Genomic DNA, 112,405 nt, shown 5'->3' on the forward strand with positions numbered 1-112,405 from the left:
CAGCCGGATCGCTGGGCGGCGTTCGACAGCCTGCCGCAGCTGGCGCGGCAGGCGCTGGCGCAGGCCGCTTATCCGCTTGACCCACTTAAGCTGGTTGGCGTGGGGGATGCTGAAGAAGCGTTGCGCCGCATCGACCAGCTGGATGCCGCAGCCAGGCGGCGTGCGGATCGCGCGGCATAGCCAGATGCCATCGATGTGCGGGATGATGGTGGGCGGTGACGGGCTCGAACCGCCGACCCTCTCCGTGTAAAGGAGACGCTCTACCAACTGAGCTAACCGCCCCACGCGGTCGCGTTTAAGGCCTCGGCAGCCGCATCGCAAGCGTTGTCGGGCAGGCCGCCCGCAAACATCGGCCAGAGGCCGAATTCCGCCATCTTCATCGTCACCCTGCAGCGACCATGAAGACACGCTGCCTGATCCGCCCTCGTCCTGTTCTGAGCCATGCAGGCGTCGCTGCTTGTGTCGGGCTCGCCTTGGCCGCGGGGCAGGGTGCGGCACAGACGCTCGTGCCCGATTCCTTCTTCGCCGATCGCCCCGCCTTCTCGCATCCCGAGCAGCCCGCCAAGCCGGCGAGCTGCGAATCCATCGCGGCGCAGCTTCCCGATTCGATTCCTGCCGATTCGCGCGTCGACATGGCGATTGCGGGAACGGTGAGTCTCGTCCGGACCGATGGCGCGCTCTGGTATGTCGCGGTTTGCGCCGAGCCGGGCGTCCGGGTCCTCTGTGTGACCTACGGCGCCGGCGACCTGAAACCGGGCGACAAGGCGGTTCTGCGCGGCGGATACAACCGCCAGGACAAGCGTCATGTCCTGCTCGATCCCTGCCTCGCATCCCCGGAGAACGGGGCAGGCGCAGGCGAGCAATAGGAGAGGTCGAGGATATTTTTCCCCAGATGTGATTTTGCCGGCGACACTCGCTTGACACATCCGGCCGGGGGCAATACTCACCACGTCGCTGACGGCGAATGCCCCAGCCGCCCTGCGCGGGCGTAGCTCAGTTGGTTAGAGTGCCGGCCTGTCACGCCGGAGGTCGCGGGTTCGAGCCCCGTCGCCCGCGCCATGTATCTCCCTGAAGATACTGATCTTTTCTTTCTCTCAAAAATCTTGGAACGCCTCGGTCCGGAGTAACCTGACCGGCTGTTGCGGAACGATGAGCCGCTTTCGGCTGCGGCCTGTGCGCGTCGATCTTTCCTTCGCGCCCGGGAGCGGCCGACGCCGATCTTGCCCCAAATCGACGTGATCGCCGCCTGGCAGGACGCAGGCTCGGCCGCGTGATCCAGCGTCATCCGCACTCCGCACGGGCCCGGACCTCTGGCGAAAACTTGTCCATCATGGTCCCGGCCTCTCAGGGGTCGGGGCCTGCGACAATCTCAGGACGGTTCCCCTGTGCCGTGGACATGATCCATGGTTGTCTGGTTCCTGGGGAACCGACACCGGATTCCGATGACGACAATCTCGCATGATCTCTTGCTGCAACTGCACCGCGTGAAACTCGGCCAATGAAGATCCGGCAGATCGAGATTTTCCGCTCCGTGATGGCGGGTGGATCGACCATCGCCGCCGCCACCGCGCTGGGTCTCTCACAATCGGCGGTGAGCCGGCAGCTCACGCAGTTGGAGGAGGAGCTCGGCTTCGAGCTCTTCGAGCGCAGCAAGGGCCGCCTGCTGCCACGGCCGGAGGCTTTCGCCCTGATGGACGAGGTCGGCGAGCTGGCCTCGCTGGTCGCGCGGCTGAAGCGCTATACCGAGGATCTGCGGGCCGGGACCGTAGGCCAACGCTTCCTCAAGGTGGCCGTGCCGCATTCCTTCATCGCGACGGTGATGCCGGAGGTGATCGAGACCTATCTCGCCCAGCGCCATGACGCCTCGGTCGAGCTGATCGGAGGGCATTACGATGCGATCGAGCAGATGGTGCTGGCCCGGGCGGCCGATATCGGCTTCGTCAGCCTGCCGCCACGCGACAAGGGCTTCGATGCCCGTGAGATCGTGCACTCCGAGTCGGTCTGCATCATGCCGGCCGGCCATCCGCTGGCGGAGAGGCCGAACCTCGTGCCGCGCGACCTCTCGGGGCATCACCTGATCATGCTCGGCCGCCAGCGGCCGGCGCGCCTCGCCTTCGAGCGGCAATTGCGGCGGGCGGGCGTCTTCCCGATCGTGCGCATCGAGGTCCATTCCGTCGAGGCCACCTGCGGGCTTGTCGCCCGTGGACTGGGCGTCGCCGTGGTGCCCGAGCTGATCGCGGGCCTCTATCGGCACCTGCCGATCGAGCAGCGCCCGTTCAGCCCCTGCATCCACGGCGCCTACGGCATCGTCACGCTGAAGGGCGCACCGATGTCGCGCTCGGCGGAAGCCTTCACCGACATCCTGAAGAGTCGGCTGGAGGCGCAAGGTCGGACATAGCCCGATGCGCTTTGCGCATAAGGTTGCGCGGGTTTCCGGCGCCGCTCATGGTCGGCGCGACAGGTGAACGGCGATCACGCCGCTCTGTCATACGCCGGGAGCCATCGATGACCGTCTTCGTCATTCGACGATTGATGCAGAGCCTGCTGGTGCTGGCGGCGACCGCCGTCATCGTCTTCGTCGGCGTCTATGCCATCGGCGATCCCGCCGAGATGCTGATCGCGCCCGATGCCACCCCGGCCGAGCGGGCCCAGGTCGAAGCCTCGCTCGGTCTCGATAAGCCGCTGCCGGTGCAGTTCCTCGCCTTCCTCGGCAACGCGCTCAAGGGTGATCTCGGCCGTTCCTTCGTCTTCAACCAGCCCTCGATCTCGCTGATCTTCGAGCGTTTGCCGGCGACGCTGGAGCTGGCGCTGGTCGCGATCCTGATTTCGCTTGTCATCGGCATCCCGCTCGGTCTGATCGCCGGCCTGAAGCCGCGCTCCGTCGTTGACGAGACGATCATGACCGGCTCGATCCTCGGCTTCAGCCTACCGAATTTCTGGCAGGGCATGATGCTGGTGATGATCTTCTCGGTCTGGCTCGGCTGGCTGCCCTCGAGCGGGCGCGGGCCGACCGGGCAGATCTTCGGCATCGAGACCAGCTTCGCCTCCTGGGAGGGCATCCGCCACCTGATCCTGCCGGCGACCAACCTCGCCTTGTTCAAGCTCTCGCTGGTGATCCGACTGACGCGGACCGGCGTGCGCGAAACCATGCCGCTCGATTTCGTCAGGTTCGCCCGCGCCAAGGGGCTCACCGAGCGCCGGGTCGTGCTCGTGCATGTGCTGAAGACGATCATGATCCCGCTCGTCACCGTGATCGGCATGGAGATCGGCTCGCTGATCGCCTTCGGCGTCGTCACCGAGACGATCTTCGCCTGGCCGGGCATCGGCAAGCTGCTGATCGATTCGATCATGCGGCTCGACCGGCCGGTGGTGGTCGCCTATCTGCTCGTCGTCGTCAGCCTCTTCATCGTGCTCAATTTTGCGGTCGACGTGCTCTACTCGATCCTCGATCCGCGCATCCGGCTGGGGCGCAACTGATGGCCCTTGCGAAACCCGCCCTGTTCGCGGCGCTGCGCCCCGATGCCGACAGCCTGCTGGCGCGCTCGCTCGCCGGCGTCCTGAAGAGCCCGAAGGCGACGATCGCCGCCGTCATCTGCATCCTGCTGATCCTGACCGCGGTGTTTGGCCCGGCGCTGGCCCCGCAGGACCCCTACGACCTCTCGACGCTCGACATCATGGATTCGAAATTGCCCCCCGGCTCGGAGAGCATGAGCGGCACGGTCTACTGGTTCGGCACCGACGTGCAGGGCCGCGACATGCTCTCGGCCATGATCTACGGCCTCAGGACCTCGCTCTTCGTCGGCGTCCTCGCCGGTCTCGTCGCGCTGGTCGTCGGCACCGTGCTCGGTCTCTCGGCCGCCTATTTCGGCGGGCGCATCGATACCGCGATCATGCGGCTGGTCGACCTGATGCTGGGCTTCCCGACCCTGCTCGTCGCGCTGATGTTGCTCGCCATCCTCGGGCAGGGCGTCGGCAAGGTGATCTTCGCGCTTGTGCTGGTGCAATGGGCGATGTTCGCCCGTGCCGTTCGCGCCGCGGCCCTGGTCGAGAAGGGCAAGGACTATATCGAGGCGGCCAGGATGCTCGGCCTGTCGCGGCCGCGCATGCTCTTCGGCCATCTCCTGCCGAACTGCCTCTCGCCGCTCATCGTCATCGGCACGCTCCAGGTCGCGAATGCGATCTCGGCTGAGGCAACGCTGTCCTTCCTCGGCATCGGCCTGCCGATCACCCAGCCCTCGCTCGGCCTCCTGATCGCCAACGGCTATCAGGTCCTGCTCGCCGGCCAGTACTGGATCAGCGTCTATCCCGGGCTCTTGTTGCTCACCCTCGTCTTCAGCATCAACATCGTCGGCGACCGGCTGCGCGAGGTGCTGAATCCCCGTCTCGCGGAGCGCTGAGCCATGCCCCCGGTGCTTGTCGTCGAGAATCTCGAAACCCAGTTCGCCAGTTCGGCGGGCGTGGTCCGCGCCGTGGACGGCGTCTCCTTCAGCGTCGATCGTGGCGAGATCCTCGGGCTCGTCGGCGAGTCCGGCTCAGGCAAGTCGATCACCGGCTTCTCGATCCTGGGCCTGATCGAGCCGCCCGGACGGGTCGCGGGCGGGCGCATCCTGTTCCAGGGCGAGGACCTCGTCGGGCTCCCGACCGAGCGGTTGCGGCGCCTGCGCGGCAAGAAGATCGCGATGATCTTCCAGGACCCGATGATGACGCTCAACCCGGTGCTCTCGATCGAGACGCAGATGGTCGAGGCCGTGCTCGCCCATGATGCGGTCTCGCGGGAAGAGGCGCGGGTGCGTTCTCGCGATGCGCTCGGTCTCGTCGGCATTCCCTCGCCCGAGGAGCGATTGAAGGCCTATCCGCATCAGTTCTCGGGCGGCATGCGCCAGCGCGTCGCCATCGCGATCGCGCTGCTGCATCGGCCCGATCTGATCATCGCCGACGAGCCGACGACCGCGCTCGACGTCACCATCCAGGGCCAGATCCTGTTCGAGGTGCGCCGGCTGGCGAGCGAGTTCGGCATGGCGCTGATCTGGATCAGCCACGATCTCGGCGTGGTCGCGAGCCTCGCCGACCGGATCGCGGTGATGTATGCCGGCCGCATCGTCGAGACCGGCGCCACCGACGATGTGCTGGACCGGCCCGCACACCCGTATACGCGCGGCCTGATGGAAGCGCTGCCGGCCAACGCGGCGCGCGGCGAGCGGCTGCATCCGATCCCCGGCCTCTCGCCGTCTCCGCTGGCACGGCCCGCCGGATGCGCCTTCCGGACCCGCTGCTTCGCCGCAAGCGACATCTGCCAGCAGGAGCCGAGCCAGCAAGGCAGCGGCCATAGCTTCCGCTGCCACCACCCGCTCGTGTCCGGAGCAGCAGCATGACCGCAGCCCTGATCGAAGGACGCGGCCTCGTCCGGCGCTTTTCCCGCGGGCTCGACGCGGCGGAGAAGCTCGCCCGTGTCCTTGGCGCGAACATCTCCGAAGAAACCGTCCATGCCGTCGAAGGCGTCGACATCGCCATCCGGCAGGGCGAGGTTCTCGGCCTCGTCGGCGAATCCGGCTGCGGCAAGTCCACGCTCGGCCGCCTGCTGGCCGGGTTGCTGCCGCTGACCGAGGGCACCTTGCTCTGGCAGGGCAAGGACGTCGCCTCGCTCTCGCGCAGCGAGGCGCTGGAGATGCGCCTGGCCGTGCAGGTGATCTTCCAGGACCCGATGTCCTCGCTCAACCCGCGCAAGCGCGTCGTCGACCTCGTCGGCGAGGCGCCACGGGTGCACGGCCTCGTGCGGGCAGGGGAGGTGGACGACTATGTGGCGGAGCTGCTCGAGAAGGTCGGGCTCGACCCCTCCTACCGCAAGCGCTACCCGCACCAGTTCTCCGGCGGCCAGCGCCAGCGCATCGGCATCGCCCGGGCGCTCGCGGTCAAGCCGCGATTGATCGTCTGCGACGAGTCGGTCTCGGCGCTCGACGTCTCGATCCAGGCGCAGGTCATCAACCTGTTCATGGATCTGCGCGAGGAGCTCGGCCTGACCTATCTCTTCATCAGCCACGATCTCAGCGTGGTGAAGCATATCAGCGACCGCGTCGCGATCATGTATCTCGGCCGCGTGGTCGAGACCGCGCCGGCCGATGCCTTCTTCGCCGCGCCGAACCACCCCTATACCGCCGCCCTGCTGCGCGAATTGCCCTCGGTGAAGGAGCGCCGCCGCGCCTTCACGCCGATCCGCGGCGAAATTCCCTCGCCGCTACATCCGCCCTCCGGCTGCGCCTTCCATCCGCGCTGCCCGCGCATCTTCACGCCCTGCGCCCAGGCGCGGCCAGCACTCGAACCGATCGCTGAGGGACATCTCAGCGCCTGCCATCTCAACCAGGCCGCCGCCGTATCGCTCACGGCCGGCGGCAGCGCCTGAAGAGGAGATATCGCATGACCTCCAAGCTTCGCCCGACCGCCAAGCCTCGCCTCACCGCGCTCCTGCCCTTGCTCGCCAGCGCCGCCTGGCTCGGCAGCGCGGGTATCGCCCAGGCCGCCGACCTCGTCATCGGCACGGCGAGCGAACCCTCGGCGATGGACCCGCTGTTCTCGCGTACTGGCCCCAACCAGAACATCGCCATGCAGATCTTCGACCGGCTGGTCGAGACCGATGCGCATCTGCGCATGCAGCCGAGCCTCGCCGAGAGCTGGTCGGCGGTCGAGCCGACGACCTGGCGGATCAACCTGCGCAAGGATGCCCGCTTCCAGAGCGGCAAGCCGGTCACGGCCGACGATGTCGCCTTCTCGCTGGAGCGCGCCCGCAACGTGCCCAACAGCCCGGCGCCGTTCTCCAACAACGTCTCGGGCGTGGTCTCGGCCAAGGCGATCGACGCGACGACGCTGGAGGTGAAGACCGAGGTGCCGACGCCGGACCTGATGGAGCGGGTCGGCTTCGTCTACATCCTCGAGCGCGCCTCCGCCGCGGGCAAGAGCCTGCAGGACTACAACAAGGGCGACGGGCTCGTCGGCTCCGGCCCCTACAAGTTCAAGGAATGGGTGCCGGGCGACCGCGTCATCCTGACCCGCAACGAGGGTTATTGGGGGCCGAAGCCCGCCTTCGAGACGGTGACGATCCGCTTCATCGCCAATGATGCGGCCCGCGTGGCGGCGCTGCGCTCGGGTGCGGTCGACCTGATCGACGGCGTGCCGCCGGCCGATCTGCCGGTGCTGGAGAAGACGGCGGGGCTCAAGGTCCACGCGATCCCCTCGGCCCGCCTGATCTACCTCGCCCTCGACACCGCGCGCGAGGAGAGCCCCTTCGTCACCGACAAGGACGGCAAGCCGCTGAAGCCCAACCCCCTGCAGGACCTGCGGGTGCGTCAGGCGCTGGCCAAGCTGATCAACGTGCCGGCGATCGTCGAGCGATTGCTGAATGGAGCCGGCGTGCCGGCCGGCCAACTTGTGCCTGAAGGCGTCGCCGGCTTCGACCCCGCGCTCAAGCCGGTCGCCAACGACCTTGCCGGCGCCAAGACCCTGCTGCAGCAGGCCGGGCTGAAGGACGGCTTCGGCATCACCATCCATTCCTCGAACGACCGGTTCGCTGGCGACAAGGATATCGCGCAGGCGATCGGCCAGATGTTCTCGCGCGGCGGCATCAAGGTGAACGGCGTGATGACGCAGCCCTATAACGTCTATGCCAGCGCCGCGAGCCGGCAGAGCTTCTCCGCCTTCATCTTCTCGCTGGGCACGACGACGCCGACCGCGGGGCCGGGCATGCGCAACCTGTTCATGACCGCTGACTCGAAGGCCGGCACCGGCGGCTTCAACCGGGCGCGCTATTCCAACCCGGCCTTCGACAAGGCGTTGGCCGAGGCGCTGACGCAGTTCGACGAGGGCAAGCGCATCGCCGGCATCCAGGCTGCGACCAAGACAGTCTTCGCCGACCTGCCGGTGATCCCGCTCTACTGGCAGAAGATCGCCTGGGCCTCGAAGGCCAACATCACCTACGAGGCCAACATGGCCGAGGACACCACGGCGGCGCGGGCGGGGCTGGCGAAGTGAGCCCGCAATCGATGAAGGCCGCCAGTCCCGTCGTCGCTCCGGAGAGCGGCGATGACGTCGTCACGCTGAAGGACGTCATGGTGACGATGCGGGACGGCGTCCGGCTCGCCACCGATGTCTACCTGCCGGCGCAAAATGGGCAGGCGCTTCCGGGGCCTTTCCCGGTCGTGATGGAGCGCACGCCCTATGGCAAGGCCGAGCGCTCGCGTTCCGAGATCGGTCGCGACGACGCTAAGCCGATGGCCCGCGCCGATGTCGCAGCCCATTTCGTCCGGGCCGGCTATGCGGTGGTCTATCAGGATTGCCGCGGCCGCTACGGCTCGGAGGGCGAGTTCGTCAAATACGTTTCCGATGCCGAGGATGGCTACGACACCTGTGCCTGGATCGTGGGCCAGCCCTGGTGCAACGGCCGGATCGGCACGATGGGCCTGTCCTATGCCGCCCATACCCAAGCGGCTCTGGCTTCGCTGACGCCGCCCGGCCTTGCCTGCATGATCCTCGATTCCGGCGGCTTCTCCAACGCCTTCTCGTGCGGCATCCGCCAGGGCGGCGCCTTCGAGCTCAAGCAGGCGACCTGGGCCTATAACCGGGCGCAGGAAAGCCCGGACGCGCTCGCCGACCCCGTCGTGGCGGCCGGCCTCGCGGCGGAGAACCTGCACGCCTGGTTCCGCGTGATGCCGTGGAGCGAGGGGCGCTCGCCGGTGCGCTGGGTGCCGGAATACGAGACCTACCTGCTCGACCAGTGGCGAGCCGGCACCTTCGGCCCGGAATGGAAACGGCCGGGCCTGTGGCTGGAGGGCTTCTACGACGCGGTGCCCGACATCCCGATCCTGCTGATGTCGAGCTGGTACGACGTCTATGTGAAGACCACCTTCGACAATTTCGCGGGCCTCAGTGCTTCGGGCCGCCGGCATCTCAACGTCATCATGGGGGCCGGGCTGCACGGCAACCGCCAGTCGACCTTCGCGGGCGATGTCTCCTTCGGCGAGGCCGCGCCCTTCGACGGGAATGTCGGCGCGAACTGGCTCGATTTCCGCAAGCGCTGGTTCGATCGCTGGCTCAGGGACGAGCCGAATGGGCTGGAAGCCGACCCGACCTTACGCCTGTTCCTGATGGGCGGCGGTTCGGGCGAGAAGGATGCCGATGGGCGCCTCGTCCAAGGCGGGCGCTGGATCGAGACCTCGCACTGGCCGCTGCCCGGCACGGACCAGCAAGCCTGGTACATTCACGCCAACGGCCGGCTCTCGCGCGACGCGCCGGCTCCTGACGCTGCGCCGCTGACCTATGATTTCGACCCGGCCGACCCCGTGCCGACCATCGGCGGCGCGCTGACCAGCGGCCAGCCGATCTTCGAGGGCGGCGGCTTCGACCAGCGCGAGGGACCGCGCTTCTTCGGCTCGCGCGATGCCGGCATGCCCTTGATAGCGCGGCGCGACGTGCTCGCCTTCGAAAGCTTGCCGCTTGAGGAGGACATGGCGGTGATCGGGCCGATCACGGTCGAGCTCTGGGTCGCCTCCGACGCGCTCGACACGGATTTCACCGCCAAGCTGGTCGACATGCATCCGCCCTCAGTGGATTATCCGACCGGCTTCGCGCTCAACCTGACGGACGGCATCTTCCGTTGCCGCTATCGCCAGTCCTGGGAGAAGCCGGAGCCGATCGAGCCGGAGGTGCCGTTCCGGATCACCATCGAGCCCTTCGCGACGGCGGCGCTGTTCAAGGCCGGGCATCGGATCAGACTCGACATCTCCTCCTCGAACTTCCCGAAATTCGATGTGAACCCCAATACCTTCGACCCGGAAGGGCAGGGGCGCCGGCGGCGGATCGCCCGCAACACGGTGTTCTGCGACGGCGCGCGCCCGTCCCGCATCATGGTTCCCGTCGTGCCCCTGTCCTCGCTGTCCGGCCTGTCGAGCGTCACGGAATGACGCGCGACCCTTTGGCGGTAGGCTGAACACGGCCGCTGAAACGTCCAAGGTCAGAGTTCAGCTGCAATCGAGACCTTTGGAGATTTGCAAGACAACGCCGCCGATCGTCGGGAGGACCATAACCAATCAGAATACACTCCGCCCGATTTCGACTTGGACAGCTTGGGATCGCTCCGCCCACACTGGCTCAAAGACGAGAAATCGAGGGGGTAGCATGATGAAGAATTCCGTCATCGGTCTGGCTGGTCTGATGCTCGCCGCATGCTTGCCGGCCCCGGGGCAGGCCCAGGAAGCCGTGCTGCGCGTTGCCGCCGACGGCGACGTCTCGACGCTCGATGCGCATCGCGCCAGCGCCACCAGCGACAAGAGCGTGGTCGGCTGGATCTACAACGCGCTCGTCCGCTTCAAGCCGGGCAGCGCCGACCCCAAGGATATCGAGCCGGACCTGGCCGAGCGCTGGGAGCAGTCGCCGGACGGCAGGGTCTGGACCTTCCACCTGCGCAAGGACGTCAGGTTCCAGGGCGATTGGGGCACGCTTTCGGCCGATGACGTCGTCTATTCGCTCCAGCGCTCGGCCGATCCCAAGCGCTCGACCTTTTCCTCGGATTTCGCGGCGATCGAGAAAGTCGAGAAGCTCGATGACCTGACCGTGCGGGTCTCCCTGAAATATCCGGACGTCAATTTCCTTGGGCGGGTGACGAATTATCACGGCGGCAACATCGTCAGCCGCAAGGCCGCAGAGCAGCTCGGCGACAAGTTCGGCGGCCGCCCCGTTGGCACTGGTCCCTTCGCCTTCGTCGAACAGGTGACCCAGCAATACGTGAAGCTCGCCGCCAACCCGACCTATTTCCGCGGCAAGCCGAAGATCGACACGATCATGGTGCGCAACATTCCCTCGGACAGCGCCCGCGAGCTCGCCTTCACCTCGGGCGAGGTCGATCTGATGTATGCCAAGCGCGAGCAGCGCTGGGTCGATTCCGCCCGCAAGCGCCCCGGATTCAACATCGAGATTTTCCGGCCGGGCGAATACCGGCTGCTCCACATCAACCAGAGCGTGCCGCCGCTCGACGATATCCGCGTGCGCCGCGCCATCGCCGCCGCCGTGAATGTCGACGACCTCGTGCGCTATGTCGGCAAGGATGTCGGGCCGAAGGGCTGCTCGGTCGTGCCGCCCGGCTATCTCGGCGAGGATTGCTCCGTCCGCTACGCGTTCGACCTCGCCAAGGCCAAGGCCCTGCTGGCCGAGGCCGGCCACAAGGAGGGCATCACGGTCAAGGCCATCGTCTCCAACATCTCGGCGCAGCAGCCGATCATGGAGATCATCCAGGCGCAGCTCGCCAAGGCGGGGATCAAGCTCGACATGCAGGTCGTCGACCACGCGACCTATCAGAGCCAGACGCGCAAGGACCTGAGCGGCGTGGTGTTCTACGGCGCGGCGCGCTTTCCGATCGCGGACACCTATCTCAGCGAGTTCTTCCACTCGCGCGCCACGGTGAACACGCCGACCGCTGCGACCAATTTCTCGCATTGCAAGGTTGGCGACCAGGAGATCGAGCAGGCGCGGACCGCCTCGGATGCAGAGGCGCAGAAGGCCCTGTGGAAGGAAGCCCAGCGCAAGATCATGGAGGATGTCTGCGCCATCCCGCTATTCGAGCTGCGGCAGGTCTGGGCGCGCAGCGACCGGCTCGATTTCGGCTATGAGCTGAAGGGGTCGATGAACCTGGCTCCGCCGATCACGGAAGCCGCCACCCTGAAGGCGCGCTGAAGCGGACGCGAGATGCGAAACGACGGAGATCGCGTGTCGGATTTGGCCATGTCGCGGCCTTCCGCCTGTCCCCCCTGACGGCGCAACTGCGCGCGGGCGACCGCGCGCAGTTGCTGCGCGCGCTCGCGACCGTCCGGCTCAGTCCGGCATAAGGATCGTCCGCGAGATCTCCTCGGCTGCGGACCGGGCGCCTTCGAGGAAGGCGTCGACCAGTCGGGCGTTGCGGCTGTCGCGGATGCGGCACAGCTGGAAGTCGAGCTTGACTGCGGGTTCGAAGCTTCGGATCGCGACCCTGCCGCGCAGGCCCCCGACGGCCGAGGGGTGAACCAGTGATATGCCGACGCCGGCGGCGACGAACTCGCACAGCGTCGGCGAAATGCTCACCACCATGACGACATTGGGTGCGACGCCATGGGCGTCGAAGACCTGACCGATCCGTCGGTTCGTGAAGCTCTCCGGATCGAATGAGACGAAGTCGACCCCGTCGATATCGGCGGGCTTGATCACGCTCTTCTCCGCCAGCGGATGCCCGAGCGGCATGATGCAGACGAGCGGATGGGCCATCAGCGGCTCGGAGACGATATAGGGATTGTCGATCGGCGCGACGGTGAAGCCGACATCGAGCTTGCGCGTGACGAGCCCGTCCGCGATCCATTGCGAGCTGCGCGACTGCACCGAGCAGAAGACCTTCGGTTGGCTCGCGAGAAAGCGGCAGGTCGCCTGCTGGATGAAGGCGCCAGAGAGGGCCGGCATCACGCCGATCAGCAGCCGGCTCTGCTCGTCGCGGCGGATGGCGTCGACGGCGTTCTCGACCTGCCGGACGCCTGCGAAAATCCGGTCGATCTCCTCGTAGAGCCGCATGCCGCGCCGCGTCGCCACGAGCCGGCCCTTGACCCGGTCGAACAGGCGCAAGCCCGTATCCTCTTCGAGATGGGCGATCAGCTTGCTCATCGCTGGCTGGGAGATGTTCATCATCTCGGCCGCGCGGCTCACCGTGCCGTACTCGATCACCGCCTTGAAGGCCTCGACCTGTCGCAGGTTGAGCCGCCTGACCATGCCATAACCCTGAAGAATAGAAGGGAGAGAAATACGACTTTGACGAAATACAACATGGCTTCCTAACGTCACGGCCGGCAAGGGAAATTCGCATGCGGCCGGACATCATAGTCATCGGAGGGGGAACGGTCGGGGCGGCTATCGCCTACGGCCTCGCGCGGCGGGCGGAGAAGGTCCTGCTGCTCGATGGCGAGGATGGCGACTTCCGGGCCGCACGCGCCAATTTCGGGTTGGTCTGGCTACAGGGCAAGGGGCTCGGCATGCCCGCCTATCAGGCCCTGACACGCCACAGCATCGGCTTGTGGCGCGACTTTTCCGACGGGCTCGAAGCCGAGACCGGAACCGATCTCTGCTACGAGCAGAACGGGGGGCTTGCCTTTTGCCTGGGGGAGGAGGGCTTCGAGAAGCGGCGCCTCGAACTCATGCGCCTCCATAACCAGCGCGGCGCCGGCGAGCCGGATTGGGAGATGCTCGACCGGCCGGCGCTGGAGCGCCTTCTGCCCAAGGCGGGGCTGGGGCCCGACGTGTCGGGCGCGAGCTTCGGCCGCCATGACGGCCACACCAATCCGCTCCGGCTTCTGGCCGCGCTGCATGGCGGGCTGCTGCGCCTCGGCGGCGGCATCCGCCACCGTGCGCCGGTCGAGCGGATCGAGAAGGCCGGAGCGGATTTCCAGCTCGTGCTGGCCGGTGAGACCGTGAGCGCGCCGCGTATCGTCATCGCCGCCGGCCTCGGCTCGACGCAGCTCGGCCGTCAGGTTGGGCTCGACGTGCCGGTGCACCCGGAACGCGGCCAGGTTCTCGTCACTGAGCGGCTCGCCCCCTTCCTGCCGCTGCCGGTGAGCGGCCTGCGCCAGACGACCGAGGGCACCGTGATGATCGGCGCGACCAAGGACAGGGTCGGCCTCGACGCCTCGACGACGACGGAGGCGGCGGCCGGGCTGAGCCGCAAGACGGTCAGGATGATCCCGGCGCTCGCGCGTGTCGGACTCATCCGGCAGTGGGCCGGCCTGCGGATCATGACGCCCGACAGCTACCCGATCTATGCCCAGTCCGAGAGTCATCCCGGCGCCTTCGTCGCACTCTGCCATTCCGGCGTGACGCTCGCGGCCTTCCATGCCGAGATGCTGGCCGGGGCGATCGCCGCCGGCTCGCTGCCCGAGAGCTTTTCCCCCTTCCACCAGAGACGCTTCGATGTTCCGCAAGCTGCATGATCCGGGGCCGGCAACCGTGACGGTCCATATCGACGGGCGCCCGGTCAGGGCCGAAGCCGGCGAGAGCATCGCCGCGCTGCTCATGCGCCAGCCCGAAGGCTGGAGCCGGACGACGCCGGTCTCCGAAAGCCGCCGCGCGCCCTATTGCATGATGGGCGTCTGCTTCGAATGCCTCGTTGAGGTCGATGGTCAGGGTTCCGTGCAGGGATGCCTGACGCCGGTGCGGGACGGCATGTCGGTCACCCGACAGCAGGGCCGCCGGAGCCTCTCGGTATGAGCAACGCGCATCCCGACCTCAGCCATACCGATCTCCTGATCGTCGGCGCCGGGCCGGCCGGCATGGCCGCCGCCGTGACGGCGCGCCAGCACGGCCTTTCCGTGCGGGTGGTCGACGACCAGCCGGCGCCCGGCGGCCAGATCTGGCGCGCCATCGAGACCGTCGCCGCGACGCCGCGCCTCGCTCGCCTCGGCGAAGCCTATCGTGCGGGCGTCGACCGGGCTGCCGCCTTCCGCGCCTGCGGCGCGCTCTACGAGCCGCAGGCTCAGCTCTGGCAGATCGAGCCCGGCTTTCGCGCCTTCCTGAGCCGCGACGGCAAGGCCCGCAGCGTCACGGCGGAGGCGATCATCCTCGCCACCGGCGCGCAGGAGCGCCCCGTGCCGTTCCCGGGATGGACGCTGCCTGGCGTGCTGACGGTCGGTGCCGCGCAGATCCTGCTGAAGACCGCCGATTCCGTGCCGGACAAGCCGGTCTGGATTGCCGGCTGCGGGCCGTTGCCGCTGCTCTACATGACGCAGCTCGTCGCGGCGGGCGGGCGGATCGCCGGCTTCCTCGACACCACGCCTCGCGGTCGCCTCGCACCGGCCTTGCGCCATCTGCCGCAGGCGATCGGGCGGTTCGGCGATCTCCTGAAGGGTTTGTCCTGGTCGCTCGCGCTGAAGCGGGCCGGCTTCCCGATCATCCGTCACATCGCGGAGCTGCGCGCCGAGGGCGACGGGCGCCTCGAAAGCCTGCGCTACCGCACTGAGGACGGACGGGAGGCACAGGTCGCGGCCGAGGTGCTGCTCGTCCATGAAGGTGTCGTGCCGAACATCCACGCCGCGCTCGCGCTCGGCTGTGCGATGACATGGAACGCCGGCCAGCACTGTCAGGTGCCGGTGCTCGACGCCTGGGGCGAGACCACGCAGGCGAAGATATTCGTCGCCGGCGATGGCGCTGGCATCGGCGGGGCCGAGGCGGCGGAGCCGCGTGGGCGGCTCGCGGCACTGCGGGTCGCGAGCAGGCTTGGAAAGCTGGGTGAGGGCTCCGCTGAAACGGCGGCACGAACCGAGCGGGCCACGCTGGCGCTCGCGCTCGCGCTGCGCCCCTTCCTCGATGCGCTCTATGCGCCGCGCCCTCAGGTCTTCGCACCGGCCGACGAAACGCTGGTCTGCCGTTGCGAGGAGGTCACGGCCGGTGAATTGCGCATGCGTGCCGCTCAGGGCCGGCCCGGCCCGAACCAGCTCAAGGCCTTCACTCGCGCCGGCATGGGGCCGTGCCAGGGCCGGCAATGCGGCTACACCATGGCCCATATCGTCGCCGCGGTTCAGGACAGGCCGGTCGAGCAGGTCGGCTTCTACCGCATCCGGCCACCGCTGAAGCCGGTGACGCTCGGCGAGCTTGCCAGCCTCGACGAGCGGGAGCCGGCCGCATGAACGCGGAAAGCTTCGACGTCGCCGTCATCGGCGGCGGCCTGCATGGCCTTTCCGCGGCCCTGCATCTGGCCCGCGCCGGCCGGCGCGTCGTGGTAATCGAGCGGCGCTGGACCGGCCGTCACGCCTCGGGTGCGACCGCTGCGGGGGTGCGCACGCTCAACCGCGATCTCGCCGAGGTGCCGATCTCGCTGGAGGCCATGGCGATGTGGCACCGGATCGAGGAGATCGTCGGCGACGATTGCGGCTTCCAGGCGCAGGGCCAGCTCAATGTCGCGGAGCGGGACGAGCACATGCCGGCCCTGATCCAGCGCGAGGCGAGGATGCGTGGTCTCGGCTATGCGCATGAGGAGCTGATCGACGCGCAGGAGCTGCGTCGCCTGGCGCCGGCGCTGAGCCCGCATTGCGTCGGTGCGCTGGTGGCGCGGCGCGACGGCGCCGCCGATCCGCACCGGACCATCCTGGCCTTTCGCCGCGCCTGCGAGGCAGAGGGTGTCGTCATCGCCGAGGCCTGCGGCGTCGAGACGGTCGACCGGCAGGGGGAGGACTGGCTGCTGGTCTGCGGCGCCAGCCGCTTTCGCGCGCCCGTCGTCGTCAATGCGGCCGGCGCCTGGGCGGGGCGGCTCGCGGCGCTGTTCGGCGACGACATCGCGCTCGGTGTGCGCGCCTCCATGATGATCGTGACGGAGCGTCTCGCGCCGCTGCTTGCCCCTGTCGTCAGCGTCGTCGGCCGGGCACTCTCCTTCAAGCAGGCGAGCCAGGGCACGCTCGTGATCGGTGGCGGCCTGCAGGGCACGGCTGATCTCGACCGGGAGCGCAGCACGGTGAATTTCCGCGAGCTCGCCAAGGGCGCGCGCGCCGCCAGCGATCTCTTCCCGGCCGTGCGCGGCGTGCGCATCGCCCGCTGCTGGACGGGGATCGAGGCGCAGACGCGCGATCACCTGCCGGTGATCGGCGCCTCGCCCCGTGTTGCCGGGCTGGTCCATGCCTTCGGCTTCTCGGGGCACGGCTTCCAGCTCGTGCCGGTCGTCGGATCGATCCTCGCCGAACTCGTCGTCGAGGGCCGCACCCGCCGCGAGATCGCAGCCTTCGCACCGCAACGCCTGATGCAGGAAAGGGTCGCCGCATGACAGGCTTCTTCGTCAGACGTCTTTTGCTCGCCATACCGACGCTGTTCGTGATGCTGACGGCGATCTTCGTGCTGGTCCGGCTCGTGCCGGGCGACGCCGCCTCCGTCATCCTCGGCGATCAGGCGAGCGCCGCTTCGCTCGCGGCTTTGCGCGAGAAGCTCGGCCTCGACCAGCCGGTCCATGTCCAGTACCTCGCTTTCATCGGCAAGGTTCTGACCGGCGATCTCGGCCAGTCGCTCAGCAGCGGCCGCAATGTCATCCAGGAGGTGCTGCTCGTCCTGCCCTCGACCATCGAGCTGACGGTCGCGGCCATCGTGATCGGCCTCGCTTTCGGCCTGCCGCTGGGCGTCGCGGCCGCGCTCGCCCGCAACGGCTGGGTCGACTATGTCGCGCGCGTCGTCTCGCTGGTCGGCCTGTCCTTCCCAGCCTTCGTCTCTGGCATCCTGATGCTGATCGTCTTCGCGATCCAGCTCGGCTGGTTCCCCGTGCTCGGCAATACCAGCGGCTCCGGCGACCTGACGGAGAGGCTGCGGGCGCTGGCGCTGCCGGCGCTCAATCTCGGCATCATCATGACGGCCTATGTGATGCGCGTGACCCGCGCGGCGATGCTCGGCGTGTTGACCGAGGACTATATTCGCACCGCCCGCGCCAAGGGCGTCAGCCCCGGCCAGCTCGTCGTGACGCATGCGCTGCGCAACAGCCTGATCCCGATCATCACGGTGGTCGGGCTCTATTTCGGCACGCTGATCGGCAATTCCGTGCTGACCGAGATCATCTTCAACCGCCCGGGCCTCGGCAAGCTGATCATCGGTGCATTGAACGCCCGCGACTACACGCTGCTGCAGGGGCTGATGATCATCTTCGCCATCTGCGTGATCGTCGTGAACACGTTGACGGACCTGGCCTATGGCCTCGTCGACCCGAGGGTGAAATACACATGAGCGCCGTCGCCACCACCACCGTCGACATCCGGCCGGGCGGCCTCTGGCTCGCCTTCAGCCAGAACAAGCTCGCCTGGATCGGTCTGGTCCTGCTTGCGTTCATCATCTGCGTCGCGGCGCTTGCGCCCTGGATCGCGCCGCATGATCCCCTCGAGCAGAACATCGTCGCCCGGCTCGAGCCGCCTTCGGCCGAGTTCTGGCTCGGCACCGACTCCTATGGGCGCGACGTGCTCTCGCGCCTGATCTACGGCGCCCGCATCTCGCTCTTCGTCGGCTTCTTCGCGATCCTGATCGCGATGCTGGTCGGCACGGCGATCGGCGTCGTCGCCGGCTATATCGGCGGCCTCTTCGATCAGATCGTCATGGGCGTGCTCGACGTGATGCTGGCCTTCCCGACGCTGCTGCTCGGCCTGATGATCGCGGCCATGCTCGGGGCCAGCCTGGAGAACCTGATCATCGCGATCGCGGTGACCGAGATCGCGCCCTTCGCCCGCGTCGCCCGCGCCCCGACGATCACGCTGCGCCAGCGCGACTTCGTCGAGGCGAGCCGCTCCTATGGCTGCGGCCCGTTCCGGATCATGACGCGGCACATCCTGCCCAACATGCTCTCCGATGTCGTGGTGATGAGTTCGCTCTGGCTCGCCTCCGCCATCCGCACTGAAGCCTCGCTCAGCTTCATCGGGCTCGGCGTGCCGCCGCCGGCCGCGACCTGGGGCGGCATGATCCGCGAGGGCTTCGAGAACATCCTCGACGCCTGGTGGCTGGCAGTCTTCCCAAGCCTTGCGATCCTGGCGACGGTGTTCGCACTCAACCTGCTCGGCGATGCCTTGCGCGATGCCGCCGATCCGAAGTCGCGCGCACGTTGACGGCGCGTGGTCACGGGTCCGGCTGTTTGCCGCAGAAGGAGAGAAGGCCGGTTTCCGTGTCCGCCCCAGCGTTTCGGTGAACGCTGATTGCCGCCCCAGGGCAGTGGCCCGGGGCGGCTCGCATCGCGCGTGGAATGACCCCACCTAGGCGCCCGCGGCTTTCGGGCGCCGCAACAGGGCGGCCGTGGCCGGCATGACGATGCTGGCGATCGCGACGGCCAGCAGCAGTGCCGAGATCGGCCGCGTGACGAAGATCGAGAAATCCCCGCGCGACATCGAGAGGGCTTGTCGCATGGCGGTCTCGAAGATCGGCCCCAGCACCAGCCCGAGGACGAGGGGCGCCGCCGGCCAGGAAAAGCGCTTCATCAGCCAGCCCAGCACGCCGAAGCCGATCAGCAGCCAGCAATCCTGGAGACTGTTCGAATTGGCGAAGGCGCCGAGCAGGCAAATCGCGAGAATCTGCGGATAAAGCCAGCTGTAGCGGATGTTGAGCAGCCGGGCGAATACGCCGGCAAGCGGCATGTTGAGGATCAGGAGCAGGACATTGGCGATGTACAGGCTCGCGATGACGCCCCAGATCAGCGTCGCGTTGGTGGTGAACATGTCGGGGCCGGGCCGCATGCCGAACATGATCAGCGCGCCCAGCATCAGAGCGGTCGTGCCGGAGCCCGGGATGCCGAGCGCGAACATCGGCACCATGTTGCCGGATACGGCGGAGTTATTGGCGGCCTCCGGTCCGGCCACGCCCTCGATCGCCCCGTGCCCGAAACGCTCGGGCGTCTTGGAGACCTTCTTTTCAACGACATAGGCCATGAAGGATGCAATCGTCGCTCCCGCAGCCGGGAGGATGCCGACGATGAAGCCGACCAGGGTTCCGCGCAGGATCGACCAGCGCGAGGCCCGCCAGTGCTCGCGGGTCGGGAAGGCCGGTCCGACCTCGATCGCCTTCTGCGAGGCGGTGTCGCGGCAGGTCGCCAGAACCTCACCGACACCAAAGATGGCGACGGCGATGATGACGAAATCGATGCCGTCGATCAGCCAGAGCTGGTCGAAGGTGTAGCGACCGACGCCGCTCTGCTTGTCGATGCCGATCGTGCCGATGACGAGGCCGAGCATGCCGCCGGCCAGCCCCTTCGCCACCGAGCCCCCGACCGCGGCAAGCGCGGTCAGCCCGAGCAGGACGAGCGAGAAATACTCGGGCGGCCCGAAGGCGAGCGCGAGCTTGGACAGGGGCGGCGCGAGCAGCATCAGGCCGACGGTGCCCAAAGTTCCGGCGATGAAGGAGGCGAGCGCCGCCATGCCGAGCGCCGGCCCGGCCTGGCCCTGCTGCGCGAGCTTGTGGCCGTCGATCGCGGTCATCACGCTGCTGGCCTCGCCGGGGACGTTGAGGAGGACCGCGGTCAGCGTGCCGCCATATTGGGAGCCGGCATAGAGGCCGGAGAACATGATCAGCGTGCCCGTCGGGTCCGCGCCGATGGTCAGGGGCAGCAGCAAGGCGATCGCCGCGGAGGGGCCGATGCCCGGCAGCGCGCCGATGATCTGGCCCATCATCACGCCGGCAAAGCACATCATCAGGTAATAGGGCGTGAAGGCGGTGGCGAAGCCGCCCGCCAGGTTCGCGAGTTGGTCCATCGGTCAGAATCCCCAGGGGCCTTGCGGCAGGGTCACGGACAGCCAGCGGTCGAAGACGACGTAGTAGACGGCGGTCACCGCCGCAGATGTCGCGATCGACCGGACGAGGGGCAGGCGTTCGATCGCGACATAGGTCACGGCCGTCATCAGGAAGAGGGAGGCTACACCACCGATCAACGGAAAGCCGAGCACGGTCAGGGTCATGAGGCCGATCAGCAGCGCGGGCTTTCCGATCGGCTCTTGGTCGCCGGCCGGCCCTTCATGCCCGATGAAGATGAGCACGGCTCCGGAAAAGACGATCATCAGCGCCCCGTAGATGAAGGGCATCAGCCCGGAATCGGGGCGGGCCCCGTTCCACAGGCCGAGGCGGAGCGCCTCGGCCATCCAGTAGGCGCCCAGCACGATGAGAGCGAGCGGCAGCACGCCTTCGCCGGAGCGCAGGGAGCGCAGGACATTCCTGAACGCGGTCATTTCGCCATCAGCTCCTTGAACACCACTTCCTGCTTGCCGATGTAGTCGAGATAGCCTTGCGCGCTGTGGATCTCGAAGGCCGCGTTGTTCTCGGCGATGTATTTCTTCATCTTGTCGGACGCGATGACCTTGTCGAAGACGCCCTGCCAGTATCTGGCCGCGTCGTCGGACATTCCCTTCGGACCGGCGAAGCCGCGCCAGTTCTGGACGAGAGCATTGCGATGCCCGAGCTCGGCCAGGGTCGGGATGGCGGAAAGCTCACCCTCGTAGCGGGCCTGGCGTGTCGTCGCGAGCGCCCGGATCGCGCCGCTTCCGAGCTGGCCGAGATATTCGCCGGGATTGCTGATCGTGGCGTCGACATTGCCGCCGAGCAAGGCGGTCGTCGTCTCGCCGCCGCCGCTGAAGGTGACGAGGTTGAACTCGGCGCCGATCGCCTTGGCGACGACGCGGGCGGCAATCGTGTCGCCGATTCCGCCGACGGCGAAGGAGACGGCCTGGGGCGAGGCTTTCGCCGCCGCCGCCAGTTCGGCGAAATTCTTGAACTTGGAGTCGCCGCGGACGAGGACGACATAGTCCTCGGCCATGATGTTGGTGAGCGGGCGCAGATCCTTCCAGCCGGTCGCTCCGGGCACCTGGAGCGGCGTCAGGATGGAGGCGGTGTTGATCGGCGTCAGCGTCTCGTTCGAGCTGTTGCGGTTGGCCTTGACCCAACCCCAGCCGACGGCGCCCGAACCGCCGGAGCGGTTCTCCGGCTTGATCACCACAGGCGCGAGCTTCTCCTCGCGGATGATGTCGATCACCTTGCGCGCGAACAGGTCGAGCCCTCCGCCGGGCGCGTAGGAGATGACCATCTGGACATCGCTCTTGGGCGCGTAGCCGCTTTGTCCCACGGCAATGGCGGGCAGGGCGATCAGCGCTCCGGCTCCCAGTGCGGCAGCGAGCCCCTTTGTCACGGTGCGTCGCGAAGATGGCATGATGAAACCCTCCCTTGGTCTCGTGGATTCAGGACCATTGCCGCTCATGGGCGGCTTGGATTGAAACCTAGCGAAGTTTGCGCCGCTCAATAAATTCATTAATGTGGATGATTAGTTTGATTTTCAGAACAGAAGCGCCATGTCCGACAGCACGCTGGGTTCGAACCGGGTCAACCTCAAACTGCTGCAGACCTTCCTGCTGGTTGCGGAAAACAACAGCTTCCGTGAGGCGGCCGACCTGGTTTCGCGCTCCCAGTCGGCGGTCAGCACCCAGATCAAGCAGCTGGAAGACCAGGTCGGTGTCGCCCTGTTCCACCGCACGACGCGCAGAGTGAAGTTGACTGCTGAGGGGGAGCAGCTGCTGGAAAACGCGCGCCGGGCCGTGAACGAGATCGAGCTTGGCCTGCGCAATATCCGCGAGGTCGCCGATATGCGCCGCGGCCGGGTCGCGGTCGCCTGCGCTCCGATGCTGGCGGCCACGCGGCTGCCGCCCATCCTCGCCGCCTTCGAGAAGGAATATCGCGGTGTCCGCATCGTCCTGCAGGAGCTCAAATCGGTCGAGCTGTTCCAGAGCCTGCGCAATGGCGATGTCGATTTCGCCATCGGCCCGGTGGTGGGAGATGGCGATTTCGAGTTCGAGCCGATCATCGTCGAGCCGATCCTGGCGCTCGTACCGCGCAGCCTGATCAAGGAGGATCGCGAGCAGATCAGCTTCGCCGAGCTCGCCGAGCTGCCGATCATCCAGTTCCATGCGACGACGGTCATGGCCCAGCTCGTCGCCCAGGCGGCCAAGGAAAAGGGACTGACGCTCAAGACGCGCTACCAGTGCATCCAGGGGCAGACCCTTGCCGCCCTGGCCGAGGCCGGGCTCGGCGCGTCGATCCTCACCGGTTCGGCGGCCCGGACGGTGACGTCGAACCGCGTCCAGAAGATGCTGATCGTCGAGCCGACGATCACGCAGCATTTCGGCATCGTGCGGGTGCGCGGGCATATGCTCTCGCCGGCCGCCATGCGCCTCGTCGAGCTCATCAAGGCGATGACGGCCGGTGATGCCAGGATGAAGCTCTCCGGCCCGCGCCGGCCGAAACCGATGCGGAAATCAGAATAATCGGTTCGATAATTCGATTATGCTATCGAAATGCGTCTGCTTATAGCTCGGCCCAGTCACACGCTGTGCAGGGCTTTGCAGATGCTCAACCAGACATTCATGTTCGAGACGCAGGTCGCGTCGAGCCGTCAGACGATCGCCAAGATCGAGATCCACCAGCTCAAGAACATCCCGATCCAGCCGCCTCCGTTCCGCGACCTGCCCAAGAAGGAAGGCGCGATGCTGCTGCGGATCGAGACCAATGACGGCGTCGTCGGCTGGGCGACGAGCGGCTACACCCACCCGGTCGTGACCGACCTGATCGACAAATACATCACCCCGCGCATCCTCGGCGAGGACCCCTTCCGGACGGAGCGGATTCCGACGCTGTTCGACCGGCATATCTTCGAGCGGCCGCTTGGGCGCGCCTTCGTCTCGGCCCTGGCGATGATCGACATCGCCCTCTGGGACATCAAGGGCAAGACGCTCGGCAAGCCTGTCCATGTCCTGCTGGGCGGCGCGCGCGACAGGGTCCCGGTCTATGTCACCCATGGCGCGGCCTATGACGGCGCGCCGGTCTACAGCGCCGAGGAACTCGCCGCCGAGGCCGCCCATCTCGTCAAGCTCGGCAACAACCATGTCAAGAACACGGTCGGCCGCCAGGCCATCCCCGATCCCAAGGACGATTATCGCCGCATGAAGGCGATGCGCGAGGCGATCGGGCCCGGCATCCAGCTGTCGATGGATGGCAACCTGCGCATGTCGATCGCGGAGGCGGTGAAGCTGTGCAAGCTCTGCGAGGAACTCGACATCGCCTTCATCGAGGAGCCGATCTACTACAACGACCCGGCTGTCCTCGCGCATCTGCGCAAGCAGACGACGATCGCGGTCGCGGCGGCCGAGAACGAGAGGTTTACTGCGCTGCAATTGCTGCAGGCGGGGGCGGTCGACTTCATCCAGCCCAACATCAACAACGATGGCGGGCTTTCCGCCGCGATCCGCATCGCAGCCCTCGCCAAGGCCTTCAACACCCCGCTCAGCCACGGCAACGGCAACGGCCCGCACAACATCGCGCTGCATGCCGGCCTGTCGAATGGCGGCCTAGTCGAATACCATTTCCACAAGTGGATGACCTACAACGCCCTCTTCGAGGAGGTGCCGCAGCCGCAGGATGGCTGGCTGACCGTCAGCCAGGCGCCCGGCTTCGGCCTCGAGCCGAAGGACGGCATCATCGACACCTACCGCGTTCGCGGCTGAGGGGGCGGATCATGGATCTCGGCCTCGAAGGCAAGGTGGCGCTCGTCCTGGGTGGCGGGGGCGGGTTGGGCAGTGCGATCGCCCGCACGCTGGCGGGAGAGGGCGCGCGCGTGGCGGTCGCGGATATCGACGCCATGGCAGCTGCCGCGACGGCGGATGCAATCAAGGCGCGCGGACAGGATGCCAGCGCGCTGGCCTGGGATCTGGCCGATCTCTCGGTCATCCCGGAGCGTCTCGCAGCGATCGAGGCGGCTCTCGGGCCGGTCGACATCCTCGTCAACATGACCGGCGGGCCGCCGCCGTCGCCGGCCGCAGGACAGGGTGGCGCGCTCTGGCGCAAGTTCTTCGACGGCATGGTGCTCTCGGTGATCGCGATCACCGATGCGGTGCTGCCGGGCATGCGGGAGCGGGGATGGGGACGGATCATCACCTCGACCTCGTCAGGCGTCGTCGCGCCGATCCCGAATCTCGGCCTCTCCAATGCCTTGCGCATGTCGCTGCTCGGCTGGTCGAAGACGCTGGCCGGCGAGGTCGGCGGCGACGGGGTGACCGTCAACATCGTGCTGCCCGGCCGCGTCGCGACCCAGCGCATCACTTTCCTCGACGAGCAGAAGGCCAAGCGCGAAGGGCGCAGTGTCGAGGCGGTCGCGGCTGCCAGCACGGCCTCGATTCCGCTCGGGCGCTATGGCGATCCGCAGGAATATGCCGATGTCGTGGCCTTCCTCGCCAGCGCCCGCGCCTCCTATGTCACCGGCTCGGTCATCCGCGTCGATGGCGGCCTCATCCCGAGCATCTGAGGACATCATGCTGATCGATTGGGACAAGCTGCCCGGGGCGCAGGGAATGCGCCCGGGCTCGGAGCGCCGCGCGATATCGGGCGAGAAGATCTCCGCGGTGCTGATCACGACCGCGCCGGACGCGGTCTTCGACGGCAGGCCGCACTGGCACGAGAACGAGCAGATTCTCGTCATGGTCTCGGGGCTGTGCCGGCTGACGATCGACGCCACCATCGTCGAGGCGCGGGCCGGCGACATGGTGTTCTTCCCGGCAGGCTCACGCCATTGCGCGGTCGGGACCGGCCCGGAAGGCTGCACCTATTACGAGATCTTCGCGCCGGCGAGGGCCGACCAGATGCCCGGCTGGGTCGGCCCTTCGGCACTGCGCTTCGACTGAATTTAGGACAAGGACCGCATCATGCGCTTGACCCCCGACGCTTCCGGCGTCTTCCCGATCGCGCCGACCCCGTTCAATCCGGATGGCAGCATCGACTGGGCCTCGGCCGACCGGCTGTTCCAGTTCTATCACGACATCGGCTCGGACGGCGTCACCGTGCTCGGTATCATGGGCGAGGCGCCCAAGCTGGAGCCCGAGGAAGCGGTCGAGCTGGTCAAGCGCTGCGTCGCCCGGATGGGCGGGAAGCCGATCATCGTCGGCGTCTCGGCGCCCGGCTTCGCGGCGATGTGCTCGCTCGCCCGGCAGGTCATGGACCTCGGTGCCGGCGGCGTGATGATCGCCCCGCCGCCCTCGTTGCGCACCGACGACCAGATCACCGGCTATTACGCGCAGGCCGTCGAGGCGATCGGCAGCGACATCCCCTTCGTCATCCAGGATTATCCGCTGACGCTCTCGGTCGTGATGACGCCGGCGGTGATCCGCAAGATCGTCATGGACAACCCGTCCTGCGTGATGCTGAAGCACGAGGACTGGCCGGGCCTTGAGAAGATCTCGACGCTGCGCAAGTTCCAGAAGGAAGGCTCGCTGCGGCCGATCTCGATCGTGACCGGCAATGGCGGACTCTTCCTCGATTTCGAGATGGAGCGCGGCGCCGACGGCGCCAATACCGGCTATGCCTTCCCGGAGCTGCTGATCGACGTGGTCCGCCTGCAGAAGGCCGGAAAGCGCGACAAGGCGCATGACATCTTCGACGCCCACCTGCCGCTGATGCGCTACGAGCAGCAGCAGGGCGTGGGCCTTGCCGTGCGCAAGTATACGATGATGAAGCGCGGCATCTTGAGTCACGACGCCCAGCGCAAGCCGGGCTCGGTCCTCAGTGCCGCGGCCAAGGCCGAGGTCGACTACCTGCTGGCGCGCATCGCAAAGCACGATCCGCGCGCGAAGATCTGAGCGATCAGCGCACGTTCGTTGCAGCAGAACCGTCTGTCGCGGTAATCACGAGCTTCGCGGCGCGTGCACCCGGAGCGACGAACGCATGAATCGCTACCCGATGTTCAATCCGCAGGTGCTGATCAGCTTCGTCGCGGTCTGCGAGACGCTGAGCTTCACGCGCGGAGCCGATCGGGTCTCGCTGTCGCAATCCACCGTCAGCCTGCAGGTCAAGCGCCTGGAGGATCTGCTGGGCTGCCCGTTGCTGGAGCGATCGTCGCACCAGGTCCAGCTCACCGAGGAGGGGGAGCGCCTCCTGAGCTATGCGCGGCGCATCATCGCCCTCAATGAGGAAGCTCACGATGCGCTGACCGGCGTCTGGCGCGACGGCGTGCTGCGCTTGGGAATGCCCGAGGATTTCGCCGTGCCGACCATCGATCTGCTCGCCGATTTCAGCCGGACGCATCCGCATCTCAGGCTCGATGTCAGCAGCGGGTTGAGCGCCGATCTGCGCGCGGCCTATGAGCGCGAGGAGCTCGACCTCGTGCTGGTGAAGCAGCGGCGCGGCCAGCCGCCGCGTGCGGCAAGGCGCGAGCCCTTGCTCTGGCTCGACAGCCGGGAGCATCCGGCTATCGAGCGCGCGCCGGTCTCGCTGGCGATGTTCCCGCTCGGCGGGCTCTATCGCGACGAATTGTGTGGGGCGCTTGATCGGCTCGGGATGCGCTGGCGCATCGGCTATTGCAGCGGCAGCCTCGCCGCGCTCGCCGCCGCTTCAGCGGCCGGGCTCGGCATGACCCTGCTGCCCGCCAGCTGCCGCTTGCCCGGCCACAGGGTTCTAGGCGCGGCTGAAGGCTTCGCCGAGATGACCGATTTCGAGCTCGCGCTGTACTACCGTGACGATGCGCCGGCCTCGACCGCGATCCTGGCCGAGCGGCTGGCTGCCTATTGCCATCTAGAGCCGTAGAGGACGCTAGCATTGAGCATCGCAATCGCCAGCATTGCCAAATATCGCTGCCAAAATGCCGGCTTCAGCCTTATGGCGTCGGCAACAATCACAAGGAGGCGGCGACCCATGGAACTGGCACATCATCAGAGCAGGCGTTCGTTCATCGGCCGGACGGGTGGCCTCGCCACCGCCTGCGCCGTGATGGCGGGACTGCCGAGCGGGGCCGCGCAGGCGCAGCCGGCCAATGCAAAGCCTACCTCCGCCAAGCCTGCGTCCGAGGCGAGCAAGAGCATGCCGACCGAGCAGCACTATCTCCTGACCGGCGTCCGGCTCGAGGAAGGCTTCGTCTACGACGGCGACATCGTGACCGGCACCCGCTCGGGCCTCTACGCCCTGGAGGTCAAGGCCGGCAAGATCGCCGCGATCCATGCGGCCGGCGCCACGCTACCGGCGGGCGTGCCGAGCTACGAGGCCCATGGCCAGCTCGCCCTGCCTGCGATGCGCGACATGCACATCCATCTCGACAAGACCTTCTATGGCCGCGCCTGGCAGGCGCCGCTGCCGCGGCAGGGCAAGACGATCCTCGACATGATCGTCCGCGAGGAGAAGCTGATCCCGCAACTGCTGCCGGACTCGCAGAAGCACGCGGAGCAGCTCATCGCCTTGCTCCATTCCAAGGGCACCACGGTCGCGCGCAGCCATTGCAATATCGACCCGGTCAGCGGGTTGAAGAGCCTCGAAAACCTGAAGCGCGCGCTGGAGAAGCACCGCGCCGATTTCGACTGCGAGATCGTGGCCTTCCCGCAGCACGGCCTGCTGCTCTCGAAGGTCGACAAGCTGATGCGCGAGGCGATGAGCATGGGCGTCGCCTATGTCGGCGGCCTCGACCCGACCAATGTCGACGGCGCCATGGAGAAGTCGCTCGACGCGATGTTCCAGATCGCGCTCGACACCAATACCGGCGTCGACATCCATCTGCACGAGTCGAGCCCGGCCGGCGTCGCGGCGATCCTGCGCATGATCGCGACCGTCGAGAAGAACCCCGCGCTGCGCAACAAGGTCACCATCAGCCACGGCTTCGCGCTGGCCACGATGTCGCCGGGCGCTCTTGACGAGGCCGCCACGCGCATGGCCGCCCAGGGCATGAGCATCGCCTCGACGGTGCCGCTCGGCGCCTCGACAATGCCGCTGCCGCAGCTCACCGCCAAGGGCGTGTTCGTGATGACCGGCACCGACAGCGTCATCGACCACTGGTCGCCCTTCGGCCGCGCCGACATGCTCGAGAAGGCCAATCTCTACGCACAGCTCTATCGCGGCAGCGACGAATTCCGCCTGTCCCGCGCGCTGGCGATCGCGACCGGCGGCGTGCTGCCGCTCACCGACAAGGGCGAGCGGGCCTGGCCCAAGGCCGGCGACTCCGCCGATTTCACGCTGGTTCCGGCGAGCTGCTCGGCAGAGGCGGTGGCGCGTCTGCCGGAGCGGAGCGCGACCTTCCACCGCGGCCGCATGGTCTTCGGCGGGGTCGGCGCCGCCTGAGGCCGTCAGATCCTTGCGAGGCGGCGGGCGGCAGCGCCCGCCGGGTCCGCGTCACGAACGCGGTTTCGGACCTCGATGCAGCGCTTCGATGGTTTCCGCATTTGGGCAACGCCGCGCCATCAGGCCGCCGGCGGCGTGCCATGCGTATGGAAGCTCTCGATCGTCTTGAGCCCCCAGGCCTGACCTTTCTTCCGCTCGGTCTCGGTCCAGGTCACGGTCTGCCAGTCCGGATCGAGGATGAGCCGCGCGCCGGCATTGGCGATCTCGACGCGGTTGCCGGCGGGCTCGTAGACATAGAGGAAGAAGGTCTGCTGCACTGCGTGCTTGTGCGGCCCGGTTTCTATGAAGACGCCGTTCTCCAGGAAGAGATCGGCCGCCTCCAGGATGTGCTCGCGCTGGTCGACCGCGTAGGTGACGTGGTGGAAGCGTCCCTCCGCTTTGGTGTGGTCGCGGGTATAGGCGATATCGTAGCTCTTGTTGTTGACGGTGAACCAGCAGCCGCCGACCTCGCCTGAATCCAGCACGATCTGCTCGGTGACGCGGCTGCCCAGCGCCTTCGGCAGGAAATCGCGGATCACCGCCACATCCTGCGCCAGCAGGTTGAGATGGTCGAGCCGGCGCACAGCGCAGCCGCGGCCATGGTTGCGCTGCGCCTGGTTCTTCAGCGCCGGCCGCTCGCTTTCAGGCGCGACGTATTTATGCGTGTCGAAATAGATCTCGAAGACATGATTGTCCGGGTCGCGGAAGCGATAGGCCCGGCCATGGCCGAGATCGCCCTCGCTCCAGCCGATGCCCGCGCCCATCGCCTCAATCGCGGCGACACGGCGCAGGAGGCCCGCCTCGCTCGACGCGCGGTAGCCGACATGGCCGACGCCGGTCGTATTCGAGGCCGTCAGCTTCAGCGTGTGGAATTCATAATCGTCCCAGGCGCGCAGGTAGACGGAATCGCCCTCGCGCCCGCTCTCCGTCAGCCCGAAGATGTTGACGAAGAAGTCGAGGCTGGCCTCGGGCTTGTTGGTGAAGAGCTCGACATGGCCGAGATGGGCGATATCGAAACAGGGTTCCATGCTCATCCCCAGACTTCCTTCGCGACGTCGAGGATGCGCGAGAGCTTGGCCCATTGCTCGTCCTCGGCCAGGACATTGCCTTCCTCGGTCGAGGCGAAGCCGCATTGCGGCGACAGGCAGAGCTGCTCCAGCGGCGCGAATTTCGCGGCTTCCTCGATCCGGCGCTTGAGATTGTCCTTGCTCTCGATCGCGCCGAACTTGGAGGTGACGAGGCCGAGCACGACCTGCTTGTCGCCCTTCGGCAGGAAGCGCAGCGGCTCGAAACCGCCGGAGCGGTCGTCGTCCCACTCCATGAAATAGCCGTCGACATCGATCTGGTTGAAGACCATGTTGGCGACAGGCTCGTAGCCGCCCGACGCGATGAAGGTCGATTTGAAATTGCCGCGGCAGGTGTGGGTGGTGATCTGCATGTCGGCGGGCTTGGCCTTCAGCGCCGCGTTGAGCACGTCGCGATAGATGAAGATCAGCTTGTCCGGGTCGTCGCCGCGCTCGGCCAACATCTTTCGCTGCTCGGGGTCGCAGAAATAGGACAGGCTGGTGTCGTCGAGCTGCAGATAGCGGCAACCGGCGTCGTAGAAGGCCCTGATCGCCTTGGCATAGGCCTTGCCGAGATCGTCGTAATAATCCTCCATCCGGAGGTAGGCGCTCGGATCGATCGCCTTCCGCCCGCCGCGGTAATGCAGCATGGACGGACTCGGGATGGTCATCTTCGGCACGCGGCTCGTGACCGAAGCCAGGAACCTGAAATGGGCCAGGTGCGGGTGGTCGGCCGGAAAGTCGAGCTTGCCGGTGACACGGATGCCGTGGCCCTTGGTCGCGACGCCCTTGAACTGGATGCCGGCATCGGTCTCGTAGGTGGTGACGCCGGTCAGGCCGTCGAGGAAGTCGAAATGCCAGAAGGCGCGGCGGAACTCGCCGTCAGTCACGGCGTGCAGGCCGATCTCCTCCTGCTTCCTGACGAGCTTCCGGATCTCCTCGTCCTCGATCAGGGTCAGCTCGGCCTGTGTCATCTCGCCGGCCGCAACCTTGGCGCGGGCTTCCTTGACCGGCGCGCTGCGCAGCAGGCTTCCCACCATGTCGCCCCGGAACGGCGGCTTTGTCCTCTTTGTCATGACGTCTCCTCCCGTTTCTCGATGATCAGGCGGCGGCGAGGCCGAGATGGTGTTCGAGCCGTTCGGGCTCGGCGATAAGCGTCACGCTACTCTCGGTGAGGACGACGCGGCCGCGTTCGAGCACGATGGCGTCATCCGTCAGTTCGAGGATCTTGCGCGCATGCTGCTCGATCACGATCGCAGCAAGCCCTTCCTCGCGGAACAACGCCTTCAACGCCCTGAGCAGTTCCTCGACGATGATCGGGGCGAGACCCTCGGTCGGCTCATCGAGCAGCAGCAGCTTGGGGTTCAGCATCAGCGCCCGGCCGATCGCCAGCATCTGCTGCTCGCCGCCGGAAAGCTGGTTGCCGAGATTGGCCTTGCGCTCGGCGAGCCGCGGAAACATCCGGAAGACGCGGGCGACGTCCCATGGCCCCGGCTTGGCGACTGCGGTCAGGTTCTCCAGAACCGTCAGCGACTTGAAGATGTTGCGCTCCTGCGGCACCCAGCCGATGCCGGCATGCGCCCGCTGCTCGGGCGATGCGGCGGTGAGATCGCGCCCTGCCAGCACGATCCGCCCGCCGCGCCGACGCGTGACGCCGATGATGCTGTTGACCAGCGTCGTCTTGCCGACGCCGTTGCGGCCGAGCAGCGCCAGCGAATGACCCTCGGCGAGCGCGAGGTCGATATCGAACAGCACCTGCGCCTCGCCATAGCCGGCACTCAGCCTCTCGATCCTCAAAAGCTCAGACATGGGTGTCCTCGCCGAGATAGGCCGCACGCACGGCCGGGTCGCGCGCCATCTCCTCGGGCGTGCCCTCCGCCAGCACGCGGCCATTGACCAGAACGGTGATGCGCGTCGCGAAGCGGAAGACGAGATCCATGTCGTGCTCGATCAAAAGCACGGAGACATCGTCGGGCAGATCGGCGACCGTTTGCATCAACTCGCGCCGCTCCGCCTCCGGCACGCCGGCCGCCGGCTCGTCGAGCAGCAGCACGGACGGGCGCGCTGCGAAGGCGGCGGCGATCTCGATCTGGCGCTGCTTGCCATAGGGCAGGGTGGCAATAGTTCGGTCCATGATGTCGTCGAGCCGGAAGCGGTTCAGGATCTCCGCGGTCTGGCTGACCAACTCTGGATCACGGTCGAGTGCACGGAAGGGATGGCTGCCGCGCCCGAGTAGCTCGGAGGTGACCAGTGCGATCATCTCCAAGGGCGTCATCGTCGCGAAGAGTTGGTTGATCTGGAAGGTGCGGGCGAGCCCGCGCTTCACCCGCGCCTCTCGCGGCAGCGTCGTGATGTCCTCGCCCATCAATTCGATGCGGCCGGAGCTTGGCTTCAATACGCCGGTCAGCTGGTTGACGAAGGTGGTCTTGCCGGCCCCGTTCGGGCCGATCAGCGCATGGCGCGCGCCTTTCGCCAGCGTGAAGTCGACATGATCGGTCGCGGTGATGCCGCCGAAGCTCTTCACGAGGTCGAAGGTCTGAAGGGCTACGCTCATCGGGCGCCTCCCTTCCCGAAGGTGGCGAGGCGCGCAGTGACGGTCTTGACCGCGCCATGGATGATCTCGCGCCCGCCGAGCACGAAGAGCACGAGGAAGAGCCCGATCCAGAACATCCAGTATTGCGGCGTGAAACTCGCGATCGCGTCCTGCAACAGCTTGAAGGCGATGGCGCCGACGAGGCCGCCATAGAGATAGCCGGCGCCACCGATGATGAGCACCAGCATCAGATCGGCCGAGCGGTGGAAGTCGAGCACGTCGAGCGAGACGAACTGCGTGGTCTGCGCCAGCAGAGCGCCCGCCGCACCGGCACAGGCGGCAGCGAGCGTATAGGCAGCCGCGAGGCGGCGCCCGTTCGGCACGCCCGAGGCCGAAGCCCGCAGCGTGTTGTCTCGGATGGCGCGCAGCGAGAGGCCGAAGGGCGAATGCACCACCCGCCTTGCGATCAGGAACAGAACGAAGAGCACGCTGAGCGAATAGAGATAGGCCGTGCGGCCGAAGATGTCGAAGTCGAACAGTCCGAGCACCGGCCTCATCACGATCCCCTGCAAGCCATCGGCGCCGCCGGTCAGGCCGCCGAAGGAGTTCGCCAGCTCGAAGAGGATGAGTGCGACGCCGAGCGTGATCATCAATCGCGTCAGGTCGGTGCCGCGCAGCACCAGCGGGCTGGTGACGAGCCCGAGCAGCCCCGCCGCGCCCATGCCGACGGCAAGCCCGGCCAGCGGATCGCCGCCGACATGCTTGGCGAAGAGCCCGGCCGCATAGGCGCCCATACCGAGGAACGCGGCGTGTCCCAGCGAGACGATGCCGGCATAGCCGAGGATCAGGTCGAGCGAGAGCGCGAACAGCGCGAGGATTGCGATCTCGTTGAGCAGCAGCAGGTTGCGTGGGAACAGCAGGAAGGCTGCGAAGGCGATCAACCAGAAGGCGATCTCGGCCGGGTGCCAGCGCCGGGCGGCATAGAGGGCCTGCCGGACCTTGGTGTCGAGGCTCTCCGCTCTCATGCCCGTGCCCTCGCGAACAGGCCATGCGGACGCGTGATCAGCAGCACGACCATCAGCGCATAGATGATGAAGGCGCCGATCTCGGGCACGAGATACTTGCCGACGACGTCGGCGACGCCGAGCAGCATCGCGGCGAAGAACGGCCCGGTGATGCTGGACGTACCGCCGACGGTGACGACGATCAGGAAGTAGATCATGAATTTCAGCGGGAAAGAGGGATCGAGGCCCATCAGTTCGATGCCGAGCGCGCCGCCGAAGCCAGCCAAGCCGCAGCCCAGCGCGAAGGTCAAGGCGAAGAGCCGGTTGACCGGGATGCCGAGCCCGCGCGCCACGCGCGCATCGTCGACGGCAGCGCGCAGGCGGCTGCCGAAGCGGGTATGGGCAAAACCCCATTGCAGCGAGAAGGCGAGCAAACCGCAGACCACGATGACGAAGAGCCGGTAGCGGCCGATGCCGATGCCGGCGATCTCGAAGCGCCCCTGCAGCCAGGCCGGCAGGCGGATGAATTGCTGGGTCGAGCCCATCAGCCAGTCCGTGCCGGCGACCGCCATGAAGACCAGCCCGATCGAGAACATCACCTGGTCGAGATGGCTCTTGGCGTACATCGGCCGGTAGATCAGCCGCTCCAGCACGATCCCGACCAGCGCCGCCGCCAGGAAGGCGAGCGGCAGGCAGGCGAGGAAAGGCAGGCCGAGCCGTTGCATCGCCTGCACGGCGACATAGCCGCCGAGCATCGCGAAGGCGCCATGGGCGAGGTTGACGAAATTCATCAACCCCATCGTCACGGAAAGCCCGCAGCCGAGGACGAAGAGCACCATGCCATAGGCGATGCCGTCGAACAGGATGGTCAGCATGCGCGTCGCCCTGCCGCGTTCCAGCGCGCGGCCGTCACTTGCGCGCCTTCACCGGATCCTTGACGTCCTTGATCGTCGCGAACTCGACATTGTGGAGTTCGGCACCGACCTTCTGCGTCTTGCGAACATAGATGTTCTGGATGATGTCGCGGGTGTCGGGATCGATCTTCACCGGCCCGCGCACGCTTTCCCAGGCGGCGCCCTTCATCGCCGCGATCAGCTTGTCGCCGCTGGCGTCGCCCTTGGTCGCTTCCAGCGCCTTGGCGATCAGCTTCATGCCGTCATAGCCGCCGACCGCCATGAAGTTCGGCCGCATGCCGGGATTGGCCTTCTGGAAGGCTTCGACGAAGGCCTTGTTGGCCGGGCTGTCATGCGCCGCCGAATAATGATGCGTGGTGATGGCGCCGAGCGCGACGTCGCCGATCCCTTCGAGGATGTCGTCATCGACCACGTCGCCGGGGCCGATCAGCTTGACGCCGGCCTTGTCGAGCCCGCGCTCGACGAATTGCTTCATGAACTGCGCGCCGACGCCGGAGGGCACGAAGACGAAGAGCGCGTCCGGCTTCGCCTCGGAGACGCGTTGGAGGAACGGCGCGAAATCGGGATTGCGCAGCGGCACGCGCACGCTCTCGACCGTGCCGCCCGCCGCCTTGAACTTGTTGGCGAAGGAGGTCTCGGCGTCGATCCCCGGTCCGTAATCGGTGACGACCGTGAAGACCTTCTTGATGCCGTTGGCCGCAGCCCAGTCCGCCATCGGCTCGGAAGCCTGCGGCAGCGTGAAGGACGTCCGCACGATATAAGGCGAGGCCTCGGTGATCGTCGCGGTCGCCGCCGCCATCACGACCTCCGGCACCTTCGCCTGCGTCGCGATCTGGGCGGTGGCCATGGCGAGCGGCGTCAGGCCGAAGCCGGCGAGAACCGAGACCTTGTCGTTGACGACCAGCTCCTGCGCGAGGCGGCGCGTCGCATCGGCATTGCCGGCATCGTCCTTGAGGATCACCTCGAGCTTGCGCCCGCCATGGGTGGCGCCTTCCTTGGCGAGGAAGAGCTTCACCGCGGCGTCGATCTGCTTGCCGGTCGAGGCGAAGGGCCCGGTCATCGGCAGGATCAGGCCGATCTTCACCGCCTCCTGCGCCAGCGCGAACCCGCTCGTCGAGGCGATCAGCGCCAGCCCGAGCATGCCACCGAGTACCGTCCTGCGATGCGTCATCGTCGTTTCCTTCCCCTGCTGCGGCTTTCTGCGAAGCCGGTTGTTTTGGTCTCAGTCGTCGTCGCGGTAGACGAGGCCGGCCTTGGCGAGGCCTTCGCGCATCCCGTACATGTCGAGCCCGAGTTCACCGGAGGCGAGGCGCCGGCGCTTCTCCTCCTCGGCCGCCTCGCGCTTGCGGCCGGCGGCAGCCACTGCCTCCGCCTCCAGGCGCGGCACCACCACGACGCCATCGTCATCGGCGACGATCACATCGCCCGGATGGACCAGCGCTCCGGCGCAGATCACGGGCACATTGACCGAACCCAGCGTCGCCTTGACCGTGCCCTTGGCCGAGATCGCACGGGACCAGACGGGAAAGCCCATTTCGGTCAGCACCCGCACGTCGCGTACGCCGGCATCGATGACGAGGCCGGCGCCGCCGCGCGCCTTGAGCGAGGTCGCGAGCAGGTCGCCGAACATGCCATCGGTATTGTCGGTGGTGCAGGCGACGACGAGCACGTCGCCGGGCTGTACCTGCTCGATCGCGACATGGATCATCCAGTTGTCGCCGGGCTGGGCGAGCACCGTCACCGCGCCGCCCGCGATCTGCGCGCCCGGATAGATCGGCCGCATATAGGGCTTCAGCAGCCCGCTCCGACCCATCGCCTCATGGGTCGTTGAGACACCGAGCTCCCGGAGATCGGCCATTGCCGTGGCGGGCGCGCGCTTCGTCGTGCGGATGACGACGGGGGTCATGCCAGCACCTCCAGGGCTTCCGGGAAGAGGCGTTGATAGGCCTCGCCATAGATCATCGCCTTGCCGGAGTTACGGCCGCCCTGCATGCCGCGGTTCAGCGCGACGCGGGTGTAGTACTCCCAGAGATGCTTCTGCGCGGCGAGGATCTCAAAGGCCTTGCGTTTCTGCTCCCAGACCTCGTCGATATTCAGGATGACATTCGGCTTGAAATTGCACTGCTCGGGCTGATGCGGTTCGAACAGGAAGACCGGTGGCGCGGCATAGGCACGGTCCGGGTCGGGCTTGTGCCCGGCGGCCTGCGCGATGATGCGCGCCTCCTGCGCGAAGCGCGTCGCCTCCGGGTGGTCGACATTATAGGGGTCTTCGAGCGCATGGGTCAGCACGAAGCTGGGTCCGAGCTCGTGGAAGATATCGATGGCGCGGTCCAGCATGTCGGGCGTCGTCCGCAACGGATAGTCGCCTGCATCCATGAACTCGATCTCGGCGCCGAGCAGCGCGGCCGCAGCCTCTGCCTCCTCGCGACGCTGGGCCTTGACGTCCTCCATGCGGACGCCCGCCTTCTTCCAGGCGAACTGGCTTTCGCCGCGCTCGCCATAGGACAGGCAGAGGATTTTCACGCGCAGGCCGCGCTTCGCGTGCAAAGCGATGGCACCGCCCGCGCGCCAGACGAAATCGCCGGGATGGGCGGTGATCACCAGCCCTGTCTTCTGCTTGTCGGCCATCGCCGGTCAGTCCTCTCGTCTCATTCGGCAGCGTAGCGGGCGTTGCCCGCATGAACCGCCATCACATGCGCCGGCACGAAGGCACGGCCTTCCATCAGGATGCGCGCCGTGCGCAAAAGCCCGGCGCGCTCGATCACCGGCCGGTCGGCGGTGCCACCGACGGTCAGCGTCACCGTGAATTCGCCGGTCGGATGCTCGACCGAAAGCGAGCGCCCCCGGCCTTCGGGCATCATCGCGACGGAAGCCGCCGGCGAGCCGGGCAGGGCGGCCGCGGTTGCCACCGTCACGGCGGCGAAGACGCCGATCGAGGCGTGGCATTCATGCGGGATGAAGCTGCGCGTGCAGATCGAACCGCCCGCCTGCGGCGGCGCGACGAGCGCGATCTTGGGCACCACCTTCTTCGCGACATCGCCGAGATTCATCAGCGGACCGGCGGCGAGCCGGATGCGCTCGATCCGCGCCTTCAGCTCGCGATCCTCGTCGAGCTGATCGCGCGGCTCGTAGCCGCTGCGCCCGACATCCGCCGCCCGCATCACGATCACCGGCATGCCGTTGTCGATCAGCGTGCAGGGGACGCCATCGATCACGTCGACGACGTTGCCGGTCGGGAGAAGCGCCCCGCAGACCGAACCTTCCGCGTCGAGGAAGCCGATATCGATCGGCGCCGAGGTACCGGGCACGCCGTCGATGCGAGCGTTGCCCTCGGCACTGGCCTCGCCATCGGGCGTGTCCATGGTGAGGTCGGCGATGGTGCCGGTATTGATCGTGCGGACGCGAATGGTCGTGCGCGCGCCGCTCGCCTTGACCAGTCCCCGCGCCAGCGCGAACGGCCCGATGCCGGCGAGGATGTTGCCGCAATTCGGCGTCGTATCGACCTGCGCCGTCTCGATGCCGACCTGCGCGAACAGGAAGTCGATATCGCAGCCCGGCTCGCTCGACCGTGAGACGATCGCGACCTTGCTGGTCAAGGGATGCGCGCCGCCGAGCCCGTCGACCTGCCGCTTGTCGGGCGAGCCCATCACGGCGAGCAGGAAGGCGTCGCGCGCCGCCACATCCGCCGGCAGGTCGTCGCGCAGGAAATACGCGCCCTTCGAGGTGCCGCCGCGGATGAGCATGCAGGGGACGGCGCGCTGGCCCATCGGCTCACTCCGACGCCTTGATGCCGGCGCGCGTGATGACGTCGCGCCAGAGCGCCAGCTCCGAGGCGATCAGCTTGCCGAAGCCATCCGGCGTCTCGGGCTGTGCGATGGCGCCGTCGCGGGCAAGCGCCGCGGCGAAGTCCGGCTGACTGAGCAGGCCGTTGATCTCGCGGTTGAGCCGGTCGACGATCGGACGCGGGGTCTTGGCCGGCGCGACCACGCCATACCATTGCACCGCCTCGAAATCGCGCAGGCCGCTCTCGGCCAATGTGGGCAGGCTCGGCGCGAAGCCGACGCGTTCGCGGCTGGCGACGCCGAGCACGCGCAGCTGTCCGCCTTCGGCCAGCGGCAGCACGGCCGGCCCGCCGGTCAGCGTGAACTGGACCTGGCCGGCGACGAGGTCGTTCACCGAGGGCGCCGTGCCGCGATAGGGCACGTGCACGGCGTCGATGCCGGCGCGATAGGTCAGGTAGGCGGTGGCGATATGGGCGGCGCTGCCCTGTCCGCCGGACGAGTAGTTCAGCTTGCCGGGATTGGCCTTGGCATAGGCGATGAACTCACCCAGCGTCTTCGCCGGCAGCTTCGGGTTGATCGCCAGGATGTTGGGCACCATCGCCACCAGGGCGACCGGCTGGAAATCCTTCACCGGGTCATAAGGCACGTTCGGATAGAGCGAGGGCGTGAAGGCCAGCGTGCCGATATGGCCCATCATCAGCGTGTGGCCGTCAGGCTCGGATTTCGCGACCTGACCGGCCGCGGTCATGCCGCCGGCCCCCGGCCGGTTCTCGATGACGAAGCCCCTGCCGGGAATGACCTGCTCCAGCTTCGTCGCGATCAGCCGCGCCAGCACGTCGGTGCTGCCGCCCGGTGTGAACGGCACGACGATGCGGATGATCTGGCTCGGCCATGCCGGCTGTGCCCGGGCCGGGACGAGGCCCGACAATCCTGCTGTGCCGAGGCCGGCAAGGACGGAACGGCGGTCGAGCTGCATCAAAGACCTCCCTTGCGGCGCGCGCCGCGCTGCTGTGCATCGGCGACGGCGCTGGCGAGCCCCGGCGCAAGCCCGGCGGCGGCGAGCATCTCGGCGGCCTCCCGCATCTCGGCTGCGCGCCGGACGCCATGGGTCGCCACGCGCTCGCGCATGTCGGCGGCGAGTGCGTGAAAATCGATCGAGGGAAAGGTTGCGTGCAGGCTGGCGAAGACCGGGTCCTTGACGTCCCAGGCCTCGCAGGCGGCGGCGCAATCGACCATCAGCGCCTCCACCCCCTTGATCACGATGCTGCGGCAGAGCTTCATTGCGGAAGCCCGGCCGAACGTCTCCGAGACTGGAGCCAGGTTCATGCCGAGGCCGTTGAGGATGTCGGCGGTGGCACTCGCCTTGGGGCCGCCGGCAAGGATCGAGACTTTCAAGCCGGGCTTGAGCACGGGTGCCATCACGGCAGCTTCGACATAGTCGGCGCCGCTGGCTTCGACCGCGTTCGCCGCCCGCTGTTTCGTCGAAGGCGCCGCCGAATTGACGTCGACGAAGATCTGGCCGGGCTTCAGCCAGGCGGCCGCCTCGGCCGCCACGGCCTCGGCGCGGTCTGCCGTCACCGCCGAGAAGATGAAATCCGCCTGGCCGCAGGCTTCCGCGGGCGTGGCGCCGCGACCGACGCCGATCTGTTGCGCGGCGTCCTCCAGCCGGCGGCCGGCAGCGCTGTCGAATAGCAGGTCATAGGCACGAATGCCGATGGCGCCATTGGCCATGAGGCCGCGCGAAAACGTCTGCCCGACCTCGCCGAAGCCGATGAACGCGATCGCTGCCGGTGCTGAACCAGCCATCGTCGCCACTCCCTGTGCGTTTCTTCCCGCAGCAAGGGTGGGGCAGGTCTATTGCTTCATCAAATGATAAGAATGCAGCGATTGAGCAATCTGAATCATCAATCCGGGCGCGCGATGCTGCGCTTCAGTGAAGCGCTCAGCAATGACAGCAGGTCGCGTGTCGCAGGGCGCAAGGGCACCGTCTTGCGCGTGATGATGCCCAAGGTCCGGGTGATCGCCGGGGCGCGCAGCGGGATCGCGACCAGCCCGCCGGAATCGACCACGTCGAGCGCGAGTTGCGGGACGATGGCATAGCCGATCCCGGAGCGTACGAGGCTGACCGCGGTGACGACCCGCTGCACTTCGTAACGCCAGGTCAGGGCCTCCCGGCGAGAGCCGAGCGCGTCGTCGATCAGGATGCGGTTGCCCGTCTCGGCGCTGATCCGGACGAGCGGCTCGTCCTGGAGCTGGGCCCATGTCAGCGACGTCGCCTGAGCGAGTGGCATGTCGCGATGGCTGACGAGCACGAAAGGCTCCTTGACCACCGGCTTGAGCTCGAGGTCCCAGCGGTTCGCCGCGACGATGGTCACACCGAACTCGGCCTCGCCGGACTGCACCTTGTCGGCGATCTCGGAGGCGGAATTGTCATGCACCCTGACGCCCAGCCCGGGATGACGCTTGGCGAAGGCGGCGATCACGGAGGGCATGCAATGGGCGGCTACGGTCGGCAGGCAACCGACGGACACCTCCGTGTCACGCTCGCGGACCTCGACCTTCACCTCGTCGATCGCGGAACCGAGGTCCTCGAAGATCCGTCGCGCGCGCGGCAGCAGCGTGGTGCCGGCCGCCGTCAGCGAGACCTGCCGTGTCGTGCGCAGGAAGAGCGGTGTCCCGAGCGATTCCTCGAGCTTGCGGACACGATGGCTCAGCGCCGTCTGGGACAGGTTGAGATGGGAGGCCGCAGCCCGGAAGCTGCCGCGTTCGGCGATGCTGATGAAAGCCTGAAGGCCCAGAACGTCGGCGCGCATGTCATTTGCTAGCGGTGCCTGTCGACAAAAGCGACAGTTTTGGTGAGCGGGCTTCTACGCTTGCGCGCGCTCCCGGTGGCGCGCGGCACCGCTCAGGCTCAGTCGTGCCAAGGACCATCACCCTTGCGAGTTGGCGTTGGCGGGCGCGATCGCCTGTTCGAGGAGGGCGAGAGCCCGCGCCCCGGCCGCCGCATCGGGATAATCCAGCGTCTCGCCGCGAGCGGCACGGACGAAATCGCCGAGGATCGCGTGATAGCCCTTGTGGTCCTCGTTGGCGGCGACCGTGAAATTCGGCTCCCAGACCAGCGTGTCCTCCGCCTCGGCGAGGGTGGCATCCGCGCGCGACACCTTGAAGGGCGGGCTGCGGAAATAACGGACTTCGTGCAGGTTGCGGACCTCGACACGGCGATGGTCGCCCATCACCTGCCACCATTCCATCGGCGTGCCGCGCGACTGATGTGTGCCCATCACGAGCGTGCCGATGCCGCCGTTGCGGAAGCGGAAATCGACATGGAGCAGCAGCTTGCCGGGCTCCAGCTCATGCCGGCGCGCACTGACCGTCGCGACCTCGCCCATCAAATGCGGGATCAGGTCGAAATAGTGGACGCAGTGGTGCAGGTAGAAGCCGGTATAGTCGACATCGCCCGCGAAATAGGTCGGTGCGGTCATGTACTGGCCGAGGAAGCTCGCCGTATCCCCGAATTCCGGGGCATGGACGACATTGGCCGCGATACGGTTCGCGGTGGAGTAGCGCTTCATGAAGCCGAGAACGACCGGGACGCCACGAGCCTTGGCGGCATCGGCCAGTTCCTGAGCCTGCCGCGATGTCGCGGCCGGCGGCTTCTCGATGAAGAGCGGCAGGCCACGAGCGATGGCCGCGAGGCCGATCTCGTGATGCTGATGCGGCCCCATGGCGAGGCCGACGGCGTCGATATCCGTGCGGGCGAGCAAGGCGCGCCAGTCGCTCATCCGGTTCTCGGGCGCGACGCCGTAACGCCGTCCAGTCGAGGCGAGGCTGTCCTGCGAGATGTCGCAGATCGCCTGCAACACGACATCGTGGCGCGTGACCTGCGGCAGCAGCATCTCGTTGGCATGGGTGCCGCAGCCGATCCAGCCGAGCCGGAGAGGGGATGTCATCACGCAAGTCCCTTCGTCGTCGCGAGCCGGTTGGCAAAGGCGAGCGTCGCCTTGAGATAGTCGATGCTGGCCTTGAGTTCCGCATCCTCGTTCCGCGCGGGCGCACGCCATTGCGCCAGCGTCACGCCTGCGGCCTCGTCATCGCGCCGGAACGGTTCCAGCACGATCGGCCCCTCGTAGCCGCTTGCGGCGAGCGCACGTGCGATCGCCGGCCAGTCGATATGGCCGGATCCGACGAAGCCGCGGTTGTTCTCGTTCGCCTGGAAATGCACGAGCCGCGCCCCCGCCAGCCGGATCGATGCGGCAAGGTCGAATTCCTCCATGTTCATGTGGAAGGTGTCGAGCATCACGCCGACGGCCGGAGAAGCGACGGCCTCGACATAATCAAGTGCATGGCGGCAGGTGTTGCACATGTCGGTCTCGAAGCGGTTCAGCGGCTCGACGCCGAGGACGACGCCCTTGTCGGCGGCACGCTTGGCTGCCTGCGTCAGGCCGCGCACGACGGCGTCGACCCGGCGGCGGCGCTCGGCCGGCTCGACCGGGTGCGGCGCCCGGCCGGCGAAGACGAGCGGCGCGCCGTAGAGCGGGCCGCCGACGATGCCGGCGCCCAGCGCGGCGGCGATATCGACGCATTGCTCGAGATAGGCGACGCCGGCCTGATGCGCGGCCGGATCGGGGCTGGCGAGGTCGCGGGTCAGGTTCACACGCGCGGCCAGCACGATAGCAAGGCCGGCATCGGCGGCAGCCGCCTTCGTCTCGGCGAGATCGAGCTCGCCCGGCTCCGGTACGAGCAGTTCGACGACATCAGCCCCGGCCTGCTTCATGCGCTGGAAGGTCGGGAAATGCTCGCGCCCGAAGGGACGCGCGTAGAACATCGAGATCACCCCGATCGTATTGGTCATGATTTGACTGCTCCTGCCGTCAGGCCGCCGACGAGCCGCTTCTGCACAAAAAGGAAAAGGATGGTGACGGGCAGCGCGATGATCGTCCCGCCCGCCGTCAGGATGCCCCACTGCACCGTGAATTCGCCGATGAACAATTGCAGGGCGACGGTCACTGGTCGCACCGTCTCGCCCGAGAGCATCATCGCGAACAGGTATTCGTTCCACGAGGTGATGAAGACGTAGATCGCGGTGGTGACGATGCCGGGCATCACCAGCGGCAGCACGACCAGCCGGATCGTCTGCAAGCGAGAGGCGCCGTCGATCGTCGCGGCCTCGTCGAGATCCTTGGGGATCGCGTTGAAGTAGCTGACCAGCATCCAGATCGAGAACGGGATCGAGAAGGTCGAATGGCCGATGATGACGCCGATGAAGGTGTCGATCAGCCCCAGCATCCGCATCAGCACGAAGAGCGGGATGATCAGCAGCACGATCGGGAACATGTTGATGACGAGGAAGCTCGTCATCAGCGTGCGCCGCCCGGCGAAGCGGAAGCGCGAGAACGAGTACGCCGCCGGCACGCTCGCGGCCAGTCCGAGCAGGACGGCTCCGCAGGCGATGATCAGGCTGTTCAGCAGGTTGACCGGGAAGCTCGTGCGCTGGATCAGCGTTTGGTAGTGCTCGAAGGTGGTGCTGCTCGGCAGGTAGCGCACCGGGAACTGCGAGAGGTCCGCATTGGGCTTGATCGAGGTCAGCAGCATCCAGACGAAGGGCGCCAGCGCGAAGACGAGCACCAGCAGGACGGGGATTTCGACCTGGATCAGGTTGCGGGCGAAGGAGCGGCGCCGGATCATTTCTCCATCTCCCCGGCCTGCCGGCGGACATAGAGCCAGACGATGCCGATGAGGATCGCGGTCAGCATCAGCGACAGCGAGGCGGCATAGCCGAACTCCATGCCGGTATAGGCGCGCAGGAAGGCGTAGAGCGGCAGCGTATGCGTGGCATAGCCCGGCCCGCCGCCGGTCATGACCAGGATGACGTCGAGCGAGTTGGCGACCCAGATGACGCGCAGCAGCACGGCCGTGGCGATGATGCCGGCGATCGAGGGCAGGGTGACGTGGACAAACTGGCGCCAGGGGCTAGCGCCGTCGATCTCGGCTGCTTCGTAGAGCTCGCCCGGAACCGTCTGCAGGCCCGCCAGGATGGTGACGGTGAAGAACGGGAAACCCTGCCAGACGAGTGCCAGCATGATGCAGGCGAGCGCCGTCGAGGGCTGGGCGAGCCAGGGATGCGGGGCCGAGATCAGGCCGAGGCGCAGCAGGATGTCGTTGAAGACGCCGAGGTTGAAATCGTAGATCCAGGTCCACATCAGGCCGATGATCACGCTCGGCAGGGCCCATGGGATGATCACCAGGGCCCGCGCCATGCCGCGCCACCAGAAGCTCTGGTTGAGCAGGAGCGCCGCGCCAAGACCCAGAAGGAGCTGGAGCGAGACGACGCCCGCGACCCAGATCGCCGAGTTCGCGAGCGAGATCCAGAACACCTCGTCCGAGAGCGCGGTCGCGAAATTCCGCAGGCCGACGAAGCGGAAATTGTCGGGATCGTAGAGAACGTAGTCGTGCAGGCTGTACCAGGCCGTCTGCAGCACCGGAAACAGGATGACCAGCGCCGTCACCAGCAGGGCCGGCAGCAGGAATCCATATGGGGTCGCCGCGCGCAGCATCGCGCCGCTCGCCATCGTCTTGTTCATGGCTTCGTTCCTCTGGATCGATGGCCGGCGCCGGGATTCACCCGGCGCCGCGCGCTGCGATCCGGCCTCAGCCGTTGAAGGTCTGCTCGACCGCCTTCATGAGCTCGTCGGGGTTCATCCCGCCGGTCAGGGCCCGCTGCAGATTGGTGGGCAGGACACGGCCGACGAAGTCCGGCGTCTTCACATGGTCCGGCAAGGGCCGGGCGATTGGCAGGGAGGCGTCGCTCGCCTCGACGAAGCGCTTGGGATGCACGGTCCAGGTCTTCGTATCCGAGATGGTGATCGGCAATTGGCCGCTGAGCTTGGCCTGCTCGGCATTGTTCTCCGCGCTCGACAGGAAGCTGATCCAGCGGAAGGCCGCTTCCTTGTTCTTGCTGCCGGCGAAGATCGCGTTGGATTCGTCGCCGAAATAGGTCCAGCCGCTGCCGTCCGGCCCGCGCGGCACCGGTACGGCCGAGACCTTGTCGCCGAGCGCGCCGACGACCTCGGCGACCGAGCCGATATGGTGGATCGCCATGCCGGTCCGGCCGGCCTTGAAGGCGTCGACGATCTGGCGGAAGGCGTCGGTCGGCGCCGAGGGCGGCACGACCTTGTGCTTCACGGCGAGGTCGACGAACCAGCGGTTTGCCGCCAGCGCCTTCTCGGTGACCATGCCGCCCTTGTCGAAGCTGGCGCCGCCGCCGAGGACGAAGGGGCCCCAGTTGTCATGGCAGCCGGCGCCGCCGCGCATGCCGTAGCCGAAGACGCCGTCCTTGGTCAGCGCCTGGGCGGCGGTGAGGAAGTCTCCGAAGCTCTTGGGCGGCTGGAGCCCGGCCTGCTGAAGCATGTCCTGCCGGTAGTAGAGATAGATCACCACGTAGTGCAGCGGCATGTAGTACTGCTTGCCGTCCGGCGAGCGGTTGATCTTCCAGACGTCCTCGGCAATGTCGCTGCGGCCCTTCCAGTTGGCGAGGAAGCCATCCAGCGGCTCCAGTGCCTTCATCTGTCCGAAGCGCGAGAGATAGGACAGGCGCACCATGGCGCAGTCGGGCTGGTTGCCGGCGACCAGGGCCGAGAAGATGCGGTTGATATAGTCGGTGCCGCCACCCCACGGGATCGGCTCTGCCTGGATCTTGATGTCCGGGTTTTCGGCTTCGAACTTCGCGACGAGGGCGGCCGGCGTGTTCTGGGGATTGTCGTAGTGGTACCACCAGCGCACCGTCGCCTTGCCCTGGGCGATGGCCGGGTGGGCGGCCTCGAAGGAGAGCGCAGCCGCTCCCGCGAGCTTCATGAAGGTCCTGCGTTCCATGAGTTTCACTCCCCTGATGTTTTTTATAGTCGTTCGGTGATGTAGGCGGCTCCGGCGTCGATCATGGCCTGCGCCGGTGCGAGTTCCCGGCTCATGCGCAGGCAGCCATGGATCACCCCCGGCACATGGTCGTGGCGGAAGGTGCAGCCCGCCGCTGCCAGGCGCTCGGCGAGGCGGAGCGTGTCGTCGGCGAGGGGGTCGAGCCCGCCCGCCGTGAGATAGAGCGGCGGCAGCCCGGCGAGATCGGCATGCAGCGGTGCGGCCAGCGTCGGAGGCACGTCGAAGGCTGCGGCGAGATAGTTGCGCCAGTACCAGCGCATGTTCGCCGTGGTCAGGATGTATCCCTCGCCGAACCGTGCATGGCTGCCGGTTTCAAAATCGGGAGCGTAGCAGCCGTAGAACAAGGCAGCCGTCGCGGGGAGCGTCAGCCCCGTATCGCGACGATGGATCATGGCCGAGAGTGCAAGCGTCGCCCCGGCTGAGTCTCCCGCGAGCGCCCAGCGCCGTGCATCGACATCCGGGCCGAGCTCGCCTTGCAAGGCGAAGGCGATGGCGGCGAGCGTGTCGTCCAGAGGGGCCGGGTAGGGGTGCTCGGGTGCCAGCCGGTAATCGAACCCGAAGACGGCGCAGCCGGAGGCCGCCGCGAGATGGCGCATCGTGCCGTCATGGGTATCGACAGAGCCGAAGGTCCAGCCGCCGCCATGAACATAGACGATGACGGGCAGGGTGGTTCCGGGCTTCGGATGATAGAGCCTGCCCCGTAGCGTCCCTGCTGCCCCCGTGACGGTGAGATCGCGCGCAGGAATGGCAGGCGCGCCTTCGTTCCAGGCGATGGAGCCGGCATCCGCGGAAGCGCGCGCTTCCGCGATCGGCAGGGTCTTGAAGTCGACGCCGGGCGCCGCCGCGAAGCCGGCGAGGATCCGGGCCATCTGCGGGTGGATGAAGGCGTTCACGCGGCAACCTCGTCGCTGCCCTGAAGAACGATCGTGTCGATATGGGAGCCGAGTGCGGCCGCGAGCCCGCTTCCGTCGCCAGCGGCGAGGCGTTCGTAGAGAACGTCGTGGCGTCGCGCCGTCTCGATCAGCGGGCGGCGATGCTCCGGCGCCCAGAGCTTGTACCGGTTCGAGTGCATGATGCAGCGCGCCAGGATCTGGCCGAGAGCGTCGAGGCCTGAGAGGCGGAACAGGGCGAGGTGGAAATCCTTATCGGCTTCGATGACGCGGTACTCGTCGCCCTCTGCCGCAGCTTCCGTCATCGCAGCCAGGATGCCGCGCAGGTCGTCGAGGGCCTGGCCATCGGCATGGAGAGCCGCCTTCAGCGCCCCGCGCGTCTCGATTCTGCGCCGCAAGGCCAGCATCTCGTCGGCTTCCTCGGCCGTCAGCCGCGTCACGATCGTCCGCCGCCCCGAGCGGACGACGAGGCCATCCTCCTGCAGGCGCAGCAGCGCCTCGCGGATCGGCCCCTGGCTGCAGCCGATCTCATGGGCGAGGCCGAGCTCGGTCAGCACCGTCTCGGGCGTCAGCTCGTTGAGGATGATCCGCCGCTTGACGATCCCGTAGACCAGATCGGAAGGGCGGCTGAGCTTCGGGATCAAGGCGAGAGCCTCGCTGGACAAGGTCTATCGATATGAATATCGATATCATTATTGATAATGATGTCAATCTGGGTTGGAGAGGAAGCTGATGCGTCACCGGATCCGGAAGATCGACGTTCACCTCGTCTCGGCACCCGTTCTGGGCGGCTTTGCCGACGCGACGCGCAAGGTCGAGACGATCGGCTTCGTGATCGTGCGCATCACGACAGATCAGGGGCTTGAGGGGATCGGCGTCACCTATCACGAGGTCGGCGGGGAGGCGACCTGCGAGCTGATCAACCGCAACATGACGCCCCGGCTGATCGGCCGCGATCCTCTCGAAACCGAGGCGATCTGGCAGGAATTCTTCCACTACCTGCGTGGCGTCGGCCGCAAGGGCCTGATGTATTGCGCGCTCAGCGCCGTCGACATCGCGCTCTGGGATCTCAAGGGCAAGATCGTCGATCTCCCCGTCTACAGGCTGCTCGGCGGCGACCGGACCAGGGTGCCGGTCTATGCCAGCGGCGGCTGGACCTCCTATTCCGACGACCAACTCGTCGACGAGATCAAAGGCATGGTCGCGCGCGGCTTCACGACGGTGAAGTTCAAGGTCGGCTTCGATGGCGGCCGCAACCCGCGCCGCGACGCCGAACGCGTTCGCAAGGTCCGCGAGGCGGTCGGCCCCGACATCAACCTCATGGTCGACGCGAACAATTCCTTCGACGCCGCGACGGCGGTGCAGCTCGCCAACCGCATCCGTGAGTACGATATCTTCCTGTTCGAGGAGCCGGTCTTCGCCGACGATATTCCAGGCCTCGCTCGCTTCAAGCGCGGCGCCGACATCCCATTGGCGACCGGCGAACACGAATACACCAAGTTCGGCGTCAGGGACCTGCTCATGCACGATGCCGCCGACATCGTGCAGGTCGATGGCGCACGGGCCGGCGGCTATACCGAGATGCTGAAATGCGCGGCGCTGACCCAGGCGTGGAACGTCAAGTTCGCGCCCCATGCCATGGAGAACCTCCACCTGCATCTCGTTGCGGCCGTGCCCAACGCATTGTTCCTCGAGCGCCTGCTGATGTTCGAGGACATCACGGCGCAAGTCTTCGATGGCGCGCCGCTGCCGATCGACGGCCATATGCATGTGCCGGACCTGCCGGGGCTCGGCCTGAAGCTCAACATGGATTTCATCCGGGAACGGGACGAAACCTCGCCAGCGAATCGTACTTGAACGCCACCCCGCGATAACGCCGGCCGCCGCTGACCCGCTTCAGGTTGCGACCCGGGCCGCGGGATATCAAGCCGATCCTCGTCCATCGCCTGCGGAGCGAGGGGCTAGGGGAGTGTCTTGCGCAATCGGGATGCGGCGCGTTCGGTTGCGGCCGTCCGTCTTGCGATGAACGGCGCGATCTTCTCCCGCATCGCCTGGACCAGAGCCGGCGAGGCCGAGCGAGGGGAGCCGCTCTGGAAGGGCGGTTCCGGGTCGTATTCCATTTGCAGCTGGATTTCCCGTGCGGCCTCTTCGCCGAGAAGATCGGCCACGACCGTCAAGGCAAAGTCGATCCCGGATGTGACGCCGGCACCGGTGACACGATCGCGGTCCCTGACGACCCGTTCCGCAACGGGGATCGCGCCTAGCATGGACAACTGATCGATCGAGGACCAGTGGCTGGTCGCCTTGTAGCCTTCCAGCAGCCCGGCCGCGGCGAGGACGAGCGAGCCGGTGCAGACCGATGTGACCAGCTGGCAGGTCGGCGCGATGCGGCGCAGGAAATCCAGTGTTTCCTCGTCGTCCATCAGGTCGATCTGCCCGGCTCCGCCGGGTACGCAGATCAGGTCGAGCGCGTGGCAATCGGCGAAGCGCATCGTCGGCAGGATCGCCATGCCGCGATCGGAGGAAACGGGCTCGATGGTTTTCCAGAGAAGCTGAACCTTCGCTCCCGGCATGCGATAGAAGACCTCGGCAGGGCCCGTCAGATCGAGCTGCGTCAGTTTCGGGAAGAGGATCAGGCCGATCTGCATGGAGGCGCTCCTGCGCTGTCACGGCCTGCACCATAGCGCGACGGGCCGCGCGGTCAGCAGTCAATCCTGCGACGAGCGGGTTTCTTCGCGCCATTGCCCGGACAATCCTCCCTTTCCGAACCCGCCGGAATGGGCCAAGGATGCCGCTGGCAGGCGGCAACGTGAAAATTCGCGATTGTCGCTCTTGCAGATATTTTAAGCTTGAAACATTATGGTCTGCGCGAGCCGAAGAAATCCGAGGGAACGGGGCCGCGCTTCAAATTCGTCCGGGAGAGCATCGATGACGACATTCAGGTTCGGTCTGGTACTCGGTTGCGGGGCGCTGGCTTTGTCCATCGCGTCCGCGCAAGCACAGGAGCCGATCAAGATCGGCGTGGTCAGCGTGCTGACCGGCCCGGCCGCCTCGCTCGGCCAGCAGGTCCGCGACGGCTTCCAGCTCGCGGTCGACAAGAACGGCGGCAAGCTCGGCGGCGTGCCGGTCAAGATCACGGTGATCGACGACGAGCTGAAGCCCGATGTCGCGGTCGAGCGCGTGCGCTCGTTCGTCGAGAGCGAGAAGCCGGCCTTCGTCGTCGGCCCGGTCTTCTCGAACATCCTCGGCGCGATCGCCAAGCCGGTGCTCGATTCCGGCGCATTCCTGATCAGCCCGAATGCCGGGCCTTCGACCATGGCCGGCAAGGCCTGCAACAAGAACTTCTTCGTCACCTCCTATCAGAACGACCAGGTGCACGAGGTCCTCGGCAAATACGCGCAGGACCAGAACTACAAGAAGGCCTATATCATCGCGCCGAACTACCAGGCGGGTAAGGACTCGCTTGCCGGCTTCAAGCGCTACTTCAAGGGCGAGATCGTCGACGAGGTCTATGCGCCGCTGAACGCGATGGATTTCTCGGCCGACCTCGCCAAGATCGCCTCGTCCAAGCCCGATGTCGTCTTCGCCTTCCTGCCCGGCGGCCTCGGCGTCAATTTCGTCAAGCAGTGGTCGCAGGCCGGCCTGCAGGGCAAGATCCCGTTCCTCTCCGCCTTCACGGTCGATGAATCGACCCTGCCGGCGCAGCAGGACGCAGCGGTCGGCCTCTTTGGCGGCATGACCTGGGCGCCCAACATGGACAACCCGCAGACGAAGGACTTCGTCAAAGCCTATGAGGCGGCCTACAAGATCGTGCCCGGCTCCTATGCCCAGCAGTCCTACGATGCGGCGATGCTGATCGATTCCGCCGTGAAGGCGGCGGGCGGCGCCGGCAATCCCGACAAGCTGCGCGAGGCGATCAAGAAGGCCGATTTCACCTCGCTGCGCGGCAAGTTCAAGTTCAACACCAACGGCTATCCGATCCAGGACTTCTACCTCGTCAAGGTCGCCAAGCGCGCCGATGGCAAGTTCCAGACCGAGATCGCCCAGAAGGTGTTTTCGGACTACGCCGATCCGCACGCCAAGGATTGCGCGCTGAAGTGACGCGAAGCGTCATCCTCGGGCGAAGCGGAGCTTCGACCCGGGGATTTCTTCGTCACGAGATGCTCGGGTCAAGCCCGAGCATGACGTCCTGTGACCGGCCCTGACATAGGACCGCGCGATGACCCTCAGCCTCCTGATCGTCCAGCTCCTCAACGGCCTCCAGTTCGGCGTCCTGCTGTTCCTGGTCGCTGCCGGGCTGACGCTGGTCTTCGGCGTGATGGACTTCATCAATCTCGCCCATGGCGTGCAGTACATGCTGGGCGCCTATCTCGCCGTCACCTTTGTCGGGCTGACCGGCTCCTTTCTGCTGGGCCTCGTGCTGGCGCTTGCCGCGGCGCTGCTGCTCGGGCTTGCCCTCGAATTCCTCGTCTTCCGGCATCTCTATGAACGCGACCATCTCGATCAGGTGCTGGCGACCTTCGGGCTCATCCTGCTGCTCAATCAGGCGGTGAAGATGATCTGGGGCGCCGCGCCGCTCTCGGTGCCCGTGCCGGAATTCCTCTCCGGCAATGTCCGATTGATGGACGGCATCCTTTACCCCGTCTACCGCTTCGCCCTGATCGCGGCGGGGCTCGGCGTCGGCGCGCTGCTCTGGTTCGTGGTCGAGAAGACGCGAGCGGGCATGCTGCTGAGGGCAGGGGCCTCGAACGCGCCGATGGTCTCGGCGCTTGGCGTCGATATCCGCAAGCTCTTCATGGTCGTCTTCGCCTTCGGCACGATGCTCGCGGGCTTTGCCGGAGCGATGGCGGCACCGATCCTCTCGGTCGAGCCCGGCATGGGCGACACGGTCCTGATCCTCGCCTTCGTCGTCATCGTCGTCGGCGGCATCGGCTCGATCCGCGGCGCCTTCGTCGGCGCGCTGATCGTCGGCCTTGTCGACACGCTCGGCCGCTCCTCGATGAACGACCTGCTCCGGCTGTTCATGGCGCCGGCCTCGGCGCGTGCGACCGGCGCTGCGCTCTCCTCGATGCTGATCTATCTGGTCATGGCGGCGGTGCTGTTCGTTCGGCCGGAGGGCCTGCTGCCGGCCAAGGGGCGCTCGTGAGCATGGCGAGCACTCCCTCGACATCGACTGCGCCCGTGGCGCGACCGGTTGCCCCGACGGTACGCCGGCTCGCTCCGTTGGTCATCTTCGCCCTGCTCGCCCTGTTGCCGCTAGCCTCCGCGCTCGGCCTGCCCGGGCACTGGCTGACGTTGGTAACGCGGGCGATGATCTTCGCGATCGCGGCACTCTCGCTCGATCTCGTTCTCGGGGTCGGCGGACTGATCTCCTTCGGCCATGCCGCCTATATCGGCATCGGCGCTTATGGCGCCGGCATCCTGATCAGCGAGGGCCAGACCGAGCTGCTGGTGGCGTTGCCGGTCATCCTGCTGGCCTGTGCGATCTTCGCGACCGTCACCGGTTATGTCTCGCTGCGTACGCGCGGCGTCGCCTTCATCATGATCACGCTCGCCTTCGGGCAGATGGCCTTCTATTTCGCGCAGGCGCTCTCGGCCTATGGCGGCGATGACGGTCTGACGCTCTACGAAAAGAGCACGCTCTTCGGGCGCGAGATCTTCGCCAACCGCACTCGCTTCTACTATATCGCGCTCGGCACGCTGGCCTTCTGCTATTGGCTCGCACGCCGCCTCGTCGCCTCGCGCTTCGGCCGCGTGCTCAGGGCCGCGCGCGAGAATGCCGTGCGCGTCACCGTCACCGGCTACGACGTCAACCATGTCCGGCTCGGCGCCTATGTGATCAGCGGCATGATGGCGGGCCTCTCCGGCTTTCTGCTCGCCAACCAGACCGATTTCGTCAGCCCGGCCTATATGTCCTGGTCGCGCTCGGGCGAACTGATCTTCATGGTCGTGCTCGGCGGCGTCGGCTCGCTCTATGGCGCGATCCTCGGCGCGCTCGCCTTCCTCGTCACCGAGGACGTGCTCTCGTCGCTGACGCAGAACTGGAAGGCCATCTTCGGACCCCTGATCGTGCTCTTCGTGCTGTTCACCCGTGGCGGCATCGCCGGGCTCGCCAACAAGCTGAGGGGGCGCCGCGATGGCTGAGCCGGCGCTTGCACTCAAAGGTCTCGCCAAGTCGTTCGGCGCGCTCAAGGTCACCAACGGGGTCGACCTCACCATCGCGCCCGGTGAGCTCCACGCGCTGATCGGTCCCAACGGCGCCGGCAAGACCACGCTGGTCCACCAGATTTCCGGGACGCTCAAGCCGGATGCCGGTGCGATCCTGTTCGGCGGCCAGGACATCACACGCCTGCCGCCGCAGGCGCGGGCACGGGCGGGGCTCGCCCGCACCTTCCAGATCACCTCGACCATTGCCTCGCTCTCGGCGCTGGAGAATGTCGCGCTCGGCGTGCAGGCGCATAGCGCCCGCCCGCTCTCGCTCTTCCGTGACGCGGCCAGCGACGACGCCCTCAATGCTCCCGCCTGGGAAGCGCTGGAGGCGGTCGGCTTGACCGAACGCGCTCATGCGCCAGCCGGCAGCCTCTCGCATGGCGAGAAGCGGGCGCTGGAGATCGCGATGGCGCTGACCTTGCAGCCGAAGCTCATCCTGCTCGACGAGCCACTGGCCGGCGTCGGGCATGAAGAAGGCGAGCGTCTGATCGCGCTGCTGAACAGCCTCAAGGGCCGCTTCGCCATGCTGCTGGTCGAGCACGACATGAGCGCCGTCTTCGCGCTGGCGGACCGCGTCACCGTGCTGGTCTATGGCGGGGTGATCGCCTCGGGCGAGCCGGCGGCGGTCAGGGCCGATCCGGCCGTACGGCAGGCCTATCTCGGCGAGGAGGGCTAGCGATGCTCAGCGTCGAAGGGCTCGATGCCGGCTATGGCGAGGCGCAGATCCTGTTCGGGGTCGATCTCACTGTGGGCGAGGGCGAGGTCGTGACCCTGCTCGGCCGCAACGGCATGGGCAAGACCACGACGGTGCGCTCGATCATGGGGCTTCTGCCGGCAAAGGCCGGGAAGATCGCCTTCGGCGGGCGCGACCTAACCGGCGCCGCGCCTTTCCGCATCGCGCAGGCCGGTATCGGCCTCGTGCCGGAAGGCCGCCAGATCTTCCCGACGCTTTCGGTCGAGGAGAACCTGATCGCCACAGCCGCCGACCGTTCCGGCAAGAAGCGCTGGGACCTCGGGCGCATCTACGCCTTCTTCCCGCGTCTCAAGGAAAGGCGCGAGAACCGCGGCAACCAGCTCTCCGGCGGCGAGCAGCAGATGCTGGCGATCGGCCGGGCGCTGATGACCAATCCCAAGCTGATCATCCTCGACGAAGCGACCGAGGGGCTCGCCCCCCTGATCCGCGAGGAGATCTGGAACTGTCTCACGGCGCTGAAGGCGGAAGGCGAATCGATCCTCGTCATCGACAAGAACGTCGATGCGCTGGTCCGGATCGCCGACCGCCATGTCGTGCTGGAGAAAGGCCGCGTCGTCTGGCGCGGCTCCAGCGCGGAACTGCGCAGCGACAGCGCCGTGAAGGATCGCTTCCTGCACTTTTGAGCAGGTCACGCCAACGCCATCCGGCCCGCGCCGGCAGATGAGGAGAGCAAGATCATGAAACCGCTGACCGCCGGCGTGACGCGCGCCAATGAAGGTCTCGACGGCATCTCCTGGAGCATTCTTGGCCAGACCTATGTGCCGAAGACGCTGACGGAGGAGAGTTTCTCCTGGCACGCGACCCTGCCGCCCGGCACCTTCGTGCCGCCGCATATCCATACGACGCAGGACGAGTTCATCTACATGCTGGAGGGCCGGCTCGACCTGCTGCTCGACGGGCAGGAGAACTTTGCCACCGCCGGCGACCTGATCAAGCTGCCGCGCAACATCCCGCACGGCCTGTTCAACAAGAGCGACGCGACGGTGAAGTGCCTGTTCTGGGTCTCGCCGACGGCCCGGCTTTACGACCTGTTCTGGGGCCTGCACTCGATGGCCGAGCAGAAGCCGGCCGATGTCGTCGCCCTCTCGGCCAAGCACGAGGTCGATTTCCTGCCGCCTCCGCCCGAAGGGGCGTGAGGGTCGGTAGGCGCTTCGCACTAATTTTACGCGAAAGCCGTCATTCTCGGGCGCTGCATGGCAGCGACCCGAGAAACTCGTGACGAGAGGGCTCTGGTTTCCGAGATGGTCGGGTCAAGCCCGACCATGACGCCTAACCCTTCTTCCCCGCCAATTGCTCGGCCGAGAACCCGGCCTTTCCGGCATAGGACTTCACGATCTGCTCGCGCTTGGCATAGCCCAGCACGCGCTCGACATCGTCGAAGCCTTGCGGGGCCAATGCCTCGACCGCGTCGATCACCCGCTCCGGCCCGCCGACACGGTTCATCGCGACCACCTCTGCCGTCGCCGGCAGGCGTTGCGCCTCATAGGCTGCCAGCGCCTGGCGCGGATGCTCGGCCTTGGCCAGCCAGTCGGCGAGGCAGCGCGCATCAAGGATCGCCTGCGAGGCGCCGTTGGAGCCGACCGGATACATCGGATGGGCGGCGTCGCCGAGCAGCGTCACGCGGCCATGGGTCCAGCGCGGCAGCGGGTCGCGGTCGCACATCGGATATTCCCAGAATGTCCCGGTGGCGCGGATCAGCGCGAGGATATCGACCTCCGGCACGCTGAAGCGCCTGGCGAAGGGCAGCACGTCCTCGAGACGGCCGGGCTTCGACCAGGCCTCCTTCGGCGGTGGCCGCTCGGGATCGCCGGTGCGGATATTGACGACCCAGTTGGTCAGCCGCGTCCTGGCGCTCGTGCCCTTGCCGATCGGATAGAGCACCAGCTTGCCGGCCATTCCGCCGGCGATGATCATGCTCTCGCCGTCGAGGAATGTCGGCCAGTCGCAGGCGCCGCGCCACATCTGCACGCCCTGCCAGCGTGGCGGACCCTGATTCGGGAAATAGCAGGCGCGCACGGCCGAATGGATGCCGTCGGCGCCGATCAGGATGTCGCCGCGCGCCGTCTCGCCGGCCTCGCCGAGGCGGGCATCGCTGAAATGCGCGGTAACGCCGCCCTCGTCCTGGATGAAGCCTTGCAGCCGGCGCCCGGTGCGGATCGCGTCCTCGCCCAGCCGCTCGGCGACCGCGTCGCGGATGATCTTCTGCAACCGGCCGCGATGGATCGAGAATTGCGGCACGGGCGCGCCGGCATGCAGGCCTCGCGGCTCACGCCAGACCGTCTGCCCGAACCGGTTCATGTAATGCAGTTCGCGCGTCCGGATGCCGACCGCGTCCAGCGCCGGCAGCAGGCCGAGATCGGCGAGCTCGCGGATGGCATGGGGCAGGGTGTTGATGCCGACGCCGACCTCGCGGATTTCGCTGGCCTGCTCGTAGACCGTCGCACCGATGCCGCGGGCATGGAGCATCAGCGCCAGGGTCAATCCACCAATGCCGCCGCCGACGATGATAACCCGCATCTGCCCGTCCCCTCAGGTCTTATATTTTAAGTTTGAAATATCTTTGTCCGGCTTGTCAATTTGCGCAAGGGGCAGGGATGGCAGCGTGTGCTTCAACGCGCCTCGATCACGTCCTGAACCATTTCGAAGAAGCTGCGCACGAGGGGCAGGCGCTGGCGCTCGGCCCGGCAGACGATGTACTCGCCGACATCGAAATCGGCGCCGGTGATGACGATGCGCTTCAGGCCGGTCTCCGGCTTGAACTCGGCCGCGAAGACGACGCCGATCCCGAAGCCGAAGGCGACGGCCTCGCGCACCGCCTCGCGCGACTGCACCTCCAGCAGGTTCGCCGGCTTGATCCCGGCGAGCGAGAGCCGGCTCTCGAAGACCTCGCGCGTGATCGAGCCGCGCTCGCGCAGCACGATGTCCTGGCCGGCGAAGGCCTCGATCGGGATCTGGTCGTGTCGCGCCAGCTCGTGCTGGTCCGAGACGAAGGCGACGAGATCGTCGGAGCGCAGCCGGACGCTGTGGATGCGCGGATCGGAATTGGCGCGCGCCGTGATCGCGACGTCTGCCGCGAAATCCATGATCTGGTCGACGACCTCGGAGGAGTTGCCGATCGTCAGCGAGAAGGTCAGGCCCGGATAGCGCTCGCGCATGCGGGCGAGCGCCGGCATGACATGGGTGGCGCTGTCGGCGGCGATCCGCAGATGGCCGCGCTGGAGCGTGCGGCTGCCGGCGAGCAGCGATTCCGCCTCGTCCTCCGCCGCGAACAATCTCGCCGTGACCACGAAGAGACTCTGCCCCAGCGGGGTCAGCTTCACCTGCCGCCCGGCGCGGTCGAACAGCCTGACGCCATAGGCATCTTCCAGCCCGCGCACCTGGGCGGAAAGGGTGGGCTGGCTGACATGGCGCGTCTTTGCGGCGCCGGTGAAGCTCTGCGCTTCGGCGACCGCATGGAAAGCCGCGAGGCCGGAATAGCTGATCGCCATACCTATAGATCCTATCTATGGATGATATGGAAACGATGTATTGGACCTATGTCAATCGCGGTCCTAGCGTCCGGGTCATCCGCCGCAACCTATCGCGAGACCATCATGGCCCAGGCCCGCCGCCCTGCCTCTTCCGAAACCGGTGATCCGCTCCTCCTGACCCCCGGCCCGCTGACCACCAGCAAGGCCATCAAGGAAGCGATGGTGCATGACTGGGGCTCGCGCGACGCGACCTTCGTCGGCATCAACAAGGCGGTTCTGGAGGAGCTGCCGAAGATCATCCATGGCGGCGAGGATTTCGTCACCGTGCCGATGCAGGGCTCCGGCACCTTCGCCGTCGAGGCGATGCTGACGACCTTCGTGCCGCGCGACGGCAAGATCCTCGTCCTAATTAACGGCGCCTATGGCCAGCGCGCCAAGCGCATCCTGGAGATCGCCGGCCGCGCCGTCGCCGTGCACGAGACCGCCGAGGACACGCCGCCCGATCTCGCCGAGGTCGATCGCATGCTGGTGGCCGACACCGCGATCACTCACATCTTCACGGTGCATTGCGAGACGACCAGCGGCATCCGCAATCCGGTCGAGGCGATCGCCGCGCTCGTCAAGCGCCACGGCCGCCGCCTGCTGGTCGACTCGATGAGCGCTTTCGGCGCCCTGCCGCTCGACAGCCGCGAGGTCTATTTCGACGCGGTCGCCGCCTCCTCGAACAAGTGCATCCAGGGCGTTCCCGGCCTCGGCTTCGTCATCGCCCGCAAGAGCGCATTGGCCGAGACCAAGGGTAACGCCACCACGCTGGTGCTCGACCTCCACGACCAGAACGCCGGCTTCGAGCGCACCGGCCAGTACCGTTTCACCCCGCCGATCCATGTCATCGTCGCCTTCCATGCGGCCTTGCAGGAATTCTGGGCCGAGGGCGGAGTCGCAGGCCGCGGCGAGCGCTATGCCGAGAACGCCCGCATCCTGATCGAGGGCATGGAAGGGCTCGGCTTCCGCACGCTGCTGCCGGCTGCCCGGCAGGCGCCGATCATCGTCACTTTCCACATGCCGGAGGACAAGAACTTCGTCTTCCAGCGCTTCTACGACGCGCTGAAGGATGCCGGCTACGTCATCTATCCCGGCAAGCTGACGGTCGCGGACAGCTTCCGCATTGGCTGCATCGGCGCCCTCGGTTCGCAGGACATGCGCGCCTTCGTCGCCACAGTGTCGGATGTCCTTGATGAAATGGGCGTCGGCCTGAAGTCGGCCGCGTGAGGAGCCCAGAGATGACAATGCACACGAAGATCGGCGCGGATGTCGTTGCGAACGGCCGCAATTATGCCCGCCCGCAGCGCCCGACGGTGGTGATCTGCATGGACGGCTCGGAGCCGGCCTATATCGAGGCCGCCAGTGCCAAGGGCCTGATGCCGAACCTCGACCGGATCATGAAGGCCGGCGCCAGCACCCATGCCTATTCGGTGATCCCGAGCTTCACCAACCCGAACAACCTCTCGATCATCACCGGCCGCCCGCCGGCCGTGCACGGCATCGCCGGCAACTTCTTCTATGACCGCGAGGCCAAGGAAGAGGTGATGATGAACGATGCCCGCTTCCTGCGGGCGCCGACCATCCTGGCCGAGTTCCAGAAGGCCGGCTTCAAGGTCGCGATGGTCACCGCCAAGGACAAGCTGCGCACCCTGCTCGGCAAGGGGCTCGACTTCGCTTCGGGCAGCGCTATCGCCTTCTCCTCGGAAAAGGCCGACAAGGCCAACAAGGCGGAGAACGGCATCGAGAACGTGCTCGATTTCGTCGGCATGCCGGTGCCGTCGGTCTACTCGGCCGATCTCTCGGAATTCGTCTTCGCCGCCGGCGTCAAGCTGCTGGAGAGCTTCAAGCCGGACCTGATGTATCTCTCGACCACCGACTATGTGCAGCACAAGGCCGGCCCCGGTTCGGAAATGGCGGATAGCTTCTACGCCATGTTCGATGCTTACGTCGGCAAGCTCGACGCGCTCGGCTGCACACTGGTCATCACCGCCGACCACGGCATGAACGACAAGCACCTCGCCAATGGCGAGCCCGATGTCGTCTATCTCCAGAGCCTCATGGACGAGTGGTACGGCAAGGGCACGATGCGCGTGATCCTGCCGATTACCGACCCCTATGTCGTCCATCACGGCGCGCTCGGCTCCTTCGCTACGGTCTATCTGCCCGATGGCGCCAGCCAGGAAGAGGTCGCTGCCCGCATCTCCGGGATCGAGGGCATCGCGCTGGCGGTGACCTCCGCTGAAGCATGCGAGCGCTTTGAACTGCCGGCCGACCGGATCGGCGATGTCGTGGTCGTCTCGACCCGCCAGAAGGTGATCGGCACCTCGCCCGACAGGCACGATCTCTCGGGCCTGACCGAGCCGCTGCGCTCGCATGGCGGCATCACCGAGCAGCGCGTGCCGATGATCGCCAACCGGCCGATCACGGTGCCGCAGGGCCGTACGCTCCGCAATTTCGACGTCTTCGACGTCGCCCTGAACCTGGTGAATTGAGATGAACGCGACGGTGAAGCCGCCGGTGCGGCGCGAGGCGATGCGCATCGCCGGCAAGCTGGTCACGACCGACGACATGGTCGAGGTCAAGAATCCCTACGATGGCAGCGTGGTCGGCCTGATCCCGGCGGCCCGGCCCGAGCATGTCCGCGAGGCCTTTGCCCAGGCGAAGGCGTTCAAGCCGAAGCTCTCGCGCTACGAGCGCCAGCAGATCCTGCAGAAGACGGCCGAGCTGCTGCGCGACCGCAAGGAGCTCTTCGCCAAGCTGATCACGGCGGAAGCGGGCCTGTGCTGGAAGGACTCGCTTTATGAGGCCAGCCGCGCCTACGATGTCTGGTCCTTCGCGGCGCAGCTCACCATCAAGGACGATGGCGAGATGTTCTCCTGCGACATCTCGCCGAACGGCAAGGCGCGCAAGATTTTCACGACGCGCCAGCCGCTGCTCGGCGTGATCTCGGCGATCACCCCGTTCAACCATCCGCTCAACATGGTCAGCCACAAGCTGGCCCCGGCAATCGCGACCAATAACCGGCTCGTGCTCAAGCCGACCGAGCTGACCCCGCTGACCGCGCTGGCGCTGGCCGACGTGCTCTACGAGGCCGGCCTGCCGCCGGAGATGCTCTCGGTCGTCACCGGCAATCCCTCGACCATGGGCGATGCGATGATCACCGATCCCGATGCGGATCTGGTGACCTTCACCGGCTCGGTCCGCGTCGGCAAGCACATCGCCGACAAGGCCGGCTACAAGCGCATCGTGCTGGAACTAGGCGGCAACGACCCGCTGATCGTCATGGAGGATGCCGATCTCGACAAGGCGGCGGAGCTCGCCGTCACCGGCGCGACCAAGAACTCGGGCCAGCGCTGCACGGCGGTGAAGCGCATCCTGGTGGTCGAGAGCGTCGCCGACGCCTTCTCCAAGCTCGTCGTCGAGAAGGCGAAGAAGCTGAAATGCGGCGACCCGATGGACCCGGAAACCGATGTCGGCTGCGTCATCAACGCCCGCTCGGCCTCGCTCTTCCAGGCCCGCGTCGACGACGCCGTAACGAAGGGAGCCGAGGTGCTCTACGGCAAGCGGGCGGAAGGGGCGCTGTTCCACCCGACCGTGGTCGACAATATCCCCTACACCTGCGAGCTGGTGCATGAGGAGACCTTCGGCCCGGTGATCCCGATCATCCGCGTGCCCGACGACATCGCCGAGGTGATCCGGATCTCGAACTCCACCGCCTATGGTCTCTCTTCCGGCATCTGCACCAACCGCTACGATTACATCCAGCGCTTTGTCGCCGATCTCGAGGTCGGCACGGTCAATCTCTGGGAAGTCCCGGGCTACCGGATCGAGATGTCCCCCTTCGGCGGCATCAAGGATTCCGGCCTCGGCTACAAGGAGGGCGTCGTCGAGGCCATGAAATCCTTCACCAACGTCAAGACGTGGTCGATGCCCTGGACCGCGTGAACAAGAAAAGCCAGCGCAGGCGGAGTGATCCGCCTGCGTTTTTGCATGTCAGGGGAAGAAACGTCGAAAGAGCGTTCAAACCGATCATAAAAGAGGGGATGAGAACATGAAGAACTGGCTTGCTTCCTGCGTCATCGGCGCCTTCGCGCTGGCGCTTCCGGGCGTCGCTCAGGCGCAGAAGACGAAGGTGACCGTCTACACCGCCCTGGAGAACGATCAGCTCGGACCGTTCAAGGCCTCGATCGAGAAGGCCGTGCCGGAGGCCGAGGTCGTCTGGGTGCGTGACTCGACCGGCGTCATCACCGCCCGCTTCCTCGCCGAGAAGGACAATCCCCGCGCCGACATGGTGATGGGCCTGGCAGCGTCGAGCCTCATGATGTTCGAGAAGGCCGGCCTGCTCGAAACCTACAAGCCCGCTGGCGCCGATGCGCTGAAGCCGGTCTTCCGCGACGACAAGGAGCCCTATACCTGGACCGGCATGGACGCCTATCTCGGCGTCGTCTGCTACAACACCGCCGAGGCCAAGGGCGTGGCCGTGCCCAGCTCCTGGAAGGACCTGCTGAACCCGGCCTTCAAGGGCAAGATCGTGATGCCGCATCCGGCTTCCTCGGGCACCGGCTATCTGATGGTCGCCGGCTGGCTGCAGAGCATGGGCGAGGCCGAGGGCTGGAAGTTCATGGACGGGCTGCACGAGAACATCGGCGCCTATCTCCATTCCGGCTCGGCGCCTTGCGTCCAGGCGGCGCGCGGCGAGCGCACCATCGGTCTGGCGCTCGACATGCGCGGCGCCTCCGAGAAGAGCAAGGGCGCGCCGATCGAGGTCGTGATCCCGAAGGAGGGCGTGGGCTGGGAGATGGAAGCCAGCGCCATCGTCAAGGGCTCCAAGAACCTCGCGCTCGCCAAGAAGATCGCCGACTGGTCGACGACCAAGGACGCCAACGAGCTCTACTCCAAGACCTATGCCATCGTCGCCGCGCCCGGCGTCGGTACCAAGCCGGCGAACTATCCCGCCAATGCCGAAGCCGGCATGATCAAGAACGACCTCGGCTGGATGGCCGACAACCGCGACCGCGTGCTCGCCGAATGGTCGAAGCGCTACGAGTCCAAGGCTGCGCCGAAGAACTGAGCCTCTGCCATGCCGCCGCCCGCGTGGGCGGCCGGCGGCATGGTCTGTGCAAGACGTTAAGAGAAGCCTCGCCGCTGATGCGGGGCGGGTCTCTGCCCGTTCAAATGAAGGCCGGCACGATGTCCAAGACTGCGATCTCCGCGACGACCCCATTCCTCTCGATCCGCCAGGTCGCCAAGAATTTCGGCGCGTTCAAGGCGCTGCGCGACATCAACCTGGACATCCATCGCGGCGAATTCGTCTGCTTTCTCGGCCCGTCCGGCTGCGGCAAGACCACGCTGCTGCGCGCGGTCGCCGGCCTCGACCTGCAGGATAGCGGCACCATCCATATGGGTGGGCGCGACGTCTCGTACGCCAGCCCGTCCGAGCGTGATTTCGGCATCGTCTTCCAGTCCTACGCGCTCTTTCCCAATCTAACGGTCGCCGACAATGTCGGCTACGGGCTGGTCAACCGCCGTCGTTCCCGCTCCGAGATCGCCAAACGCGTCGCCGAGCTCCTGACGCTCGTCGGCCTGCCGGAGCAGGGCAAGAAATATCCGGTCCAGCTTTCGGGCGGTCAGCAGCAGCGCGTAGCATTGGCGCGTGCGCTCGCCACCTCGCCGGAATTGCTGCTGCTGGACGAGCCGCTCTCGGCGCTCGACGCCAAGGTCCGTGTGCGCCTGCGCGACGAGATGCGCTCGCTGCAGCAGCGTCTCGGCGTGACCACGATCATGGTGACGCATGATCAGGAGGAGGCGCTCGCCATGGCCGACCGCATCGTGGTGATGCGCGACGGCGCCGTCGAGCAGGTCGGCTCGCCCGAGGAAATCTACCGCCGCCCGGCAACGCCGTTCGTCGCCGATTTCGTCGGGCACATGACCTTCATGGACGCGATCGTGACCGGGCCGGGCAAGGTCCGCGTCGACGAGCTCGATCTTATCGTCGCCAATGCTGCGCCCTTCGCCGCCGGCACGCCTGTGCGGCTGGCGATGCGCCCCGAGGAAGTCCGCACGCGTGGCATCGGCGAGGACACGCCGAACCGTTTCGAGGCGACGATCGGGGACCTCGCCTTCCTCGGCTCCTATTGCCGTGCGCATCTCCAGCCGACCAGCTCGCGCGCGACCCGGATCGCCGCCGATTTCTCGACCAATGCGATGCGCGATCTCGGCATCGTTCCGGGGCAGGTCCGCGCCGTCGCCTTTCCGCCCGAGGCGCTGCATGTCTTTGCAGGCGACGGACGATGAGCGATCTCGCACAGCCCCTGCCGATGACCGATACGCCTGTGAAAGTCTCGGCGCCGCGGATCAGCGAGCGCCATGTCGCGGGAGCCCTGATCCTGGCGCTCTGCGCGGTTCTGGTCCTGATCATCGCGCTGCCGCTCTGGGCGCTGCTCTCCAAGAGCCTGGAGAATACCGATGGCAAATTCGTCGGGCTTGCGAATTTCGTCAGCTACGCGACGACGCCCTCGCTGTTCTATTCGCTGCTCAACAGCCTCCTCGTCGCCGGCGTGACGACCGCGATCGTGGTGCCGCTCGCCTTCCTCTATGCCTATGCTTTGCGCCGCAGCTGCATCCCGGCCAAGGGCGCCTTCTATGCCGCGGCGATGGTGCCCGTCTTCGCGCCCTCGCTCCTGTCCGGCCTCGCGCTGATCTATCTCTTCGGCAACCAAGGCATGCTGAAATCCTGGATGATTGGCGCCTCGCTCTACGGCCCGGTCGGCATCATCGCCGCCGAGGTGCTCTATTGCTTCCCCCATGCGATGCTGATCCTCGTCACGGCGCTGGCGCTCTCGGACGGGCGCCTGCGCGAGGCGGCGGACGCGATGGGCACCTCGCGCTGGCGCATCTTCCACACGATCACCCTGCCGGGCGCGCGCTATGGCGTGATCAGCGCGACCTTCGTCGTCTTCACCCTGGTCATCACCGATTTCGGCATTCCCAAGGTCATCGGCGGGCAGTTCAGCGTGCTGGCGACCGATGCCTACCGGCAGGTCGTCGGCCAGCAGAATTTCCCGATGGGCGCTGTCGTCGGCATCATCCTGCTGGTGCCGGCCGTGCTCGCCTTCTTCGTCGACCGTGTCGTGCAGCGGCGCCAGAGCGCCATGCTTTCGGCCCGCGCCGTGCCTTACGTCGCCAAGCCGGACCGGCGCCGCGACCTCGCGCTGCTCGGCTTCGTCAGTCTGATCGCGCTCGCCATCGTCGGCCCTTACGCGGTCGCCTTCTGGGGCTCCTTCGTCAAATACTGGCCCTATAACCTCTCGCTGACGCTGGGCAATTACGACTTCTCCACGGTCGAGCCCGATGGCTGGGGGCCTTATCGCAACTCCCTGCTGCTGGCTTCACTGACGGCGGTGATCGGCACGGCGCTGATCTTCACTGGCGCCTATCTGATCGAGAAGGTGAAGCTGTTCCCGCGACTGCGCGCCTTCGCCCAATTCCTGGCGATGCTGCCGATGGCGGTGCCCGGCCTCGTGCTCGGCCTCGGCTATGTCTTCTTCTACAATGCCGGCTGGAACCCGCTCGGCTTCCTCTACGGGACGCTGGCGATCCTGGTGATCAACACGGTCGCGCATTTCTACACGGTCGGGCACATCACGGCGCTGACCAGCCTGAAGCAGCTCGACGGCGAGTTCGAGTCGGTCTCCGCCTCGCTCAAGGTGCCGTTCTGGTCAACCTTCCGCCGCGTGACGGCGCCGATCTGCCTGCCGGCGATCCTCGACATCGCGGTCTATGTCTTCGTCAATGCGCTGACCACGGTCTCCGCCGTGATCTTCCTCTACGGCGCCGACACGAAGCTCGCGTCGATAGCGATCGTCCATATGGACGAGGCCGGCGCCATGGCCTCCGCCGCCGGCATGGCGAGTGTCATCATGGTCACAGCCATTGCCGTGAAGCTCCTCCATGTCGGTCTCGACCAACTGGTCTTCGGCCGCCTGCAGCAATGGCGCCAGCGCTAGGCACGGGTTGCGGCAGCGGGCATTGCCCTGCCGCCGTGCCCCGCTAGGCTGCAGGACCGAACCACTGAGGATCGAGACCAGCCGTGCGCCTTGGAGTGATCGCCGATATCCATGGAAACCTGCTCGCGCTCGAAGCGGTGCTGGCCAGGCTCGACGGCCTATCCGTCGATCGCCTGATCAATCTGGGCGATTGCGCCTCCGGCCCGCTCTGGCCGGCCGAGGCGGTCGCCTTGCTGCGCTCGCGCGAGATCAGTCATGTCCGCGGCAATCACGACCGGGTGCTGGGCGCGGCCTCGGCCCTCGGGCTGGGTGAGTCCGACAGCTACGCCTGGCAGGCGCTCGATCCCGAGGCCCGCGCCTGGCTCGCCAGCCTGCCGGTCGAGATAACGGTCGAAGGCGCTCTCTGCTTCCACGCCACGCCGGACCATGACGAAACCTATCTGATGGAAGAGGTGCACGACGGCCACCTCGTGCCATCGCCGATCGCGGCGATCGAGCAGCGCCTGGCCGGACGTACGGCGCCGCTGATGCTCTGCGGGCACAGCCATTTGCCGCGCGTTGCAAGGCTTGCCTCCGGCACGATCGTGCTCAACCCCGGCAGCGTCGGGAACCCGGCCTATCGCGACACGAATCCGGCGCATGTCTCCGAGAGCGGCGTGCCGCATGCCCGTTTCGCGGTGGTCACGCTCGGCGCGGAGATCGCGATCGAGCATCATCTCGCCGTCTACGACTGGGCTCATGCGGCACGCCGCGCCGAGCAGAACGGGCGCGTCGACTGGGCGCATGCATTGCGGACGGGAACGGCGCTGCCCTAGCGCTGTTACCCGCGCAGGGACCGCGCCAGCGCGAAGAAGGCCTGGATCGCCTTGCTGTTGCGGCGCTCGTGCAGGCAGATCAGCTTCTCGTGCATCAGGAGCGGCGGCCCGTCGAGCGGGATGCGGACGAGCTGCGGATCGTCCTCGCCGAACTCGGCCGCCGAGACGAAGCCGATTCCGCCGCCCGCCGCCACGATGGCGCGCACCGCCTCGCGGCCTTCCGCTTCGACGGCGTAGCTCAGCGTAACACCCTGTTCCGTCGCCCGCTGCTCCAGCAATTGCCGCGTGCGCGAGCCGCGCTCGCGCATGACCAGCGGCCATGTCGCCAGCTCTTGCAATGAAAGTGCTGGACGCGCCGCCGCCGGATGGCCCTTCGCGGCAAAGGCGATGATCGACGAGACATTGAGCGGCAGCACCTCGAAAGGCCGCTCGTCGGCGAGTTCGCCGAGCACGCCGATCTCGGCATCGTAGCCGACCAGCGTCTCGACGATGCTGCCGGTATTACCCTGCGCGATCGAGACCTGGATGCCGGGATGGCGCTCGCGGAAGGCGGTCAGCACGTCGAGCACATGGTGCACGGAATCGGCGACGATCCTGAGCGCGCCCGTCCGTAGCGAGCGCTCCTCCTGCAAAAGCTCCAGCGCCTCGCCCTCGGCCCCGAACAGGCGATGCGTGACGGCGAGCAGCCTCTGGCCGGCCGGCGTCAGGACGACCTGGCGATGGCGGCGGCTGAACAGCGCGACGTCGTATTCCTCCTCCAGCTTGCGGACCTGATCCGAGATCGCCGGCTGGGTGAGGTTGAGTGCCAGCGCCGCCTTCGAGAAGCCGCCGGACAGCGCGACCTGATGGAAGGCCCGGAGCTGGACATGACGCATGGCGGACGAAGTCTCGAAAAGCCGATGAGGAATGATATCGCTGAAATTTATACTTGGATATGAAATAGCGATTTTTCAGATCGATCGCACGTAGGCAATGTGACCCTCGACAGCGCCTGACTGGCGCAAAGTGAGGCCTTGCCATGCGCGTCGAAACCTCCGCCATCGTCCATACCGAAGGCGAATCCAACACCTCCGCGGCGCGCAGCGACTGGTCGGCCGGGATCGGCGATGCCGGAACCCGTGAGTTGCTCGCGCGCGATTCCGCTGCCTTCCTGCACCAGAGCCTGTCGAGCCCTTGCCTCACCGCCATCGCCAAGGCGGAAGGCATCTGGATCGAGGACACGATGGGGCGCCGCTACATGGATTTCCATGGCAACAGCGTCCACCATATCGGCTACGGCCATCCGCGCCTGAAAGAGGCGATCAAGGCGCAAATCGACGATCTCTGCTTCGCGCCGCGCCGCTTCACCTGCGAGCCGGCGGTCGAGCTCGCCGAGACGCTCGGGCGGCTGGCGCCGGGTGATCTCGGCAAGGTGCTCTTCACCACCGGCGGCTCGGACGCGATCGAGGTGGCGCTCAGACTCGCCCGCGCCGCGACCGGCCGCTTCAAGACCCTATCTTTCTGGGATGCGTTTCATGGCGCCGGCTTCGGCGCTTCCAGCGTCGGCGGCGAGGCGACCTTCCGCTCCGGCATCGCGGGGCCGCTCCTGCCGGGCGCCGAGCATGTCGCGCCCTGGGGCACCCGCAACTGCGCCTATGGCCATGACAATCTGGAGGATTCGGCGCGCGCCTGCGCCCGCATGATCTCCTATGTGCTGGCGCGGGAAGGGGATATCGCCGCCGTCGTTGCCGAGCCGATGAGGGCGACGCCTTATCCGCCGGCGCCCGGTTTCTGGAAGAGCGTGCGCGAGGCCTGCGACCGGCACGGCACGCTCTTGATCTTCGACGAGATCCCGACCGGGCTCGGCAAGACCGGGCGCTTCTTCGCCCACGAGCACGATGATGTTCAGCCGGACATGGTCGTGCTCGGCAAGGCGCTGGGCGGCGGCATCCTGCCGATCGCCGCCGTGGTGGCGCGGCGCGATCTCGATGTCGCAGGCGGCTATGCCATCGGCCACTACACCCATGAGAAGAACCCGGTCACGACCCGCGCGGCGCTGACCACGATCAACATCATCCGCGAGGAGGGGCTGACCGAGCGCGCCGCCGAGCTCGGCGCCTATGCGATGGAGCGTCTTCGCCATTTCGGCGCAAGCTGCCCGGCCGTCGGTGACGTGCGCGGGCGCGGCCTGCTCTTCGGGGTCGAGCTGGTCGCGGATCGCGACGCCTGGACGCCGGACAATGCCTTGGCCGAGCGGGCCTATTATCGCTGCCTCGAAGCCGGACTCAGCTTCAAGATCAGCCAGGGCAATGTACTGACCCTGTCGCCACCGATGGTGATCGCGCGGGCCGATCTCGAACGAGCGCTCGGCATCGTCGAGCAGGCGATCTTGGCGGGCTGAGGGGACGATGATGAAGGCTGTCCGCACCGACCGGGAACTGGAATGTCCGGAGATCGACGCCGGGCTTCGCGCCCGCGGCGTCGACCTCGTCACGCTTCCCGACGGGATTTCGGAGGAGGCGCTGATGCGGGAACTCGCCGACGCCGACCTGCTGTTGATGTGCTACACGCCTGTCACCGCGCGAGTGATCGCGTCGGCGCCCCGGTTGAAGGGCATCGTCAAATATGGCGTCGGCATCGACGCGATCGACATTCCGGCTGCGATCGCGCGCGGTATCCCCGTCGTCAACGTGCCCGAATATGCCGAGGAGACAGTCGCGGAGGGCGCCTTCGCCCTGATGATCGCGCTGGCGAAGCGCCTGCCGGAGATCGGCGGCGCCATGCAGAGCGAGGGCTGGATCTGGCCCGCTGCGCGCTGGCTTGGCCGCGACATCGCCGGCGCGACGCTGGGCCTCGTCGGCACCGGCAAGATCGGCCGCAGCATGGCGCGGATGGCGGGGCAGGGATTCCGGGCGCGCGTCCTCGGCTATGATCCGCATGTCGATGCCGCTACCATGGCGGCGGCCGGGATCGAGAAGATCGACGACCTCCACGCGATGCTCCAGCAATGCGATCTGGTCTCGCTACACAGCGTCCTGAACGACGCGACACGCCACATTATCGGCCGGGCCGAACTCGCCTGCCTCAAGCCGAGTGCCATCCTGGTCAATGTCTCGCGTGGCGCGCTGATCGACGAGGCGGCGCTGGTCGAGGCGGTGCTGGCGGGGAGGCTCGGCGGCGTCGGGCTCGATGTTTACAGCCAGGAGCCGCTCGCCCGGCAGGGGCATCCGCTCAGCCCCCTGTTCGGCCGCGACGACGTCATCCTGTTCCCGCACCTCACCTTCTTCACGATGGAGGCGATGCGGCGGCTCTCGGACGACACGCTGGCGCGCTGCTTCGAGATCCTCGACGGCAAGCCGGTTCAGATCCGCTCGCGAGACCCGCGTCTGCGCGCGCAGACGCGGAACGTCGCCTTCGCCTGAACCTATCGGAAGATCACCGTGCGGCGGCCGGCCAGCATCACCCGACGCTCGATATGCAGCCGGAGCGCCCGCGCCAGCACCACCGCCTCGATATCGCGCCCGGCGCTAACGAGGTCGTCCGGCGCCAGCGAATGGTCGGCGCGGCCGACGTCCTGATCGATGATCGGGCCTTCATCGAGATCGGGCGTGACGTAATGCGCCGTCGCGCCGATCAGCTTCACGCCGCGATCATAGGCCTGGTGATAGGGCTTGGCGCCCTTGAAGCTCGGCAGGAAGGAGTGGTGGATATTGATCGCCCGCCCGTCGAGCGCCCGGCAGAGATCGTTCGACAAAACCTGCATGTAGCGCGCGAGCACGACCAGCGATGAATTCGTCTCGGCGACGATCTCCAGCAATCGCGCTTCCTGCTCCGCCTTGGTCGCGGGCGTGACCGGCAGGTAGTGGAACGGGATGCCGTAGCTCTTGGCCAGCGCCTCGAAATCGCGGTGGTTGGAGACGATCGCCGGGATTTCGATGTTGAGATTGCCGGTCGCCTGCCGGAACAGCAGGTCGTTCAGGCAATGGCCGAAGCGCGAGACCATCAGCAGGACGCGTGCCGGAGCGGCGGCGTCGATCGCGTCCCAATCCATGCGGAAGGTGCCTGCGACGCCGTCGAACTCGCGCCGGAAGGCGGCCTCGTCGAAACGCTCGCCGCTCGCGAAGGCGACGCGCATGAAGAAGCGGCCGTCGCGCGGATCGCTGAACTGCGCGCTTTCCAGGATGTTGCAGCCATGGCGGTAGAGCACGCCGCTGACGGCATGGACGATGCCCGGCCGGTCCTCGCAAGACAGCGTCAGGATGCGATCGGGCTTCTGCACCTTGAAGTCCCGCCCGAGGGCGGGGGCATGCGCGGAATGGGCCTCAGTCATGGTTTTCGTTTCTCTACTGTGGCTTGCGGTCGAGCGGCGCCGCGAGGCTGGCGCTGACCGGAACTTTGGTGCCGGCGAGGTCGATAGACCAGCTCCGTGCATCGAGCCAAGCCTGGTCGATCGGTTGATCGCTCGAGGCCCAGCCCAGCGCCACGATGCCATCGAGGCTCGCACCGAAACCGGCCGAGGTGATCTCGCCGACCGGCTTGCCATCCGCCAGGATCGCTTCGCCGCCCCAGGCCATTTGCCCGTTCGGGCGCGGCCCGACAAGAGCGATCAGCCGTTTCGTGCGTGGTGCGGCCTTGGCAGCAATGAGCGCCTCGCGGCCCAGGAAGTCGCCCTTGCCGAGCTTCACCGCGAAGCCGAGTCCGGCCTCGTATGGATTGACGTCCGGCGTTAGCTCGCGACCCCAGGCGCGAAAACCCTTCTCGATGCGCAGCGAGTCCACGGCGTAATAGCCGGCATCCACCAGTCCGAGATCGGCTCCGGCCTCATGCAGCGCGTCATAGATCGCGGCGGTGAACTCGACGGGCGCATAGAGCTCGAAGCCGTCGCCGAGATAGGAGCGGCGGCAGGCCCAGGTCGTGGCATAGCCGATCGTGATCTTGCGGATCGCATTGGCCGGGAAATCGGCGAGATCGAAGGAGGTTGGCGAGAGGCGGGCCAGAAGCTTGGGGACCTTCGGCCCGGCGAGCGAGAGCACGGCATAGGAGGAGGTCACGTCCGTCAGCGTCACGCCCTCGGGGAGCTGGCGCCTGATCCAATGCGCGTCGCGCGTCGCCTGGGCGGTGCCGGTGAGCAGGAGATAGGCGTCGGGCGCGATCCGTGCGGCTGTGAGATCGCTTTCGAACGTACCTCGGGCATTGAGCAGCGCCGTGTAGACGGAAGTGCCGACCGGCACGGCGACATCGTTGGCGGCGAGGCGCTGCAGGGCGGCCTCGGCCTGCGCCCCCTGGAGCAGGAACTTGGCGAAGCTCGACATGTCGACGAGCCCAGCCGCCTCGCGGCAAGCGCGATGCTCGGCCGCGACGGTCTCGAACCAGTTCTGCGGCCCGAAGGAATAGCCGATCGTGCGCTCGTCCTCGCTGCGGGCGAAATAGTTGGCGCGCTCCCAGCCCATCTTGGAGCCGAAGACGGCGCCCTTGGCGGCGAGGCGATCATAGAGTGGCGAGCGCCGGAAGGGGCGGGCGGTGTCGAGCTCGCGGTTCGGCCAGGGCATGGCGTAATGCAGGCCGAGCGTCTCCTTGACCCGGTCCTTCAACCAGGCCGGGTTGTTGTTGAAATCGGCGAAGCGGCGGATGTCGACCGGCCAGAGATCGCTCGTCGCCTCGCCCTCGACGATCCATTCGGCCAGCGCCCGCCCGGCGCCGCCGGCGGACGCAATGCCCATCGAGTTGAAGCCGGCGCCGACGTAGACGCCGGCCACCTCCGGCGCCTCGCCGAGCAGGAAATTGTTGTCCGGCGTGAAGCTTTCGGGGCCGTTGAGGAAGGTCTTGATTTCGGCGGTCTCCAGCGCCGGCACGCGCTCCAGCGCGTTTTCCATCAGGATGCCGAACTGATCCCAGTCGTCGGGCAGGAGCTGGAACTCGAACGGGTGGGGGATGCCGTCCATGCCCCAGGGCTTCGCATCCGGCTCGAACCCGCCCATGACGAGCCCGCCGACCTCCTCCTTGAAATAGATATAGCCGTCGGGATCGCGCATCACCGGCAGGTCCGGCGAGACGCCCGCGATCTTGCCGGTGACGATGTACATGTGCTCGGCCGAGTGCAGCGGCACCGAGACGCCGCACATCTGGCCGATCGTGCGCGACCACTGCCCGGCGCAGATGACCAGCATCTCGCATTCCACCCGGCCCTGATCGGTCTGCACCGCCTTGACCCGGCCTTTCTCGGTCTCGATGCCAGTGACGCGGATGCCCTCGCGCACGGTCGCGCCGCCGCTGCGGGCGCCGCGCGCCAGCGCCTGCGTGATGTCGGAGGGGTTCGCCTTGCCGTCGCCGGGCAGCCAGACGCCGCCGACGAGATCGTCGGTGCGCATCACCGGCCACTTGTCGCCGGCCTCTTGCGGGCTGAGTTCCTCGATCTCGACGCCCTGCGCGCGCGCTGCCGATATCGTGCGGCGTAACTGCGTCATGCGCTCCTCGGTGCGGGCGACCGAGACCGAGCCGCAGCGCTTCCAGCCGGTTGCGAGCCCGGTCTCGTTCTCCAGCGAGGCGTAAAGCTCCGTCGAATAGCGGATCAGGCGCGTCATGCTGGACTGGCTTCGGAGCTGTCCGACGAGGCCGGCCGCATGCCAGGTCGTGCCGGAGGAGAGGCGCCCCTGTTCCAGCAGCAGCACGTCGCGCCAGCCGAGCTTGGTCAGGTGATAAGCGACCGAGCAGCCGATGATGCCGCCGCCGATGATGACGACGCGGGATTGGGTGGGAATGGACATGAGCGCCTCCGCGATGGAAGGCAGCTTAACGGCGTGAATTCAGAAAACAACAAAAAACCACAAAAACAGTCAAATTATCAGGCGTGAATCCGAACCCCTCGCTCGGCCAGTTTCGCGGCGAGCGGCGCTGGCGGAGCGTGGTCGACCAGAAGCCCGGCGCAAGGCTTGTCGCCAGCGATGCGGCTGGGCAGGACGAGCCCGAACTTGCTGCTGTCGGCCATCAGGAAGCCTTGCTCGGCAGCATTTAGCAGGGCGGTCCGGGTCGCGGCGCCGGCACGGGTATAGTCGGTGAGATGTCCGTCCGGATCGACGCCGCCGACGCTGACGAAGGCGAAATCGGCCGAGAGCCGCGCGATCGCCCGCAGCGTCTCCGGGCCGGCGGTCGCATCCTCGTTGCGGTCGAATTCGCCGCCGATCAGGAAGACGCGGGCGCCGGCCAACCGGCTGACGAGCCGCGCATTCTCCAGCGAGGTCGTGTGCACGATCAGGCGCTTGCGGTCCGACCGGGCCAGGGCGCGTGCAAGCGCCTCGGTCGTCGTGCCGGAATCGAGCAGGATGGTCATGCCGTCGCCGATCAGCGAGACCGCGAGATCGGCGATCGCCTCCTTGCCGGCGCGGTTCACGGTGCGGCGGCTGGCGAAAGAGGCTTCCGAGCGTTCGTTGCGGATCGCGCCGCCATGAACGATGGCGAGCAGGCTGCCGGCCGACAACGCCTTGAGATCGCGCCGGACCGTCTCGCGCGAGACGTCGAGCGCCTGTGCCAGCTCCTCCACCGTGACGGAGCCCGTCTCGTCGAGCTTCGCCAGGATGGCGTTGTGCCGCCGCGCTGCGATATCGCGTGTCATGGCAGCGGGGCCGGCTAGGCCGTGGCCCCGATCCCGCCGATGCAGGTGTACTTCACATCGAGATAGTCCTGCAGGCCGTATTTCGAGCCTTCCGAACCCAGTCCCGATTCCTTGACGCCGCCGAAGGGCGCGACTTCGGTGGTGACGAGACCTTCGTTCACACCGACGATGCCGTATTGCAGCGCTTCCGAGACGCGGAAGGTGCGGCCGAGATCGCGCGTGTAGAAATAGCAGGCGAGCCCGTATTCGGTGTCGTTGGCGAGGCGCAGCGCCTCTTCCTCGGTTTCGAAACGGAAGACCGGGGCGACAGGCCCGAAGATCTCCTCGCGCGCGAACTGCATGGCGCCGGTCGCACCCGCGATCACGGTCGGCTCGTAGAAGCTTAGGCCCAGTTCCGAGCGCTTGCCGCCGGTCGCAATCGTGCCGCCCTTGGCCTTGGCGTCGGCCACCATCTCCTCGACCTTGGCGAGCGCCTTCTCGTCGATCAGCGGGCCCTGCGTCACGCCGGCCTCGAGGCCGGAGCCGAGCTTGAGCTTGCGGGTCGCGGCCGCCAGCTTCTCGACGAAGGCGTCGTAGATGCCGGCCTGCGCGTAGAAGCGGTTGGTGCAGACGCAGGTCTGTCCGGAATTGCGGAACTTGGCGGCGATCGCGCCTTCGACCGCGCGGTCGAGATCGGCATCGTCGAAGACGATGAAGGGCGCGTTGCCGCCGAGCTCCATCGAGACCTTCTTGACCGTCTCGGCCGCCTGCTTGAGCAGCACCTTGCCGACCGGGGTCGAGCCGGTGAAGGTGATCTTGCGCACCAGCGGATTGCCGGTGAGTTCGCCGCCGACCGTGCGGGCGTCACCTGTCACGACATTGACGACGCCGGCCGGGATGCCGGCCTTCTCGGCAAGGATGCCCCAGGCCAGCGCCGAATAGGGCGTCTGCGAGGCCGGCTTGGCGACGACAGTGCAGCCGGCGGCCAGCGCCGGGCCGATCTTGCGGGCCAGCATCGAGGAGGGGAAGTTCCAGGGGGTGATCGCGCCGACCACGCCGAGCGGCTGCTTGGTCACGATGATGCGCCGGTCGGCCCAGGGCGAGGGGATGACGTCGCCATAGACGCGCCGCGCCTCCTCGGCGAACCACAGCACATAGGCTGCGCTCATGCCGACCTCGCCCTTGGCCTCGGCCAACGGCTTGCCCTGTTCGCGTGTCAGAAGTTCGGCGAGCGCGTCCTGAGCTTTGAGGATTTCGTCGGCGAGCTTGCGCAGCAGCGCCGCGCGCTCCTGCGCCGTCTTGGAGGCCCAGGCCGGGAAGGCGGCATGCGCGGCCTCGATCGCGGCGCGCGTTTCCTCGACGCCGGCCGAGGGAACCGAACCCATCGTTTTGCCGGTAGCCGGGTCGATCACGGGAATCGTCCCGCCCGACGCCTTGTCCAGCCAGCGCCCGCCGACGAAGATCGCGTCGCGCTTGAAATCGCTCCACTGGGACATGATTCAGCCTTTCGGAAATGCGGGCAGGCACAGCCTCGCGCCCTTGCGGTGAACAAGGCTTGGATCGGCGAGGTTCTGCGGACAGGACGTCACCAGCTCTTTCTAGTCCGCGACCGGCGCCGTGTGAACAGCCGCGCTTCCCCGCCGTTACGGCCTGCTGTTGAATAGGCGCGTGATGACGATGAGCGAAGGCCGATGGGCATGATTCTGGTCTGTGGTGAGGCGCTGGTCGATCTGTTCGCCGGTGCCGGTGAGGGCAGCGAGAGGTCGGCACGGATCGTGGCCGGGGGCTCGCCCTTCAATGTCGCGATCGGGCTGGCACGCCTCGGCGTCGAATCGGCTTTCCTCGGGGGCGTCTCGCGGGACGGCTTCGGCAGCATGCTCGCCGACCTGCTGGCGCACGAAGGGGTCGATAGCCGCTATCTCGTCCGGACGGATCGGCTCTCCACGATCTCGGTGGTGGCGACCGGCAAGGACGGCCATCCCAGCTACTCCTTCCACGGCGAAGGCGCGGCCGATCGCGCGCTCGTTCCTGCCGATCTGCCGCCGGCACTGCCCGATGCGGTCCGGGCCCTGACCTTCGGCTCCTACACCATGGCGGTGGAGCCGGTCGGCTCCACCTTCGCGGCGCTGGCCGAGCGAGAACGCGGCCGGCGCGTCATCAGCGTCGATCCCAATCTGCGCCCCACGGTGATCGGCGATATGGCGCGCTGGCATGGCGCCGCCGAGCGCTTCTATCGCGCGGCGACGCTGATCAAGGCCAGCGACGAGGATATCCGGATCGCCTGGGACGGGCAGCTCACGATCGCCCAGGCCGCCGCCTATTGGCTCGACCTGGGCGCGCAGCTTGTCGTGGTTACGCAAGGCGGGCAGGGCGCCACGGCCTATTCCGCAGCCGGTCAGGTCGCTGTGCCCGGTCATCAGGCCGCCGTGCAGGACACCGTGGGCGCGGGCGATACCTTCCATGCCGCGCTGCTCGCGCGCCTCGCCAAAACCGGCCGGCTCGATCCGGCTGCGATCGCGGCCCTCGACCGGGAGGCGCTCGCGGGGCTGCTCGCCTATGCCACGGCCGCTGCGGCGATCACGGTGACGCGGCGAGGAGCCGATCTCCCGACGGCCGCCGAGGTCGAGGCGGCGCTTCGCTAGCGAAGCTGCCGGAAGCGGCGGCTACTTGTCCGGCGGGGCCATGGCGGCGTCCAGAAGCGGCATCACGTCCCAGATCCGGCGGTTGAGTGCGTGAAGATCCTGGATCGTGTGTGCGATCTCCTCCAGCCGGGCGTCATCGACGGCCTTGCGGATGCCGAAGCGTAGATTCCCGCGGCTCTCCTCCACCTTCATGTGCTGCGTATGGGTGATGTCGCCATCGGCATCGATGACGAAGGTGGCGTGACTCAGATCGTTGCGCAGCCGCGTCGCGGCAGAGAACCGCTCGACGATGTCGTTGATCTCGTTGCGCAGCGCCTTGTCGAGCGGTGCGATCTTGGCGAGGCGCTGCACGAGGTCGAGGCGGGCGCGTGTCGTGTTCAGCGTGGCGAAGACGATGGCGGCAGCGCGCTCGTCCGTGCCGAGCAGCAGCATCAGCAGGTAGATGAACAGGCTCTCGTCGTTCGACCACGCAAGATTCAGGTCGCCTACCAGGTTCATGAAGGCTAGCCTGCGTTCGGAGGAGCGCCGCGCCGAGACGATGGTCAGCGCGTCGAAATCCGGGCGGGGTGGCAGGACCGAGGATCCCTTTGCGGGCCTGCGCATAAGCTCCCCCATTTTACGGCAAGATTTCGGATCGGGCGGGGCCGCCATGTTCGAGCTGGTCAAGATGCGCAGGGCAAGGCGACTGGCTCACGCCACGCTTGAACCGTTCCTGCACAGGGGCGCGAGCGACAGCGACGGCTTGCAGGCGGGCGACTGGCTTCATCCGCAGATCATCGGCTTCCTTGCGACGCTTGTCACGCTGCTCGCGCAGCGCGCCTGCGGCCCGATGCGCGACCACACGCTCGCGGCGGTGCAGTCGGATGTTCTCAATGCTGTGACGGGCATCGGCCCGGAACTGATCGGGGAAGAGATCTGCCTGTGGAGCAGCCGTGGCGACCCTGCCTTCGCTGCCGGCGTGGTCGGCGCAGCCGCTTTTCTGGAAGCGATGTCGGGCGTTGGCGAACCGGACGCTACCGAAGCGGTTGACGCGACATTGATCCTGATCTGGGACGAGCATGTCGGGCACCTGCTCGTGCGGTCGCACGGCAGGCTCTAGAGCTCTTCTGTGAAAGGGAAGAGATTGGCGAGGGGCTGAGGCAGTAGGCGCGGCAGCGCGCGGCTTCCTAACGGATAGGCTAGAGCCGGGCATCGTTCTGCCGGCAGCGTTCCAGTGGTTGTTCCGGCTCGTCGAACAGGCTCAGCTGGAGCTGTTGCTCGCCGGGGCTCTCATGGCTTTGAGGCAACGCACCAGAGGGACGCGACAGCAGGCGATGCAGTGCGTCGAGGAATGCGCCGTCGCTGCAGGGTGATGCCAGATTGTCGAGAGCGCCGAGGAAGCGCTCGTATCGTGCCCGATAGACCGCTTGTCCGGGTTGGGGCGGCGATGTGGCCTCCGGAAGCGGCGCCCGGATTTCGATGGGCGGGCGGGCTTCGCGGGAAAGGGGCTCCGCATAGTCCTCGCTTGCCGCCATCCCCGCCGTGATCTTGCCTTTCAGGTGCCAGGCCGTCCTGACGGATATGCCGAGAATCTGCCCCAGCTTCTGCGAACTCAGGCGCTGGCGGCTCGACATGAGCAGGTAGAGACCCTGCAGCCAGACATGCAGCGGGACGTGGCTGTTCTGGAAGATCGTGCCGTGCCTCACCGTGAAGGGCTTGCGGCAAGCGTAGCACTTCCAGGTGCCGACCGAGCTGCTCAGCCCGCTGAGCCGGCCGATCCGTGATCTTTCCTGGCAATGGGGGCAAACCGGCCCATCCCGCCAGACCAGCGCCTCAAGCGAGAGAAAGGCGGATCGTTCGTCGTGCAGGCGGACGGCAGACGGCATGGCCAGCCTCCGGTGCGGAGTGGGACAATCCTTGGGTCGCCAAAAGTCAACAATCGGTTAACGCAGGGTAATTATTCAGCACGTTGACGCTTGGGGTGCGTCATGGCTCTTTATAGCAACGGATTGCCTTCGAGGGAATAAAAATCACCGAAGGCGGCCGAGGTTAAGCTCTGAAATCGCGAATTTGTTATGATGTTTTATACGCGATCAATCTTGGTCGCGAAGGGTTTGTGTTTGGAATTTTCAAACATTAATGAAAGTTAACTCATGTATATGCCATGAGTTCTATGAGTTTGCTATTTATTCCGAAGAGGATGTTCAGAATAACAATAACGCATAGCGCCTCGATCGGAATGAATATTCCGCAACCGTCACTCAGGAGGCAGGCCGATGATTTAGCAACGCGTGCACGCGGGCTTCAGGCCCGGAATTGGGAGGACGCTTCGCTGAACTGGCGAGGCCAAAGCCCGAAAATCATGGCGTTTTCATTCAATCGACATCGTTTGTAACGGGACGCGCAGCGCAGAAGAGAGGCGCGGGACCGAAAAGCAGCGATGTCTCCTGAACAACAGGAGCGTATCATGGGTCAGCCGCATCATAACCCCAAGCCCCCGAAGAATGACGATCAGTCCCAGGCTCAGGGCCAGCTTCAGGGCCAGGCCGAGCTTCAGGCTCAGTTGCAGGGACAAGGTCAGGGTCAGGGTCAGGGACAAGGCCAGGGTCAGGGCCAGTATCAGTATGCCGGGCAGGCCGTCGAGACCGACGTCTGGAATGCCAACGGTAATCTCAACGGCAACGGCAATCTGAACGGCAACGGCAACCTCAATGCCAACGGCAACGTCAACTACAATGAGGTCACCAACGACATCAACAATCACGTCAACACCTGCGTCGACGTGAATGTGAAGGTCAATGTCGATGCCGAGTCGTATGAGCCCCCGACACCGGCCGGCCCGATCGATCCCGACTCGATCGATATCGATTCCATCTCCGGCATCAACAACTCGATCATCATGCCGGATGTCGTCTATCAGTCGGTCTCGACCGGCAACGCGTTCAATCTCGACCAGGTCAACAACCTGACCGACAATGACACGCTGTCGAACCCGAACGTGAGCTACAACGCCGGCGGCCTGGCCGATGCCTGCTGCTGGGATCCGTGCGGTAGCGATGCCAACTCGGTCGGCGACTTCACCATGAGCGCCAGCGCGGCGGGCGGCACGGCCAGTGCCTATATCGGCTCCCTCAGCGGCGACGACGGCGACTTCGGCGGCTCCGGCGCCGCTTCGGCTGCGGCCTCCGTCAACCAGGAAGCCTTCACCCAGTCGATCGTCCAGGGTGCGAACATCCAGTTCAACTCTGTCGAGATGACGGTGGGCAGCGGGGACGCTCTCGACTCCCTGTAAGACCTGACCAGACCAGAGGACCGCGCGGGCTTTCCCCGCGCGGTTTTCGCTCTGGATTGCTCTCCCATCATGCGCGAGATGCGCGTGGACTCTTCCCGCCCGGTGCGAGCCGGACGCAGTGGAGGATTGTGCCATGCATGCCGGCGGCTTCACTGAGACCATCTGGCACTTCATCGGCTATCTGCATCTCGCCGATTCGGTGGCGCGCGCGTCCGTCCTCTACGAGGGCGATCCGCAGGCCCCGATCCCCCCGGAATACCGTGACCTCCCGTTCGAGCCGCTCCGCGGCCTTGCCTTCGACGAGCTCGTCTCGGTTCCGATATCGATCCAGGAGCCCCTCGCGCCGCGTGCGTCGGATAGCCCTGAATACGACCTGTCGCCCGCAAGTTTGAGCGGGCTGGGGCGGCCCTTGCCGTCATTCCTCTCGCCGCTGAAGCCCATTCCATTCCAGGGTGTTGATCATGGCTTCGCCATGCAGACTGGCCCCCGCGTCATTACGGTCGAATACCGGGACGGCGGTCTGGAGAACCTGATCCAGATCAGGCAGATCAATACCCAGAACGACCGCGATCTCATCACCTCGGACGACATCCTCAATGCCGACGGGACGCCCGTCGTTCCCGTGGAGCTCGAGTTCGGCGGTCATCTGGCGGCACTGCTCGAACAGGCGAACGAGGTGGCGCCTGAAGGCATTCCCGAGATGGCGACGGCCCTCCAGTTCGGGACCGAGAGCGCCGTCGCGATGATTGCGGATCGCGATGCGGCCTGGGCCGAAACCGGCAGCCCCTATTCCGACGGCCGGCCGACGACGGCTGCGCCGGAAGGGCGTATCGTCGACGGCGTCGCGGGCGCGCCGGATCCTTACGCTCCGACATCGGCGGATTTCGCGCCCTGGCGGCCCTCCGAAGATGAGGAAGGAGCTGGCAAGCCGGTCGAAACCTCCGTGGAAGTGACGTTGGATCTCGCTAGCCCGACCGGGGGCGTCGCGACACTGGCCGAGGTCGGCCTCAATACCCAGATCAACGCCGCGGTGATCTTCGACGCCAATGAGGCCGTCGGCTCGATGATGGTCGGCGGCGACTATTTCTATTCCCGCGGCATCGTTCAGGTGAACATCCTGGTCGACAACGACCATGTCGATATCGCTGTCGCCGGCGACCTCGCGCCGATCGTGAAGACGGCCGGGAACGAGGCCCACAACATCGCCGAGTTCATCACGCATGAATCGACGATCAGCGTTCGCGGCGCGTCGGCGACTCCGCATTGGGTGGTCGATGTCATGCCGGGTGATTTCTACGACGTGAAGTCGATCGTCCAGTTCAACGGGCTCGACGACAATGACCGGACGGTTCAGGCAGAGTCCGGGACCTATTTCGACCTCGGCACCGGCGAGAACCTGCAAGTCAATCTGACCAAGATTTTCGGGGTCGACAGCTACGATATCATCATCATCGGCGGCAACTATCACCGCGCGGATTGGATCTACCAGTATAACATCGTGCTCGATCCCGACTACGCCACGCTCTACGGCACCGGCGGAGAGGACAGCGAGACGACCGTCACCACAGGCTTCAACAGCCTGATCAACCAGGCGACGATCGAGGGCTACGACGCCCCGGCCTTCAAGCCAATGCTCGACGTCCATCACGATCTGATCGGGCTTCTTGCCGACGGTACGACGATCCTCATCCCCAATGCCGACTGGCAGCTCTATGGCAGCGCCTCCGGTACCCTCAAGATCCTCTACGTTCCCGGCGATTACTACGACATCAACGTCATCACGCAGGTGAACGTCCTGGTCGATGGCGACCAGAGCATTCAGGCCAGCGCCAATGCGGGCACCGAGCAGGGCGTGGCAGCGGGCGCGAACAGCGCGCTCAACGAGGCCTACATCGTCGATGGCGGCCTGCTCTCGACCTCAAACTATCTTGGCGGCGAGGCCTATGAGGAGGCCGTGCTGATCCAGGTCAACATCGTCACCGACAGCGACACCGTGACGATCCACGACACGAGCACGCTGGTGCCGGAGCTCATCGCCTTCGCCGAACATGCGGCGCAGGAGTCGGAGCCCGACTGTCCGCCCGCGCAGACCGTGGATCACCAGCAGGACCATCTGACGTCGAGCATCATGGTTTGAGGCGCAGCAAGAGGACGGGGACGGGGCATGAGCGACAAGAGCGAGGCAACACCGCCGGCCAAACCGCTTCAGGCCGGCCCGGCTCCGGTTCATGTGCTCGGCCTGCCGCCGGCGATCGGATTGGCAGGCATCAGGCCGGACAGCACGGCCAACAGCAATAGCCGCGTCGCTCTCTCCCCAGTCGAAGCTGCGGAGCCGCCGAAAGCCGACAGCCCGCGCGCCGACGCGCGTGGCGACGGCCAACCGGCCGTCGAACCCGTCCTGCTGCGGCCGAAGCCGGACAACGATGCGCCGAAGATGGCCGAGGACGGCGATCGCGGCGGCAAGGGCAATGGCGGCGGCGGTAACGGCGGCGGTGGTGGCGGCGGTTCGGGGCGCGGTGCGCCGATCGAGCAGCGCCTGGGCGATCGGGATTTCAAGCAGGTCCTGGGTCAGGGGCTCTCGGGCGCCCGGCACAACCTGGTGATCGTGGCGGTCTTTTCCGTCGTGGTGAACACGCTGGTGCTCGCCGTGCCGATCTATCTTTTCCAGATGTCGGATCGCGTGCTGACCAGCCGCAGCCTCGATACGCTCATCATGCTGTCGCTCATCGTCATGGTCGCGATCGGCGCCCATGTCCTGCTCGACATGGTGCGCCGCTTCATGCTGATGCGTGTGGCGGTGGATGTCGAAAGCCGGCTTGGCGGTCCGGTGCTCGCCGCCGCCGCCAAGGCGGCTCAGAGCGGTTCCAATCGCGAGTTCCAGACGCTGGCCGATCTCCAGCAGATCCGCAGCTTCCTCACCGGCCCGGTGATCCTGACGATGCTCGATGCGCCGACGGCGCCGATCTACCTGCTGGCGGTCTTCCTGATCCACCCGCATCTCGGCTACATCGTCACCGTCGCTGCGGTCATTCTCTTCGTCATCGCCTATTTCAACCAGCAGATCACGGCCGTGCCCTTCGCCCGATCGAGCGCCTTCACCACGCGCGCGAACCTCCAATCGGAGGCCATGTCCCGCAACGCGCAGGTGATCAATGCCATGGGCATGATCCCCGAAGGCGTGCTGATGTGGGGGCGCGAGACGGCGGAATCCCTGAAGGCACAAGTCAGCGCGCAGGATCGCAACATCCTCATGACCGGCGTCTCCAAATTCTTCCGCCTGGGCACGCAGGTCGCGATGCTCGGCTGGGGTGCGATGCTTTCGCTCGAAGGTCACCTGACCGGCGGCATGGTCATCGCCTCCTCGGTCGTCGCCGGCCGCGCCCTGGCGCCGATGGAAGGCACGATCGAGGGCTGGCGCAGCTTCATCCATGCGCGCGCCGCCTTCCAGCGCGTCAAGGCGCTGCTGCAGGCTTCCCCGCTCAATCTCGACCGGCTGAAGCTGCCGAGCCCGAAGGGCCGCCTCGATGTCGAGCGCATCCTTTATGTGCCGCCGCCCAACAAGAAGGTCATCCTGAACGGCATCAGCTTCAGCCTCGAGCCTGGCGACTCGCTCGCCATCGTCGGTGCCTCCGGCTGCGGGAAGTCGACGCTTGCCCGCATGCTCGTCGGCTCGATCTCGCCGACCGCCGGCACCGTGCGGCTTGACCGGATGGAGCAGCGCAACTGGGATCCGCGCCAGTTCGGCGAGAACGTCGGCTATCTCCCGCAGGACGTGCAGCTCTTCCCAGCCTCGATCAAGGCCAATATCGCCCGTATGCGCGACGACGCCTCCGATGCCGATGTCTTCGAGGCGGCCGAGATCGCCGATATCCATGAGATGATCGCCCAGTTCACCCATGGCTACGAGACGCAGATCGGCATCGACGGCGCGCCGCTCTCCGGTGGGCAGAAGCAGCGGCTGGGCCTCGCGCGGGCCTTCTACGGCAATCCCCGGCTGGTCGTGCTCGACGAGCCGAATTCCAATCTCGACGTGCTCGGCGAAGCGGCTCTCGCCCGTGCCTTCGCGCGCGCGAAGGATCGCGGCATGACCGTAATTGCCGTGACGCAGCGGCCGGCCCTGCTGCGCAGCGTCGACAAGATCATGATGATCAAGGACGGCGCGGTGCAGGCCATCGGCGCCCGCGACGAGATCCTGCCGATGATCGTCGGCCAGCGCAGCATCGACGGCGGCGCGCCGCGACCGCAATAGCTTGAACTCAGGGAGTGGACACATGAGCGTTCAGCCGATGTCGCAACCCTGGTATGCCGATGTGCCGCGCAGCACGCGATCTGCGACGATCGGCGGCGCCGTCATCGTGGCCGTGACCGTGATGGGCTTCGGCGTCTGGGGCAACACCGCGCCGATCGCAGGCGCGGTCATCGCCACCGGCGTCTTCGTCACCACCGGCCAGAACAAGACGATCCAGCATCTGGAAGGCGGTGTGATCCGTGAAATCCTCGTCCGCGAGGGCGACGTCGTCGTGCCCGGCCAGCCGCTGGTCAAGCTGGACGACACCTCGGCCCGCGCCGAGTTACGGCGCCACGAGCTCAAGCTCTACCGCCTCGAGATGATCGAGAGCCGGCTCAGGGCCGAAGTTGTCGGTCTGGATGAGTTCACCGGGCCGTCGCATCTGTTCGACAGGCGTAGCGACCCCGATATCGCCGCGTTGTTCGCAGCCCAGCAAACCGCCTTCCGCGCCCGGCGGAGCAACATGGCCAGCGAGATCGCCGCCCATCAGAAGAGTATCGACGCCCTGGAGGAGAAGGTCTCCGGCAGCAAGGTGCAGCTCGCCGGCGTCGAGCGGCAGTCGCAATTGCTGAAGGAGGAGCTGGAGGGCAAGCAGGCCCTGCTGCAGCGCGGCTATATCCGCAAGCCGGAAGTGCTCTCGCTCCAGCGCCTTGCCGCCAACCTGACCGGCGAGGCGGGTCGCATCACCGGCGATATCGGCGATTCCCGCGAGCGGATCGCCCGTTCGGTCGAGCAGATCGACGGCGTGCGCAAGAACGCCCAGAAAATCGCCTCCGACCAGCTCCAGGAGATCAGCGCCGATCTCAACGACGTGCGTGAGCGCATCCACACCGTGAAGGGCGTGCTCGACCGCTCGAACATCACCGCCCCGGTCAAGGGCACGGTGGTCAAGCTGCGCTATCACACTTCAGGCGGCGTCATCGAAGCCGGCAAGAACATCATGGAAATCGTCTCGCTGCAGGACGAGCTCATCATCGAGGCGCGCGTGCGGCCGCAGGACATCGACAAGATCAAGCACAGCCAGCTCGCCAGCGTGCGCCTGACCGCGCTCAACCAGCGCATCACGCCCATGGTCACCGGCAAGGTGATCTATATCTCGGCGGACGCGCTGCCCGACGAGAAGCAGCGCGCCTACCCCTCCGTGCCGGATCTCTATGTCGTCCGGGCCAGGCTCGACCCTGAGAGCGTCGCTGGCATTCACGATTTCCAGCCGACGCCGGGAATGCCGGCGGATGTCTATATCAAGACGACCGAGCGCACCTTCTTCGAGTATCTGATGCAGCCGTTGAAGGACAGCATGGCTCGGGCCTTCCGCGAGACCTGACAGCTTCAGCATCGACCGGCGGGATCGCCCTTCGCCGGTCGGGCCGGCGGTTTCCCTGGTGCATTGCGCCGGGGAAACTGTGTTTGTTCGCATCCTCCTCCCTGCAGGCAAGCATGACGCATGTCGCGTGTGCGCAAGTCGACGCGGCGGCCTCAAATCCTGGCGAGCCCAGACGGCAGGTGGCCCAAATTCCGATTTTGCCTAAAAATGCGACATTATTCCGGATTGGAAATGGTTTGCTCAGAAAATAGCCATGATCGGATAGGTTGCGAGGGGCTTGCGCATCATTCCGTCAAGATCGGGGACTGACCAGAGAACCGCGTGGAATCGGAGGTTTCCTTGGGGAAAACCGGTCTTTCGGCTGTTGGCACATCGCTTGCGTTGGATTGTTCATGGGCCGCACGGCCCGTCGGCGTCGAGGGGGCGCCGTCAACAACATTCCTTCGGGAGATGGCCGTGAACAGCAACCGTCGCGAATTTCTCGGCACCGCTCTGGCGGGTGCCGCTTTCCTCGGATCGTCCTACCTGCCGGCGGCGGCGCAGCAGGAGACCATCAAGGTCGGCATCCTTCACTCGCTCTCGGGCACGATGGCTATCTCCGAGACGACGCTGAAGGACGTCATGCTCATGCTCATCGAGGAGCAGAACAAGAAGGGCGGTCTCCTCGGCAAGAAGCTGGAGGCCGTCGTCGTCGATCCCGCCTCGAATTGGCCGCTCTTCGCCGAGAAGGCGCGCGAGCTCATCACCAAGGACAAGGTCGCGGCCACCTTCGGCTGCTGGACCTCCGTCTCCCGCAAGTCGGTGCTGCCGGTCTTCAAGGAACTCAACAACATCCTGTTCTACCCCGTCCAGTACGAGGGCGAGGAGAGCGAACGCAACGTCTTCTACACCGGCGCCGCGCCGAACCAGCAGGCGATCCCTGCCGTCGACTATCTCGCCAAGGAGGAGAAGGTCGAGCGCTGGGTGCTGGCCGGCACGGACTATGTCTATCCGCGCACGACCAACAAGATCCTCGAAGCCTATCTCAAGTCCAAGGGCGTGAAGCCCGAAGACATCATGATCAACTACACGCCCTTCGGCCATTCCGATTGGCAGACCATCGTCTCCGACATCAAGAAGTTCGGCTCGGCCGGCAAGAAGACCGCCGTGGTCTCGACCATCAACGGCGATGCCAACGTGCCGTTCTACAAGGAACTCGGCAACCAGGGCATCAAGGCGACCGACATCCCGGTCGTCGCCTTCTCGGTCGGCGAGGAGGAGCTGGCCGGCATCGACACCAAGCCGCTGCTCGGCCACCTCGCCGCCTGGAACTACTTCCAGTCGATCAAGACCCCGGAGAACGACGCTTTCATCAAGCAGTGGCAGGCCTTCACCAAGAACCCGAAGCGCGTCACCAACGACCCGATGGAAGCCCATGTCGTCGGCTTCGCCATGTGGGTGAAGGCGGTTCAGAAGGCGGGGACTGTCGATCCCGACAAGGTCATCGACGCGCTGCCCGGCATCGAGGCGCCGAACCTCACCGGCGGCATCTCCAAGATGCTCCCGAACCACCACATCACCAAGCCGGTCTTCATCGGCGAGATCAAGGATGACGGCCAATTCGACGTGGTCTGGAAGACCTCCGGCCTCGTCCCCGGCGATGCCTGGTCGAAGGAGCTCGACGGTTCGAAGGACCTCGTCGGCGACTGGGTCGAGAAGAAATGCGGCAATTTCAACGTCAAGACCGGTAAGTGCGGCGGCGTCTGAGATCATGAGGGGGAAGGGCGGCACGGGAAAAATCCCGGCCGCCCTTCATTCGCCGCCCGGCGGCACGGTTTTTCCAGGCAATCACCAGCGGACATGCGAACCGGATCGATGCCGATCTTCCACCGCCTGAAGCATGCGCTCGTCATCATCGTCGCGCTGGTCGCGGCCTCGGTCGCGTCCTTCGCGCAGACCACCGACGAAGCCTTCACGCGGCTGGCCGCCGACAGCTATTCCGACACCGCCCGCGCGATCGAGATTCTCGTTTCGACGGCTCACCCCAATGCGGCGCTGGTCGTCGAGGCCCTGAGCGACGGGCGCCTGCTCGCCGGGCCTGGTGGCGTCGCCGTGAAGACGGTCTCCGGTAGCTTCGTCGATGCGAAAACGGGCGCCGCGCTCGCAGCCTCTCCCGCCGACGTGAAGCCCGTCCGTCTCAACAATGCCGTGCGCCGCGCGGTGCAGGCCGCGCTCGGTGGCCTCGGTCTGCTCAATCCAGATCCGGCGAAGCGCGCCGCCGCGGCCGAAGCGGTATTCAAGTCACGCGATGCCGGCCTGCTGCCGATCGTCGAGGCGGCCATCGGCAAGGAAACCAACCCGCGCGCGCTCGCGGCCCTGCGCCAGGCCCAGGCCGCGATCCTCATCGCCAAGCCCGACGTACAGCCGCTGGACCGATTCGCGGCGATCGAGGTTCTGCGCGAGCGTGGCGATCAGGACGCGCTGGCGACGCTGCGCGCTCTGCCGGGCGACGCGACGCCGGCTCTCAAGGACGCGCAGGCCAAGGCGATCACTGCCATCGAAGGCCGGCTGAAGCTCTGGGCCGCCGCGCAGAACCTCTGGTACGGGCTCTCGCTCGGTTCGGTCCTGCTGCTCGCTGCCATCGGCCTCGCCATCACCTTCGGCGTCATGGGCGTCATCAACATGGCCCATGGCGAGATGGTCATGCTCGGCGCCTATACGACCTTCGTCGTGCAGGAGTTGATCCGCACGAATGCGCCCTGGCTCTTCGACTGGTCGCTCGCTATCGCGCTGCCGGCCGCCTTCATCGTTGCCGGCGCGGTCGGCATTGCCATCGAGCGCGGCGTCATCCGCTTCCTCTATGGCCGCCCACTGGAGACGCTGCTCGCGACCTGGGGCATCAGCCTGATCCTGCAGCAGGCGGTCCGCACCGCCTTCGGCCCTACCAATCGCGAGGTCGGCGCACCGTCCTTCATGTCGGGCGCCTTTGAACTCGGTGGTTTAGCAATCACCTATAACCGACTCTGGATCATCGTCTTTGCGGCTCTGGTCTTCGGCGCACTGCTCGCCATCCTCAAGCTCACGCCGATGGGCCTGCAGATGCGCGCGGTCACCCAGAACCGGCGCATGGCCTCCGCCATGGGCATCCGCACCGGCCGTATCGATGCGCTGACCTTCGGGCTCGGCTCGGGCGTCGCGGGTTTGGCCGGCGTTGCGCTCTCGCAGATCGACAATGTCAGCCCCAATCTCGGCCAGAGCTACATCATCGACTCGTTCATGGTCGTGGTCTTCGGCGGCGTCGGCAATCTGTGGGGCACGCTGGTCGGCGCGATGACGCTCGGCGTCGCCAACAAGCTGCTCGAGCCCTATGCGGGCGCCGTGCTCGGCAAGATCGCGCTGCTCGTCTGCATCATCCTCTTCATCCAGAAGCGGCCGCGCGGCCTGTTCGCGCTCAAGGGTCGGGCGGTGGAAGCATGATCACCCGCTTCCTCCTCCAGAACATGGATAAGCGTGGCGGCATTTTCCTCGCGATCCTGCTGGGCCTGGCCGTTCTGGTGCCGCTCTCGAACCTGCTGCTGCCGGTATCCTCGCCCTTCCATGTCCCGACCTCGACCATGTCGCTCTGGGGCAAGTACCTCTGCTACGCGCTGCTGGCCGTCTCGCTCGATCTCGTCTGGGGCTATTGCGGCATCCTCAGCCTGGGCCATGGCGCCTTCTTCGCGCTCGGCGGCTACGCCATGGGCCTCTACCTGATGCGCCAGATCGGCTCACGCGGCGTCTACGGCAACCCGATCCTGCCGGATTTCATGGTCTTCCTGAACTGGCAGGAATTGCCCTGGTACTGGTGGGGCTTCTCCTCCTTCCCCTTTGCTATGCTGATGGTGCTGGCGGTGCCGGGCCTGCTCGCCTTCATCTTCGGCTGGTTCGCCTTCCGCTCGCGCGTCACCGGCGTCTATCTCTCGATCATCACCCAGGCGCTGACCTATGCGCTTCTGCTCGCCTTCTTCCGCAACGACATGGGGTTCGGCGGTAACAATGGCCTGACCGATTTCAAAGACATCCTTGGCTTCAACATCCAGGCGCAAGCGACTCGCGCCGCTCTGTTTTCCATGACCTGCGTCATGCTGGCGGCCGGCTTCCTGATCGCGCGCGGCATTGTCGTCTCGAAGCTCGGCAAGGTCGTGATCGCGATCCGCGACGCCGAGTCCCGCACGCGCTTCCTTGGCTACCGCGTCGATCGCTTCAAGCTCTTCGTCTTCACCGTCTCGGCCTGCATGGCGGGCGTCGCGGGCGCGCTCTACGTGCCGCAGGTCGGCATCATCAACCCCAGCGAATTCGCCCCGGCCAACTCGATCGAGACCGTGATCTGGGTCGCGGTCGGCGGGCGCGGCACGTTGGTCGGCGCGGCCTTGGGCGCGGTCGTGGTCAACTGGGCCAAGACGATGTTCACCTCCGGCTTCATGGCGCCCTACTGGCTCTTCGCGCTCGGCGGCCTCTTCGTGGTCGTCACGCTCTTCCTGCCCAAGGGCATTCTCGGCACGGCCGAGGCGCTCTGGGCGCGCCGCCGCAAGCCGGATGGAACCCCGGCCGCCGAGCCGGCCCCGGCGGAGTAGCGGTCATGAACGCTCCGGTGCCCGGCGCTCTCACCTCCTCGCTGCTCTATCTCGACGGCGTCAGCGTCTCTTTCGACGGCTTCAAGGCCATCCGCGGCCTGTCGCTGACCATCGAGCCCGGCGAGATGCGCGCGATCATCGGTCCAAACGGCGCCGGCAAGACCACGATGATGGACATCATCACTGGCAAGACGAAGCCCGATGTCGGCACCGTGATGTTCGGCGGCAGCGTCGATCTGACGAAGCTCGACGAGGCCGCCATCGCCAATCTCGGCATCGGCCGCAAGTTCCAGAAGCCGACCGTCTTCGACTTCCACACCATCGAGGACAATATCCTGCTCGCGCTGAAATCGAAGCGCACGGTCGGCAAGACGCTGTTCTGGAAGACGGAGGCTCCGCAGCAGAAGCGCATCGACGAGATCCTCGGCATCATCCGCCTCGCCGATCGTCGCGAGCGGCTGGCGGGCTCGCTCTCGCATGGCCAGAAGCAGTGGCTGGAGATCGGCATGCTGCTGGCCCAGGACCCCAAGCTCCTGCTCATCGACGAGCCGGCCGCCGGCATGACCGATGGCGAGACCGCGCAGACGGCCGTGCTGCTCAAGGAGATCGCGCGGGATCATTCTGTCATCGTCGTCGAGCACGACATGGGCTTCATCCGCGAGCTCGGCGTGAAGGTCACGGTGCTGCACGAGGGCTCGGTACTGGCGGAAGGTCCGCTCGATCATGTCAGCGCCAATGAGCGCGTCGTCGAAGTCTATCTGGGGCGGTGACCGCATGCTCGATGTCAACGCCATCAACCTGCATTACGGCGCCGCCCAGGCGCTGCGTCGCGTCTCCGTCGCCGCCGAGACCGGAAAGGTCACGTGCGTGATGGGCCGCAACGGCGTCGGCAAGACCTCGCTGATGCGCGCCATCGTCGGCCATCAGCCGATTTCCGGGGGCCATATCCGCCTCGACGGAGAGGACATCTCGGCCCTGCGCAGCGAGGATCGCGCGCGGGCCGGCATCGCCTATGTGCCGCAGGGGCGGGAGATCTTCCCGCTGCTGACGGTGAAGGAGAATCTGGAGACCGGCTTCGCGCCGCTGAAGCGCCGCGAGCGCTTCGTCCCGGATGAACTCTTCGACCTGTTCCCCGTGCTGAAGACCATGCTGGGCCGGCGCGGCGGAGACCTCTCGGGTGGCCAGCAGCAGCAACTCGCGATTGCGCGGGCGCTGGTCACCCGACCCAGGCTGCTGGTGCTGGACGAGCCGACCGAGGGCATCCAGCCTTCGATCATCAAGGATATCGGCCGCGCCATCGACTATCTGCGCCAGAAGGGCGGCATGGCGATCGTGCTGGTCGAGCAATATTACGACTTCGCCCGCGATCTCGCCGACACGATGTTCGTGATGGATCGCGGCGAGGTCGTGCTATCCGGCCCGATGAATGAGCTCGACGGCGCCCAGGTCCAGCGCCTGATCCAGGTCTAGGGCCTAAAGGCGCGCTTCAGCCGAACTTGCGCCCGGCGGCGAAGGAGCCCATGCGCCAGCCGAGCTTTTCCTCGATCCGCCGGGCCGCGGCCTTCACCGCCTCGACGAAATTCGCGTGCTCCTCGTTCACCCGGAACTCGGGCAGCACGATCGAGACCGTGATCGGGCAGGTGCCGGCCTCGTCCAGTACCGGCGCCGCGATGCAGGCGACGGCGTAATCCGACTCTCCGGCCTGGATCGATACGCCCGCGGTCAGGGCGTCGCGCGACTGGGCGAGCAGGGTGGAGGGGTCGGTGACGGCGCGGCCCGTCGGCGAGGCCTTGGCGCTCTTGCGGAAGAGGGCAGCCCGCTCCGCCTCGTCGAGCCCGGCCACCAGCAGCCGGCCCGAGGCCGTCCAGTTCAACGGCACGCGCGTTCCGACGCGCGAGGTGATGACGAAATGGCCGGGCCCTTCGGCCATGGCCTCGACCACCATCATGCCGCCGTCGCGGCCGCAGATCTGCACGGTCTCGCCGACCTCGCGCGAGAGCACATGCATCTCATGCGTCGCGACATTGATGACCTGGAGATCGCGCGCATAGGCGAGGCCGTAATGGTAGAGCCTCGGTCCCAGCCAGACGCCGCCGTCGCCGGCGCGGGCCAGCAGGCTCTTGTCGAGCAGATCCTCGACGATGGCATAGACGGTCGAGAGCGGCGCGCCGATGGCACGGGCGATCTCATAGGCGGTCAGCGCCCGCCCTTCCTGCTGGAGATGGTCGAGGATCTGCACGGCGCGATCGATGCCGCTGACGCGCGAGCGCCGCTGCCCGGTTGCTTCCGGTGCGCTTTCGCTGTCCTGCGTCGTCGGGGCCTTGCTCATACCTGCGCTTTCATCCCTCTCGCTCGCCAAGTCAACGCCAGGACAGGCCATGGCTGTGCCGGACGAGCCGGCGCGGACGCGGCACATAGCGGCTGGCCGTGATCGCATCAGTGCCGATCACGGCATGGCGCGGCTCGAACAGCCGCGTCAGCTGCGAGACGTCGCCATTGGAATCGGTCGCTTCCAGATCGCTGTCGACGATGTCGAAGATCGTGAAATCGGCGCGCTGGCCCACGGTCAGCCGGTCCGTCATGTCGAGCTTGATCACCGAGGCAGGGGCATGGGTCACCGCCTGGATGATGGCGTCGAAGGGCATGCCGACTGAGAGCAGCTTCGACATCGTCGTCGCGAGGTCCCAGACCGGGAAGTTCATGCAGCGATTATGCAGGTCGGTCGAGATCGAGAACGGCATCAATCCACGCTGGATCGCGGCCTCCGCCACCTTGAAGGAGAAGGAGGCGCCGCCATGGCCGATATCGAGCCGCACGCCCTCGGCCGCGCAGCGCTCGGCCAGCTTGAACAGGTCCTCGTCCTCCAGGATGCTCGAACCCGCCTTGCCGTTGAAGCAATGGGTGACGACGTCGCCCGGTCCGAGAATCTCCAGCACCTCGTCATAGAGGGCCGGCGGCTCGCCGACATGGACCATCATCGGCAGCTTCAGGATCTTGGCGATCTTCTTGCCGAGCTTGACCGGCGTTACCCCCCAGGAGCCGGTGATGACATGGCTCGCGCGCACCTTGAGGCCGACGATATGCTCGCTGTTCTCGGCATAGCATTCGATGATGCGGTCGAGGTCGATATCCTTGATGTCGCGGAGCTCCGGCACGCGGTTGCAGGCGACGAGCCCGATCGAGCCGAGATTGAGGAAGGCCTTGATCCGCTCGCGCGCCGGCTCGATGACATATTCGCGGAAGCCGTGGAAATTCGCTTCGCCGGCCGAGCCTGCATCGACCATGGTGGTGACGCCGCGCTCGGCCCCGCAATCGCTCGGCCGGAGCGAGATGTCGGTGCCGCCATGCCAGACATGGACGTGAAGATCGACCCAGCCCGGCGAGACGAAGGCGCCCTTGCCGTCGATCCGCTCCGCATTGGCCGGCGCCGCCAGCCCTGCACCGATCGCCGCGATCTTGCCGTCACCGCCGACCAGGATGTCGGTAGCTGTTGTTGGGATCGCCGGTCCGAAGGCGACCGGCTTCACATTGGCGATCAGAAGCGGCTGCCGCGTGGCGGTCGTCATGTCAGAGATCCTTCCGCAGGCGCGGATCGAGCAGGTCGCGCAGGCCGTCGCCCACCATCTGCAGGGAGAGAACGGCGAGCACGATGGCAAGGCCGGGGAAATAGGTCATCCAGTCGGCCTGTCCGATATATTGCCGGCCGGACGAGATCATCGTGCCCCAGGTCGGGATATCCGGGCTGACGCCGAGTCCGAGGAAGGAAAGGCCCGCTTCCGCCAGCATGGCGCTGGCGAAGATGAAGGTGGCCTGCACCGTGATCGGCGAGACGATATTGGGCAGGACATGCCGGAACATGATCCGCAGGGTCGGATTGCCGAAGGCCCGGGCCGCCTCGACATAGGGCAATTCGCGGATCACCAGCGTCGCGGCCCGCACGATGCGCGCGAGCCTGGGCGCATAGACGATCGAGAGTGCGATGATCACCGTCATCAGCGAGGGGCCGAGCGCCGCGACCAGCGCGATCGCGAGCAGGATGTCGGGGAAGGCCATCATCGCGTCGATCAGGCGCGCGATCGGCGTGTCCAGCCGCTTGAAGAAGCCGGCGAGCAGCCCGAGCGTCACGCCGATCAGCGAGGACAGCACGACGACGGCCGCGCCGACCGAAAGCGACAGCCGGCCCGCATAGAGCATGCGCGAGAAGATATCCCGGCCGAACTCGTCTGTGCCGAACCAGTAGATGCCTGAAGGCGGCTTCAGCCGGTTGACGATCGAGAGCCGGCCCGGCGCATAGGGCGCGAGCAGCGGCGCAAGGGCCGCCAGCAGCACGAAGACGATCAGGATCGCGAGGCCGAACGCCACCATGCGGCGCTTCAGCAGATGGCGGAGGAAGGTCCGGCCGCGGTTGGGTGCCGGTGCGTCGGGAGCGAGATCGGTCATCAGTAGCGCACCCTCGGATCGACCAGCAGGTAGAGCATGTCGATCGCGAAATTGATCAGGACGTAGAGACCGGCAATGACGAGCAGCGCGCCCTGGATGACGGGATAGTCGCGCCTGAGCACGGCGGAGACCACGAGATTGCCGACGCCCGGCAGGCCGAACACGGTCTCGGTGACGACCGCGCCCGAGATCAGCACGGCGGCGGTGAGGCCGAGCACGGTCAGGATCGGGATCAGCGCGTTCTTCAGGGCATGGGTGAGGACGACCTTCTGCTCGCCCAGCCCCTTGGCGCGGGCGGTGCGGATATAGTCGTCGCCGAGCACGTCGAGCATCGAGGCGCGGGTGAAGCGCATGATCAGTGCCGAGGAGACAAGCCCGAGTGCGACCGCCGGCAGGATCAGGTGCTTGATGCGCTCGAGCAGGCTGGTATCGGGGCCGCCATAGCCGGAGACCGGCAGGATGCCGAGACGCACCGCGAAGACCTGCATCAGGATCAGCCCCAGCCAGAAGCCGGGGATGCTGGCGCCGAGCATGGCGAGCGTCGTCGCCGCCTGGTCGAGGAAGGAGCCGCGCCGATAGGCGGCGTAGATGCCGACTGGCAGGGCGATGGTGCTCGCGATCGCCAGCGAGAGCAGTGTCAGGAAGAAGGTCGGCTCCGCCCGCTCCATCAGCGCCGAGGTCACCGGCATGTTCAGGAAGATCGACTGGCCGAGATCGCCGCGCAGCAACTGCCCGACATAGATCACGTATTGCGACAGGATCGAGCGATCGAGCCCGAGCCGTGTGCGCAGGTCGGCGACGTCCTGCGCCGTGGCGTCGGGGCCGAGCATCACCGCGGCGGGATCGCCCGGCGTGACGCGCACGATCACGAAGACGATCGTGACGACGAGCAGCATGACCGCGATCATGCCGGAGATACGTTGAAGGATGTAGCCGACCATGGCGCGACCTCTCGTTGCTCGCCGTCCGGCAGCGATCACGCGGCCGGACGGCGAGGGGGATCACTTCTTGAGGGTGACGTTCCAGAAATACGGCCAGGGCGCCGGGACGACGCCGTCGAGCTTGGCGGATTTCGCGGAGAGGGCGTTGAAGTCGCCGATCTTGATGAAGGGCACCTCGTCATAGATCGTCTTCTGAACGTTGGCCCAGAGCGCGGCGCGCTTGGCCGGGTCGGCCTCCGAGGTGAAGGCGTCGACGGCGGCCTTGCGGGCCGGGGTGTCCCACCAGCCGGGCGAGCTGGTCGAGAGCGAGCCGATCAGCGCCGGTTCCGGCAGGAAGGGGCTATGGGTGATGTAGATCTCCCAGAGCGCCTTGTCGGTGCGCCGCTGAGTCAGCGTCGCCCAGTCGACCACCTGCAGATCGACGGTAAAGCCAGCGAGCTTCAGGTATTCGGCGGCAACCTGCGCCATCTTGTAGTGGAACTCGTACTGGCGGCTGGTCAGGATGCGGATCGGCTCGCCCTTGTAGCCGGCGGCCTTGGCCGCGGCCTTCGCCTTGTCGGCGTCGCCGACATTGTAGTTCCCGGCCACGCCGGCATCCGTGTTCCAGACATAGCCGGGCGGATAGATATTGCCGTCGAGCGCGTAGAACTCCTTGGTTCCGAACGCCGCCGCCAGCATGTCCTCCATATTGAGCGCCGTGCGGATCGCCTTGCGCACGGCGAGGTTCTTGGCCGCGCCCTCGGCAGTGTTCATGACGAAGACGGGATAGCCGAAGGGCTTCAGCACGACGGGCTGCGAGGCCGCGCCCTTCAGCCGGTCGAAGGATTCCACGGGAATCGCATCGACATAGGAATACTGGCCGGAGACGGCCGACTCGACGCGGGTATTGGCATCCGGCACCGGCACGAAGCGGACCTCGTCGAGCAACGGGCGCCGTGCCCCGCCATAGCCGTCGCCGGCTCCATCACGCGGCTTGTAGCCGGCGAAGCGGGCGAGCTGGATATACTGGTCGGCCTTGCGCTCCTTCAGCATGTAGGGGCCGGTGCCGATGAACTCCTTCATCGGCTCGTCCTGCTTCTTCGCGGGGATGATGATCGCCGCGGAGTTGTTGAAGGCGAGCAGCGAGAGCAGCGGCGCGTAAGGCTCCTTCAGCGTGATGACGACCGAGGCCGGACCCGCCGCCTCGACGCTCTCGATGAAGCCCGCCGCCTGCTTGCCGCGCGAGGCGAGCTTCATCCAGCGCTTCAGCGAGGCGACCGCATCCTCGGCGGTGAGGTCCGAGCCGTCATGGAACTTCACGCCCGGTCGCAGCGCGATCGTGTACTTCTTGCCGTCGGCGCTGACCGTGGGCAGCGCGTCGGCGAGCAGCGGGGTCACCTTCCAGCTCTTGTCGAAGGTGTAGAGCGTCTCGAAGATATGCTGGGAGATCGTCCCGACGAGGTCCGCGGTCGAGATCATCGGATCCAGGGTCGGCGGTTCGCCGACGGTCGCGACGGTCGCGATCCCGCCCGCCTCCTGAGCGGGAGCGAGGGACGGGGCGGTGAGCAGGCTGCAGGCGAGGAGGCATCCGAGCAGGCGTTTCATGGTCCCTCACATTCCTTTATTATGTAGTATTATGCTCAATAACAGAATATCGGCGCGCGGCGATTGTCAACGCGCACCGGTCCTCAATCCGGCCATTTCGCCAGCGAGGCGGCACGCCGGTTGCGGCGTTCGATCAGCGGAGACGCGATGATCGTGTTGCTGCGCCGCGCCGTCTCCAGCTCGGCGACGATGCGCTCGGCGACGATCTCCTCCTGGTCCGGGTGCAGGTTGCAGGGGTCAAGGTAGAAATGGCCGTGCTCGACCTCGTGGTCCCTGACGATCACGGGCGGCGTGCCACGCGCCAGCGCGTCGGCCAGGTCCCAGGCGGTGATATGCGCCTGCTCGGGATCGACCGAGAACTTCATCCGGTCGAGTGGGTTGTTCGTCGGGTCGGGCTCGATCACAGCCGTCACGCCGGGGCGGTCGCTGAAGCGGGCGAGCCAGAGGTCGAGCGCACGCTGCTCGCGCGCCCTGATGCCGGCATGGTCGCGCTTCTCCCACGCCTCCAGCGCCGCCATCGTGCCGAGCACGCTTTCCTTGCCGATCTTCATGCCGCGGCCGATGCCGCCATTCTGGATGAAGGCGGCCCGGACGAGGGCCTTGCGGCCGGCGACGATGCCGCCGGTCGGTCCACCCAGGAACTTGTGCGAGGAATAGAGCACGATGTCGGCGCCGGCAGCGAGGAAGCCGCGCAGGTCGTATTCGGAGGCCGCATCGACGATAACCGGCACGCCGCGCTCGTGGCAGATCGCTGCGAACTCATCGAGCGGGAGCAGGCCGTACTGCACCGTATGGTGCGAGACGACATAGAGGGCTGCCGCAGTGTGCTCGGAAATCGCCCCCGCGAGCTGATAGGCGCGGGCGCTGGTGGCCTGCCCGACGACGATCGGCGTTGCCCCCGCGAGCCGGATCGCCTGGTCGACAGGCGCGCCATACCCGACCATATGCCCCATCATCACCACGACCTCATCCTTGAGGCCGCTGGCGTCCGGCAATTGCTCGACGGCATAGAGATCGTCGCCCGTCATGGCGCCCGCGATCGCGAGCGTGATCCCGGCCGAGCAGGAGGCGGTGACGAAGCCGGCCTCGCTGCCGCAGAGCCGCGCGATCACGGCGCTGGCCTTGCGCTGGAGATCGTCGATCTCGACGAATTGCGGCAGGATCGCCGTCATCGCCGCGACCGCTTCAGGCACCACGATCGAGGCGCCGAGCGCGGTCATCGTCCCCGAGACGTTGATGACCGGGCGCAAGCCGAGGGAAGGGCGGATATCGGGGGCAGACATGGCATTCTCCTGGAAGGCGGGCGGCGGGGCGTTCGCCCCGGTCATGAGATGGCGACGATCGCCTCGATCTCGACGGTGATCTGTCTGGGCAGCGAGCCGAAGCCGACCGCCGAGCGGGCATGTTTTCCGGCCTCGCCGAACACGGCGACGAAGAGGTCGGAGCAGCCGTTGATGACGGCCGGGTGGTCGCTGAAATCCGGCTCGGCATTGACCATGCCGAGCAGCTTGACGACCCGGCGCACCCGGCCGAGATCGCCCAGCGCCTCGTGCAGCACGGCGAGCAGGTTGAGGCCGGTCAGCCGGGCATGGTCATAGGCCTCGGCGACGCTGACATCGCGGCCGACCTTGCCGGTATGAAGCCGGCCGTCCTCATGCGTCGGCCCCTGGCCGGAGAGATAGATCAGGCCGCCTTCCTGGACATGGGTGGCGAAATTGCCGATCGGCTTCGGCAATTCGGGCAGCGTCAGGCCGAGTTCAGCCAGCCGCCGGTAGGGCGTCGTGTCGGGAAAGGTCGAAAGCACTGCGTTCATGGTTTCCTCACGCCGGATTGGGGCGGAAGCCGACGAAGCGCGACAGGAAGGAGCGCAGCCGTTCATGCGGCTGCTCGCCGAAGACCTGCGCGGGCGGGGCATCGATCACGATCCGGCCTTGGTCGGTGAAGACGACGCGGTCCGCCACCTCCTGCGCGAAGGCCATTTCGTGGGTGACGAGGATCATGGTGCGCCCCTCGGCGGCGAGTTCCTGCACCACGGCCAGCACCTCGCCGACCAGTTCGGGATCGAGCGCGGAGGTGATCTCGTCGAGCAGCAGTACCTTCGGCTCCATCGCCACGGCCCGGGCGATGCCGACGCGCTGCTGCTGGCCGCCCGACATCTGCGAGGGCAGGGCATCGACCTTGGCGGCGAGCCCGACGCGGGCGAGCCATTTCTCGGCGATGGCGCGTGCCTCGGCCTTGGGCCGCCCGCGCGACTTCATCAGGCCGAGCATGATGTTCTCAGCGGCGGTGAGATGCGGGAACAGGTTGAACTGCTGGAACACCATGGCGGCATCGACGCGGATCGCGGCCAGCTCCCGGTCGCTGCGGCGCTTGCGGGCGCCCGAGCCGTCGCGATAGCCGACCTCGGTCCCGTCGATCCGGATCGAGCCGCCGTCATATTCTTCGAGGAAGTTGATGCAGCGCAGCAGCGTGGTCTTGCCGCTGCCGGAGGGGCCGATGATCGCGACGACCTCGCCCTTGCCGACGCGGAGGTCGACGCCCTTCAGCACCTGATTGGCGCCGAAGGACTTGGTCAGGCCCTCGATCGCGATCACCGGTGTCCCGGCGGAAGCACGGGCATCCGTTTCGGCCATGGATGCCTCCTTTCAGACGAAGCGCTTCTCGAGCCGGCGGCTGAGCGCCGAGAGCGGGAAGTTGATGGCGAAATACATCAGCGCGCCGATGAGATAGAGCGGCAGCGCCACATGGGTGCGCCCGATCACCTGCTGCAGCGACAGCATCAGGTCGACGATCCCGAGCAGCGAGACCAGCGAGGAGCCCTTCACGGTGTCGACGACGCTGTTGACGAAGGGCGGCAGGAAACGGCGCACGGCCTGCGGCGCCAGCACATGCACGAAGCGGTCGAACAGCGTGAGCCCGATCGCCTTGGCGGCCTCGGTCTGGCCGGCCGGGATCGACTGGAAGGAACCGCGCGTGATCTCGATGATCTGCGCCGACTTGAACGCTGTCAGCGCCACGATCGCGGCGAGCAGGCTCGGCAGGTTCACCTTGATCGCCGGCAGGCCATAATAGACGAAATAGAGCAGGACGAGGATCGGCACGCCGCGCACGAAATCGGCATAGAGCCGGATCGGCACGCGCGCCCAGAGCGGCCCGAAGGCGAGCACGCAGCCGAGCGGCAAACCGACGATCAGCGACAGCACGATCACACAGGCCGAGACCAGCAGGGTCGTCAGCAGGCCGTCGACGAGGAAGGGCAGAGTCTGGATCAGCGTCGCCATGCCGTCACCGAGCGATCGAATAGCGCCGCTCGGCGAGGCGCAGCAGCAGCAGGATGGCGTAGCTGGTGATCAGGTAGATCGGAGTCGCCAGGAGATAGACCTCGACGGTGCGGAAGGTCTGCGTCTCGATCCAGCGCATGCCATAGGCGAGCTCGGGCACGGCGATGGCCGAGGCGATCGAGGTGTCCTTGAACAGCGAGACATAGGTGTTGGAGAGCGAGGGCAAGGCGATGCGCATCGCGGTCGGCAGGCGCACATGCCAGAGCACCTTCATCGGGGTGAGCCCGATCGCCTTGCCGGCCTCGATCAACCCGCGCGGCACGGCCTCCAGCCCCGCGCGCATCACCTCGACCAGATAGGCGCCGGAATAGATCGAGAGCGTCGCGACGAAGGAGGTGACGGCGTCATATTGCAGGTCGATGGCGCTGGGGATGCCGTAGAAGACCAGATAGACCAGCAGCAGCAGCGGCACGTTGCGGACGAACTCGACATAGGCCGCGATCAGCGGGCGCGCCCATTTCGGGCCGTCGAGGCTGATCAGCGCGAGCACGAGCCCGATCGCCATGCCGATCGCGATGCTTGCCGCCGCGAGTTCGAGGCTGAGCAGGAGCCCCTCGAACAGCTTGCCGGCATAGCGCCAGACGATCGCGAAGTTGAAATGGTAGTTCGCCATGGTCCCGAGGACTTGAGCATCGGCCCGAAAAGTGGAACGCGGTTTTCGGCAAAGCCGATGCAGGATCAAAGAGTTAGAGTATCGGGCTGAAGCCCGATACTCTAACGGGCGTCGGGGAAGAAGGGCGCGAGGTGCGCGCCCTTCCTTGTGCGAAGCGTGGGACGATCAGAAGCGCGGCAGGCCGGGCTGGCGCTGCGGCGGCTCGGCGCCGAAATAATCCTTCGCCGCCGCGTCGTAGAGCTCGTTCTGGTGGCCGAAAATCGCGATGTCGAAGGTGGTGTTGACGAAGCGCACCCAGTCGGGGTCGCCCTGCTTCATGCCGGCGCCGTAGAGCATCGTATTCCAGGACTTGCCGGCATCGGCATATTTGTCGGGATGGCGCTTGGCGAGCCAACCGACGGTGGAGAGGTCGACGGCGGCAGCGTCGACACGCTTCGAGTCGAGCGCCAGGATGACGTTGGCCTGGCTGTCGATCTGCATCACCGTCGCCTGCGGCAGCACCTTCTTGACCGAGGCCTCGGCATCGACATTCTGCAGGATCGAGACGCGGGCGGAGGAGCCGGCCTTGAGCAGCGCATCGAAGCTCTTCTTGTCGCTGTCCGGTCGGGTCAGCAGGGCGATGCCCTCGACATAGTAGGGGCGCGAGAAGGCGATGAGCTGCGCCCGCGCCGGGGACATGGTCATGAACTGGATGACGATATCGACCTTGCCGGTATTGATGTTGGGGATGCGCTGGGCCGCATCCTGCCGCACGAACTCGACCTTGCTGGCATCGTCGAACAGCCCCTTGGCCAGGATGCGGCCCATGGTGATGTCCATGCCGACGAGCTGGCCCTTCTCGTCCTCGAAATGCCAGGGCGCGTTGGTGGAGCCCGTGCCGACGATCAGCTTGCCGCGATCCAGCACCGTGCGCAGCAGGCTGTTCGGAGCGGATTGCGCCGCCGCCTCCCGCGCCGTGCTCGCCGCTGCGGCCAGTGCGAGGCCGCCGACCAGTCCACCCTTCAGCAGAAGCCTTTTGCCTTCATCTGTCTCGCTCATTGGCGATACCCCTCTTTGCAAGATTAATCCATAATTGCAGAATATATCTTGTAGTAAGGGATGCTAGTGAGGCTTTCGCCGGGAAGTCAAGCGTCAGCGCAATCTGCCCGGATGAACGGCTCTCACGAGGAGGTGCGCTCGTAGCGCCCCGACACCGGCTGACCGCGGTTTTGGTATATACCATTGAAGGTGCGGTCCCGCCGTCAAGATGCTGGCCGAGCGCCGATTCCGGGGGCAATGCCATGCGTGAGGCGAGCGGAGGAGGAGGGCGCAAGCAGCTCTTTTTGCGTTGCGGTATCAGCAGGTGCGCACCTGACGCGTGTGATCCTCCCATGCGTGGTGGCGGAAGCTGCCCTTTGGTCAGAACGCCGGCATTGTGATCCGGGGATGCATTGACAATCTGGTATACACCAAATCATTCTGCCTCTCGGCCGTCGAGGCCGACATAAAATAGAGAGGGGTATTCGATGCAGCCGATCTCTCGCCGTACTGTGCTCGCCGCCGGTGCAGCCCTGCCTCTCCTGGGCCTGCGGGCTCATGCTCAAGCCGGGGGTAAAATCCTCCGCTTCGGCCTGTCGAGTTTCCCGCCCAGCCTCCAACCCTGGCTCCATACCGGGACGGCTGCCCTGACAGTGAAGCTCCTGATCTTCCGCGGCCTGACCGGCTTCGACGAGAAGGGCGAGGTCAGGCCGGAGCTCGCCGAATCTTGGGAGCGCGAGGGCGAAACCGCCTGGGTCTTCAAGCTCCGCCAGGCGACGTTCCAGAACGGCAAGCCGGTCACGTCCGAAGACGTGAAATGGACGCTTGAGCAGGTCGCCGCGCCCAATTCGACGGCTTTCATGAAGGCCGAATTCGGCGGCGTCGAGCGCATCGAGACGCCCGATGCCCGTACCGTCCGCATCGTCATGAAGCAGCCGACCGTGACGCTGCCGATCTGGCTCGCAAGCCCGCATATGCCGATCATCGCCAAGGACTCGATCGAAGGGCGGGCAGGGCTCGGCGTCGGCGCCGGCCCCTTCGTGCTGAAAGGGCAGGAGCGCGGCGCCTCGATCGAGGTCGCCAAGTTCGACAAGTACTACAAGCCCGGCCTGCCGAAGCTCGACGGCATCAAGCTCGTTGCCTATGCCGACGAGAACCTGCGCGTCGCCGCGCTCCAGGCCGGCGATATCGACCTGATCGAATACGTGCCTTGGCAGTCGATGGGCACGATCGAGAAGGATTCCCGCCTGCGGCTTGTCGCGGTCGATGGCCCCTTCATGGGCCTGAACTTCAATGGCGGCGCCGGGCCGTTCAAGGACGTTCGTCTGCGCCAGGCGGTGGCTCATGCCATCCGCCGCGAGGATATCGTGCAGGCCGCCTTTTTCGGCCGAGGGAGCAAGCTCGAGGGCATCCCGATCCCGTCGAGCAGCCCCTATTTCGACAAGGGGCGCTCCGGTTTCTGGAACTACGATCCGGCCAAGGCGAAGAAGCTGATGGCCGAGGCCGGCGTGCCGAACGGCTTCACCTGCACGCTGCTGTCGACCGCGCAATACGGCATGCACAAGTCCACCGCCGAAGTCGTGCAGGCCAACCTCGCCGAGATCGGCGTCCAGGCAACGTTGAACCTGCCGGACTGGGCCGCCCGCGTCGATCTCGCCGGCAAGGGCCGCTACGATTTCATGATACAGGGCACGACGGCGGACAATAACGATCCCGACGGCCTCGCCCCGCTGCTCGATGGCGATCTGCCCGCCAACATGGCCCGCAGCTGGCAGATCCCGACGCCCGAGATCCATGCGCTCTTCGCCAAGGGCCGCGCCGAGTTCGATCCGGCCAAGCGCAAGGCGATCTATGCCGAGCTGGAGAAATCCGCTTTGGAACAGGCGCCGCTCGTCGGTCTCGCCTGGCGCTCGCAGGGCTATGCGATGGTCAAAGGCCTCAGCGACTTCAAGTGCTATCCGGGCGGAACGAACTTCTTCTCCGCCTACTCGCTCGACGAGGCGGCGCTCGCCTGAGCGGCCTCGATACTTCCGTCCTTCTCGGGCGACCGAAGGGAGACCCGAGAATCTCTTGCAGGAGGAGGCGCGAGAGCCTCCATGTCATGAGATGCTCGGGGCAAGCCCGAGCATGACGGCGGCGTCGCAGCTCAACCGAAACTCATCCCGCCCGCGTCGTCCGCTCCAGTCGCGAGAAACGCTCCAGCCGGAAGGGTTTGGGATCGATCATCGGCGTGCGGCCGCTGACGAGATCGGCGATCAGGCGTCCGGCGCCGGGGCCGATACCGAAGCCATGGCCGGAGAAGCCGGTGGCAAGGAAGAAGCCGGGTAGGCGCGGCACCTCGCCGATGATCGGCACGGCATCGGGCGTGGCATCGATCAGCCCGCCCCAGCTTTCCTTGATCCTGAGATTGGCGAAGGCGGGGAAGGCCGCGATCAGGTTGCGCTTGGCCTCTTCCAGGATGGCCGCGGACGGCTTCGGATCGAGGATGCGCGTCTGCTCGAACGGCGTCTCGTCGTCGAGCGACCAACGGGTCCTCCGGCGCGCCTCCTCGATGAAGCGCTCACCGATCCTGAGCCGTAATTCATGGCGCTGCCGGCCGAAGGACGGCAGGAAATCGAACAGCAATCGGAAACTGTCCGGCACGATCTCGGCCACGCTCGCCCCGCGATGGGCGATGGTGTAGCCGCCATCCTGTCGCTTGCGGAAGGCGAAGTCGGAGGCGCCGACGGCATGGGTCGGCGGCCCGTCGAGCGGCTCGGTCCGGAACACCGAGCCCAGCACCTTGAGCGCCGGCAGGTCGATGCCGAGATTGCCGAGGAACAGTCGCGACCAGGCGCCGCCCGCCAGCACGACACGCTGGCAGGCGATGCGGCCGCGCTCGGTGACGACGGCGCTGACGCGTCCCCCGGTCGTCTCGATGCCGCGCACCGCGCAGCGCGTCAGCACGGTGCCGCCATGGCGGCGCAGCGCCCGTGCCATCGCCGGGACGGCCTTTTGCGGCTCGGCGCGGGCATCGCTCGGCGTGAACATCGCTCCGGCGAAGGCACGTTTGCCGCCGGGGATGACGGCGTCGATCTCGCGCGTGCTCAGCAGGCGGGAGTCGAGCTGGTAGGTCCTGGCGTGTTCGAGCCAGGCTTCGTGCTCGGCGAGCTTGGCCGGGGTATCGGCGACATAGATGATGCCGGAGCGGGTGAAGCCGGTATCGCCGCCGACGAGCCGGTCCATGTCCTCCCAGAGCCGCATGCTTTCGAGCCCGAGCGGGATCTCCCCGGGATCGCGCCCCATGACGCGGACCCAGCCCCAGTTGCGCCCGGACTGCTCGTGGCCGACCTCACCCTTCTCGCAGACGGTGACCGAGATGCCCTCGCGCGCCAGGAAGAGCGCGGTCGTGATGCCGATGATGCCGCCGCCGATGACGACGACATCGCTGGAAGCGGGCAGGGATGCGTCCGGCTCGATGGTTTCGATGGTGATGCCCATCAGGGAGGCTCCGGCGGCGGAAGGAGAGGAAGAGGAAGGTCGCTTACGCCGCTCAGCCGCGGGCAGGGGGCGTCGAACTGCGGAAGACGACGTGATGGGGGTGGTTGACCGAGCGCATGTACTCCACCGGCCGGCCCTCGCCGTCCCGCGCCACGATCCGCAGCACCAATGTCGGCGATCCCGGCGCCAATGCGAGCAGTTGCGCCTCCCGCTCTGTCGCCGTGCCGACGCTGATCTCGCGGTCACGGATGCTGATCTCGATGCCGTAGCGCTGCCGCAGCAGCTCATAGAGCGATTGGCCGGAGAGCAGGTCCTCGGCCGACAGGCCGGGCACGCTGCCGGCCGGCAGATAGCTCGTCTCGATGCAGAAGGCCTCGTCGTTCACGCTGCGCAGGCGCCGCGCCATGATCAGCGTGCTGCCCGGTGCCAGTTCGAGGCGCTGCGCGATGCTCTCGCTCGCCGCTTCCTCGCCGAAATGCAGCAGCTTGCTGCCGGGCTCGCCGCCGGCATTGCGGATGATGCGGGCGATGCCGAGCGAAGCCGACGCATCGATCGGCCGCGAGACCTGGACTAGCGGAACGCGCGTGCCGCTGGTGCCATTGCGCTCCAGCACATTGCGCTCGACCAGCCGGTCGATCGCCTTGCGCACGGTCATGCGGTTGATGCCGAGCGCATCGGCCAGCGTCCGCTCGGACGGAATCCGGTCGCCGGGGCCGTAATCCGGCCCGCCGATGAGGTCGAGGAGATAGTCCTGCACCTCGACATAGATCGGTTTGACGCCCTTCAGCGGGTTCGACATGCCTTGCGTCTCGGTCCCCATGCCTTTCGACGTGCGCAGCTGTCGGAATCCGAGGCGCGGCGCCTTCTTCGTCTTTAAGGCGAAACGGTCGCGGAGCGCTACTGGTCGGGAGGGGCGTTTGGAGCTCATGGAACAGGCTTGACAGGGGTTGGTATATGGAATTGGTGTATACCAATTCTGCTGCCTCTTTGAAAGCCCGTCCGGGAGCCCATCATGTCCATCGCTTTCGACCGTGACGCCGTCCTGTCCGGCCTGGAGCCGACGCGCGCCGCGCTGCCGAAAGCCTATACGCTGGGGCAGGAAATGGCTCCCGGGATCGACCGCATCTATCTCGTCGCTTGCGGCTCGGCGAACCGCGCGATGCTCGGCATCCAGTACTGGCTGGAGCGCTATTCTCCCGGCATCGAGGTCAGGCGCTATTTCCCGGCCGAGTTCATGGCGATCGACCCGCCGCGCTTGAACGAGCGGACGCTGGTCCTGCTGGCCTCGAAATCCGGCACGACGCCGGAGACGGTCGCCGCCGCGCATTTCCTCAAGGATAGGCCCTGCCAGGTCGTCGCCTTCAGCCAGTATGGCGAGAAGCCGCTGGCGCAGGCGGTGCCGCGGCATTTCCTCGTCGGCGACACCAGCGAATCCTTCGCTGCCATGTTCATGCTGATGCAGGCGCTGATCGGCGGCCTGATGTCGGCCAAGGAAGGCTGGCTGCTCGGCGAGAAGCTCCTGGCTTCGCTCGACGCACTGCCAGTGGCGATGTGCGATGCGGCTGAGCAAAACGAAACACGCGCCGCCGCCGATGCCGAGGCTTATGCGGATGACGATCGCATCTACCACGTCGCCTCTGGGCCGGGCTTCACCACGGCCTATGTCTTCGGCGTCTGCATCCTCATGGAGATGCTCTGGCTGCACAGCTATCCGATCGAGGCGGCCGAGTTCTTCCACGGCCCGTTCGAGATCGTCGACAAGCAAACGCCGATGATCCTGATCACCGGCGAAGACCCGAGCCGGCCCCTGATGGAGCGTGTCGTCAAGTTCTGCGACACCTATGCCGGGCGGGTGATGAACTACGATTCCCGCGCCTTCGCGATGAAGGGCATCGACCCGGAGATCCGCCCGGTCGTCGCGCCTTATGTCCTGCAGGCGGCGCTCAAGCGCTTCTCCGCGCATCTCTCGGTGCTGCGCAACCAGCCGCTGACGACCCGCCGCTACATGTGGAAAGTGGCCTACTGATCCGAGGTGTTGCCGTGATGGCGCAAAGGCTGCTGGGGTTGGGGGACAACACGGTCGACACCTATGTCGACCGTCGCCTCCAGTTTCCCGGCGGCAACGCGGTCAATGTCGCGGTGCAGGCAAGGCGGCTGGGGGCGGAAACAGGCTATCTCGGTTGCCTCGGCTCGGATGAGGCCGGCAGGCTCCTGAGCGTTGCCCTGGCACAGGAAGGTGTCGCTACCACGCGCTGCCGCATCAGGCCCGGCCCGAACGCCCGCGCCTTTATTGGGCATGACGGGCAGGATCGGCGCTTCCTGCGCTCCGAGCGCGGGGTGCGGGGCGAATGGGGCGCCTTTGACGCTGCCGATCGCGCCTATATCGCGGGCTACGACCTCGTTCATTCCAGCATCTACAGCGAACTCGGCGACGCATTGCCGTTGGTCCGCGGTGCGGCCCGGCGCTTCTCCTACGATTTCTCAGAACGCTGGACCGACGAGAACCTCGCGGCAACGCTGCCGGCGGTCGATATCGCTTTCCTGTCGCATCCTTCCGCCTCGGACGAAGACTGCCGCGCCCTGCTCGAGCGCTGCATCGGCCGGGGCGCAGGCGTGGTCGTGGCGACGCGCGGCGCGAGGGGCGCGATGGCGCTGGCCGCGGGCCACTTCCACGAACAGTCGGCCAGCCCTGCATCGGTGGTGGATACGCTCGGCGCCGGTGACGGTTTCATCGCCGCTTGCCTGCTGGCCATATTGGATGGAGCCGGCATTCCAGCTGCGCTGGCGGCGGGAGCGAAACAGGCGGCGCAGGTCTGCGGCTATCAGGGCGGCTTCGGCCATGGCGTGGCGTGGGCATCGACCGAGGTCGCCGTACCGTAAGGGAGGAAGACAAAGATGGCGTGGCGGATCGGAATCGATTCCGGTGGCACATTCACCGATGTCTGCCTGTTTGAGGACGCGACCGGCATGGTCGCGGTCTGGAAGGTGCCCTCGACGCCTGACGATCCCTCCCGCGCCATCGCGCGCGGCACGCAGGAAGGCGTCGAGCGGGTCGGCGCCAGCCCCGCCGAGATCGCCTATTTCGGCCATGGCACCACGGTCGGCACCAACGCCCTGATCCAGCATCGCGGCGTCAAGACGGGGCTGATCACCACCGAAGGCTTTCGCGACCTGATCGAGATCGGCCGGCAGAAGCGGCCGGATCTCTACGATCTCCAGGCCGACAAGGCGCCGCCGCTGGTCACCCGCGACCTGCGCTTCGGCGTCGCCGAGCGCGTCCGCCATGACGGGTCGGTCGAGACGCCGCTCGACGAGGAGGCTGTCCGAAAGGCGGCGCGGGCACTGAAGGCGGAGGGCGTGAAGGCGGTCGCGATCGGCTTCCTCTACGGCTTCGTCCGGCCCGAGCACGAGGAGGCCGCCAAGCGCATCGTCACCGAGGAATTCCCTGAGGCTTTCATCTGCGCCTCGCATGAGGTCGCGCCTGAGTTCCGGGAGTACGAGCGCATCTCGACCGCCGTGGTCAACGCCTATCTCGGGCCGGTGATGCAGGGCTACATCCGCCGCCTCGCCGACCGGCTGAAGGAACTCGGCCTCAAGGCGACGCCGCATCTGACGCAGTCCAATGGCGGCGTCATCGGCTTCGACATGGCGGCACGCCTGCCGGTGCGCACGGTGTTGTCCGGCCCCTCGACCGGCGTCGTCGCGGCGCAGGCGATCGGCGCGATGATCGGCATCCCCAGCCTCATCACCTTCGACATGGGCGGCACCTCCTCGGACGTCGCCCTGCTCAGCAACGGCGAGGCGAAGCTGGCTTCCGAAGCCAATGTCCATGGCTATCCGATCAAGGCGCCGATGCTCGACATCCACACGGTCGGCGCTGGCGGCGGCTCGCTCGCTGCGATCGATTCCGGCGGCCTTCTCAAGGTCGGGCCCCGCTCGGCCGGCGCCGATCCAGGCCCGGTCTGCTATGGACGCGGCGCGACCGAGCCCGCCGTCACCGATGCCAATGTCGTGCTCCAGACCCTGAACCCGACGCACCTGCTCGGCGGCCGCATGCCGATCGACCAGAGCCTGTCGAAACAGGCGATCGGTCGATTGGCGGAGGAGCTCGGCCTCGACCTGATGGCGACGGCGCAGGGCATCATCTCGGTCGTCACCGCCAATATGGCCAAGGCGATCCGCGTCATCAGCGTCCAGCGCGGCCATGATCCGCGCGATTACGCGCTGGTCGCCTTCGGCGGGGCCGGGCCATTGCATGCCGCGCGGCTCGCCCGCGAGCTCGACATGAAGCGCATCGTCGTGCCCCGCAATCCCGGCATCGGCTGCGCGCTGGGTCTCTTGCTCACCGACCTGCGCGCCAATTTCGCCACGACGCGATTGGCCACGCTGTCCGAGGCGCTCGTCCCGGATATGGCGGAGATCTTCGTCGCCTTGCAGGAGCAGGCGGATCACTGGTTCGCCGAGGAGGGCGTCGCCTCGGCCGATCGCCGGCTCAAGCGCACCGCCGACCTGCGCTATCACGGCCAGAACTACGAGCTCGCCATCGACGTTCCGGACGGGCCGATCACGCCCGCGACCATCATGGCGCTGGCCGAGGGCTTCGCCGCCGCCCACAAGCGGCTCTACGGCTTCGTCGCGGAGGGCGAGGCGGTCCAGCTCGTGACCTACCGTGTCGAGGCGGTCGGCCTCGTGCCCAAGGCGGCCTTCCGGCCGGAGCCCGATGCCGGGCCGGACGCCTCCCATGCCGTCGTCGGCAGCCGCGAGGTCTGGTTCCCCGAGGCCGGCGGCTTCGTCGCCTGCCCGATCTACGATCGCGACAAGCTCAAATCCGGCAATCGCTTCACCGGGCCGGCCATCGTCGAGCAGATGGATTCGACCACCGTGCTGTTGCCGGGCATGACCGCGACGGTCGAGCCCTATCTCAACCTAATCCTGGAGATGCCGTGATGACCGCGACCGCATCCGTCAGCGTCGACCCGATCACCGTCGAGGTCATCGGCTCCTCCTTCGCCTCCATCGCCGAGGAGATGGGAGAGGCCCTGGTCAAGGCGAGCTACTCGACCAATATCAAGGAGCGCCGCGACTGCTCGACCGCGCTCTTCGACGTCGAGGGGCAGACGCTCTGTCAGGCCGAGCATATCCCGATGCATCTCGGCTCCTTCATCGGCATCATCCCGCATATCCTGAAGCGTCATTCGGTTGCGGATATGAAGCCGGGCGATGTCTTCATCGGCAACGACGCCTATGAGGGCGGCGGTACCCATCTGCCCGATATCGTCCTGGCCGAACCGGTGTTTCATGAGGGCGTGATGATCGCCTGGGCGGTGAATACCGCGCATCACTCGGATTTCGCCGATCGCGGCCACGCCCATATCTACCAGGAGGGCCTGCGCATCCCGCCGATCCGCCTCTATGACGGCGGCGTGCTGATGAAGGATGTGCAGGAGCTGATCCTGCTCAACTGCCAGGTCCCGCGCGAGCGCCTCTCCGACCTGCGCGCCCAGATGGCGGCGAACCGCCTTGGGGTCGAGCGCCTGCGCGCGCTCTGCGACAAATACGGCCGCGATACCGTGCTCGCCGCCGGCAAGGCGCTGCAGAACTATGCGGAGCGCAAGATGCGCGCCGGCATCGCCTCGATCCCCGACGGGACCTACCGCTTCTCCGATTCCTTCGACAATCCCGAGATCGACGAGGCCCTGACCTTCTCGGTCGCGATCACCGTCGCGGGCGAGGAGATGACGCTCGCCTTCGACTCGCCGCCGCAGATGCGCGCTGGCTTCAACATGGTCTACACCGCGCTGCTCTCGACCGTGTATTACGCGGTCAAGACCGTGGCCGACCCGACCATCCCGCCCAATGCGGGGCTGGCGCGGCCGCTCACCGTCACGGCGACCGAAGGCACGGTGCTGAACTGCGTGCACCCGGCCGCCGTCAACGGGCGCATCGCCGCCTGCCAGCGCGTGGTCGACCTGATCCATGGAGCGCTCGCGCAGGCCGTGCCGGACCGCGTCATCGCCGCCTGTTCGGGCGCGGTCGCCTCGGCGACCTTTGCCGGCGAGCAGCCCGGCAGTGGCGAGCTCTGGGTCTATCTGGAGACGATCGGCGGCGGTTCCGGCGCCCGCACGAACAAGGACGGGCTCCACGGCGTCCATGTCCACATGACCAACACGTCCAACCTGCCGGTCGAGGCGCTGGAGCTCGAATACCCATTGACCCTGCTGCGCTACGAGCTGGTCGACGGTTCGGGCGGGGACGGGCGCCAGCGCGGCGGCATGGGCCTGCGCCGCGTCTACCGGGCCGAGGCACCGTGCCGGCTCAACGTCGATAATTCGCGCCTGACCTCACGGCCCTGGGGTCTCGCCGGGGGCGGCGAGGGGCAGGGCGGCTCCTTCGCCTTCAGCGAGGGCGTTGTGCCCTTCTTCAAGGGCGACGGCGCGCTCGAAAAGGGCCAGATCGTCGAGATCATCACGCCCGGAGCCGGCGGCTACGGCCCGGCCACGGAGCGCAGCGCCGAGGCGCGGGCGCGAGACAAGGCCGAGCAGCGGGGGTGAGCTAGCGATGTTGCTCGGCTAGGCGCAGACGCTTGTCATTCCGGGGCTTCGCGCAGCGAAGAACCCGGAACCCACGACTGGGCGAGCCGCCGACAACCGCGCATCAAATGTCCCACCCAGTCGTGGGTTCCGGGTTCGCGCCTGCGGCGCGCCCCGGAATGACAAGGGGGGGTCCCTTAAGCCGCCAACCACAGCAGCGCGTGTGGCGACAGCCTGAGCGTTGCCTTGCTGCCGACCTCGAACAAGCCGCTGCCGGACTGGAACGGCACATCCACCGCCACTTCCGTCGTGCCGATGCGGACGCCGTATCGGACGCTGGCGCCGAGGAACTCGCGATTGGCGACGGTGCAGGGTAGCGCGAGCATCCCATCGCCGGCCGGGCCCGCATCACCGAGACTGGCATGCTGCGGTCTGAAGACGAGCTTGGCGCCCTCCGGCACCTGCGCCTCGGCCGGGACCGGCACGCGCGTCCCGCCCTCGATCTCGAAGACTCGGGTCCCGCCGCTGCCGGTGAGCTTGCCCCCAAGGATATTGGCGGTACCGAGGAAGCCGGCGACGAAGAGGTTCGCCGGCCGCTCGTAGAGCTCCATCGGCGTGCCGACCTGCTGGACGATGCCGTCATTCATCACGGCGATCCGGTCGCAGATCGTGTTCGCCTCCTCCTGGTCATGGGTGACGAAGATCGTAGTCA

Annotated in this window: 103 protein-coding genes and 2 tRNA genes (2 of these 105 only partly in view); 56 read left to right on the forward strand and 49 right to left on the reverse strand. The window is 66.6% G+C overall.

Features of this window, described 5'->3' with window-relative positions:
• Positions 1-180, forward strand: the 3' portion of a protein-coding gene (locus AC07NY_RS18085) for a hypothetical protein (protein ID WP_494584981.1). The gene continues 33 nt to the left of window position 1, outside the view; the window shows 180 of its 213 coding nt (coding positions 34-213); its start codon lies beyond the left edge, outside the window; its stop codon occupies positions 178-180.
• 26 nt (positions 181-206) lie between these two features.
• On the opposite strand, the gene AC07NY_RS18090 is transcribed toward AC07NY_RS18085, so the two are convergent.
• Positions 207-282: transfer RNA gene (locus AC07NY_RS18090), tRNA-Val, on the reverse strand.
• Between the two features lie 116 nt (positions 283-398).
• Between AC07NY_RS18090 and AC07NY_RS18095 the strand changes: the two genes are divergently transcribed.
• The 10 genes from AC07NY_RS18095 (at position 399) to AC07NY_RS18140 (ending at position 11,712) form a co-directional block, all read left to right on the forward strand.
• The gene (locus AC07NY_RS18095) at positions 399-866 is read left to right on the forward strand and encodes a hypothetical protein (protein WP_494584982.1); all 468 of its coding nucleotides are present in this window, start codon (positions 399-401) and stop codon (positions 864-866) included.
• 116 nt (positions 867-982) lie between these two features.
• Positions 983-1,059: transfer RNA gene (locus AC07NY_RS18100), tRNA-Asp, on the forward strand.
• Positions 1,060-1,498: 439 nt separating this feature from the next.
• Positions 1,499-2,398, forward strand: a complete 900-nt coding sequence (locus tag AC07NY_RS18105) for a LysR substrate-binding domain-containing protein (RefSeq protein ID WP_492283581.1) — start codon at positions 1,499-1,501, stop codon at positions 2,396-2,398.
• Positions 2,399-2,505: 107 nt separating this feature from the next.
• The gene (locus tag AC07NY_RS18110; protein ID WP_494584983.1) at positions 2,506-3,477 is read left to right on the forward strand and encodes an ABC transporter permease; all 972 of its coding nucleotides are present in this window, start codon (positions 2,506-2,508) and stop codon (positions 3,475-3,477) included.
• Complete coding sequence (locus AC07NY_RS18115; RefSeq protein WP_494584984.1) at positions 3,477-4,397, forward strand: ABC transporter permease; 921 nt, start codon at positions 3,477-3,479, stop codon at positions 4,395-4,397. The genes AC07NY_RS18110 and AC07NY_RS18115 overlap by 1 nt, the downstream gene beginning before the upstream one ends.
• Before the next feature lie 3 nt (positions 4,398-4,400).
• Positions 4,401-5,372 carry an ABC transporter ATP-binding protein gene (locus tag AC07NY_RS18120; protein ID WP_494584985.1) on the forward strand — a complete coding sequence of 324 codons (972 nt, stop codon included), beginning with the start codon at positions 4,401-4,403 and terminating at the stop codon, positions 5,370-5,372.
• On the forward strand, positions 5,369-6,397 hold the full coding sequence (locus AC07NY_RS18125; RefSeq protein ID WP_494584986.1) for an ABC transporter ATP-binding protein: 1,029 nt from the start codon (positions 5,369-5,371) through the stop codon (positions 6,395-6,397). The genes AC07NY_RS18120 and AC07NY_RS18125 overlap by 4 nt, the downstream gene beginning before the upstream one ends.
• Before the next feature lie 14 nt (positions 6,398-6,411).
• On the forward strand, positions 6,412-8,019 hold the full coding sequence (locus AC07NY_RS18130) for an ABC transporter substrate-binding protein (RefSeq protein ID WP_494584987.1): 1,608 nt from the start codon (positions 6,412-6,414) through the stop codon (positions 8,017-8,019).
• Positions 8,020-8,030: 11 nt separating this feature from the next.
• Entirely contained in the window at positions 8,031-9,947 is a 1,917-nt protein-coding gene (locus AC07NY_RS18135; RefSeq protein WP_494584988.1) for a CocE/NonD family hydrolase, read from the forward strand.
• A 214-nt stretch (positions 9,948-10,161) separates the two neighbouring features.
• Entirely contained in the window at positions 10,162-11,712 is a 1,551-nt protein-coding gene (locus tag AC07NY_RS18140; RefSeq protein ID WP_494584989.1) for an ABC transporter substrate-binding protein, read from the forward strand.
• A 138-nt stretch (positions 11,713-11,850) separates the two neighbouring features.
• On the opposite strand, the gene AC07NY_RS18145 is transcribed toward AC07NY_RS18140, so the two are convergent.
• Positions 11,851-12,768 (reverse strand): LysR substrate-binding domain-containing protein, encoded by a 918-nt coding sequence (locus tag AC07NY_RS18145; RefSeq protein WP_494584990.1) that lies wholly within the window; start codon positions 12,766-12,768, stop codon positions 11,851-11,853.
• Positions 12,769-12,860: 92 nt separating this feature from the next.
• On the opposite strand from AC07NY_RS18145, the gene AC07NY_RS18150 reads away from it, so the two are divergent.
• From AC07NY_RS18150 to AC07NY_RS18175, 6 genes are read left to right on the forward strand one after another with little or no spacing between them, the layout of a single operon-like run.
• Positions 12,861-13,979: an NAD(P)/FAD-dependent oxidoreductase gene (locus AC07NY_RS18150; protein WP_494584991.1), complete on the forward strand. Its 1,119-nt coding sequence runs from the start codon at positions 12,861-12,863 to the stop codon at positions 13,977-13,979.
• Positions 13,960-14,256, forward strand: a complete 297-nt coding sequence (locus tag AC07NY_RS18155) for a (2Fe-2S)-binding protein (protein WP_494584992.1) — start codon at positions 13,960-13,962, stop codon at positions 14,254-14,256. The genes AC07NY_RS18150 and AC07NY_RS18155 overlap by 20 nt, the downstream gene beginning before the upstream one ends.
• On the forward strand, positions 14,253-15,671 hold the full coding sequence (locus tag AC07NY_RS18160) for an FAD/NAD(P)-dependent oxidoreductase (protein ID WP_494584993.1): 1,419 nt from the start codon (positions 14,253-14,255) through the stop codon (positions 15,669-15,671). Before AC07NY_RS18155 ends, AC07NY_RS18160 begins: the two co-directional genes overlap by 4 nt.
• Positions 15,668-16,798, forward strand: a complete 1,131-nt coding sequence (locus AC07NY_RS18165; protein ID WP_494584994.1) for an NAD(P)/FAD-dependent oxidoreductase — start codon at positions 15,668-15,670, stop codon at positions 16,796-16,798. The genes AC07NY_RS18160 and AC07NY_RS18165 overlap by 4 nt, the downstream gene beginning before the upstream one ends.
• The gene (locus AC07NY_RS18170; RefSeq protein WP_494584995.1) at positions 16,795-17,739 is read left to right on the forward strand and encodes an ABC transporter permease; all 945 of its coding nucleotides are present in this window, start codon (positions 16,795-16,797) and stop codon (positions 17,737-17,739) included. Before AC07NY_RS18165 ends, AC07NY_RS18170 begins: the two co-directional genes overlap by 4 nt.
• Complete coding sequence (locus AC07NY_RS18175) at positions 17,736-18,605, forward strand: ABC transporter permease (RefSeq protein WP_494584996.1); 870 nt, start codon at positions 17,736-17,738, stop codon at positions 18,603-18,605. The genes AC07NY_RS18170 and AC07NY_RS18175 overlap by 4 nt, the downstream gene beginning before the upstream one ends.
• Positions 18,606-18,749: 144 nt before the next feature.
• Here AC07NY_RS18175 and AC07NY_RS18180 read toward each other — a convergent pair whose 3' ends face one another.
• Genes AC07NY_RS18180 through AC07NY_RS18190 form a run of 3 tightly spaced genes read right to left on the reverse strand, consistent with a single transcriptional unit; the run spans position 18,750 to position 21,682 of the window.
• Positions 18,750-20,237 carry a tripartite tricarboxylate transporter permease gene (locus AC07NY_RS18180; protein WP_494584997.1) on the reverse strand — a complete coding sequence of 496 codons (1,488 nt, stop codon included), beginning with the start codon at positions 20,235-20,237 and terminating at the stop codon, positions 18,750-18,752.
• 3 nt (positions 20,238-20,240) lie between these two features.
• On the reverse strand, positions 20,241-20,708 hold the full coding sequence (locus AC07NY_RS18185) for a tripartite tricarboxylate transporter TctB family protein (RefSeq protein WP_494584998.1): 468 nt from the start codon (positions 20,706-20,708) through the stop codon (positions 20,241-20,243).
• The gene (locus AC07NY_RS18190; RefSeq protein ID WP_494584999.1) at positions 20,705-21,682 is read right to left on the reverse strand and encodes a tripartite tricarboxylate transporter substrate binding protein; all 978 of its coding nucleotides are present in this window, start codon (positions 21,680-21,682) and stop codon (positions 20,705-20,707) included. The genes AC07NY_RS18185 and AC07NY_RS18190 overlap by 4 nt, the downstream gene beginning before the upstream one ends.
• 139 nt (positions 21,683-21,821) lie before the next feature.
• On the opposite strand from AC07NY_RS18190, the gene AC07NY_RS18195 reads away from it, so the two are divergent.
• From AC07NY_RS18195 to AC07NY_RS18225, 7 genes are all read left to right on the forward strand, one after another.
• Positions 21,822-22,790, forward strand: a complete 969-nt coding sequence (locus AC07NY_RS18195) for a LysR family transcriptional regulator (RefSeq protein WP_492283563.1) — start codon at positions 21,822-21,824, stop codon at positions 22,788-22,790.
• 81 nt (positions 22,791-22,871) lie between these two features.
• On the forward strand, positions 22,872-24,026 hold the full coding sequence (locus AC07NY_RS18200) for a mandelate racemase/muconate lactonizing enzyme family protein (RefSeq protein ID WP_492283562.1): 1,155 nt from the start codon (positions 22,872-22,874) through the stop codon (positions 24,024-24,026).
• Between the two features lie 11 nt (positions 24,027-24,037).
• Positions 24,038-24,823, forward strand: coding sequence for an SDR family oxidoreductase (locus AC07NY_RS18205; RefSeq protein WP_494585000.1), 786 nt, complete (start codon positions 24,038-24,040; stop codon positions 24,821-24,823).
• Between the two features lie 7 nt (positions 24,824-24,830).
• Entirely contained in the window at positions 24,831-25,199 is a 369-nt protein-coding gene (locus AC07NY_RS18210) for a cupin domain-containing protein (protein ID WP_494585001.1), read from the forward strand.
• A 21-nt stretch (positions 25,200-25,220) separates the two neighbouring features.
• Complete coding sequence (locus AC07NY_RS18215) at positions 25,221-26,150, forward strand: dihydrodipicolinate synthase family protein (protein WP_494585002.1); 930 nt, start codon at positions 25,221-25,223, stop codon at positions 26,148-26,150.
• Between the two features lie 85 nt (positions 26,151-26,235).
• Positions 26,236-27,093: a LysR family transcriptional regulator gene (locus tag AC07NY_RS18220; protein WP_494585003.1), complete on the forward strand. Its 858-nt coding sequence runs from the start codon at positions 26,236-26,238 to the stop codon at positions 27,091-27,093.
• Between the two features lie 108 nt (positions 27,094-27,201).
• Positions 27,202-28,611 (forward strand): amidohydrolase family protein, encoded by a 1,410-nt coding sequence (locus AC07NY_RS18225; protein ID WP_494585004.1) that lies wholly within the window; start codon positions 27,202-27,204, stop codon positions 28,609-28,611.
• Positions 28,612-28,730: 119 nt separating this feature from the next.
• Here the strand turns inward: AC07NY_RS18225 and AC07NY_RS18230 are convergent, their stop codons facing one another.
• From AC07NY_RS18230 to AC07NY_RS18325, 20 genes are all read right to left on the reverse strand, one after another.
• Positions 28,731-29,678 (reverse strand): catechol 2,3-dioxygenase, encoded by a 948-nt coding sequence (locus AC07NY_RS18230; RefSeq protein WP_494585140.1) that lies wholly within the window; start codon positions 29,676-29,678, stop codon positions 28,731-28,733.
• A 2-nt stretch (positions 29,679-29,680) separates the two neighbouring features.
• Complete coding sequence (locus tag AC07NY_RS18235) at positions 29,681-30,790, reverse strand: 5-methyltetrahydropteroyltriglutamate--homocysteine S-methyltransferase (RefSeq protein WP_494585005.1); 1,110 nt, start codon at positions 30,788-30,790, stop codon at positions 29,681-29,683.
• 25 nt (positions 30,791-30,815) lie between these two features.
• Entirely contained in the window at positions 30,816-31,523 is a 708-nt protein-coding gene (locus AC07NY_RS18240) for an ABC transporter ATP-binding protein (protein ID WP_494585006.1), read from the reverse strand.
• A complete protein-coding gene (locus AC07NY_RS18245; protein WP_494585007.1) occupies positions 31,516-32,268 on the reverse strand; it encodes an ABC transporter ATP-binding protein in 753 nt (250 codons plus the stop codon). Before AC07NY_RS18245 ends, AC07NY_RS18240 begins: the two co-directional genes overlap by 8 nt.
• On the reverse strand, positions 32,265-33,272 hold the full coding sequence (locus AC07NY_RS18250) for a branched-chain amino acid ABC transporter permease (RefSeq protein WP_494585008.1): 1,008 nt from the start codon (positions 33,270-33,272) through the stop codon (positions 32,265-32,267). The genes AC07NY_RS18245 and AC07NY_RS18250 overlap by 4 nt, the downstream gene beginning before the upstream one ends.
• A complete protein-coding gene (locus AC07NY_RS18255) occupies positions 33,269-34,126 on the reverse strand; it encodes a branched-chain amino acid ABC transporter permease (protein ID WP_494585009.1) in 858 nt (285 codons plus the stop codon). Before AC07NY_RS18255 ends, AC07NY_RS18250 begins: the two co-directional genes overlap by 4 nt.
• Before the next feature lie 34 nt (positions 34,127-34,160).
• The gene (locus tag AC07NY_RS18260; protein WP_494585010.1) at positions 34,161-35,336 is read right to left on the reverse strand and encodes an ABC transporter substrate-binding protein; all 1,176 of its coding nucleotides are present in this window, start codon (positions 35,334-35,336) and stop codon (positions 34,161-34,163) included.
• A 51-nt stretch (positions 35,337-35,387) separates the two neighbouring features.
• On the reverse strand, positions 35,388-36,071 hold the full coding sequence (locus AC07NY_RS18265) for a 4-carboxy-4-hydroxy-2-oxoadipate aldolase/oxaloacetate decarboxylase (RefSeq protein ID WP_494585011.1): 684 nt from the start codon (positions 36,069-36,071) through the stop codon (positions 35,388-35,390).
• Positions 36,068-36,793, reverse strand: coding sequence for a PIG-L deacetylase family protein (locus AC07NY_RS18270; RefSeq protein ID WP_494585012.1), 726 nt, complete (start codon positions 36,791-36,793; stop codon positions 36,068-36,070). The genes AC07NY_RS18265 and AC07NY_RS18270 overlap by 4 nt, the downstream gene beginning before the upstream one ends.
• Before the next feature lie 20 nt (positions 36,794-36,813).
• The gene (locus AC07NY_RS18275) at positions 36,814-37,932 is read right to left on the reverse strand and encodes a 4-oxalomesaconate tautomerase (protein WP_494585013.1); all 1,119 of its coding nucleotides are present in this window, start codon (positions 37,930-37,932) and stop codon (positions 36,814-36,816) included.
• 4 nt (positions 37,933-37,936) lie between these two features.
• Positions 37,937-38,923, reverse strand: coding sequence for a Bug family tripartite tricarboxylate transporter substrate binding protein (locus AC07NY_RS18280; protein ID WP_494585014.1), 987 nt, complete (start codon positions 38,921-38,923; stop codon positions 37,937-37,939).
• Positions 38,923-39,753, reverse strand: coding sequence for an NAD(P)-dependent oxidoreductase (locus tag AC07NY_RS18285; protein WP_494585015.1), 831 nt, complete (start codon positions 39,751-39,753; stop codon positions 38,923-38,925). The genes AC07NY_RS18280 and AC07NY_RS18285 overlap by 1 nt, the downstream gene beginning before the upstream one ends.
• Before the next feature lie 98 nt (positions 39,754-39,851).
• Positions 39,852-40,760, reverse strand: coding sequence for a LysR family transcriptional regulator (locus AC07NY_RS18290; RefSeq protein ID WP_494585016.1), 909 nt, complete (start codon positions 40,758-40,760; stop codon positions 39,852-39,854).
• Between the two features lie 117 nt (positions 40,761-40,877).
• Positions 40,878-41,897, reverse strand: coding sequence for a Gfo/Idh/MocA family protein (locus AC07NY_RS18295; protein WP_494585017.1), 1,020 nt, complete (start codon positions 41,895-41,897; stop codon positions 40,878-40,880).
• Positions 41,897-42,799, reverse strand: coding sequence for a sugar phosphate isomerase/epimerase family protein (locus AC07NY_RS18300; RefSeq protein WP_494585018.1), 903 nt, complete (start codon positions 42,797-42,799; stop codon positions 41,897-41,899). Before AC07NY_RS18300 ends, AC07NY_RS18295 begins: the two co-directional genes overlap by 1 nt.
• On the reverse strand, positions 42,796-43,632 hold the full coding sequence (locus AC07NY_RS18305; RefSeq protein ID WP_494585019.1) for a carbohydrate ABC transporter permease: 837 nt from the start codon (positions 43,630-43,632) through the stop codon (positions 42,796-42,798). Before AC07NY_RS18305 ends, AC07NY_RS18300 begins: the two co-directional genes overlap by 4 nt.
• Complete coding sequence (locus AC07NY_RS18310; RefSeq protein ID WP_494585020.1) at positions 43,629-44,528, reverse strand: carbohydrate ABC transporter permease; 900 nt, start codon at positions 44,526-44,528, stop codon at positions 43,629-43,631. The genes AC07NY_RS18305 and AC07NY_RS18310 overlap by 4 nt, the downstream gene beginning before the upstream one ends.
• A 67-nt stretch (positions 44,529-44,595) precedes the next feature.
• Positions 44,596-45,816 carry an ABC transporter substrate-binding protein gene (locus AC07NY_RS18315; protein ID WP_494585021.1) on the reverse strand — a complete coding sequence of 407 codons (1,221 nt, stop codon included), beginning with the start codon at positions 45,814-45,816 and terminating at the stop codon, positions 44,596-44,598.
• Positions 45,817-45,839: 23 nt separating this feature from the next.
• Positions 45,840-46,769 carry an alpha/beta hydrolase gene (locus tag AC07NY_RS18320; protein WP_494585022.1) on the reverse strand — a complete coding sequence of 310 codons (930 nt, stop codon included), beginning with the start codon at positions 46,767-46,769 and terminating at the stop codon, positions 45,840-45,842.
• Positions 46,766-47,431 carry a GntR family transcriptional regulator gene (locus AC07NY_RS18325; RefSeq protein ID WP_492283537.1) on the reverse strand — a complete coding sequence of 222 codons (666 nt, stop codon included), beginning with the start codon at positions 47,429-47,431 and terminating at the stop codon, positions 46,766-46,768. Before AC07NY_RS18325 ends, AC07NY_RS18320 begins: the two co-directional genes overlap by 4 nt.
• Before the next feature lie 67 nt (positions 47,432-47,498).
• On the opposite strand from AC07NY_RS18325, the gene AC07NY_RS18330 reads away from it, so the two are divergent.
• Complete coding sequence (locus AC07NY_RS18330) at positions 47,499-48,623, forward strand: mandelate racemase/muconate lactonizing enzyme family protein (RefSeq protein ID WP_494585023.1); 1,125 nt, start codon at positions 47,499-47,501, stop codon at positions 48,621-48,623.
• A gap of 104 nt (positions 48,624-48,727) precedes the next feature.
• Here the strand turns inward: AC07NY_RS18330 and AC07NY_RS18335 are convergent, their stop codons facing one another.
• Complete coding sequence (locus AC07NY_RS18335; protein ID WP_494585024.1) at positions 48,728-49,414, reverse strand: DJ-1/PfpI family protein; 687 nt, start codon at positions 49,412-49,414, stop codon at positions 48,728-48,730.
• 280 nt (positions 49,415-49,694) lie between these two features.
• Between AC07NY_RS18335 and AC07NY_RS18340 the strand changes: the two genes are divergently transcribed.
• The 6 genes from AC07NY_RS18340 (at position 49,695) to AC07NY_RS18365 (ending at position 54,866) form a co-directional block, all read left to right on the forward strand.
• Positions 49,695-50,867 (forward strand): ABC transporter substrate-binding protein, encoded by a 1,173-nt coding sequence (locus AC07NY_RS18340; RefSeq protein ID WP_494585025.1) that lies wholly within the window; start codon positions 49,695-49,697, stop codon positions 50,865-50,867.
• 118 nt (positions 50,868-50,985) lie between these two features.
• Positions 50,986-51,912: a branched-chain amino acid ABC transporter permease gene (locus tag AC07NY_RS18345; RefSeq protein WP_492283533.1), complete on the forward strand. Its 927-nt coding sequence runs from the start codon at positions 50,986-50,988 to the stop codon at positions 51,910-51,912.
• A gap of 2 nt (positions 51,913-51,914) precedes the next feature.
• Positions 51,915-52,910, forward strand: a complete 996-nt coding sequence (locus tag AC07NY_RS18350; protein WP_494585026.1) for a branched-chain amino acid ABC transporter permease — start codon at positions 51,915-51,917, stop codon at positions 52,908-52,910.
• On the forward strand, positions 52,903-53,652 hold the full coding sequence (locus AC07NY_RS18355; RefSeq protein ID WP_494585027.1) for an ABC transporter ATP-binding protein: 750 nt from the start codon (positions 52,903-52,905) through the stop codon (positions 53,650-53,652). The genes AC07NY_RS18350 and AC07NY_RS18355 overlap by 8 nt, the downstream gene beginning before the upstream one ends.
• Positions 53,653-53,654: 2 nt before the next feature.
• Entirely contained in the window at positions 53,655-54,353 is a 699-nt protein-coding gene (locus AC07NY_RS18360; protein ID WP_492283530.1) for an ABC transporter ATP-binding protein, read from the forward strand.
• A gap of 54 nt (positions 54,354-54,407) precedes the next feature.
• Positions 54,408-54,866, forward strand: coding sequence for a cupin domain-containing protein (locus AC07NY_RS18365; RefSeq protein ID WP_494585028.1), 459 nt, complete (start codon positions 54,408-54,410; stop codon positions 54,864-54,866).
• 133 nt (positions 54,867-54,999) lie between these two features.
• Here AC07NY_RS18365 and AC07NY_RS18370 read toward each other — a convergent pair whose 3' ends face one another.
• Positions 55,000-56,247, reverse strand: coding sequence for a flavin-dependent oxidoreductase (locus tag AC07NY_RS18370; protein ID WP_492283528.1), 1,248 nt, complete (start codon positions 56,245-56,247; stop codon positions 55,000-55,002).
• Between the two features lie 92 nt (positions 56,248-56,339).
• Positions 56,340-57,218, reverse strand: a complete 879-nt coding sequence (locus AC07NY_RS18375; protein WP_492283527.1) for a LysR substrate-binding domain-containing protein — start codon at positions 57,216-57,218, stop codon at positions 56,340-56,342.
• Between the two features lie 105 nt (positions 57,219-57,323).
• On the opposite strand from AC07NY_RS18375, the gene AC07NY_RS18380 reads away from it, so the two are divergent.
• The 7 genes from AC07NY_RS18380 to AC07NY_RS18410 all read left to right on the forward strand — a co-directional run bounded on the left by AC07NY_RS18380 (position 57,324) and on the right by AC07NY_RS18410 (position 66,063).
• A complete protein-coding gene (locus AC07NY_RS18380) occupies positions 57,324-58,469 on the forward strand; it encodes a 2-aminoethylphosphonate--pyruvate transaminase (RefSeq protein WP_494585029.1) in 1,146 nt (381 codons plus the stop codon).
• A 17-nt stretch (positions 58,470-58,486) separates the two neighbouring features.
• Complete coding sequence (phnA, locus tag AC07NY_RS18385) at positions 58,487-59,734, forward strand: phosphonoacetate hydrolase (protein WP_494585141.1); 1,248 nt, start codon at positions 58,487-58,489, stop codon at positions 59,732-59,734.
• A gap of 1 nt (position 59,735) precedes the next feature.
• On the forward strand, positions 59,736-61,187 hold the full coding sequence (gene phnY / locus AC07NY_RS18390; protein ID WP_494585030.1) for a phosphonoacetaldehyde dehydrogenase: 1,452 nt from the start codon (positions 59,736-59,738) through the stop codon (positions 61,185-61,187).
• A 106-nt stretch (positions 61,188-61,293) separates the two neighbouring features.
• The gene (locus AC07NY_RS18395; protein ID WP_492283524.1) at positions 61,294-62,313 is read left to right on the forward strand and encodes a putative 2-aminoethylphosphonate ABC transporter substrate-binding protein; all 1,020 of its coding nucleotides are present in this window, start codon (positions 61,294-61,296) and stop codon (positions 62,311-62,313) included.
• 77 nt (positions 62,314-62,390) lie between these two features.
• Positions 62,391-63,536 carry a putative 2-aminoethylphosphonate ABC transporter ATP-binding protein gene (locus AC07NY_RS18400; protein ID WP_494585031.1) on the forward strand — a complete coding sequence of 382 codons (1,146 nt, stop codon included), beginning with the start codon at positions 62,391-62,393 and terminating at the stop codon, positions 63,534-63,536.
• Positions 63,533-65,248 carry a putative 2-aminoethylphosphonate ABC transporter permease subunit gene (locus AC07NY_RS18405; RefSeq protein ID WP_494585032.1) on the forward strand — a complete coding sequence of 572 codons (1,716 nt, stop codon included), beginning with the start codon at positions 63,533-63,535 and terminating at the stop codon, positions 65,246-65,248. Before AC07NY_RS18400 ends, AC07NY_RS18405 begins: the two co-directional genes overlap by 4 nt.
• Positions 65,249-65,331: 83 nt before the next feature.
• A complete protein-coding gene (locus tag AC07NY_RS18410) occupies positions 65,332-66,063 on the forward strand; it encodes a metallophosphoesterase family protein (protein WP_494585033.1) in 732 nt (243 codons plus the stop codon).
• Positions 66,064-66,068: 5 nt separating this feature from the next.
• On the opposite strand, the gene AC07NY_RS18415 is transcribed toward AC07NY_RS18410, so the two are convergent.
• Entirely contained in the window at positions 66,069-66,938 is an 870-nt protein-coding gene (locus AC07NY_RS18415; RefSeq protein WP_494585034.1) for a LysR substrate-binding domain-containing protein, read from the reverse strand.
• A gap of 143 nt (positions 66,939-67,081) precedes the next feature.
• On the opposite strand from AC07NY_RS18415, the gene pbfA reads away from it, so the two are divergent.
• Both pbfA and AC07NY_RS18425 read left to right on the forward strand, forming a co-directional pair.
• Entirely contained in the window at positions 67,082-68,443 is a 1,362-nt protein-coding gene (gene pbfA, locus AC07NY_RS18420; RefSeq protein ID WP_494585035.1) for a (R)-1-hydroxy-2-aminoethylphosphonate ammonia-lyase, read from the forward strand.
• Positions 68,444-68,450: 7 nt separating this feature from the next.
• Positions 68,451-69,464, forward strand: coding sequence for a 2-hydroxyacid dehydrogenase (locus AC07NY_RS18425; protein ID WP_494585036.1), 1,014 nt, complete (start codon positions 68,451-68,453; stop codon positions 69,462-69,464).
• Between the two features lie 2 nt (positions 69,465-69,466).
• Here AC07NY_RS18425 and purU read toward each other — a convergent pair whose 3' ends face one another.
• The 4 genes from purU to AC07NY_RS18445 form a co-directional block, all read right to left on the reverse strand.
• A complete protein-coding gene (purU, locus tag AC07NY_RS18430) occupies positions 69,467-70,372 on the reverse strand; it encodes a formyltetrahydrofolate deformylase (protein WP_494585037.1) in 906 nt (301 codons plus the stop codon).
• A 13-nt stretch (positions 70,373-70,385) separates the two neighbouring features.
• On the reverse strand, positions 70,386-72,806 hold the full coding sequence (locus AC07NY_RS18435; RefSeq protein WP_494585038.1) for a GcvT family protein: 2,421 nt from the start codon (positions 72,804-72,806) through the stop codon (positions 70,386-70,388).
• 77 nt (positions 72,807-72,883) lie between these two features.
• Positions 72,884-73,651, reverse strand: a complete 768-nt coding sequence (locus tag AC07NY_RS18440) for a DeoR/GlpR family DNA-binding transcription regulator (protein ID WP_494585039.1) — start codon at positions 73,649-73,651, stop codon at positions 72,884-72,886.
• Between the two features lie 14 nt (positions 73,652-73,665).
• The gene (locus tag AC07NY_RS18445; RefSeq protein ID WP_494585041.1) at positions 73,666-75,126 is read right to left on the reverse strand and encodes an NAD-dependent succinate-semialdehyde dehydrogenase; all 1,461 of its coding nucleotides are present in this window, start codon (positions 75,124-75,126) and stop codon (positions 73,666-73,668) included.
• A 195-nt stretch (positions 75,127-75,321) separates the two neighbouring features.
• Between AC07NY_RS18445 and AC07NY_RS18450 the strand changes: the two genes are divergently transcribed.
• Complete coding sequence (locus AC07NY_RS18450) at positions 75,322-76,272, forward strand: carbohydrate kinase family protein (protein ID WP_494585042.1); 951 nt, start codon at positions 75,322-75,324, stop codon at positions 76,270-76,272.
• Between the two features lie 21 nt (positions 76,273-76,293).
• Here AC07NY_RS18450 and AC07NY_RS18455 read toward each other — a convergent pair whose 3' ends face one another.
• Entirely contained in the window at positions 76,294-76,875 is a 582-nt protein-coding gene (locus tag AC07NY_RS18455; protein ID WP_494585043.1) for a hypothetical protein, read from the reverse strand.
• A gap of 46 nt (positions 76,876-76,921) precedes the next feature.
• On the opposite strand from AC07NY_RS18455, the gene AC07NY_RS18460 reads away from it, so the two are divergent.
• Entirely contained in the window at positions 76,922-77,371 is a 450-nt protein-coding gene (locus tag AC07NY_RS18460) for a hypothetical protein (RefSeq protein ID WP_494585044.1), read from the forward strand.
• 79 nt (positions 77,372-77,450) lie between these two features.
• Here AC07NY_RS18460 and AC07NY_RS18465 read toward each other — a convergent pair whose 3' ends face one another.
• Positions 77,451-78,137, reverse strand: coding sequence for a transposase (locus AC07NY_RS18465; RefSeq protein ID WP_494585045.1), 687 nt, complete (start codon positions 78,135-78,137; stop codon positions 77,451-77,453).
• Between the two features lie 581 nt (positions 78,138-78,718).
• On the opposite strand from AC07NY_RS18465, the gene AC07NY_RS18470 reads away from it, so the two are divergent.
• From AC07NY_RS18470 to urtE, 9 genes are all read left to right on the forward strand, one after another.
• Positions 78,719-79,543, forward strand: a complete 825-nt coding sequence (locus AC07NY_RS18470; RefSeq protein ID WP_494585046.1) for a hypothetical protein — start codon at positions 78,719-78,721, stop codon at positions 79,541-79,543.
• Positions 79,544-79,676: 133 nt separating this feature from the next.
• Positions 79,677-81,680, forward strand: coding sequence for a hypothetical protein (locus AC07NY_RS18475; RefSeq protein WP_494585047.1), 2,004 nt, complete (start codon positions 79,677-79,679; stop codon positions 81,678-81,680).
• A gap of 297 nt (positions 81,681-81,977) precedes the next feature.
• Positions 81,978-83,792, forward strand: coding sequence for a type I secretion system permease/ATPase (locus AC07NY_RS18480; RefSeq protein WP_494585142.1), 1,815 nt, complete (start codon positions 81,978-81,980; stop codon positions 83,790-83,792).
• Between the two features lie 22 nt (positions 83,793-83,814).
• Complete coding sequence (locus tag AC07NY_RS18485; RefSeq protein ID WP_494585048.1) at positions 83,815-85,155, forward strand: HlyD family type I secretion periplasmic adaptor subunit; 1,341 nt, start codon at positions 83,815-83,817, stop codon at positions 85,153-85,155.
• A gap of 450 nt (positions 85,156-85,605) precedes the next feature.
• Entirely contained in the window at positions 85,606-86,901 is a 1,296-nt protein-coding gene (urtA, locus tag AC07NY_RS18490; RefSeq protein ID WP_492283504.1) for an urea ABC transporter substrate-binding protein, read from the forward strand.
• 108 nt (positions 86,902-87,009) lie between these two features.
• Positions 87,010-88,611 carry an urea ABC transporter permease subunit UrtB gene (urtB, locus tag AC07NY_RS18495; RefSeq protein ID WP_494585049.1) on the forward strand — a complete coding sequence of 534 codons (1,602 nt, stop codon included), beginning with the start codon at positions 87,010-87,012 and terminating at the stop codon, positions 88,609-88,611.
• The gene (urtC, locus tag AC07NY_RS18500) at positions 88,608-89,747 is read left to right on the forward strand and encodes an urea ABC transporter permease subunit UrtC (protein ID WP_494585050.1); all 1,140 of its coding nucleotides are present in this window, start codon (positions 88,608-88,610) and stop codon (positions 89,745-89,747) included. The genes urtB and urtC overlap by 4 nt, the downstream gene beginning before the upstream one ends.
• 5 nt (positions 89,748-89,752) lie before the next feature.
• Positions 89,753-90,517 (forward strand): urea ABC transporter ATP-binding protein UrtD, encoded by a 765-nt coding sequence (gene urtD, locus AC07NY_RS18505; RefSeq protein WP_492283501.1) that lies wholly within the window; start codon positions 89,753-89,755, stop codon positions 90,515-90,517.
• Between the two features lie 4 nt (positions 90,518-90,521).
• On the forward strand, positions 90,522-91,217 hold the full coding sequence (urtE, locus tag AC07NY_RS18510; protein ID WP_492283500.1) for an urea ABC transporter ATP-binding subunit UrtE: 696 nt from the start codon (positions 90,522-90,524) through the stop codon (positions 91,215-91,217).
• Between the two features lie 16 nt (positions 91,218-91,233).
• Here urtE and AC07NY_RS18515 read toward each other — a convergent pair whose 3' ends face one another.
• From AC07NY_RS18515 to AC07NY_RS18565, 11 genes are all read right to left on the reverse strand, one after another.
• Positions 91,234-92,076 (reverse strand): IclR family transcriptional regulator, encoded by an 843-nt coding sequence (locus tag AC07NY_RS18515; protein WP_494585051.1) that lies wholly within the window; start codon positions 92,074-92,076, stop codon positions 91,234-91,236.
• 31 nt (positions 92,077-92,107) lie between these two features.
• Entirely contained in the window at positions 92,108-93,313 is a 1,206-nt protein-coding gene (locus AC07NY_RS18520) for an amidohydrolase/deacetylase family metallohydrolase (protein WP_494585052.1), read from the reverse strand.
• 1 nt (position 93,314) lies between these two features.
• Positions 93,315-94,187, reverse strand: coding sequence for an ABC transporter permease (locus AC07NY_RS18525; RefSeq protein ID WP_492283497.1), 873 nt, complete (start codon positions 94,185-94,187; stop codon positions 93,315-93,317).
• Positions 94,187-95,128, reverse strand: coding sequence for an ABC transporter permease (locus AC07NY_RS18530; protein WP_494585053.1), 942 nt, complete (start codon positions 95,126-95,128; stop codon positions 94,187-94,189). Before AC07NY_RS18530 ends, AC07NY_RS18525 begins: the two co-directional genes overlap by 1 nt.
• A 60-nt stretch (positions 95,129-95,188) precedes the next feature.
• A complete protein-coding gene (locus AC07NY_RS18535) occupies positions 95,189-96,712 on the reverse strand; it encodes an ABC transporter substrate-binding protein (protein ID WP_494585054.1) in 1,524 nt (507 codons plus the stop codon).
• 83 nt (positions 96,713-96,795) lie between these two features.
• Positions 96,796-97,995, reverse strand: coding sequence for an aminotransferase class V-fold PLP-dependent enzyme (locus AC07NY_RS18540; RefSeq protein WP_494585055.1), 1,200 nt, complete (start codon positions 97,993-97,995; stop codon positions 96,796-96,798).
• A 41-nt stretch (positions 97,996-98,036) separates the two neighbouring features.
• Complete coding sequence (locus AC07NY_RS18545) at positions 98,037-98,525, reverse strand: RidA family protein (protein ID WP_257731863.1); 489 nt, start codon at positions 98,523-98,525, stop codon at positions 98,037-98,039.
• Between the two features lie 7 nt (positions 98,526-98,532).
• Positions 98,533-99,345: an amino acid ABC transporter ATP-binding protein gene (locus AC07NY_RS18550; RefSeq protein ID WP_494585057.1), complete on the reverse strand. Its 813-nt coding sequence runs from the start codon at positions 99,343-99,345 to the stop codon at positions 98,533-98,535.
• Between the two features lie 12 nt (positions 99,346-99,357).
• Positions 99,358-99,993, reverse strand: a complete 636-nt coding sequence (locus AC07NY_RS18555) for an amino acid ABC transporter permease (protein ID WP_494585058.1) — start codon at positions 99,991-99,993, stop codon at positions 99,358-99,360.
• A gap of 4 nt (positions 99,994-99,997) precedes the next feature.
• Positions 99,998-100,666 (reverse strand): amino acid ABC transporter permease, encoded by a 669-nt coding sequence (locus tag AC07NY_RS18560; RefSeq protein WP_293806435.1) that lies wholly within the window; start codon positions 100,664-100,666, stop codon positions 99,998-100,000.
• Between the two features lie 165 nt (positions 100,667-100,831).
• Positions 100,832-101,704, reverse strand: coding sequence for a transporter substrate-binding domain-containing protein (locus AC07NY_RS18565; RefSeq protein ID WP_494585059.1), 873 nt, complete (start codon positions 101,702-101,704; stop codon positions 100,832-100,834).
• Positions 101,705-102,171: 467 nt separating this feature from the next.
• On the opposite strand from AC07NY_RS18565, the gene AC07NY_RS18570 reads away from it, so the two are divergent.
• Positions 102,172-103,698, forward strand: a complete 1,527-nt coding sequence (locus tag AC07NY_RS18570) for an ABC transporter substrate-binding protein (RefSeq protein WP_494585060.1) — start codon at positions 102,172-102,174, stop codon at positions 103,696-103,698.
• A 142-nt stretch (positions 103,699-103,840) separates the two neighbouring features.
• On the opposite strand, the gene AC07NY_RS18575 is transcribed toward AC07NY_RS18570, so the two are convergent.
• Together AC07NY_RS18575 and AC07NY_RS18580 are read right to left on the reverse strand one after the other, a co-directional pair.
• Positions 103,841-105,166: an NAD(P)/FAD-dependent oxidoreductase gene (locus AC07NY_RS18575; protein ID WP_494585143.1), complete on the reverse strand. Its 1,326-nt coding sequence runs from the start codon at positions 105,164-105,166 to the stop codon at positions 103,841-103,843.
• Positions 105,167-105,215: 49 nt separating this feature from the next.
• A complete protein-coding gene (locus tag AC07NY_RS18580; RefSeq protein ID WP_492283489.1) occupies positions 105,216-105,962 on the reverse strand; it encodes a GntR family transcriptional regulator in 747 nt (248 codons plus the stop codon).
• Positions 105,963-106,175: 213 nt separating this feature from the next.
• Between AC07NY_RS18580 and AC07NY_RS18585 the strand changes: the two genes are divergently transcribed.
• From AC07NY_RS18585 to AC07NY_RS18600, 4 genes are read left to right on the forward strand one after another with little or no spacing between them, the layout of a single operon-like run.
• A complete protein-coding gene (locus AC07NY_RS18585; RefSeq protein WP_494585061.1) occupies positions 106,176-107,189 on the forward strand; it encodes an SIS domain-containing protein in 1,014 nt (337 codons plus the stop codon).
• A 17-nt stretch (positions 107,190-107,206) separates the two neighbouring features.
• Complete coding sequence (locus AC07NY_RS18590) at positions 107,207-108,043, forward strand: PfkB family carbohydrate kinase (protein WP_494585062.1); 837 nt, start codon at positions 107,207-107,209, stop codon at positions 108,041-108,043.
• A gap of 15 nt (positions 108,044-108,058) precedes the next feature.
• Complete coding sequence (locus AC07NY_RS18595) at positions 108,059-110,110, forward strand: hydantoinase/oxoprolinase family protein (RefSeq protein ID WP_494585063.1); 2,052 nt, start codon at positions 108,059-108,061, stop codon at positions 110,108-110,110.
• Positions 110,110-111,714 carry a hydantoinase B/oxoprolinase family protein gene (locus AC07NY_RS18600; protein WP_494585064.1) on the forward strand — a complete coding sequence of 535 codons (1,605 nt, stop codon included), beginning with the start codon at positions 110,110-110,112 and terminating at the stop codon, positions 111,712-111,714. Before AC07NY_RS18595 ends, AC07NY_RS18600 begins: the two co-directional genes overlap by 1 nt.
• A 176-nt stretch (positions 111,715-111,890) precedes the next feature.
• On the opposite strand, the gene AC07NY_RS18605 is transcribed toward AC07NY_RS18600, so the two are convergent.
• Positions 111,891-112,405, reverse strand: partial view of an ABC transporter ATP-binding protein gene (locus AC07NY_RS18605; protein WP_494585065.1) — the end only. It continues 583 nt past the right edge of the window; the window shows 515 of its 1,098 coding nt (coding positions 584-1,098); the start codon falls outside the window, past its right edge — the gene reads right to left on this strand; the stop codon is at positions 111,891-111,893.

Source organism: Allobosea sp. GW821-FHT09G06, assembly GCF_059416005.1.

Excerpts from the sequence above, each read along its gene's own strand:
- AC07NY_RS18095 (WP_494584982.1), top strand. The coding sequence starts at position 399 with ATGAAGACACGCTGCCTGATCCGCCCTCGTCCTGTTCTGAGCCATGCA.
- AC07NY_RS18105 (WP_492283581.1), top strand. The coding sequence starts at position 1,499 with ATGAAGATCCGGCAGATCGAGATTTTCCGCTCCGTGATGGCGGGTGGA.
- AC07NY_RS18110 (WP_494584983.1), top strand. The coding sequence starts at position 2,506 with ATGACCGTCTTCGTCATTCGACGATTGATGCAGAGCCTGCTGGTGCTG.
- AC07NY_RS18115 (WP_494584984.1), top strand. The coding sequence starts at position 3,477 with ATGGCCCTTGCGAAACCCGCCCTGTTCGCGGCGCTGCGCCCCGATGCC.
- AC07NY_RS18120 (WP_494584985.1), top strand. The coding sequence starts at position 4,401 with ATGCCCCCGGTGCTTGTCGTCGAGAATCTCGAAACCCAGTTCGCCAGT.
- AC07NY_RS18125 (WP_494584986.1), top strand. The coding sequence starts at position 5,369 with ATGACCGCAGCCCTGATCGAAGGACGCGGCCTCGTCCGGCGCTTTTCC.
- AC07NY_RS18130 (WP_494584987.1), top strand. The coding sequence starts at position 6,412 with ATGACCTCCAAGCTTCGCCCGACCGCCAAGCCTCGCCTCACCGCGCTC.
- AC07NY_RS18135 (WP_494584988.1), top strand. The coding sequence starts at position 8,031 with ATGAAGGCCGCCAGTCCCGTCGTCGCTCCGGAGAGCGGCGATGACGTC.
- AC07NY_RS18140 (WP_494584989.1), top strand. The coding sequence starts at position 10,162 with ATGATGAAGAATTCCGTCATCGGTCTGGCTGGTCTGATGCTCGCCGCA.
- AC07NY_RS18145 (WP_494584990.1), bottom strand. The coding sequence starts at position 12,768 with ATGGTCAGGCGGCTCAACCTGCGACAGGTCGAGGCCTTCAAGGCGGTG.
- AC07NY_RS18150 (WP_494584991.1), top strand. The coding sequence starts at position 12,861 with ATGCGGCCGGACATCATAGTCATCGGAGGGGGAACGGTCGGGGCGGCT.
- AC07NY_RS18155 (WP_494584992.1), top strand. The coding sequence starts at position 13,960 with ATGTTCCGCAAGCTGCATGATCCGGGGCCGGCAACCGTGACGGTCCAT.
- AC07NY_RS18160 (WP_494584993.1), top strand. The coding sequence starts at position 14,253 with ATGAGCAACGCGCATCCCGACCTCAGCCATACCGATCTCCTGATCGTC.
- AC07NY_RS18165 (WP_494584994.1), top strand. The coding sequence starts at position 15,668 with ATGAACGCGGAAAGCTTCGACGTCGCCGTCATCGGCGGCGGCCTGCAT.
- AC07NY_RS18170 (WP_494584995.1), top strand. The coding sequence starts at position 16,795 with ATGACAGGCTTCTTCGTCAGACGTCTTTTGCTCGCCATACCGACGCTG.
- AC07NY_RS18175 (WP_494584996.1), top strand. The coding sequence starts at position 17,736 with ATGAGCGCCGTCGCCACCACCACCGTCGACATCCGGCCGGGCGGCCTC.
- AC07NY_RS18180 (WP_494584997.1), bottom strand. The coding sequence starts at position 20,237 with ATGGACCAACTCGCGAACCTGGCGGGCGGCTTCGCCACCGCCTTCACG.
- AC07NY_RS18185 (WP_494584998.1), bottom strand. The coding sequence starts at position 20,708 with ATGACCGCGTTCAGGAATGTCCTGCGCTCCCTGCGCTCCGGCGAAGGC.
- AC07NY_RS18190 (WP_494584999.1), bottom strand. The coding sequence starts at position 21,682 with ATGCCATCTTCGCGACGCACCGTGACAAAGGGGCTCGCTGCCGCACTG.
- AC07NY_RS18195 (WP_492283563.1), top strand. The coding sequence starts at position 21,822 with ATGTCCGACAGCACGCTGGGTTCGAACCGGGTCAACCTCAAACTGCTG.
- AC07NY_RS18200 (WP_492283562.1), top strand. The coding sequence starts at position 22,872 with ATGCTCAACCAGACATTCATGTTCGAGACGCAGGTCGCGTCGAGCCGT.
- AC07NY_RS18205 (WP_494585000.1), top strand. The coding sequence starts at position 24,038 with ATGGATCTCGGCCTCGAAGGCAAGGTGGCGCTCGTCCTGGGTGGCGGG.
- AC07NY_RS18210 (WP_494585001.1), top strand. The coding sequence starts at position 24,831 with ATGCTGATCGATTGGGACAAGCTGCCCGGGGCGCAGGGAATGCGCCCG.
- AC07NY_RS18215 (WP_494585002.1), top strand. The coding sequence starts at position 25,221 with ATGCGCTTGACCCCCGACGCTTCCGGCGTCTTCCCGATCGCGCCGACC.
- AC07NY_RS18220 (WP_494585003.1), top strand. The coding sequence starts at position 26,236 with ATGAATCGCTACCCGATGTTCAATCCGCAGGTGCTGATCAGCTTCGTC.
- AC07NY_RS18225 (WP_494585004.1), top strand. The coding sequence starts at position 27,202 with ATGGAACTGGCACATCATCAGAGCAGGCGTTCGTTCATCGGCCGGACG.
- AC07NY_RS18230 (WP_494585140.1), bottom strand. The coding sequence starts at position 29,678 with ATGGAACCCTGTTTCGATATCGCCCATCTCGGCCATGTCGAGCTCTTC.
- AC07NY_RS18235 (WP_494585005.1), bottom strand. The coding sequence starts at position 30,790 with ATGACAAAGAGGACAAAGCCGCCGTTCCGGGGCGACATGGTGGGAAGC.
- AC07NY_RS18240 (WP_494585006.1), bottom strand. The coding sequence starts at position 31,523 with ATGTCTGAGCTTTTGAGGATCGAGAGGCTGAGTGCCGGCTATGGCGAG.
- AC07NY_RS18245 (WP_494585007.1), bottom strand. The coding sequence starts at position 32,268 with ATGAGCGTAGCCCTTCAGACCTTCGACCTCGTGAAGAGCTTCGGCGGC.
- AC07NY_RS18250 (WP_494585008.1), bottom strand. The coding sequence starts at position 33,272 with ATGAGAGCGGAGAGCCTCGACACCAAGGTCCGGCAGGCCCTCTATGCC.
- AC07NY_RS18255 (WP_494585009.1), bottom strand. The coding sequence starts at position 34,126 with ATGCTGACCATCCTGTTCGACGGCATCGCCTATGGCATGGTGCTCTTC.
- AC07NY_RS18260 (WP_494585010.1), bottom strand. The coding sequence starts at position 35,336 with ATGACGCATCGCAGGACGGTACTCGGTGGCATGCTCGGGCTGGCGCTG.
- AC07NY_RS18265 (WP_494585011.1), bottom strand. The coding sequence starts at position 36,071 with ATGACCCCCGTCGTCATCCGCACGACGAAGCGCGCGCCCGCCACGGCA.
- AC07NY_RS18270 (WP_494585012.1), bottom strand. The coding sequence starts at position 36,793 with ATGGCCGACAAGCAGAAGACAGGGCTGGTGATCACCGCCCATCCCGGC.
- AC07NY_RS18275 (WP_494585013.1), bottom strand. The coding sequence starts at position 37,932 with ATGGGCCAGCGCGCCGTCCCCTGCATGCTCATCCGCGGCGGCACCTCG.
- AC07NY_RS18280 (WP_494585014.1), bottom strand. The coding sequence starts at position 38,923 with ATGCAGCTCGACCGCCGTTCCGTCCTTGCCGGCCTCGGCACAGCAGGA.
- AC07NY_RS18285 (WP_494585015.1), bottom strand. The coding sequence starts at position 39,753 with ATGGCTGGTTCAGCACCGGCAGCGATCGCGTTCATCGGCTTCGGCGAG.
- AC07NY_RS18290 (WP_494585016.1), bottom strand. The coding sequence starts at position 40,760 with ATGCGCGCCGACGTTCTGGGCCTTCAGGCTTTCATCAGCATCGCCGAA.
- AC07NY_RS18295 (WP_494585017.1), bottom strand. The coding sequence starts at position 41,897 with ATGACATCCCCTCTCCGGCTCGGCTGGATCGGCTGCGGCACCCATGCC.
- AC07NY_RS18300 (WP_494585018.1), bottom strand. The coding sequence starts at position 42,799 with ATGACCAATACGATCGGGGTGATCTCGATGTTCTACGCGCGTCCCTTC.
- AC07NY_RS18305 (WP_494585019.1), bottom strand. The coding sequence starts at position 43,632 with ATGATCCGGCGCCGCTCCTTCGCCCGCAACCTGATCCAGGTCGAAATC.
- AC07NY_RS18310 (WP_494585020.1), bottom strand. The coding sequence starts at position 44,528 with ATGAACAAGACGATGGCGAGCGGCGCGATGCTGCGCGCGGCGACCCCA.
- AC07NY_RS18315 (WP_494585021.1), bottom strand. The coding sequence starts at position 45,816 with ATGGAACGCAGGACCTTCATGAAGCTCGCGGGAGCGGCTGCGCTCTCC.
- AC07NY_RS18330 (WP_494585023.1), top strand. The coding sequence starts at position 47,499 with ATGCGTCACCGGATCCGGAAGATCGACGTTCACCTCGTCTCGGCACCC.
- AC07NY_RS18335 (WP_494585024.1), bottom strand. The coding sequence starts at position 49,414 with ATGCAGATCGGCCTGATCCTCTTCCCGAAACTGACGCAGCTCGATCTG.
- AC07NY_RS18340 (WP_494585025.1), top strand. The coding sequence starts at position 49,695 with ATGACGACATTCAGGTTCGGTCTGGTACTCGGTTGCGGGGCGCTGGCT.
- AC07NY_RS18345 (WP_492283533.1), top strand. The coding sequence starts at position 50,986 with ATGACCCTCAGCCTCCTGATCGTCCAGCTCCTCAACGGCCTCCAGTTC.
- AC07NY_RS18350 (WP_494585026.1), top strand. The coding sequence starts at position 51,915 with ATGGCGAGCACTCCCTCGACATCGACTGCGCCCGTGGCGCGACCGGTT.
- AC07NY_RS18355 (WP_494585027.1), top strand. The coding sequence starts at position 52,903 with ATGGCTGAGCCGGCGCTTGCACTCAAAGGTCTCGCCAAGTCGTTCGGC.
- AC07NY_RS18360 (WP_492283530.1), top strand. The coding sequence starts at position 53,655 with ATGCTCAGCGTCGAAGGGCTCGATGCCGGCTATGGCGAGGCGCAGATC.
- AC07NY_RS18365 (WP_494585028.1), top strand. The coding sequence starts at position 54,408 with ATGAAACCGCTGACCGCCGGCGTGACGCGCGCCAATGAAGGTCTCGAC.
- AC07NY_RS18370 (WP_492283528.1), bottom strand. The coding sequence starts at position 56,247 with ATGCGGGTTATCATCGTCGGCGGCGGCATTGGTGGATTGACCCTGGCG.
- AC07NY_RS18375 (WP_492283527.1), bottom strand. The coding sequence starts at position 57,218 with ATGGCGATCAGCTATTCCGGCCTCGCGGCTTTCCATGCGGTCGCCGAA.
- AC07NY_RS18380 (WP_494585029.1), top strand. The coding sequence starts at position 57,324 with ATGGCCCAGGCCCGCCGCCCTGCCTCTTCCGAAACCGGTGATCCGCTC.
- phnA (WP_494585141.1), top strand. The coding sequence starts at position 58,487 with ATGCACACGAAGATCGGCGCGGATGTCGTTGCGAACGGCCGCAATTAT.
- phnY (WP_494585030.1), top strand. The coding sequence starts at position 59,736 with ATGAACGCGACGGTGAAGCCGCCGGTGCGGCGCGAGGCGATGCGCATC.
- AC07NY_RS18395 (WP_492283524.1), top strand. The coding sequence starts at position 61,294 with ATGAAGAACTGGCTTGCTTCCTGCGTCATCGGCGCCTTCGCGCTGGCG.
- AC07NY_RS18400 (WP_494585031.1), top strand. The coding sequence starts at position 62,391 with ATGCGGGGCGGGTCTCTGCCCGTTCAAATGAAGGCCGGCACGATGTCC.
- AC07NY_RS18405 (WP_494585032.1), top strand. The coding sequence starts at position 63,533 with ATGAGCGATCTCGCACAGCCCCTGCCGATGACCGATACGCCTGTGAAA.
- AC07NY_RS18415 (WP_494585034.1), bottom strand. The coding sequence starts at position 66,938 with ATGCGTCATGTCCAGCTCCGGGCCTTCCATCAGGTCGCGCTGTCCGGC.
- pbfA (WP_494585035.1), top strand. The coding sequence starts at position 67,082 with ATGCGCGTCGAAACCTCCGCCATCGTCCATACCGAAGGCGAATCCAAC.
- AC07NY_RS18425 (WP_494585036.1), top strand. The coding sequence starts at position 68,451 with ATGATGAAGGCTGTCCGCACCGACCGGGAACTGGAATGTCCGGAGATC.
- purU (WP_494585037.1), bottom strand. The coding sequence starts at position 70,372 with ATGACTGAGGCCCATTCCGCGCATGCCCCCGCCCTCGGGCGGGACTTC.
- AC07NY_RS18435 (WP_494585038.1), bottom strand. The coding sequence starts at position 72,806 with ATGTCCATTCCCACCCAATCCCGCGTCGTCATCATCGGCGGCGGCATC.
- AC07NY_RS18440 (WP_494585039.1), bottom strand. The coding sequence starts at position 73,651 with ATGACACGCGATATCGCAGCGCGGCGGCACAACGCCATCCTGGCGAAG.
- AC07NY_RS18445 (WP_494585041.1), bottom strand. The coding sequence starts at position 75,126 with ATGTCCCAGTGGAGCGATTTCAAGCGCGACGCGATCTTCGTCGGCGGG.
- AC07NY_RS18450 (WP_494585042.1), top strand. The coding sequence starts at position 75,322 with ATGGGCATGATTCTGGTCTGTGGTGAGGCGCTGGTCGATCTGTTCGCC.
- AC07NY_RS18455 (WP_494585043.1), bottom strand. The coding sequence starts at position 76,875 with ATGCGCAGGCCCGCAAAGGGATCCTCGGTCCTGCCACCCCGCCCGGAT.
- AC07NY_RS18460 (WP_494585044.1), top strand. The coding sequence starts at position 76,922 with ATGTTCGAGCTGGTCAAGATGCGCAGGGCAAGGCGACTGGCTCACGCC.
- AC07NY_RS18465 (WP_494585045.1), bottom strand. The coding sequence starts at position 78,137 with ATGCCGTCTGCCGTCCGCCTGCACGACGAACGATCCGCCTTTCTCTCG.
- AC07NY_RS18470 (WP_494585046.1), top strand. The coding sequence starts at position 78,719 with ATGGGTCAGCCGCATCATAACCCCAAGCCCCCGAAGAATGACGATCAG.
- AC07NY_RS18475 (WP_494585047.1), top strand. The coding sequence starts at position 79,677 with ATGCATGCCGGCGGCTTCACTGAGACCATCTGGCACTTCATCGGCTAT.
- AC07NY_RS18480 (WP_494585142.1), top strand. The coding sequence starts at position 81,978 with ATGGCCGAGGACGGCGATCGCGGCGGCAAGGGCAATGGCGGCGGCGGT.
- AC07NY_RS18485 (WP_494585048.1), top strand. The coding sequence starts at position 83,815 with ATGAGCGTTCAGCCGATGTCGCAACCCTGGTATGCCGATGTGCCGCGC.
- urtA (WP_492283504.1), top strand. The coding sequence starts at position 85,606 with ATGGCCGTGAACAGCAACCGTCGCGAATTTCTCGGCACCGCTCTGGCG.
- urtB (WP_494585049.1), top strand. The coding sequence starts at position 87,010 with ATGCCGATCTTCCACCGCCTGAAGCATGCGCTCGTCATCATCGTCGCG.
- urtC (WP_494585050.1), top strand. The coding sequence starts at position 88,608 with ATGATCACCCGCTTCCTCCTCCAGAACATGGATAAGCGTGGCGGCATT.
- urtD (WP_492283501.1), top strand. The coding sequence starts at position 89,753 with ATGAACGCTCCGGTGCCCGGCGCTCTCACCTCCTCGCTGCTCTATCTC.
- urtE (WP_492283500.1), top strand. The coding sequence starts at position 90,522 with ATGCTCGATGTCAACGCCATCAACCTGCATTACGGCGCCGCCCAGGCG.
- AC07NY_RS18515 (WP_494585051.1), bottom strand. The coding sequence starts at position 92,076 with ATGAGCAAGGCCCCGACGACGCAGGACAGCGAAAGCGCACCGGAAGCA.
- AC07NY_RS18520 (WP_494585052.1), bottom strand. The coding sequence starts at position 93,313 with ATGACGACCGCCACGCGGCAGCCGCTTCTGATCGCCAATGTGAAGCCG.
- AC07NY_RS18525 (WP_492283497.1), bottom strand. The coding sequence starts at position 94,187 with ATGACCGATCTCGCTCCCGACGCACCGGCACCCAACCGCGGCCGGACC.
- AC07NY_RS18530 (WP_494585053.1), bottom strand. The coding sequence starts at position 95,128 with ATGGTCGGCTACATCCTTCAACGTATCTCCGGCATGATCGCGGTCATG.
- AC07NY_RS18535 (WP_494585054.1), bottom strand. The coding sequence starts at position 96,712 with ATGAAACGCCTGCTCGGATGCCTCCTCGCCTGCAGCCTGCTCACCGCC.
- AC07NY_RS18540 (WP_494585055.1), bottom strand. The coding sequence starts at position 97,995 with ATGTCTGCCCCCGATATCCGCCCTTCCCTCGGCTTGCGCCCGGTCATC.
- AC07NY_RS18545 (WP_257731863.1), bottom strand. The coding sequence starts at position 98,525 with ATGAACGCAGTGCTTTCGACCTTTCCCGACACGACGCCCTACCGGCGG.
- AC07NY_RS18550 (WP_494585057.1), bottom strand. The coding sequence starts at position 99,345 with ATGGCCGAAACGGATGCCCGTGCTTCCGCCGGGACACCGGTGATCGCG.
- AC07NY_RS18555 (WP_494585058.1), bottom strand. The coding sequence starts at position 99,993 with ATGGCGACGCTGATCCAGACTCTGCCCTTCCTCGTCGACGGCCTGCTG.
- AC07NY_RS18560 (WP_293806435.1), bottom strand. The coding sequence starts at position 100,666 with ATGGCGAACTACCATTTCAACTTCGCGATCGTCTGGCGCTATGCCGGC.
- AC07NY_RS18565 (WP_494585059.1), bottom strand. The coding sequence starts at position 101,704 with ATGAGCGAGACAGATGAAGGCAAAAGGCTTCTGCTGAAGGGTGGACTG.
- AC07NY_RS18570 (WP_494585060.1), top strand. The coding sequence starts at position 102,172 with ATGCAGCCGATCTCTCGCCGTACTGTGCTCGCCGCCGGTGCAGCCCTG.
- AC07NY_RS18580 (WP_492283489.1), bottom strand. The coding sequence starts at position 105,962 with ATGTCGAACCCGCTGAAGGGCGTCAAACCGATCTATGTCGAGGTGCAG.
- AC07NY_RS18585 (WP_494585061.1), top strand. The coding sequence starts at position 106,176 with ATGTCCATCGCTTTCGACCGTGACGCCGTCCTGTCCGGCCTGGAGCCG.
- AC07NY_RS18590 (WP_494585062.1), top strand. The coding sequence starts at position 107,207 with ATGGCGCAAAGGCTGCTGGGGTTGGGGGACAACACGGTCGACACCTAT.
- AC07NY_RS18595 (WP_494585063.1), top strand. The coding sequence starts at position 108,059 with ATGGCGTGGCGGATCGGAATCGATTCCGGTGGCACATTCACCGATGTC.
- AC07NY_RS18600 (WP_494585064.1), top strand. The coding sequence starts at position 110,110 with ATGACCGCGACCGCATCCGTCAGCGTCGACCCGATCACCGTCGAGGTC.